This window comes from Enterococcus sp. AZ040 (genome assembly GCF_050499185.1).
Lineage (GTDB): Bacteria > Bacillota > Bacilli > Lactobacillales > Enterococcaceae > Enterococcus_D > Enterococcus_D entomosocium.
In genome coordinates this window covers 1617672-1733014 of record NZ_JBMHEW010000001.1, presented here as the reverse complement: position 1 = coordinate 1733014, position 115343 = coordinate 1617672, and the positions used below count along the sequence as shown (strand labels likewise).

Here is a 115343-nt window from a genome sequence, read left to right as displayed (position 1 = left end):
TCACCAAAGAGATGGTTGCTGCGCGTATCCTGAGCGAAAAAAAACTGGTCGACAAGCTTGCTCCTCAGGTGATTGTAACTGGATCGAATGTCACGATCTTTCTATCTGCTCGCAGCAAACAGATTCCCTTAGTCTACGTAAAACCCTATGCGATGAGTGATCCCTTTTTTCGATCAGATAGCGCGTTTATCCCTTCTAGTTTGCGTTTCTTCGGACCGTTAAGGAAACCACTTTGGTATTGGACAAGAAAACAATTGGTAAAATCCCGCTGGATGCCCCGAGCATTCAAACACGCTGCCCAAACAGAAAAACTTTCTATGCCTGAAACGAGCTTACGAATGATGGACGCTGATTTAAATCTCATCACCACTCCTGAACGCTTTATAACAAAAGAGCTGCTGCCAGATAATTATCGAATCGTGGGGCCGATTTTTGCCAAGATGGGGGCGTCCTTGCCAGAAGAAGTGTTGACTTTTATTGAACAAAAGCGGCGGGAAAGAAAACGAATCGTTTATTTTGCAATGGGCAGTTCGGGGAATCCGCGCATGGTGCGAAAAATCTCAGCTTTCTTACAAAACCGTTCGGAACTAGCGATCATTGCTCCGGTTACTCATCTACTCAAGGGGAAACACAACGTCTCAAAGAATTTGTTCCTGACCGAATATCTGCCAAGTCATCTATTGCATGAGCATATCGATTTTTCTTTTATCCATGGTGGGGAAGGGACTGTTCAAACAGCTTGTGCCTCTGGGAAGCCGTTTATCGGAATCGGGATGCACTATGAGCAAAGCTGCAATATTCAGTACTGCGTGGCGTATGGCAATGCAATTGCACTGACAAAACCAGTAACTGAGAAAAAGCTGGAAACTGCTCTGACAGAGGTTGGAGATCTGAAGATTTGCCAACAAGCCTGCCAGCTAAAGAATCATTTCCCGACAAATGGTCCTCAGAAGGCGATGCAGGAGATTGAGCACTTTTTAGAAATAAACAATAGTGATTATCATTGAGATAATCACTATTGTTTAATAGAGATCTAATAGCATCAGCAAACCTGGGACCCACGTAGTGAAGATACCGCAAGCGATCGCAAAATAATGAATCTTACGACCAAAGTTTACCTTCACGATCGTATCCAAAAAGCCGCAAAACCATAATGCTCCCCATGTTAACCAAATCAGTGCAAAAAGGGGATCTTGCTCCCATTGCCAAGAGACCCAGGCAAAAGGCAAGGTATTGATGGCTACGAATAGCGCAAAAATTCCATAAATCCGTAGATCCAAACCAAAGAGATAAATAATTCCTACTAGTAAATACGTGAAGGCAAAGAGAAAGCCTGTGCCTGCTTCATAATAAGCACCTTGGAGCATATAGATTAGATTGATAATGAAAGATAACGAACCTGTAAAAAGATTAATTAAAGCAAGTGAACGATAGTCAATGTGAAGTAAACTTCCCCAGCCGTTGATTATCAAAGTAATTCCTACAAAAAATAAGCCGATCCCTAACATAAAATCCTCCTTTACTTAAATTTAGAATAACAAATTCCAAGAAAAAATAATACCTTTATTTATTTTTATGTCAATAAAAAGGAAAATAATTTTCAAATTTACTATTTTTTGCTGTTAAATTTGATAAAATCAATAACAAAGAGCGCTGCTTGCCGATGTTTTTCTCGTTAAGGGGAAAATTCCAGCGTTTAAAAGGAACTTTAACTCGTTGGAAGAATGGGAAAAGAGAGAGGAACAATAGATTTTCAGTGTATTAATTGGACAAAAAGCTGACGAGGCAGTAGCTTATCGGTTTTTACGAATTTGCAGCAGTGAAGACTGTTTTGCGGAAAGGAGGAATTATGCCGAGAAAAGATCGAATCTTACTTTTTATTGACGAATATATGCAAGCTCAAGGTTGCGCACCTACCATACGAGAAATCTGTGCCAATGAAGAGATAAAAACAACTTCTTTGGTTTATCGTCATTTATTGCGTCTTGAAAAAAGAGGCCTGATTTACCGAGCTTATCGCTTTAAGTCACGTTCGGTTCGTTTTACAGACGAAGGGAAGGCCTATGTCAAAGTGTTGCGACAAGCACAAACCAACGAAGAATAAATAAAACCAAAATAAAAAAGCCTAAGGCTTTTTTATTTTGGTGCACGGTAGCCGGCAGCTTCCGCTTCAGCGATGGTTTTGAACCATTCTTTCGGGTTGGTAGTATCCTCGTAGTATTTAGATCCGGGCAAATGATAGATGCCGCTTCTTGATCCTTTGATCAAACCGTTTCCTTGTTGATCGACATATTCTTTCTGTTTTTCCTCTGTTTCACTGCTTTGAGAAGTGGCTGTTGTCGTGTTGTTTTCACTACTTGTAGCATTCTCCGGCTGCGTCATATCTTCGTTGGAAATCTCGCTGCTACCATCCGCATAGTTGATTGTGACACCATCTTGGATGTTGAAGATATAATAGTTGAATTGGATCGTATCCTCGCCAATAGATTGGGCTTGCATCTGTACCCCACGGGCAACCAGCTCGTCATCGCGATAGATCGGGGTGACGGAATATCGGACATAATGATTTTTATCTTGCTTGAGATAATAGTTGATATCCATTTCTAAGCGCAACATCTCGGGATTGTTCAACTGACTTGTCCCTGTGATCAGATTCTTCCAGTTTGCATTTTCGCCAGCTAAAGCAAAGCCAATCAAGTGGGTTCGATTATATAAATATTTCCCATTAGGGAGCTGTTTATTACGCCAACCTGTCGGTTTTACACTGGAAATATCGCCACGCTTTTCCGTGGGCATCAAGGATTGATTCAACATTGCTTCAGCAGAGGTCGCACGATTGAGGTGATCGAGGTCGCCGTATGCTTCCCAGGCGCCATTTTCAAGGGAAAGATCATCTTCTGAAAACTCAGGAATGTTCTGATTGACTTCAATCGTTTGGGTGCCTTGGTAAGTTAACTGTGCCAGCTCATCTGCACGAATATCCTTAGCAGAAGTGATTGCCACTTCTGATGATGGTGTTTTGTGATTTGGGAATAGATCATTACTGTGTAGGAGACTAAATCCGACTGCTGCGAGTGCGAGAAGCGCAGTGACCGATCCGATAAATGTTTTTTTCTTTGCCATCTTTTTTTGCCTCTCTTTTCATTGATGTATAGTTAGCATAAACGGGGAGTAAAAAAACTGCAACCCATTCATCATACCATTTGCATGGAGCGTTTTACAGAACTTTCAGGTTTCTTTTGCTTTTTGATCTCAAATGTTCTTAACCCACTTTCTTTACCAAGGGAACATGCCTGATTGGTTTTTTTTATTTGCAAGTCAAATTTTTCATGTTTTAAAAAAACTATGTGATATAATGAATAAAGTTGTTGCTATTTCCCTTTGATGCTTGTTTTAATAACAGGCATCTCCAGCTGCGGAACGAAATTTCAGCTGTATAGCACGCAACCTTCAAACGAAAGAAATCTGGACAATTTTCTGAACGATTTCCTTTCTTTCTTTGAGCAAAATTACAGGAGAAGGAGTGTATCCCATGAACCAGCAAGAAACCATCTTACATTATTTAAATCAGAAAGACTCTGAAAAATTAAAAGAACTCGTATCAGGAATGGAAGAGCTGCCGCTGTTACAATTGTTCAGCAATTTATCCGCGGATGAAAAAGTGATCGTTTTCCGACTATTACCAAAAGATAAAGCACTTATCCTGTTTGAAGATTTGACACCAGCTACACAACAACACTTATTACGCTCTTTCACCGATGAACGGGCAACCGAGTTTGTGAACGAAATGGCACCAGATGTCCGAGTAAGACTCTTGGATGAGTTGCCAGCGACCGTAACACAAAAACTTTTACAATCAATGGCACCGGATGAACGTGCTGCAACAAACCTCTTATTAGGGTATGAGGCTGAGACTGCTGGACGTTTGATGACACCGGAATTCATCACATTGAAAAAAAATATGACGGTCAATCAAGCGTTAGAAAAAGTGCGAATGCAAGCCAAAGAAAAAGAAACGATTTATACGCTTTATGTTACTGATCAAACGAAAACATTAGAAGGTGTTTTGTCGCTGAAAGATCTCTTAATGGCGCAAGGGGATCAACTCATCAGTGAAATCATGTCCCAAAAAGTTATTTATGTTACCACGGACACGGACCAGGAAGAAGCGGCACGTTTGCTAAATGAACTAGATATCATTGCGCTACCAGTCGTAGACAAGGAATCGCGAATCGTTGGGATCATCACTGTCGATGACGCCATCGATGTCATCGAGCAAGAAACGACAGAAGACATGTTTAATGCCGCTGGTTTAGTCGATGTTGCTTCTAATGAAGCAGACCGTAGTAACGTTCTGATCAACGGCACCCTTTGGCAAATTTGGAAAGTTCGATTGCCGTTCCTAGTGATCACTTTGGTTGCCGGTCTTTTAGCTGGGGTAGTCATTGATGAATTTGAACAAACATTGGAATCGGTGGCAGCCGTTGCGATTTTTATCCCTTTGATCATGGATATGGGTGGAAACGTTGGTACACAGTCCTCAACTGTTTTTGTTCGCGGGATGTCATTAGGGCATATTGATCTTTCGACCTTCACTCGCCATTTCTTTAAAGAAGTTTGGATCGGCTTAAGTCTAGGTTTGATCGTAGGGGTCATCTCTGGGGCTGCTGCATCACTTTGGCAAGGAATCCCGATGTTAGGTGTGGCTGTTGGTATTTCGTTAGTTTTTGCCATGACCTTAGCCGCAGCACTTGGCTTCTTAGTCCCGTTTGTACTGATTAAACTAAACATCGACCAAGCAGCCGGTTCGGCACCGATCATCACATCGATCAAAGATATCGCCGGCTTGTTTATCTACTTCGTTTCAGTAAATGTTCTTTTGGGTCATTTGCTTTAGCATACTGTCCGTTCCGGTGGTATAATAAAGCGACATCACATGATGAGCACAACATAGAAAGGGGAAATGTCTTATGACAAATCAAATGAAGCAACATCAACTCGGAGGTTTCTCTTTTTAAGTGCGGCCTCCTAACTAACTGGAGGGAAATCATGGAAAAACAAGGAATTGTGGTCTTTCAGGCCAAAGATATTGCAAAAGTCCGCTTGACCACAGGAGAAGAATGTTTAGCAACGGTTTCAGGAAAATTTCGCCAACAGGCACTAGCGCCAAAGGATTATCCGATCGTTGGTGATTTTGTACAAGGACAGGTGTACGATCAAGATCATTTCTTGATTGATGCTTTGCTGCCACGAAAAAGTTTTTTACAACGAAAAGTAGCTGGAAATCGCACGGACGAGCAAGGCATTGCGGCGAACATCGACACAGTTTTTATTGCAACTAGTGCCAATGAAGAATTCAATTTGGCTCGGTTAGAGCGCTTTGTAACGATCGCTTGGGACAGTGGGGCTAATCCGGTGATTCTCTTGACCAAAGCCGATCAAGTTACTGCTGATAAAAAAGCAGAGCTGCTGCAAGCATTAAACGATGCATTTGGTGTGAAAACATTTGCTACGTCCATTTTTGAACCAAACGAATTGCTGATGGAAACGTATTTTTCTGACGGACAGATCAGCGCATTTATCGGTTCATCTGGGGTCGGAAAGTCCAGCTTATTAAATCAGCTTATGGCGCAAGACGTTCAAAAAACCAATGACATACGAGAGGATAGTCGAGGACGACACACGACGACGAGTCGCCAGTTGTTCACTCTGTCCTCTGGCGCAATGATCATTGATACTCCTGGCATGCGGGAAGTTGGCATCAGTACCGTCCGGTCAGCTTCGATCGACCAATCCTTTGAAGCGATCAGCCAGTATGCTGAAGGTTGTTTTTTCAGAGACTGTCGTCATGAAACAGAACCGAAATGCGCGGTCAAAGCGGCCATTGCTGCCGGTGAACTTTCAGAAGAAGCTTTCGCCCGCTATCGTAAAATGGAAAAAGAACTGGCGTATTTGAAGCGAAAAGAACAGATCAAAGAATTGAAAAAGTAAAAGTTAGCACTCCTTTCTTTAAGAGGAGTGCTTTTTTGTACGTGTTAAGAGAGTCTTGTTGAGTAAAGAAGAGGGACGTAGACAATGTCCTTGTGTTTTCACGAAAAGTCGGCCAATTCCACTGGGCACTACATGCTAAATGGTTGAACTAAGCTAAGAACGCCTGTCTGGTTGAAAGCTACCGTCAAGAAAGTCAGTATAAAAAAACACAGTGGGGTGTTTTCCCACTGTGTTTTGAGCAATGATTTGCCCCTGCCAAGGTATTTCAAGTATAAAGCGTTGATTCTTAAATAGCAACTCGAAAAAAATCGCCTCATTCAGCAGAGCGCAGAATTTTCGTCATGGCTTTTCCTTTCGCCAGTTCATCGATCAGTTTATCTAGATAACGAATTTCTTGGACCATTGGCTCTTCGATCTCTTCTACCCGAATGCCGCAAATGACACCAGTGATCTGCTTTCGTGCGGGATTGAGCTGAGGGGCTTGACTAAAAAAACGTTCAAAAGAATGCTCTTCATTCATCTGTTGCAGCGTTTCTTGGTCATAACCGGTCAGCCAGGTAATAATCTGATCCACTTCTTCTTTTGTTCGATTTTTCCGCTCTGCTTTGGCAATATATAGGGGATAGACTTTCGCGAAACTCATTTGGGTGATCTTTTGATTTTTCATGATATACTCCTTTAGTCTTTACACAAAGTATACTTTATTTTCTTCGTTTTGCCGAGATTTTCGACACTTGTTGTGTGCCAAAAATAGGCGAGGGGACTAAAGAATGATCTTTTCTTCTTGTTCACGAAACCCTAGAACTTTTTGACGTGACTCGCCATCCCAATAGAGTAAGTCCAAATTCTTATGCAGCATTAGCTGTGTATATAATTCTTTCAGCGTCAGAGCGGGTTTTTTTGGTTCAAAAAATAAAATCAATTGGTTATGGCTATCTTGGGCGATCGTCGTAAAAGGAATCAGGTTTTCTTTGTAAGTTAAATAAATTCCTTGGTAATCTGCTGCACTCGACGACGTTGTCAGTGCTGTCAAGAGGTCTCTTGCTCTCATAATGAACCCGCCTTTACTGTTTTTTGTCGATAGGCATCGATATCCAACATGATTTTCGTTTTGCCGTACACCGTATACTTTTGCACCACGAATTGACGGCGCTTATTCCAATAGCCGCCCACGGTTAGAAACATACCGTCATCAACATCCCCTAAAAAATTCAAACTGTGTTTCGCAATCAAACAGTTGGTGGTACCTAGTGTAAAGCGGACCAAAGGGGAGGGGGCAAAGGAGACGATTCTTATTTTTGAGACAGATCCTTTTTGTGTTTCCATCAGGTATTCCTCCTTTAGTAAGTAGTAAAAAGCGGATCATTCGTTGAGATCAAACCATTTTTTCTCTTCATAAAAAGCAACGTGACGAATCTCATCATAATGGATTTTTTCCGTTGTTTCTCCCGTCAAATAAATACCTAATGGGTCATAACCGCTGATTTTCCCGATAATATCTGGAGGATAGCCGCCTTCTTCATTAACTTCTTCTCGTTGGATCGCCACAGTTAGGTTCTTTTTCATGGCTTCAAATAAACACTGATTGATTTCTTCCGTTGTGAGTGACGGCTTAGGTGGACAATCAAACTTACGTGTCGGTTCCTCTTCAATTTCAGTTGTATGCTCAGATAAAAAGAATCCTTGCCACTTTAGCTTTTTTCGATCTTCATATGGTTGTAGCATACCCATAGCAATCACCTCTTATCTATATAATACAAACATACGTTCTCTTTTGTAAAGCGAACAGATTTTTAAATTTCTGATTCTTCTATGAAACATCTAAAAAGGGCATCAAACAAGGGTCTAGTGGTGGGTATCGTTTTTTTGCACTATATCTGTTATAATTTATCCTGAAGCGACGATGAACGATTTGGAAAATAGCTGGCGAAAAAGGAGAATAGTATGTCTGGATTAATCGTGGTCCTGCTTACGATCTACTTTGCAAGTAGGAAAGATAAAGAACAGTGGCTTTTTGATCGCAAACGATTGACTATTCTGGCGCTTATGTTTGTGATCGTCGGCATAAGTTGGGGCTTAAATGACAAAATAATGAAGGATCCTCTGAACCAAAATATTAGAAGTAATTTACTGTTTAATTATTCGTTTCCCTTATTGATATGTATGCTAGGTTTATTTATCAAAGAAATACCACGTTGGGGACGGATCGTGACTTTGTCATTTGGCTTTATGATTTTCGGGTATTTAGCTTTGCACTATTTGATAGGTTTTCACAACCCGTATTGGGAAAATCTACAGCTAAGTCCATTGTATTGGCTGCCAAGTGACTAGCCATACGAAAGTATCGCCAATGGAAACGCAAAAAAGCACTCCCTTTATTGAGTGCTTTTTTGCGGCTAAATAACTGCAGCAAGGTGTTTCTTTTCCCAAAAAAATAGGTTAGACCTAAGTAACGAGGGGATCATATAAGGAGAAGTCATGACTGTTTAAATCAAAACGATTGATTCATGACTAAACCGTGTCTTTTGATCATTGCCAAAGTAAAATATGCGATGAGCGTTCCTGCAATACCAAAAAGTAAATCGATTCGATCAGGGGTGTTCATAAAGCCAAAGACAGTCTCGCTCAATAGATTGGCAATGAGTAAGAGCAGGGTCAATAGCGTGACGGCTTTAAATGGCGCACCTACGAGAAGCCAAAAGTACCCCAGTAAGCCAATAATCAAACTAATCGAAAAATTGGAGATATGAAGATAAAAGTCAGCATACCTCGAAGTAAAGAAAGAAATGTCCAAGTACTTTGATAAATAGAGGAAAAGGGCTGTGAACACGAAAAGTAAGTAGAGGAGTGACGCCCATAGCTTTGGTAAAAAGGCTAGCTTTAATTGATTATTCGTTTTCATTTTTATTCTCCTTTTTAGGAATTGTCAGCCATACTTATGAAATTGCTTTTATCGGGTATTAATTACACAAATGGAAAAACAAGCTGCAGACTAGGCAAATCAGCTGGTTTGATTTTACTTGCCAACGAAATATCCTAAGTTATCTACCTGATTTTAGGGTTCTTTTTTATAGAATCATGTAACGGGTATTTGTTAGCATTTGCAACATCTAAGCACTAGTGTTAGAACTTTGAAACGGATTGGCTATATATGAATAAAGTTCGAGAAAAAAGCTCAAAGATTTTCAAAATGATTATAGCATACAATCAAACCGATTGGTTCGTAAATCAAGGCTAAGGCTGATAGCTTGAATCTGTATTTGCTGAGATAAAGAAAGTAGGACGACGAATCCGCAAGTACTTGCTACCAGACAGTTATCAATCTGTTAATCAGCAAATCAAAAAAAGAATCTGAAGAACATGTAAAACAAGAAATTCTTAGTTTTAATTGAATTTTAGGTGCATTAGCGACAATCTACTGATAAAAGTCATTCGGAGGGAGGTAAAATGATACAAAATTGTTTTGAACTATTTAGAATGGCACGAACCCTTTTTTGAATGTAACTTTGTATAATATATATTATGTAAACTAAAATAAAAAATTTTTTGAACACCGTATTTAGCTAGTAATTGTGCGACTCTCCTCTCTCTTATTCATGATTATTTCCTTCACATTAACCTAATTAGCAGCATAATCCAAAAAAACGGTTATTTAAGCGATAGTTTAGGATTTTTGTTTATTTTACGACTGACAAGAAAATCAATTGACAAATTATATCTGTACCTTTGTCTGTATTTGATCTTGTTGATCCTTGAATCTTTGAATTCAAAGATAGTTTGCAGCTGCTGGCCAATCTCAATGAATCACTCAATGCTTAATGAATCGCTGTTCACGATTTTATCAGTAATGATTCGTACATAACCCAGCCAAATTTGTGCTAACTAAATAGCCTAATGGGAATCTTGATCACAGGCAAACCAGCAACGATAAACAAGAAAAGTTGAGTTGCGTTCAGTTTTCACCTAAACGGATCCAATTCCCATAGCGAGTCCTAATCAAGGGATCACAGTCATCTAAGTACAATTTTCTTTTTGTTGCTGCTAATAAAGCAATGACAGCTACGGAAAGTTTCAAACTATGTAATACAGGATCGCCGAAAAGACAATGATCAAAACGACCAAAACAATGATTAGTTGATTTAAACGTCGAATAAGCAGGTTTTTCTTATTTTTTTCAAATTCTTTTCCTTCATTTCGATAATATTCTCTATCTTTTGTTCCCACGAGCGCCAACTCCTTTTCCCTGATTTTATCACTATCCTGAAAACAATGGGTGCAATCAAGGTGTTTTGTACAATAAATGGCAGTATTTTGTTAGAGCTTACCATCGTATACGTATAGAGACTAAATAAGACGACTGACGAGTTCTAAGTGATTCATAACCGCAGCTTTCCGAATAACGCCCATACCTGGAAACGACCTTTGCTGATAGGCAGCAATTAATAGCTGCAGCCCAGCTGTTTGTGTAGGATACTCTTCTTCATGCTGTAACAAAGCTTCCATGACTTCGAAAAACTTTTCTTTCTGATTTGGTAATTCTTCCTCAGAAAATAAGTGAACGATTCGCAAATCTTGCTCAGTTGTCGGATAGATCCAATGCAAAACCAACCGCTTTGAGGGATAACTGTGCTCATAATAAATTTTGCTATCGACAGAAAAATCACTAAACCCAGCATAACCCAATTTTTGATAAAGATGATGGGTTTTTGAAAACCCTTCGTCCGGACATTCTGTATAAAAACTATTTTTAGGTAAACGGGTAAACGGATCTTCCATCAGTAGTTTCGGGCCGTTGATTTTATTTAACAAACGAAACTCTTTGCCTACCAGCACCGGCAGTGTATTTTCCCGCCAATCACTAGCGAGTGCTGGGTCCGCTTGATGAACGATCCAAAGATCAGGCGTTTCTTCCACTGTTTCAATGGGTCGATCTACGATCATTGCTTTAGGGGCAGCAACATTTTGCAACTCTGCTAACCCCTCTGCAGTCAGAAAAGCCCCAGCCTGTGGATTGCGAACAAGATAAAAAGGATGCTGCTTCCTTTGAAACAGGTCAATGGTCGTCCAAAACGTTTTTGATTGCTTGACCGGTTCAATGATCGGCTGGATCGCTTCTGACAAGCGATCTTGTTCCAACAGTGCTTTCAACGCCAATAAATCAAATTGTTTTCCACGAATATACGGGAAGTACATCTTCTTCTCTCCTTCTTACTTGCCTGATAAAAAACGTTTTTCCAGCGCTTCATAGGCTGCTCTCGTAGCGGCCAATTCTTCTTTCAAGGCTTCGATCGCTTGCAGCTGAGTATCTTCAATAAATCGATCATAGTAATTGACTCCACCACCGAACAAGTCATACTCAGGCTGGCGTTTCTTCAGTTCTTGGTACAAACGTTCTGTTGAAAATACCCGCAATCCTCGAGCAGTCTGTTTTGCTTTGCCGACTTCTCTCGCTTGTGCCGAAATCAACCGAAACAATAAGCCATTTTCTGGAACCTGCAGCTCTTGCCGTTGGGGTTTCTTTTCGACACTGAAATACCCTTTGCTGCCCGTTTCTTTTTCAAGAAATGCATGATAGACCAAAACACCAATTGTAGGTGCAATCTGATCTTTGACTTTTTCATACAAAGACTTGGGTAAGACAAAATAATTATAATTCCCAATAAAGGATAGTTTTGCTTTTGAGCGAAAATCTGCCAAACTAACTTTGAGTTCGTAGCAACGCCATTCAAATGTATTTTCAGTCGTCAAGCGACAACTCAAAGTATCCACGATGCCGTGATCATCTGGCATGACTACCTCTTCTACCACAATATCACTGTTTTCACGACAATAATAATAAAGTGCCTCTTCCATTTCTAAAGTTAAGGATGTCTTCACAAATTCACGACCTTTGTCTTGTTTCACCTATTATAAAACATATGTTCGCATTTTAAAAGAGGGAAATAAAAGCAACCTATCATCCCCTCACTCATTCGGGCATCCGTTACCGAGAATCTCTTCAACCGTCCTCTTTGTACCGCGGAATCGTAACAAAAAAAGCAGCAAGAGCACACCAAGTTGCGTGATTAATAGACCTTTAAAGGGAAATTCAAAAGTAAAGCCTGCGGGAAGATGAAAGAAATGAAAAAAATCCTGCAGTGCTTTTTGACTAAGCCACAAACCGCTGACAAGCCCTATCAAACCAATAACAATGCTTTGAATGCCTACAAAGAAAAGCTCTTCTAAGGTGACCACCAACGGAGACTGTCCTAACAACAACCGAATACTCAGGGATTGCTGCTCCTCCCCCATCAAATGAAAACGATACATGTGATTGCAGTGCCATAAAAAGGCGGCGATCAATCCTATAGCTAGAATGCTAAGTACGAAGCGCAGCAAATGCAAAAAGAAAAGCCAACTGGCATATGTGAGATCCATCTGATTCTCACCACTATTTGTTTCGTAGTGCAGCCATTGGTGAAAAAAAACTAGCCAATTCTCTGCAAAGATAGCAATGATCAGTAGAAGAATCGCCAATACACCACTCATCAGCAAACTGCGCCTACGAAGTGCTGCGTGCCAGCCGAATTGGCAAGGATAGTAGAAGTACCGCCATTTGTTCATGATAGCCCTCCTTTTGGCGTCTATTTTACAGAACTTTTCAAATTTAGACAAACATCTTCTTGTTTACATAATATAATTATGAACAAAAAAGAGTGCGGCACGTAGCCCACACTCTTTTCCTTTTAGCTATCGACGTCTACAAATACCTTGTCAGCAGCTGCAACAAGCGCTGCGGAAATTCTGTTAGATTGGAAAGATCAATAAAGCGTTCTTCCCCATAAATCGCTTTGATCACCTCTTTGTCTTGGCCAATGGCAGCTGCCAGAAACAGCACCCCTTGTCGTTCATAGTCAGCGATCACTTGCTGAATATCTTCTTTGGCTTTTACCCCTGTATAATCAGGAAGAGCTTTTGGCTGGCCATCACTGATATTCAAGAGTAATTTAGTGGTTGCCGGCTGATGAGCGAGCTTTTCAGCTAGCACGCGCAAGACAGCCCCATCACGGTTATTTTGCCGAGGCTTCATTGTCATGAGTTTCTCTGGCACAAATTCAAAGCCTTCATTAAATTCTTTGTAAGCAAAAAGCGAGGTTTTTTCACGAGCGGTCACGTCCGCTGTATCGCCATAGATCATCAATGGCAAAGATAAACGTTCGGCAAAAGCATTCACCGCTAAGACCGCCTGTTGCGCATACAATATCCGATCTTCTCGAATCATCGAACCCGATTCATCGATGCGCAAAGCAAGAGCTAAGGAAGGCTGTTCATGAGGTGGATTCTTCTTGTCAAAGGTCCGGAAATCTTGATACGCAACCTTGCTGGCATCAAAGCGTGTGCCGCTGTACTTACCTTTACTGTATGCCGAAGCTTGTTCATTTTCCAATACTTCTTGGGTTTGCTTGATCAATGACTCTACGATCGGCAGCAACGGCTGCAAACGCTGTTGGGCTTCAGTCGCTTTTTCTAAATCGACGGGTGGTCGATGAACGATCAGCCCTTCTTTGGCATGGATTGATTCTTTCAATGCTTGTCGTGCTGTCTTTGATGCCGTGGTTTTCTTTTCTTTCTCCTGGGTTTCATACGCTTCGATCGACAAAGAATGAGCAGCAGGAGCTGGCTCTTGTGCCTCACTCCCAGCTTTTGCTTGGCCATCATGACTATTGCGTTCCAGTTCTTCTGAAAACGTCGCCTCAGTTGCTGCGTTTTTCGCTTCTTGTTTGTCAGAATCACTGGTTTCCATCGTTTCCGCCTCAGTTTCTTGATTGGGCGTCTCAAGGACTTGTTCATTTTTTAGGACGGGCGTACCTTCTTCCACTACATTGCGCTGGTCCGCCTCTTCGCTGCTGATTCGACGCCCTTTGATTTGTTGTTTAAAAGCATTTAGTGGTTGTCCAGAAAACAAAAGTCGCAGTTGCGCCAATAACCCTGAAGCTTCTAGTGCCTGTTGTAACAGAGAAAGCTCATTTGGATCGGTGGTGATTTTGTATAGCACTTTGCTATCAATTGCAGTAAAAGGATCTTGTCCTTGTTTGACTGCATTTAGCCAATAAAAATAGGAACGCATGCCCGCCACCCCTTTGATGGCATTGGCTTTGGCGGTCACGTCTAGCAAGCGTATGATCTCAGCCATTTTCTCCGCAGTCGTTTTGTCTGGATAATTGGTTTTGGCAATGCCTCGCTGCACCATGACTGCCAGCTCAGGTAAATCCATTTTTTCAGCATGCTGCATCCGGTCTCGCAAGGATTCGTTCAAGGGGCGGTTGCCTTGGTAATTCCGATTCGTTGTGATGATCACCACACAGTCAGGGTGTCGTCGGACGAAGCCAGTCGGGATATTCAGCATTCCATTTTGTTCAAGGGCCGAGTTTAGTGCCACTAGTACCGAAGCATCACGAATGACCGTTGGCTCTTGAATCTCAAGCAAGTAGCCTTTTTCCAGCGCCCGTACGATTTCGGAGGGATAAAATTTGTATTGAATCGTAGGTTGTTGATCACTGGTTTCGATTCGTTCGATCAGTTCTGCAAATTTCGCCCGTGCCCGCTCACGAGTCAGGGAAAAATGCCGCTGGATCAACCCCAAAACATCTTCAAAACAATCACTTTGATAAATCGCATCCAGCAAGTCCTTGTCCTCTTCTTGGTCGGTGTTGATCACTGGTAATAAAGCACCAAACACATCTGACTTATCCATATCCGCAAAGCAGGTGATTTTGGTGTAGGGCAGTTGCAGGTCGGCAGAAAGTGCCTTTGCCAACTGGGTCTTGCCGGAACCAGCATCGCCTTCCAACAACACATTGAAGATCTTCATTTCTGGATCCGTCCAGTTCAACGCGATCTCTGAAGCGATTCGCAGTTCTTCGGCACTGGTCTGATGACTTTGTGGTTTCTTCCAAATCATTGTTTGTTCTAATTTGCTAAAAGCGCGTCCTTTCGTTACGACAAAAGACGGTTGAATTTGTGTCATGGTAATCTGCTCCTTTTCTTAATAACCTAGCTCATCCAAAAGCCGTTTTAGGATTTTGAAGCGTTCACCATAAAGTTCGCCATCTTTTTGCAAGGAATCATAAAAAAGTAGAATGTCTTCATCGATCTTAGGATTTTCGGTGTCTACTTCAACGGTCATACGATTTCCTTGTAAGCCAATGATCTCGATCAACGGATTTTCAGGATCGTAAAACTTTTCATGGCGATAAGCCTCTTGAAAATACAAACTGGATTGCGCCACTAAGATTGCTAGATCTAAGATTCTAGTGAGCGGTAGTTCTTCTGACTGACGAGACCATTTTTCACCTGTGTGGCGCCAAACCTTGCCTGAGATATCGACTTTTCCCCGGTCGTTCCATTGTGCCAATCCGAGGGAAAGGCCTTTTGCATCCGTATGTAACGCATTTTTTCCGTCAACAGTATCATAGTCTTCCACTTTAATGACGGGCTTATGTTTCAAGTTTTCTGGTATTTTCATTGTTCTCACTCCTTGTTTAGTAAATTACTAATTTACTAGATAGAGTAAGTATAATGAGGAAGCTAGTTTGGGACAAGCAAAAGGTCTTTTCTAGTAGCTAGGGACAGATGTCTATAGAAAAAGCACTTGATAAGAAGTATCTAAAAACAAACGCTCTTAAAAAGTGCTTTTTTAAGACGCATTACTTCACTAGCTCAATTGATTGAAAAAAAGGCGCAATTCTTGCTTTCTCTGACTTGCAAGTTGGGCTTTGGGAATGCCTTGGATCGCCCCTTCAATACCATAGAGCATATGGAGGCAAGCGCCCGCATCACATTGTTGGCGGATCGTCACAAAAATGGCTTCGGCCGTTTTTGTGCGCAATTGTTCAGGGGTACTGATGCCGATACGAACCAGGTGATCCGCTAAAACTTGGCCTACATTTGGTAACTTTTGCAGTTCATTCATAGGTTTCTCCTTTTTGATTGTTGTCATCCTGCCCGTCTTCCTCTTGACGAATCAACGCATAGAGTTTCATATCTAACAGCTGATGGTTTTTCTCCGCATGCTTTCGCAAAACGCCTTCTAATGTAAAACCTGCCTTTTCCAACACACGACAAGAGGAATGATTCTTCGCAAAAGATTCAGCAGAAATACGAACGATAGTTGAAGTAGTAAATATATAGTCACATAGTTGTTGAACGGCTTGTGTCATCAAATCTTTTCCCCAGTACTCTTGTGCAATAGAGTAGCCAATCTCAGCCGTTCTATAATGGATATTTTCTTTGCGAACAGCACGGATACTGCCGACTGCTCGGTCATCCACAGTGATTGCAAAGGCAAATTCTGCTTCTTCCACAGATCGAATATAGGCTTGTGCATCTGCGACCGTATACGGGAATGGCAACCCCTCCCGTAAATAATCGTGGATGGATTGATTATTTAACGCATGGGCTAAATCTTGCGCATCGCTCATTTGCCACCTTCTTAAGGAACACTTCATAGAAATTCCTCCTTTGCCAGTCCTTCATTTTGCTCCTATTGTACGAGTTTGTGTGATTTTTTACAAGCGAATCTCAAAAAAGCAGAAAAAAGAACCAGCTAGACGAACGTCTAACTGATTCTTACATACATTGTCTTGAGGAGATAATGGCGTGAATAAACATAGAAAAATAAAAATTATTGCGCTGAAATAGCGATGCCAATGGCTTTTTCCCCTAAATGCGTGCCGATAACTGGTCCGAAGTGACCAATCTCAATTTCTGCATTTGGGTATTTCGCTTGAAGCTTCGCTTTTTCTTCTTTCGCTACTTCTAAATTATTGGCGTGGATTACATAAAATTTAACAGGCAATGCGATTTCTTGCTCCCGTTGACCAATGATATCTTCCGCGCGATTGAATGCTTTTTTGCTGGAACGAATGCGCTCGTAAAGCACAATTTTTCCTTGATCAAAGGTCAAAATCGGTTTGATTTTTAATAATCCGCCAATCAAGGCTGCTCCATTGGTTAAGCGACCGCCACGAACCAAGTTATTCAAGTCGTCAACGATCAAATAGGCATAGGTATTGTCTCTGATAGTGTCCAGATGGGAAATGATCTCTTCTACGGTTTTGCCTTGACTTGACAGATCAAGAGCGGTTTCTACCATGTGCCCCATCGGCATACTTGTGATTTTCGAATCGTAAGGAATGATTTGAACGCCTTCGATTTCATCGGTAATTCCATAAAGCGTTCCGATAAATCCAGAGATACCGCTTGATAAGTGGATACTAATGATCGTGTCGTAACCGCGATCTTTCAATGACTCATATAAGGCTAACACTTCTCCTAATACCGGTTGAGAAGTGGTTGGGAATTCTTTGCTGTTTTTCAACAAAGCGTAATACTCATCAGCTTCAATGTCGATGCCCTCATTGTAGACTTTTCCATCTAAAATAACAGGGATCGGTATGATAAACAAATCTTCATGGTTTTTGATCCGTTCCGGCAGATAAGCTGTACTGTCAGTAACAACGGCTAATTTCATTCTTTTTCCTCGTTTCAACAAATTTCAAACGTCATTAATAATATAGCATAAATTTACTTACTTTCAAATGGTTTTCAGAACTTTTCATTCTGCTTACTCATTAAGAAAATTCCTGATCGCTTGTTGATTGGTTTCAAGATTGACGACTAACACACTTCCGGCACTCGCACTTGAACCGTATTGCCAAGAGTCAGCGACTGGGACAGTCAAGCTGTCGACTCCTCCCGCCCCTCGAGCAATCGAGAAGGTATTTTTTAATAGGAAAGACATTGGCAGGTTGGTGGAAGCATAGCCTAAGACTTTTCCAGCTGCATAAGGCAATTTTAAAATAGCTAAAGGATTTTTCATTTCGCTAAAGATCGCATCCATTACTTGCTGCTGTCGTCTTACACGACCGAAGTCACCTTCTTCGTCCATCCGAAAGCATGCGTATTGCAACAGCTCAAGCCCATTCATTTGTTGTTGCCCTTGCTTGATGGCAACTTCAAGATTTTTACTCATATCTTTTTCCGCGTTGATAGCAACGCCTGAGGGAAACAATGTGTCGATCACTTTTTCAAAGGAACGAAAGTCAACTTTTGCATAATAGTTGGTTTCTAGCCCGAAGTTCTCCGCTAACGTTTGTCTAACCAAATCAGCACCACCAAAGGCATAAGCCGCATTGATCTTGTTTTCGCCATAACCGGGAATCGTAACTAAAGTATCCCGCATAAAGGAAAGTAGCTTCGGTTGCTTACTGGGACCATCTAATTGCAAAACCATAATAGTGTCTGCTCGTCCAGCTTCTCCTTCACGACTATCACTACCAATGAGCAATATATTCCGAGCACCATTTGCAGCGGCCGTACCATTAAAGGTCTCTTCATCAGTCGTAGCAAAAGCAGCGTCACTTCTTGCGACTTGCTGACCGACAAGAAACGCAATCAATGAATAGGCAAAAAGCACCAATAGTACCCGAACCACAATACGCAGAACTGGGTGCTTCCGCTTTTTCTTTTGTTTGGGTTGCTTGGTCTTCTTAAGCTTTGACGGTTTTTGTTTGCTTTGTTCCTGGCTTTGATGCATCGCAGGCCTCTGAGCAGATAGCGGAGGGATCGCGCTTTTTCGTCCCTCAGATTTTATTGCTCCTACTTGTGACTGTTCTCGAGAACTTTGAGCCGCACGAGAGTCGCTTGCCCTAGGATGCTCGGTGTTTTGATAAGGAATGTCTCCTACTCGCTCATCAGCAGAAGAAGTAGAATCACTCGGTCTGACGCGCTGGTTTCTTCTTTTGGCTTCTCGACGGGCAAAGACACTTTCTTTGGCTGCCTGACTGGATTCCTTTTCTAGCCGTTCATGCAGTTTTTTATTTTTTTCCATCCTGCTCATTGCTTCTGATCCTCCAACTAAAAAATAGCTCTCTGTCTATAAGGATACCCTAGACCTTATAGAAAGAAAGCTATTTTCTGAAATTTTAACCTTTTTCTAGGAAATTTCTTCATATTTTACCTTAGATGCTTTGATGCACCTTGTCGTATGCTCACAAATCCTGCTTGCTCATAAAATGATTTCACTTGGTTTGCCGACCAAAAGTTTAGTGAGAGATCATTGAAGCCTTTTTCCAGCGCAACATTTTCAGCAAATACCAACAATTGTTTTCCAATATGCATCCCTTGGTACCGAGGGTCAACAGCGATCGCTGCAATTTCCAGCCACTTTCGTTCATGCATCATCGCATTTTGTGGCAAACAGACCTCTTGAAGATGCACAAAGCCACAAGGCTGGTCCGCCAACCAAGCGATAAAAAAGTGGTGGCTTGGCTCTTGCAGCTGCTGTGTGATTGCTTGTTCAAATCTTGACTGATCAAAGGGCTTAAAAATCGTTGGGTACCATTGATGGTGCTGTGTTTGGATCTCTTTATGAAACGTTGCTAAAAGGGTTTCATCATGGCTAAATTTTATTTTGACTTGAGTCATTTTTTGTCACTTCCTCAACAACATTTACGGAATACACGCCGAGAAGATGGACTTGACCACCCAACAACTGAATCTCTTCAAAGGCATTTACAATCAGTTGCCACGGCTTGTCCATCACCAGATCGATCACGAAAAAGTATTCCCCTAAGGTGGTTTTTGAAGGCCGCGATTCAATTTTGCTTAAATCAATTTCTCGCCAGCCAAAGGTTGCTAAGATTTTGTGCAAGATCCCCGGTCGATTTGCTGGGAGCGTCACAAAAATCGTTGCTTTCTCAGCAGTCTGCTCTGGTAATTGGGTGTTTGCTGCTTTCTTCGTCAAAACCCAAAAACGGGTTTGATTAAAGGCAACATCTTGAATATTGGTTTTTTTGATCGTTAATTGATAGGCCAATGCCGCTTCTTTGGAAGCAATCGCCGCAACTGCTTCTTCTGGATGTTTTGCTACGTAGGCTGCTGCAGTCGTTGTGGAAGCAACCGCCTCAACAGTAGCTCCAGCAAATCGGGCTTCGATGAAGTCGGCACATTGCGCTAAGGCTTGCGGATGAGAAATTATCTTAGTGATGGGACGGTTGTCTTTTGCTGATTGCTGAGAAACTAACAATTGATGATTGATCGGTAAAATAATTTCCTGTTCGATGCTCAACTGATTTTGACGAAAGAGCGTATCAATCGTGGCATGAACGGACCCTTCTAATGAGTTCTCGTTCGGAACGACCGCGCGATCGATCACGCCGTTAGCTAGCGCTTGAATACAAAGTGGAATCGATCCATAAGGGATACAGGTATTTTCCGGATAAGCTTCTTGCGCAGCTAAATGCGTAAAGGAACTTTTCGGTCCTAAATAACCAATCTTCATTTTATGCACCCGCTTTGATCAAAATTTCCTGTACGATTTCTTCTGGTGCTTTGTTCGTCGTTTCAACGATCAATGAAGCAGTTTCTTCATAAAGAGGGATCCGAGGACGGTAAACAGCCAATATTTCTTCTGGTGATTTTGAGACGACTAAGGGACGAATGCTGCCATTATCCGCCTTTAAGCGATGAATCAGCTCCTCGGGATCTGTTTTTAAATACACGACGAGCGGCATCTCTTTTAAAAGTTGACGATTTTCTTCTTTTAATACGATGCCCCCACCAGTGGAAATAATTTGTTCCTTTGCCAAAGTTTTAGCTAAAATATCCGTTTCGATTTTGCGAAAGGCTTCCTCACCGTGTTGGTCGAAAAATTCTTGAATGGTCATGCCGATCTCAGCAACGATCAAGTCATCAAAATCCACATGAGACTGTTTCGTTTCTTCAGCCAAAAGACGACCAATCGTGGTTTTTCCAGCACCCATAAATCCAATTAATATCACTTTTTTCACTCGCTGTTTCCTCCTTTAGCCAAACGTGCGACATCCTCAAAAAAATCAGGATAAGAAACTGCTACGGCTTCGGCTTTTTCTAATTCTACCTCTTCATCTGTCAATAAGGCGGCAATTTGCAGCATCATGCCGATGCGATGGTCCCCCCGACTTGACACACGTCCGCCATGCAAAGGGGTTGGACCGTTGATGATCAACCCGTCCTCGGTGGGAGTGATGTCCGCTCCAAGTTTTGTCAACTCTTCGGCAGTTGCATCAATTCGGTTGGTTTCTTTTACTTTCAGTTCTTCCGCATCTTTGATCACCGTTTTGCCATGAGCCTGCGTGGCTAACAACGCAATGATCGGCAATTCATCGATCAAGCGTGGGATAATATCGCCAGCGATGGTTACTGCCTGCAAGGTAGAACTTCGAACGGTAAGGTCTGCTGATTGATTCTGATCGTCTTGATTAGAAAAAGCAATTGAAGCACCCATCTCCTCTAGCACGTCAAGAATTCCTGTACGAGTGGGGTTGATCCCGACATTTTTTAAAACGATCTCACTTTCTGGCATAATCGCGCCGGCTGTTAGGAAAAAGGCAGCGGAGGAAATATCACCGGGAACAATTACTTCTTGTCCTTGGAGTATTTGAGGTCCCGTCACAGTGATCGTTTTGCCTTGTGTTGTAATGACACCACCGAATTGACGAATCATTTCTTCGGTATGGTTGCGACTTGTCTCTTTTTCAATAATCGTCGAGGTACCTTGTGCTTGCAATGCCGCAAAAATCAGCGCCGATTTTACTTGGGCACTTGCTACGGGCATCTGATAATTGATGGGCTGTAAAGAAGCAGTACCATTAACGGTGATCGGTGGGAACTCCGTCTGCTCATGCCCTCTCACATTGGCACCCATTTCTCTTAATGGCAGCATCACTCGGTTCATCGGACGTTTATTCAAAGAGTTATCGCCGAATAAGGTGGTTGTAAATGGCTGTCCAGCCAAAATCCCCATCATTAAGCGAATTGTTGTACCAGAATTGCCGATATCAATTGGGTCTTGGGCAGGCTTAAGGCCATTAAAGCCCTGTCCTTCGATCGTGATCGTCTGACCGTCATCATGGATTGGAACGTCTAATGATTGAAATGCATGAAGGGTGCTATAGCAGTCTTCTCCACGCAAGAAATTACGGACAATCGTTGTCCCTTCGGCTAACGCCCCAAACATGATACTACGATGCGAGATTGATTTGTCAGCAGGGACTGCTATCGTCCCTTTTAGATGTGTTGCTTTTTTTAGTTTCATAACGGCCTCCTATTTTTTTCGACATGAATAGGTCGTCTTTTTTTGAATCAGCTGCTCTGCTTGCAGCAAATCATTTTGCGTTTTGAATGAAATCTGTAAAACACCAATAATATCTTCTCGAGTTTCAAGAATTTTCAAGTTGATCAAAGAGAGCTGATGTTCGCTCAATAGCCCCGTCACTTCAGCGACAACGCCGGGATGATCCGGTACATCGATGAATAGATCATAGAATGCTGGGATCGCCCCATTTTGATGAACCGGCAATTGATCCCGTGTTTCCTTCGCGGATTCAAAAAACCGAAAGATCGCCCGTTCGTCTTTTTTCTGCAACCAGTGAGCCATGGTCGTCATTTGTTTTTGCCACTCATCGATCAGCTGCAGCAGCTCCTGTCGATTACTCAATAAGATATCGGTCCACATACGAGGATCTGAAGAAGCAATGCGAGTGATATCGCGAAAACCGCCTGCTGCAAGTTGCTGTGCTCTAGGGTGTTCGTGGTTGAAGGCATCTGCCTGATTGACTAATCCCGAAGCAATAATATGAGGCAGATGGCTCAACATCCCTGTGATTTGATCATGCTCTTGGGGAGCAAGTGCCACATATTTGGCTCTAGTGCCGCGAAAAAGCTCTTGTAGTTCTTCCACCCGCTGACTTTTCGTCGGTGTGAAGATATAGTAAGCATTCTCGAAAAGGTTCTCATCGGCTGCTGTGATCCCTGATTTATGAGAGCCAGCCATCGGATGGCCCCCAATAAAATCAAAGGAAAAGGACTCGGCAAATTGCGTGATTTCCGCTTTGGTACTGCCGGTGTCTGTTACTAGCACCGAAGGCTTTAATGAAAGTGCCCCCAGTTCGGCAAGATAGTTTTTGGTGATCTCTACCGGCAATGCCAACAAAATCACGTCGGCACGGACAGCACCTTCAGAAAATGAAGGGGGCACTTCGTCTACTAAATTTGTTGCTAATGCGATCTCATTGGTTTCCTGACAATCCCACCCCATCAAATGCACTTGCGGATGTGCCTTTTTGATACATGTTGCTAAGGAAGCGCCGATCAATCCTAGACCGGCGACGAAGATATTTTGGCTCATGAAAAGAATCCTCATTTCTACTGGAATTTTTTGCTGTTTCTTTAATCAGTAGGTTAACAAGTATTCTCGATACGCCTGAACAGATGCGGTCAATTCTTCGAAAGAATCACTTGGAAACTTTTCTAATAGTTCATTGGCCACCACTGTTGCCACCACACTCTCACAAACAACACTAGCTGCTGGTACAGCGGTGCTATCTGAGCGTTCGACGCTTGCTTTATACGGTTCTTTGCTGTCGATATCAACACTTTGCAACGGCTTGTACAAGGTCGGGATCGGCTTCATAACCCCGCGAACCACAATTGGTTCCCCGTTCGTCATGCCGCCTTCAAAACCACCTAGGTTGTTGCTGCGACGGGTGTAGCCCCGTTGTTCGTCCCATAAAATCTCATCCATGACTTTAGAACCCGGTAAAACACCTGCCTCAAAGCCAACACCGAACTCAGCACCTTTAAAGGCGTTGATACTGACCACGGCTTGGGCAATCTTCGCATCAAGTTTTTTGTCCCATTGCACGTAACTGCCAAGACCAGCAGGAACGCCGCCAACAAGCACTTCCACTACGCCGCCGATCGTATCACCATTTTTCTTCGTTTGATCGACCAACTGTTTAATTTCTTCCTCGACAGATGGATCTAAGACTCTTACTTCCGAGGCTTCAGAGCGTTGTGCGATTTCTTTGACAGTCAAGCCTTCTGGAATTTCTGCTTTGATGCCGCCTAACATCGTTACATGACCTGCCACATCGATGCCAAGCTCCTTCAAAATTTTCTTCGCGATTGCGCCGATGGCTACCCGCATAGTCGTTTCCCGGGCAGATGAACGTTCCAGGACGTTTCGTAGATCTTGATGGTGGTATTTCATGCCGCCGACCAAGTCAGCATGACCAGGTCTTGGTCGTGCCACTCGTCGTAGTTTGCGGTCTTTTTCTGGTACCTCTTCGATTGCCATGACCTTGGTCCAATTTTTCCAATCTTTGTTCTCGACCACTAAAGTCACAGGAGAGCCTAATGTTTTTCCATGACGGATACCGGAAGTGATACGGACTTGGTCTTTTTCAATCAACATCCGTCCCCCACGACCATAGCCGGTTTGTCGTCTCGCTAATTCAAAATTGATGTCTTCTGCTGTTAATGGCAATCCTGCCGGTAACCCTTCGATAATGGCGGTCAACTCTGGTCCATGTGATTCGCCTGCTGTAATATAACGCATGATCCGTTACCTTCCTTTCTTATACTAGGTAGTCTTTGATTTTTTCAGTCGGGATCGTCACGATTTTCGCCTGACCGATCGCTTCTAATAGAATAATCTTCAATTGTTGCCCGCGGGCTTTTTTATCATGAGTGATTGCTTGGTATAATTGCTCTTTATCTATTTCCCTTGGTGTAATCGGCAAGTGAAACTTCTCAACCATTTCTGTAAGTTGCTGGGTCGTACCTTTTGGTGTTAATCCGGTGACTTCTGCATGTCGGGTGATCATAATCATCCCCATCGCAACGCCTTCTCCGTGACTTGTCTCAAAAGCAGCCGTTCTTTCTAAGCCATGACCGATCGTATGACCGAAGTTCAGTGTCAGACGACTACCATGATCAAAGGGGTCTTCTTCCACTACTTTTTGTTTAACCTTTAAAGAAGCTGTGATCACATTTTCAGCGTGGGCCAACAAATCGGCTTCATCTTTCAAACCTGCTAACGTTTGCCAAAGTTCAGGATCTGCAATAGCGGCTGACTTGATGATTTCAGCAATGCCTTCTTGGACGCGTTTAAGGGGCAAACTTTCAAGTAAATCTGGATCGATCATCACACCGGCTGGTTGGGCAAACGTGCCAACGAGATTCTTGGCACTGCCAGTATTTACAGCTGTTTTTCCGCCGATACTTGAATCGACCTGTGCCAATAACGTCGTCGGAATCTGCAAGAAATCAATGCCGCGCATATAAGTAGAAGCAACAAATCCTCCGAGATCACCGATCACACCGCCACCAAGGGCAATGATCCCATCGCTTCTGGTCATTCCGAATTGGGCAAGACCATCATATAAACTAGCTGCTTGCTCTAGTGATTTGCTTTTTTCGCCGGCTGGTACGACTAACAGTGTTGCCTCAAACCCTGCAGTGATTAAGGAATCGACGATTTGTCCGCCATACAGGGGTGCGACATTGCTGTCTGTAATGACGGCAATGCGCTGTTTGTCCCACAACTGTTGCACCCAGGTTCCGACTTTTTGAAACGCCCCTCGTTTAATGAGGATATCATAGGAATGGTCTTCTAAGTGAATGTGTAACATTGATTTTTGCACCTCTTTTATTGGTTGTCTTCACGCTTAGTCTTGCAACGCTTTGATTTCTTTCATCGCTTTTTCCATGATATGGACTTCTTTCATCATGTTCATGTACGTTTTTTCGTTAAGTGATTGAGGACCATCAGACCAAGCATTGGCTGGATCTGGATGGATCTCTACGATCATCCCATCGGCGCCGGCAGCAACACCCGCTCTTGCCATTGGTGGTACGAGATCCCAGATACCTGTTCCATGACTAGGATCGACGATGATTGGGAAGTGGCTCAGTTTTTTGATGATTGGTACTGCACTTAGATCAAAGGTATTACGGGTTGCTGTTTCGTAAGTTCGGATCCCACGTTCAATGAAAATCACTTCACTTTTATCTTGAACAGCGATGTATTCCGCTGCATTCAACCATTCGTCGATCGTGCCTGAGATGCCTCGTTTAAGGCCAATTGGTTTCCCAGTTTTTCCAACGGCAGCTAGCAATTTGAAGTTTTGCATGTTCCGAGCACCAATCTGCAAAATATCACTGTATTCCGCCACCATATCGATATGTCCTTCGTCCATGACTTCTGTGATGACTTTCATGCCAGTTTCATCAGCAGCTTGGCGAATGTATTTTAGCCCTTCTTCTTCAAGCCCTTGGAATGCGTAAGGCGACGTGCGGGGTTTGAAGGCACCACCACGTAAGATTTGTGCACCACCAGCTTTGGCGATTCGGGCACATTCACGAATTTGGTCTAAGCCTTCAATCGAACATGGACCAGCCATCGTAACAAAGTTGCCGTCACCGATTTTCACACCATCTACATCCACAACCGTATCTTGCGGATGGAACTCACGAGAGGTCAATTTGTAAGTATTTGAGATCCGAATGGCATCTTCGACACCTTCGTAGCTGCGAAAAGCAACATCTTGGATGCGGCGTGTATCCCCTTTTAACCCGATAACGACCTGTTCTTTTCCTTGGTTGACTTGAACATCTAAGCCTTCTTTTTTGATTCTAGTTACAACAACTTCAACTTGTTCTGGCGTAGCGCCTGGTTTCATAATTACGATCATTTTTTCTTCCTACTTTCGTTTTTTCTAATTTTTTTATTTTTTACATGGATTCAATAAGTGCTTTTACTTTTTCAACAGGCATTTCTTGGCCTGTCCAAAGTTTAAATGCAGCTGCACCTTGATACAGCAACATGCTTAAGCCGTTTGCAGTTTTGGCACCAACTGCTTTCGCATCTTTCAAAAGCTGCGTTTCTCTTGGATTATAGATGACATCATAGACAGCTAATGATTCCCGCAAGAGTGTTTTGTCTTTTAGAGGACTTACCGTATCATTCGGCTTCATCCCCACGCCAGTAGCATTAACTAAAAGACTGCTTTGATCGATGGCTGTTTTTAGAGCCGTCTGATCTTCTAAATCCGTTAATGTGATCTCAGAGGCGGTCTTTTCTGCGATCTGTGTCAATTTTTCCTGGATGATTGGATAAAACTCATCCTTGCGGTTAAAGACACGGATTGTTTTGACACCATCTAGTGCAGCTTGACTAATGATTGCTGTCGCTGCTCCACCTGCACCGATCACAGTCATCGTTTTTCCAATGATCGACACTTGAATGTCTTCAAGTGCGCGCATAAAGCCGATACCATCTGTATTGTGCCCAATCAATCGCCCCTCTTGATTGACGATTGTATTGATTGCGCCGATCAGCTCGGCTGCTGGTGAGCATTCATCCATCAACGGTACTGCTGCCATTTTATGGGGCATTGATAGATTGACACCTAAGAGATCCAACTGACGGATGCTTTGGATACTAGCGGCTAAATCATCCGGCTCAACATCAAAGGCCAGATACACGGCGTCGATCCCTTGTTCTTCAAAAGAAAGATTGTGCATCGCTGGAGAGATGCTGTGTTTGGCTGGTTTGGCAAATAGTGCCGCCAACCGTGTGTGACCGGTTATCATTTGTTTCATCTGGTTCATTCCTTTCAACAAAAAAAGATGTCCACCGTAAATTTAAGAATCTACAGTGAACACCTTCAAACATTACATAGCGACAGCGCCGATATGTGAATATAAAAAATAGCCACTATAGATTTTACGATCTACGTGGCTGCGAATTCATTACGAAATGCTCTAGCCATCATAGATACAAACTTAGCGTTTGTACCCATGCCTTCATGAATACAAACCTATCTAAAATAGCTAAAGTAATATTTATTCAGTTGTGTGGGGTTCGTTAGCAATAATTTTTGCATAGTCCTTCGCTCCAAACTGATGTAAGATTGACCTAAGTATAGGTTTAACTTTGAAAGATGTCAATGATTTTTTCTTATTTTTTTCATTTATTTGATTATTTTTTTTGAAAACACTGTTCTATCAAGGGTTTATAAGTCGTCTTCAAAGAACAGTAACAGTTCTGGTAAACTTAAGCGAGCTTTTTCATCTGCTGAAAGATCCTTGACGATTTCCCCTTTTCTGAGCAGGATCAGGCGGTCTCCGTATTTTAATGCATCTTCCATCCGATGGGTGATCATGAGACAAGTTAGATTTTGTTCTTCCACGCGTTTTGCTGTGATTTGCATCAGTTGTTTGGAGGTCTTTGGGTCTAACGCAGCCGTATGTTCATCTAGCAACAACAGTTTTGGTGTTTGAATCGTTGCCATCAATAAACTTAGTGCCTGTCGTTGACCACCAGATAAACTGCCCGTTGGCGTATCCAAATGATTTTCCAACCCATTGCCGATTTCTTTACAAAGGGCATAGAACGTTTCTCTTTGCCCTTGGAGTTGTCGAAGACCTAGTGACCGTTTTTCCCCTCTTTTTTGTGCTAATAGAAGATTTTCTGCCACTGTCATACGGGGAGCCGTCCCCATTTTCGGGTCTTGGAAGACACGTGCCAAAAAGCGGGCGCGTTTTTCTTCCGAAAGTGCGGTCACGTTTTGATCATCGATCATCACTTGCCCACTCGTCAAGGGCATGGTGCCTGAGATGCAGTTGAATAACGTACTTTTGCCGGCGCCATTTCCTCCGACGACCGTGACAAATTCTCCTGGTTTTAAAGAAAGATCGATTTTATTCAAGAGCACTTTTTTCTCATTCGGTCCGTTGCCGACAACTTTAAAGGCTTTTTTTAAGGCTAACATTATTCATCCTCCGTTTCAAAACCAGTGCGTAGATGCAAGGCTTGTTTAAATTGAGGGATCAACAGGCAGATCGTCAAGACGATTGCAGAGAAGATCTTCAAGTAAGTCGTATCAAATCCAGCTTTGATCACAAATAGGATCAATAATTGGTAGATAATGCTGCCGATCACGATAGCGATCAGACGTTCCAGCAAGGTCAATTCACCATATAATACCTCACCAATGATGATTGACGCCAGTCCGATAACGATCACACCGATTCCCTTGCTTATGTCGGCGTAGCCGTCGTTTTGAGCGATCAATGCGCCTGAGAGTGCGATCACGCCATTGGAGACGATCAGTCCAATGATTTTCATTCGATCCGTATTGATCCCCATTGACTTGGCCATGTGTTCATTATCCCCGGTAGCAATATAAGCTTGACCCAAGTTGGTATGGAAAAAGTAAACCAAGACGCCCCCAATCAACAAGACCATGATCAATCCGATAATCACCGTATCATAATAATTCGGTAAATTCATTCTAGTAAAAAAATCTTGAATTTTCGGTTGGTTTAATAAAGAGAGGTTTGGTGAGCGCATCACAAACAGCATGACCGAGTTCAATGAAGACATCACCAAAATACCTGCTAAAATCACGGGAATTTTGCCTTTTGTATAAAGAAGTCCTGTCACACAGCCCGCACACATCCCAGCCAATACTCCTAACAAAGTCGCTAAGACGGGCGACACCCCATGGGTGATCGCTGTCACACAGACAGCACCGCCTAACGGAAAGGACCCTTCCGTCGTCATATCCGGGAAATTCAAAATACGATAGGTCATAAAAATCCCTAATCCCAGGATTCCCCAAAGTAGCCCTTGCCCTATTGCTGAAACAATCATCATTCTTCCTCCATATTCTTACAAGTTTTCTCTTTCAAGACTCTCTCGGTGATCGCAGGTGATTGCTGTTCCTAATTGTTACTCATCACTTGCTTCACTTTCCGGTGTCGTTGTAATCAATTTTGCCTCGTCTTTGAGGTTTTCTGGGATAGTGATTCCCAATAACTGCGCTTGTGTTTCATTAATGATCGTTTCGCCATCGCTGAATGTATAGATCGGCGTTGTCGCAGGTTCGGCCGTCCCGTCAAGAATTGCTGCCACCATCTTCCCAGTTTCGACCCCAATCGTAAATTGATCTTGCCCAACCGTTGCTAAGCCGCCTTGTTCCACCATCGTATCAACAGACGTGATGATGGGCGTTTTTGATTTATTGGCTTCTTGTACTACCGTCTGCATTGCGTTTGCAATCGTATTATCTAACGGAATATAGATAAAGTCGACTTCTCGTGCCATCACTTGCACCATTTGAGCAATTTCGTTACTTGAAGGAACGGCATACGATTTGCTGGTCAAGCCATTTTCTTCGGCAGCAGCTTCTGCTTCTGCCACTTGGTATTTCGAATTGTCTTCGGTTGAAGAATACAAAATGCCGACTGTTTTTGCCTCCGGTAGCAAATCTTTTGCTAGTTTGATTTGCGCAGCGACGGGTGCTTTATCTGAAACACCAGTGATATTTCCGCCGGGTTGATCCATATCTGCCACGAGATTTGCCCCAACTGGATCAGTGACCGCTCCTAAAACGATTGGTACATCCTGAGTGACATTCGCCAACGCTTGTGCTGCGGGTGTTGCTACCCCAACCAAAACGTCGGCATCTTTATTTAGCAGCTGCTGACTCATCGTTGCCAATTTGCTTTGATCCGCTTGGCCGTTTTGGAATTCAATCGTCAAGTTGTCCCCTTCGGTATAGCCTGATTCTTTAAGGCCTTCTTTGATCCCCTCGGTGATCGCATCTAACGCTTCATGACTGACAAACTGCAGGATTCCAACTGTTTTTTCAGCTTTTTCTACTGGTTCCGAAGTCTCACTGGCTTGATTGGTCCCACTTCTCATTCCTAACTGATAGACAAAGGTCGCTCCTAAAAATAATAAAATAACGGCAACCGATGCAATTAATCCCTTGTTTTTCATTTTTCATTCTCCTTTTTCTGCTTACGTTTTTCGTGTTTTCGTTTTTACGGTTTTTGAGAACAAAAAAAGCAACTGCCTATGTGACGGCAATTGCAAGTAAGCAAAAGCCGCATAGAAGGTTGTCCTATGCGGCGATAAATTCAACTACCAGCATAGATACAGCACTTTAGAAGGTTCTCTAAAAAGTTGTATCTATGGAATGAGGTCCCATCAATACAACTATCTACGCCAGTTTTGCCATGATTTCACTTGCAATGGAATAAATAGTTTCATGATTGTTCCTCCTTCTCAACTTGTTTTCTTTCTTGATTGAATTCAGTTTAGCCTATTGATAAAAAAACGTCAACAATTTTCTGTCAAATTGTCAGATTTTTTTATCAATCATTGGCAGAAGAACGAATCGTCCACATGGGTAAACGATTCAATTCTGGGATGAATTCCGTCGTTGGCTGCTCAAATGAATCAAAAGTAAAGCGATTTTTCTCGACTCCTTCTTCATAGAAGACAAAGGTCACTTTATCAGGATCAATGTCATATTCATTGGAGAAAAATGCCACGTCATAGACGATCGGATAATAAAAAAATGTTCGATTCATTTCGTCTTCCTGTGCTTGGATCAGATCAAACACTTGATCCAGCTGTGGGCCATTTGGTTTACTGTACATCACAGAAATCGCTCTTGTTTCGCGAATCGTCTTATCAGCTGTCAAATATGGTAATGGCTGTACTTTTTCCGAAGGTAACTTGTCGAAAGCGATTCGATCCACTAAAGAGGCGTTGATGCGATTTTGAGAAAAAACGATCAAGCCTGCAAAAACCAGCGCGAAAAGAATGCCTCCGATCAGCGTGAAAATCGTTTTTTTCTGATCTCGGTATAGATCATCTAACAAAGCCTGCCAGCTTTCCACTGTTTTTTCTTTCGTGTAATGAACAAAGTTCCTAACTTGTTCCATAATTTGCCCACCTTTTTTAAAAATCCTACTATTAATTCATACTATCAATTCCCTTCTAGAACGTCAAGAAACTTCACATTTCTTCGATAATTCGGTAAGATAAAAGAAAACGGTAAAGGAGTCATTATGCATAATCTAGCTAGTTCTTTGATGACTGGAGCCAACCCAATCTTCGATTTCATTGTTGTCTGTTTAAACTTTCTCTCCATTTTCGTCATCGTTTGGGGTGTATTGATCGCAGGCATTGATTTCGTGCGCTACGAATTAACAGAAAAGGACCGTTTGGTGGCAGCCAGAGAGAATAATTTTATCCGCAATTATTTAGGGAGTTATGTCTTATTAGGTCTTGAGATCTTGATTGCAGCAGATATTATTGAGACGATCATCCACCCTACTTTCGAAGACATCGTACGTCTAGCTGCAGTCGTTATTATTAGAACAGTCATCTCTTATTTCTTGAACAAAGAAATTGAGCGTGCACTGCAAACCACCGATCACCAACCTAACAAGAAAAAGGAAAGCTAGCTGCCATGGCTTTTCTTTGGATTCTTCGGTATAATAGATAGGAATATTTGACATTGGAAGGATCAATCCCTCAGTCAAACTATCCTTATAAGAAAAGAGGGAAACAATATGTCTTTTGATGGTGTTTTTACCCATTTAATGGTCAAAGAATTACAAAATCAATTAACCAGTGGACGTGTGAACAAAATTCATCAACCTTATGAAAATGAGGTCGTATTTGTGATCCGTGCCCAAGGGAAAAATCATAAACTTTTGCTATCCGCACATCCCACCTATGCTCGTGTGCAATGCACAACGATCGCCTATAGCAATCAAGAAACCCCACCGAATTTCTTGATGATGCTGCGGAAATATTTAGAAGGGGCGATCTTAGAATCAATCGAACAAATCGACAATGACCGTGTGATCCATTTTCATTTTACTCGACGAGATGAACTAGGTGATTTACAATCCCTCGTCTTGATTGTCGAATTGATGGGCCGTCACAGCACGATTTTATTAATGAATAAGACGAGCGGAAAAATTGTCGATACAATCAAACACATTGGTCATTCACAAAATACGTATCGTACTTTATTACCGGGTGCTACTTATATTGCACCACCAAAGCAAACAACACTTAATCCTTTTACAGCCTCTCGCACCAAAATTTTTGAAGAATTATCGACCATCGATCCCTTGACGGCAAAAGAACTTCAACAACGATTCCAAGGCTTAGGCCGCGATACAGCAGAAGAATTAATCGCTCGAATCAATGCCAATCCCAATGAAAAACTGCGTCAGTGGGAAGCTTTCTTTACAGAGCTTACCCAGGAGCTAGCACCAAGTTATCTCCAGTCAGAGAAAAAGGAATATTTTACACCAATTCCCTATCCATCATTGATCGATGCGACCACCACTGTCACCTCTTATCAGAGTCTGAGCGAGCTTTTAGATGCGTTTTATCACGACAAGGCGGAAAGAGATCGGGTCAAACAACAAGGTGGCGAATTACTAAAGAAGATTGAGAATGAACTGAAACGGAACCAATTGAAGTTAAAGAAACGCCAACAAACGTTAATCGATTCAGAAAACGCCGAAGAATTTCGTCAAAAAGGTGAGCTTTTGACGACCTTTATGAATCAAGTCCCCCGTGGTGCTGCTTCAGTTGATTTGGAAAATTACTATGATGAGAATCGGCTTTTGACGATCAAATTAGATCCCGCTCTTTCTCCCAATCAAAATGCTCAGAAATATTTTCAACGTTATCAGAAATTAAAAAATGCAGTCAAATTGGTCCATCAGCAGATTGCCGAAACGAAAGAAGAAATCGCGTATCTCGAATCCGTGTTAGCCCAATTAGAAATCGCCTCTCCAATGGATCTGGCGGTTATTCGGGAAGAACTGATTGCACAAGGCTATGTCAAAAATCGGACGAAACAGCGTAAAAAAGCCGCTCCTTCGCAACCAGAACGATTTCTTTCTTCAGACGGAACAGAAATTTTCGTTGGAAAAAACAATTTACAAAATGACCAACTGACCTTAAAAACAGCTCGTAAGAGTGATATCTGGCTGCATACCAAAAATATTCCTGGCTCTCATGTCATCATTCGTTCGGATGATCCTAGTGAGACAACCTTAATGGAAGCTGCAGAGCTTGCCGCATATTTCTCAAAATATCGTCAATCTGCCCAAGTACCGGTGGACTATGTGCAAGTCAAACATATTCGGAAACCGAATGGTGCCAAACCTGGATTCGTCATTTATGAGAATCAAAAAACGCTTTTTGTGACACCTGATGAGGGAATTTTGAGATTAAAACAGTCCTAGCTGCTCCTCAGTCTATTCGGATCAAAAAATCATAGTGTAATCAATAAAAGAACCGACCACAAAAGCGCTGCGAAACTACACGCGCTTGTGATCGGTTTTTATGCTTTTTCCTTCTATCTACTATCTACTGCTCTTTCAGCGACAATTTTGCTTAGCTTGAAACACAAAAGGCAAGCCTTCTCAGAATTTAGCCATCGACGTATCTGCTAGATCCGATAGAATGGTATTCGAAAATCACCGTGAGAAAGTAGCTTCTGCTAGCTAATAAATTCCACCATCCTCCATAGTGACTTTCTTCTCGAAATCAAAATGATACAGCTTTTCCCAGTGATTGATATTCAACGTTCCTTTGGTCAAATGGATTGCTAGAAAGCAACAGCCTTTATCATTCTCATTGTTGACTTCGTCGTACCAGACAAAGGCTTTGCGAATTTTGCATCTTAATTCTGCATTTTTAGGGTCTAGCACCCAACCTAAATTCTCCCCTTGACCGACCGCAGTAAACCATTCACCGCTAACGGCAATGGAAACTGCTGGGTTCTTTTTGATTTGCTTGATTTTATTGGATTGCTCGTGTGTCGACACGTAAAAAACGCCCTCTTCATAAAAAGCATCAACTTCTCGAACGACTGGTTGTATGTGTCCCTCTACAGTTTTGTCACAAGCTGTCGTCGCAAGGGCAATCACATTGTCTTTAAAATGTCCGAATTTTTCTTCAAGCAGCTTTATTCCTTCTTCATACTGGTGGGTCATTATTCTGTTCCTCCTTGCATCTTAATTCTTTTTTTAAAAGGAATCCATAATTCGACATGAACCACATGATTTTCCCCTTTTTGATAAAGCTCAGGAAAAAAATTCTCAGCAATCCAGCCATTTTTCTTGAGCCAAAAACGGGTATAACGCATCGCCTTTCCCATATTGATGATCAGTTGCTCTGAGACCGTATCAAAACTGCAAACAATATACTCACGTTCTGGTAAAGTCCATTCAGTGCAGTTGAGAAATTGCGAACCATCAGATATTTGACCAACAAAATAACTTGAATAGCCTTCAGGCGCATCTCCCGGAAATGAAACACCGATCAGGCAATGATCGGTGCGAGGCTGATTGGCAGTCTTTTGATAAAAATCATGCCAAATATCATCAATCGGATCAATCCCTGTTCGTTGGCCCAGCATTTTTCCATACTTAAATGGATAGTAACCAACAACGCCACAAAAAACCAGCGGTTGCTGATTTCGCTTCTTCTGAATCTCCAAAACGACTCCTTCGCTGATCAATGGATTGCCTTCTTCTGTGACAATATACCCTAAAGATAGATCCGGCTTATCAAAATTTTGCAAGCCGATCGGCGCTTTTTGGTAAAGAGAAGGTGAAAGTCCATAAACGGTCTTAAAGGTTCTTGAAAATACTGCATGGCTGCTAAAACCAACCTCAAAAGCGACCTCAATGACTCGACTTTTTCTGTCTTTTAATAAAACAGCGGCTCTGGCCAGACGACGCAGTTTTATATATTCCCTAACAGAAATTTTAACTAAGCGAGTAAATAAGCGTTGATAATAAAATACAGAAAGCGATGCGACTTGTGCTAACGTTTCGATCTCTAGCGACTCAGCAAGATTGTCTTCGATAAAATCGATGGATTTTTGGATTGCTTCCCATGCATGCATATGGATTTCCTTTCTTTCACTATAAAATACTCAGCCAAAAAAGCTTTACCGTGTCTGCTCTTTTTCTAAAAAAAACTATATTTGTATTTATTTTCACAATGCATTAACTGCCGAGAATCAGCTTATTTAATATTTTAGCATAGACTTCATGGTCCTAGAATATAAAAATAAAAAAAGACGAAGAGTTTTCGTCTTTTTCTAGTCAATGACATTCTAAAAATTCTAACATCATTTTTATAGATTACCCTTACGAAGTGGTTTCTATACTGACCATCAAATGAAGTCAGTGATAAACACTACGTAAAAGGATCTATTTTTATAAATTAATAGAAATAAATAGGCCGATCTTTGCGGTCTTGTAATGGGCGATTATTGTTTTCTAACACTTCTTCCCGGAATTCCAAAATGAAGCGGCGGCTCATCTCCCCGATCCAGTCAAAGACGAACCAATTGATTGGCCCTTTGGTTGGCGGTGTCGTCAACGAACCCACATAATGGAAATGGTGGGTGCGTTCTGGTAAGAACATAGTCGGATCAAAACATTGCGTATGGTTTTCAAAGTCCCAGATGCTGTCGTCTTGCTGATTGCAGATCCAGTTGAGCTTATCCGTCAATTTGAATAAGATGCCCACAACCAAGTTTTCTCCGTCCTCATTCATATGGACGAGATGAAACTCTAATTCTTGCTGTTCATCATCGATAATATGTTCAGACGGCATGTGGAAATGAATATCCGTCAAATAGTAGTTGATCCCTTTAAATGTGACATAACTTTCTTTGTTATATGGAACGAAGTGAATCGTATTTTTGAATTCTTTTTCCGTGAACCGCTCTCGTTTATAGTGAAAAGCCAAGTCCTGATCGATAGGTTCTTCGGTTTCATCGTGAACTAAAGCAATTGGGGATTGGTAAGGAAATTCGGCGCCTTGTGCATACCAATCGCACAAAGTGTGCCAATGTTCAGGTCCATTGTCTCCGGAATAACTCCAGGGAACATCCATATTTCTTTTCAAAAAAACAGCCTCCTAATTCAAGTTGACAGCAAGGAATAGCCCTTCCTATCAAAAAAACTTTCTCCCAATGCTATCAGAAAATAGGTGAAAATAAAACGAATATGCTTGGTCATTCCCTCACATATCCGTTTCTTATTTCAATTCCTTATTCACTCAACCAAGCAGCAGGATCTTTTCGCCACTCTTGTAACAGGGCAACATCAGACTCTTGAATAGCACCCGTTTCTAAAGCCGACTCGATCAACGCTGTATAGTTTGTCAAAGTCACATAGGATAGACCTACTTGGTCAAAATTCTCTTGGACTTGAGGCAGCTCGTAAGTAAAGATCGCAGCGACGCCTAATACGTCGGCTCCTTCTCTTTTGGCTGCTTCACAAGCTTCTAAGACACTGCCACCTGTTGACAATAAATCTTCAATGACGACCATTTTTTGATTTGGCTGAATACGACCTTCAATTTGATTGCCTTTGCCATGTTCTTTTGCTTTGCTGCGAATATAAACCATTGGCAAATCTAACAATTCAGCGACCCAAGCAGCATGGGGAATCCCGGCTGTTGCGGTCCCTGCAATCACTTCTGCTTCGGGATAAGTCGTTTTGATGACTGCAGCTAAGCCTTTCGCAATGGCGCGACGTACATGAGGATAACTCATAGTGATTCGATTGTCGCAGTAAATAGGGCTTTTGATGCCGCTTGCCCAAGTAAATGGTTCATTCGGTCGTAAAAAAATCGCCTCGATGTCTAAAAGATCTTTGGCAATTTGATTGGATTGTTCTTTCATTGGCTAGCTTCCTTCCATTCTTGTTTTATTTGCAGATAACTTTCATACGGTGTCTTAGACTGGGTGATTGGACGTCCCACAACGATCATGGTAGCCCCCGCATTTCGAGCTTGTGCAGGTGTCATGATCCGTTTTTGATCGCCAACTTCACTGCCAGCTGGTCGGATACCAGGCGTCAAGCGTATGAAGGCATCGGTTGTTCTTTGCTTGATCTGTTTTGCTTCGTGTGCGGAGCAAACAACACCGTCTAATCCAGCTTTTTGGGCACAAGTGGCGTAATGGATAACACTTTCTTGCAGTGACGTCATGATCTGCTGATCATGATGCATTTGTGCCTCACTAGTGGAGGTCAATTGGGTAACTGCAATCAAATCAGGGACTTTGTCTCCAGCGGGGGTTCCTTGTTGCAGACCTTTTTTAGCAGCAGTCATCATTTCAATCCCGCCGGCTGCATGAACATTCGTCAAAGCAACACCTAAAGAAGCTAAGCGCTCCATTGCTCGTCCAACAGTGTTAGGGATATCATGTAATTTTAAATCTAAAAAAATGTCATGGCCAAAGGATTTCAACCAAGTGACGATCGCTGGTCCTTCTTGGTAGAAAATCTCCATTCCAACTTTTACAAATAATTTTTCTCCCGCAGGAAATTGCGCTAAAAATGTTTCAATAGCCTGTTTGTTGGGGAAATCTAAGGCAATAATTGGTCGTTCACTCATCACACGTGCTCCTCTCTCACTTCTTTTATCAACTGTTCCAAAGAAGTGATCCCTAATTCTGCCATTCGGATAGGCAATTCTTCAATCAATTTTGGGCAAATGTAAGGATCGGTAAAGTTTGCAGTTCCTACTGCAACTGCACTTGCACCTGCCAGATACATTTCAAGTACATCATCCACTGACATCACGCCCCCCATGCCAATAATTGGTAATTGAGAAACTTGCGCCACTTGTTTGATTAGGCGGATCGCCACTGGTTTGATTGATGGACCAGACAAGCCCCCGGTTTGGTTGGCTAAAATCGGTTTTCGTGTTTTTAAATCGATCCGCATGCCCAAAAGCGTATTGATCATCGTAAACCCGTCGGCGCCGCCTGCTTCGATCGCTTTTGCAATTGGGACAATATCCGTCACATTCGGCGAAAGTTTGACATAGATCGGCACTTGCGAGACTTTTTTGACCGCTTCAGTCAATGCACCAGCAACCGCAGGATCGGTTCCGAAAGTGATACCGCCATGTTTGACGTTAGGGCAAGAGATATTCAGTTCGATCGCTTTGACATTTTCTGCCTGACTGATTTCCTGACACACAAGAACGTAATCTTCGACGGTCGAACCAGCAACGTTTGCAATGATCGGTAACTCTGGATGTTTTTGAGCTAAGTCCGGCAATATTTGATTCATGACCGTTTCTAACCCAGGATTTTGCAACCCGATGGCATTTAACATACCACTAGGCGTTTCCGCTACCCTTGGGGTTGGATTGCCGAAACGTGGTTCAGGTGTGGTCGCTTTGATCATCACCGCACCTAATTGACTGATGTCATAATATTTATCATATTCTGCACCAAACCCAAAACAGCCGCTGGCAGGCATGATCGGATTTTTTAGACTCAATCCGGGTAGCTCGACGTTGATCGACATTAAATGACCACCTTTCTCGCCTGAAATACAGGCCCTTCGTCACAAACTTTGACACTTTTTGTACCTTGTTCGTCATCTTTCGTATGGCAAACACAGGCATAACAGGCACCCATCCCGCAAGCCATTCGCGCTTCCATGGATAATTGAACATCTGAAAGGTCTTCGAAAAGCTGGGCGGTGGTTTTTAAAAGACCGTTATTTCCGCAGGCAAAGACCGCCGCAGGTGTTTGCTCTGCAGCTAACAACAGGTTGCCAACATTTCCTTGTAAACCAGCGCTGCCATCATCGGTAGCAATCCTCGTGTCTCCTAGTGCACGAAATTCCTCTTCATAATACATGACGTCTTTGCTGGCAAAGCCCAAAAAGTGAATGACGTGGACGCCTTGTTGGGTCAGACGTTTCGATAATTCATAGAGCGGCGGTACACCGATACCGCCACCTACGATAAATGCAGTGTCCCCTTGATTTAAATGATGATAGCGAAACCCATTTCCTAACGGCCCCATCACATCGATTGGATCACCAACGGTCATTTCTGAAAAAATTCGTGTGCCATCTCCTTCGACCCGGTAAATGATTCGGCATTCTTTTTTCTCAGCATCGATATGATTGATACTGATCGGTCGGCGAAGAAGAAAGGCATTTTGAGGAACCCGCAGGTGCAGAAACTGCCCTGGGGTCCTCATCTCATTGACTAATTCACCAGTCAATGTCATTTCAAAAATCCGTGGTGCCAGTTGACGCTGTTTGCTGATGGTCATGATTTCTTGCTTCATCAAAAAACTCCTTTATCTGCGTTAAATTGCTTTTGTTGAAAAACTGCGGGATTCCATCACTTTTAGAATTGCATCCGCTGTATCAAGAGAAGTAAAGGTCGGTACACCATGCTCCACTGCTTCTCGGCGAATGATAAATCCGTCTTCCGTTGCATTTTGGCGATCTTTGTCCATGGTATTGACTACTACTTGGGTCGTTCCTTTACGGATCAAATCAACAACCGTTTCTTCTGCTTGTTGATCAGAGATTTTAGCAACTCGTGTCACTTGCAGGCCTTTTTCTTCAAAGTAATCAGCGGTTCCATTGGTAGCCATTAAGGTGAAGCCGACCTCTACGAAACGCGCCGCCAGTGCTGCTGCCTCTTCTTTGCTTTCGTCTGCAACGGTGAAAAGTGCTTTTCCAAATTCAGGAATATGCAGGCCTGATGCCTCAAAAGCTTTATAAAGTGCTTTTGCCAAATCTTTGTCTGATCCCATTACTTCACCCGTTGATTTCATTTCAGGGCCTAAGTAAGTATCGACTTTTAAAAGTTTTGTAAAGGAGAAGACCGGTGCTTTGATGTGTACTTCATTTGGTGTTGGAGCAAGTCCGTCTTGATAACCTAACGCTGTGATCTCTTCCCCGAGAATCGCCTTCGTGGCAATTTGTGCCATTGGGATCTCTGTTACCTTGCTTAAAAATGGCACGGTTCGGCTAGCACGAGGATTTACTTCAATGACATACACTTTGTTCTCATGGATGACAAATTGGATATTCATCATACCGATACAATTTAAACCTAATGCCAAGCGTTTGGTATATTCTTCGATCGTAGCGATTAGTTCATCCGAAAGATTTTGCGGTGGATAGACCGCCATTGAATCTCCTGAATGGACCCCTGCACGCTCAATATGTTCCATGATCCCAGGAATCAAAACAGTTTTGCCGTCACAGATAGCATCGACTTCACATTCTTTACCAACCAAGTAACGATCGACCAAGACAGGATGTTCTGGTGATGCTTTCACTGCATAACGCATATAATCTTCTAAATCGGCTTGGTTTTCCACGATTTCCATCGCACGTCCCCCTAAGACATAACTTGGGCGGACTAAAACAGGATAGCCGATTTTTTGTGCGATGGCGATCGCTTCTTGTTCGTTCGTCGCCGTGTCGCCTGGTGGTTGCGGAATATCTAGTGCTTGTAATGCTTGCTCAAAGAGATCGCGGTTTTCGGCACGATCAAGATCTTCAATGCTGGTGCCTAGGATTTTGACTCCGGCTTTCACCAAAGGTTCGGCTAAATTGATCGCCGTTTGCCCGCCAAATTGGACAATGACACCAATTGGCTGTTCCAAATCGATCACATGCAAGACATCTTCTAAGGTCAACGGTTCAAAATACAGCTTGTCGGAGATAGAAAAATCAGTCGAAACCGTTTCAGGATTACTGTTCATGATGATCGCTTCATAGCCAGCAGCTTGGATCGCTTTCACCGAGTGCACTGTTGCATAGTCGAACTCCACCCCTTGTCCGATTCGGATCGGTCCAGAACCTAGGACAAGAACAGATTCTTTTTCACTGCGCTTGCTTTCATTCTCAAACTCATAGGTGCTGTAGAAATAAGGTGTTGCTGATTCAAATTCTGCGGCACATGTATCTACCATTTTGTAGACGGGCAAAATCTTTTGCTCATGACGCAGCGTGCGGATCTCAGCTTCCGTGGTTTCCCACAGCTCAGCGATCTTTTTATCCGTAAAGCCGTTTTGCTTGGCTTTTTTCAACACATCAAGGGAATGTGGTTCGTTTGCTAATGCTTGTTCGATCTCAAAGATGTGAAGCATTTTATCTAAGAAGAATAAATCGATTTTCGTCATTTCATTCAAATCTTCGATAGTATACCCTCTTCGGATGGCTTCCATGACGTAGAACAGGCGATCATCTTGGGCCTTGATGACCTTCTCCATCAGATCATTGTCAGAAAGAGCTTCTAGTTCTTTCATTTCGATATGATGTGTGCCGATTTCCAATGAACGAACAGCTTTCAGTAATGACTCTTCAATATTACGACCAATGGCCATCACTTCTCCAGTTGCTTTCATTTGTGTTCCTAATCGACGTTCCCCCGTTTCAAACTTGTCAAACGGCCAGCGAGGAATTTTTGCCACAACATAGTCAAGGGCGGGTTCAAATTCTGCATAGGTGGTTTCTGTGACTGGATTTTTCATTTCATCCAATGTTAAACCGACGGCAATTTTCGCTGCCAATTTGGCAATTGGATAACCTGTTGCTTTACTTGCTAGTGCAGACGAACGAGAAACCCTTGGATTTACTTCAATCACATAGTAATTAAAGCTATGTGGATCAAGTGCCAACTGAACGTTACAACCACCTTCTATTTTTAATGCGCGAATAATTTTTAATGACGCATCTCGCAACATTTGGTATTCATGGTCTGACAGTGTTTGACTAGGGGCAAAGACGATGGAATCGCCGGTGTGGATGCCGACTGGATCGAAGTTTTCCATATTACAAACAACGATCGCGTTGTCTGCAGAATCCCGCATCACTTCATATTCGATCTCTTTAAACCCAGCAATACTACGTTCAATCAAGCATTGGGTCACGGGCGAGAGCTTCAAGCCGTTTTCAGCGATTTGGCGTAATTCTTCTTCATTGTTACACATGCCACCGCCCGTTCCTCCTAGCGTAAATGCTGGACGAACAATGATTGGAAAGCCGATTTTTTTCGCAAATTCAACTGCTGCTTCCACCGTTGATACGATTTCGGATTCTGGGATCGGTTGATCCAATTCTTCCATTAATTGTTTGAATAAATCTCGATCTTCTGCCTGATCGATTGCCGCTAATTTGGTTCCTAGCAACTCAATTCCTAATTCATCCAAAATACCTGAGTTGGCTAATTCCATCGCCATATTCAAGCCCGTTTGTCCGCCTAATGTCGGTAAAATTGCATCAGGCTGTTCTTTACGTAAAATCCGTGAGACAAACTCAAATGTGATTGGTTCAATGTAGACTTTGTCAGCAATTTCTTTGTCCGTCATGATCGTTGCGGGATTCGAATTGACTAACACCACTTCGTAGCCTTCTTCTCGTAAAGCTAAACAAGCTTGTGTACCGGCATAATCAAATTCTGCCGCTTGTCCTATAATAATCGGTCCAGAACCGATTACCATGATTTTCTTGATATCTGTACGTTTTGGCATATTAGTTCTGCTCCTTCCATGCATCGATCATCTCTAAAAATTCGTCAAATAAGTGGACCGCATCATGCGGGCCCGGTGCCGCATCTGGGTGGTATTGGACACTGAATGCTGGGTAGCGGCGATGACGAACCCCTTCGATCGTGCCATCGTTCACTTCGACGTGTGTCACCATTAGTTTTTCAGGATCGATGGATGCTTCATCCACAGCAAAGCCATGGTTTTGTGAGGTAAAATCGATCCGACCAGTGGCGATCTCTCTTACCGGATGGTTCAATCCGCGGTGACCGAACTTCATTTTATAGGTATCTGCCCCATTCGCTAATGAGAAGAGCTGATGGCCTAAACAAATCCCGAAGATCGGTACCTTGCCTTGAATCCCTTGTATCATTTTAATTGCTTCTGGCAAGCTTTTAGGATCACCCGGTCCATTTGTCAGCATTACACCATCTGGTGCGAGGTCTAAAATTTCTTGCGCTGTCGTATTGTATGGTAAAATCGTTAAATTGCAGTTGCGGCGTGACAATTCCCGTAAAATACTGTGCTTCAAGCCGAAGTCGATGACCACGATATTGCGACCCGTTCCAGGACTTGGATAAGGTTTTGAGGTAGAAACTTGTGCCACTTGATTGGTTGGTAAAACCGCCGCTTTTAATTGATCAAAGGCATGGTCAAAGACATCTCCTGCATCAACGATACTCGCTTTCATGGTCCCATGTTGACGGATCTTTCTTGTCAGCGCGCGTGTATCGATTCCTGCGATCCCTGGAATATTTTTGCGTTTTAAAAATTCATCTAACGTCAGCTGTTTCCGCCAATTGCTCGCTAGACGCGCGTGTTCTTTCACAACGACCCCTTTACAAGTCGGTGAAATTGATTCGTAGTCGTCTCGGTTGACGCCGTAATTTCCAACCATCGGATACGTAAACGTAATGATTTGTCCGTTAAAACTTTGATCCGTAATGGCTTCTTGATAGCCCGTCATGCTGGTGGTAAAAACAATCTCACCAAAAACATTGATACTGGCACCAAAGCCTTCGCCTTCAAAGTATGTTCCATCTTCTAAAATAAGCCAACGTTTCATATTATTGCCCACCTTTTTGCCATACTAATTTTCCATTTACAAATGTATAACTTGTATCCCCATATAACGTCCATCCACCGAAAGGCGTATTGACTCCTTTTGATAGAAATTGCTTAGGATCCACGTTATAAGCTGATTCTAAGTCAAAAATCGCGAGATCGGCTTTGTCTCCGACCATCATCGTTCCGGCGCTTAGACCAAAGATTGATGCTGGTTTCACGGTCATCCAATCCACTAGTTGCTGCAAGGTAAAGCGTCCTGTTTTGACAAAATGAGTGTACAACAATTGGAAGGCATATTCTGATCCGACGATGCCAAATGGTGCTTTTAAAAAGCTTTTCATTTTTTCTTCATAGCCATGTGGGGCATGATCCGTCGCGATACAATCGATCGTGCCATCCAGCAGACCTTCGATCAACGCTTCACGGTCTTCTTGCCCACGTAACGGTGGGTTCATTTTCCAAAAGCCTTCATCGGCAGGAATATCTTCATCGATTAGAAGCAAATGATGAGGAGAAACTTCAGCTGTCACATGGATACCAGCTTTTTTGGCATCTCGGATCACTCGAACACTTTCTTTGGTCGAGACATGGCAGACATGGTAATGAGCACCTGTTGCTTCCGCCAAAAGTACATCACGAGCGATTTGAGAAGCTTCCGTTACACTCAAGATCCCCGGTAGTCCAAGTTCTTCTGCTTTTTTACCAGCATGCATCACGCCGCCAAAGAGTAAGGAGTCATCTTCTGTATGGGCAACCAAGGCCAAGTCATTTTCGGCTGCTTGCTTCATTGCCAGATACATTGTGCCAGCAGTCTGAACACCCACGCCATCGTTCGTCAAGGCGAAAGCGCCAGCAGCTTTCATTCCAGCTGCATCCGTCAACGTTTCACTGCGTAAGTTTTCTGTGATCGGGGCGTATTGTAAGACATTGATTGACGCATCTGCGTTGATTTTTTCGTAAACAGCTGTTAATTTTTCCGGTGTATCGGGAACTGGGTCAAGGTTTGGCATTGCGCAAACTGTCGTGAACCCACCGCGAGCTGCTGCGATGCTGCCCGTTTCAATTGTTTCTTTGTACTCAAAGCCTGGTTCTCTGAAGTGTACATGAACATCCACTAAACCTGGCGTGATCAATTGCTCTTTGGCATCGATGACTTCGTCAAAATCTGTTTCGGGAAATGCTGTACCGATCCCGCGAATGATTCCTTCTTCGATCCAAATTGCTGCAGGAACACAGTGATTGTCTTTTTTGATGATTTTACCGTTTTTAATGAGTGTTTTCATGTAAACTTCCTCCTCTAATTCTTTCCTTTTTGCCTGTTAGGCCTTACCGTTCAACACCGCTTCAAGAATCGCCATTCGAACAAAGACGCCATTGGACATCTGTGTGATGATTCGTGAGCGTAAGCTTTCAACTAAGGCATCAGCCAATTCCACATCGCGATTGACCGGCGCTGGGTGCATTATGATCGCATGCTCTTTCATTCTTGCGGCGCGTTCGACGGTCAACCCGTGATTTTTTAAGTATTCTTCTTTTGAAAAGCTTTCCGTTCCATCATGGCGCTCGTGCTGGACACGAAGCATCATCATAACATCGACTTCTGCGACCAATTCGTCTAATGGTAGCCAATGACCGTATACTTCAAATTCTTCGTCATACCATTCCTTTGGACCTGAGAAGAAGACTTTCGCTCCGAGACGCTTCAACATTTGCATGTTTGATTTTGCGACCCGTGAGTGGGTGATGTCACCTACGATTGCGACTTTCAAGTCGTCAAAATGCCCAAACTCTTCATAGATCGTCATCAGATCTAGCAAGCATTGCGTTGGGTGTTGGCCGCTGCCGTCCCCGCCATTGATGATACTGCACTGGATCGTTTTGCTTTGGATCAAAGCGTCGTAGTAATTTTCATCGCCGTGGCGAATGACCGCAACGTCTACACCTAAAGCCGACATCGTCAAGACCGTGTCATACAAGGTCTCGCCTTTTTGAACAGAACTGGTGGAGGCTTCAAATTCGATGACTTCGATCCCTAGTTTTTTCTCAGCAACATCGAAGCTTTTGTGGGTTCTGGTACTGTTCTCAAAAAAGAGATTTGTTGCGAAATATTGTTCTTTTTGGGGCATCCATTTCGCCCCTCTTTTGAATTCTTGTCCTCTGCGGATGAGTCCCATCACTTCACGGTCCGTCAATGCTTCTACCGTCAAAAGATGCTTTAAGCTGATTCTTTCGGATTGAATAATCATGAATGAATTCCTCCTTTAATTCTGTTTAAACGATGAGTTGGCACAAGTTATTTTTCTTCGCTGCGAGAGCTGTCAGGTAAAATAAGATTCAAGAAGATCCCTAGGACAGTTGCTAACGCCATTGCGGATAATGTGAAGGTACCGACCGTGAAGACAAGACCGCCGATTCCTACCACAAGGATCACTGACGCAATGATCAAATTCTTCTTACGATCAAAATCGATTTTGTTGTCGATCAAAATTTTCAACCCGCTGGCAGCGATGACGCCAAAGAGCAGGAAGCTGATCCCTGAGATGACTGGACCAGGAATACTTAAGATCAATGCGCTTAGTTTTCCAACGAAGCCTAGTACGATGGCTAGAACTGCTGCTCCACCGATGACGAACACACTGTGGACCCGTGTAATTGCTAAAACCCCAATGTTTTCTCCGTAACTTGTCACTGGGGGGCCCCCAACGAGACCGGCTGCAATTTGAGCAAACCCATCTCCCAATAGTGTTCGGTTCAAGCCTGGCTCTTCAAAAAAGTTCCGCTTCGTTAATTTGTTCAAGACCATCAGATGACCGATGTGTTCGGTCATGGTAACAAAAGCGATCGGCGCCATCGTAGTGATTGCATTCAGATACAGTTTTGGTTCGTAGTTAATGAAGGGAATCTCGAAGCTTGGCATGCCAAACCAGTTGGCGTCAATGATGGGCTGCACATCGACGATCCCCGCTGCTAAGGCGATCAAGTATCCGCCCACGATCCCCAGAAGGATCGGGATCAATCCTAAAAACCCTCGCAGAAACATATTGAAGAAAATCGTTAATCCTAAGGTAGCCAAAGCTACCAGAATGTACTTGAAATCGTAGACTGAGTCATTGTACATTGCATTCTGGGCGGCGTTAGCGGCTAACCCTAATCCAATCACCATAATCACAGGACCGACAATGATCGGTGGTAAGATCTTATCCAACCAAGCTGCACCGGCACGTTTAATGATCATCGAAACGATCACGTAAACCAACCCAGTCGTGATGGCGCCTTGTGCGATAGCTGGGTAGCCATCAGATTTCATCAGCATCTGCATCGCTGCGATAAACGCAAAGCTGCTGCCTAGATACGCAGGAATCTTCCCTTTCGTTGTGACCAAGTAAACCAATGTTCCAATACCTGAACTAACTAAAGCGATGCTGGGGTTGATCCCAACGAGGATCGGAACCAATACTGTTGCCCCAAACATCGTGAAAAGATGTTGTAAGCTTAGACCTAACCAAGGCAGTGCTTTGGGCCGATCTTTGATGTCTAAAACTGCGTCTGGATTACGAAATTCTTGCTTCTGCATGTTGCTGTCACTCTTCTTCCTAGTCGTTTTCTTTATTGATCATGATCCGGTCAGAACCATCTGATTCTTCCATCTCCACGATAATTTCTTCACTTAAAGCAGTTGGAATATTTTTCCCAACGAAATCTGCCCGAATCGGCAGTTCACGATGACCGCGGTCAACTAGAACGGCGAGTGAGATTCGCTTTGGTCGACCAATATCCATGATGGCATCCAAAGCTGCCCGAATCGTCCGTCCTGTAAACAAGACATCATCGATCAAGATGACTTCTTTGCCATCAATGGCAGTCGGGATGTCTGATGAATGGATCTCTGGATCATCTTCTGTCTTTTTGTCATCTCGGTACAAGGTGATGTCCAATTCACCGACAGGTACTTCTACGCCTTCTAGTTGTTTTAAACGTTCTGCTATTCGTTGCGCGATATAGATGCCGCGGGTTTTGATCCCTACCAGCACCAAGTTATCAATGCCGCGATTTCTTTCTATAATTTCATAGGTGATCCGCGTTAACGCTCGTTTCATTGTTACTGCATCTACTACTTCTTTCGCTGCCATATGTTATTCCCTCCTAATTTTGAACATAAAAAAACTCCTACCTGCTTGAGGTAGGAGTCATGTTTTCCGATCGTTGCCTAAAATCCCATTCTGTGGATTTTGGGTACACGTTATCATCTAGTAAGGGTTCGAATCTCCAACGCGGGAGTCGTCTGCTTACTCATTCCTTCTTAGCCTCACGGGACTACATTTAAAGGAGCTATTTAGTTGTTACAATTACTATACAGTTCTCACACAAAAAAATCAATCATTTTTTCGCAATTTTTTTAACGTGTCCGTGAACAGCTCTGGTAATGGCGCTTCAAAGACCAGCGACTCGCCTGTTGTTGGGTGGGTGAAGCCTAGAAGCTTGGCATGTAAAAACTGCCCATTGCCTTTTAGCGTGCGTTTAGGTCCATATAGCGGATCGCCAGCTAGCGGAAAACCGATGTACTGCATGTGGACTCTTATTTGATGGGTTCTTCCTGTTTCCAGCTGTAGTTCTACTAAGGTGAACTGCTCGAAGCGCTCCAACACGGTGAAGTGAGTGACAGCGGGTTTGCCATTTTCGATCACGGCTTGCATTTTGCGATTGACTTTTGATCGACCGATTGGTGCATTGATGGTGCCTTTTTCGTGGCTGATCGTACCATGAACCAATGCTACGTACTTGCGTAACGATGTTTTGTCTTTCAATTGTTTCGCTAACGACTCATGTGCCTGATCATTTTTGGCGATCATTAACAGACCCGACGTATCTTTGTCGATTCGATGAACGATTCCTGGCCGAACAACATCATTGATCGTGGATAAATCATCCATATGGTACAATAACGCATTAACCAAGGTGCCATTTGGATGCCCAGCGGATGGATGAACCACCATCCCTTGCGGTTTGTTGATGACTGCCACATCAGCATCTTGATAGACGATCGTCAAAGGAATATTTTCTGGTTGTAAGTCTACAACTTCAGGTTCTGGTACTTGGATGATCAAGTGATCACCTGCTTTTACCTTATAATTTGCCCGAACCGTTTCGCCCTTCAATGTGACCGCATCTTCTTTTAGCCACTGCTGGATTTGTGACCGACTATGATTTGGCAAGCGTTCAGCCAACACTTTGTCGACCCGCCCTTTTTCTTCTTTAATGATTACTTCAATTTGCTTTTCCATTTGATTCTCCTTGTTTCCCTTTTGCTTCGTCATCTACCAGTGCATAAATAAAAATCAAGATCACCCCGAGCACTAATGACATATCAGCGATATTGAAAATTGGGAAATTGATAAAATCAAGCTGGAACATGTCCACCACAAAGCCATGCTGCAAGCGATCGATGAAGTTTCCGATAGCGCCACCTAGAACAAATGCCAATCCAAAGCGAAACCACAAACTGCTTTTTTGGTAACGAAACAATAGGTAAACAACGACGGCAACCGCGATAACGGTGATGATCGCAAAAAAAGTGATTTTTCCTTCTAGAATACTCCAAGCTGCACCGGTATTCTGAAGATAGGTCAGGGACAACACATTGTCGATCAGAGAATGTGTTTCACCCAGTTGATAATTGGCAACGATCCAAATTTTCAGCCATTGATCCAAGCCAATGACAACAGCACTTAACAAAAAAAACAACGCGATCATAAATTTTCCACTCTTTCTTCTTTAAAAATATCTCGCGGACGAATGATGCCCAAGAGATTTCCATTCGGATTTTTATCCTTGGTGATCAAAACCGCCTCAAGCAGGGCATTTTTTTGAAACAATTCTTCCACTTCTACGATGGTCGTTTCAGCCGACACGAAACAATAATTCGATCGTTTCCCATCTCCTGCTAATAATTCATCTGCCGTTCTGCCTGCCAACTTGATTTCACCATGGAGGCTTTCTTTCGCTAACCAGTATCCCAGCATCCGCAAGGTGATCAAGCCCAAAAATCGACCATTATCATAGATCGGAAATTGTGAATAGCGCTTTTGGGCAACGATTTTCAATAACTCTGGTAATGGCAGGTGCTTTTCAAAACCAGTCACTCGTTTCGCAAAACGCGGCATGACTTTTTCAGGTGCCAGTAAGGAGCGTTCAATTTCTTGGATGCGATTGACAACCCATTCATTCGGTTCTGCAATGACAAAGTTTTCTCCGATTTTTTCATGTACGATGGCATTGCGCAGCTGAGCCATTTGTAATAGATCATCTTCTGCTCTTCTGACATTGATATTTTTGCTTTTTGACAAGCGACGAACCATTTCAGAAAAACCCATATTCCGCGGATTATCCAATTCGTCACGAAGCCGCTTTTCGATTCGATTAAAACTGCTCAAAAATTGATCTGCACCACTAGCCATGAGGAACCTCCTTGATAAGATACGCTTTTTTTAAATAAATCAAAACAAAGGCAAAATAAGCCACCAAATACACACCAACAAAAATCAACGAGTAGAGAGAGAGTGATAATAAGCCCAATACCCCTATCATGAGAAAAAGGCTTAAATAAAAGCCGATATATATTCTTTTAAGCGCAGGATTCATCACGATCTCCAGCTTGAGTGCTGATTGGCCTTGTGGTAGCTGAAAGGGCTGACTTTCTAAAAAAAACATGCGCACACGAATCGGTGTCTGCTCAGCTAACTCTAAATAAATCGTTTGCTGATGATTGACTGCAGCGATTCTTTTTTTCTCCTGCATAATCTCTAGGGGACTGCCCATTCCATAAAAGCCAGTCCGTCTGGTCAGTTGTATCTCCATTGACAAGGATCACCTCAATTTGTTAAGTATACTTGATTATCAAAAGAAAGAAAATAGACTTTTACTTGCTTCCTTGATTATTATAACAAGAATTCCTACTTTAATCTTCCATCACGTCTAATGAACGAGAAAAAGACGGATGCAGCGTGCATCCGTCCTTTCTAAGCACCTCTTTGCGTTTTTTCGCTTCAAACGCAGTGAATGCCCGCTTTGTTTGTAACCACTCTTTTAGAAAAGACCGATCGCTTGGCCATCAGAAGTCACGTCCATATTGATGGCCGCAGGTTTCTTGGGTAGTCCCGGCATCGTCATCACGGCGCCAGTCAAGGCAACGATAAAACCAGCACCTAATTTTGGCACGAATTCGCGAATCGTTACTGTGAAGTCATCTGGTGCGCCCAATCGCTTTGGATCATCACTGAATGAATACTGGGTTTTCGCCATACAAATCGGCAGCTGATCCCAGCCTTGCTCTTTGAAGCTTTGCAACTGTGCCTTGGCTTTAGGCGCAAACTCAATCTCTGCCCCGCCGTAGATCTCACGCACAATCAAAGAAGCTTTATCCGCTAAAGGCAAATCGTCGGTATACAAGCGATGATAGTTGGCGGGTTTTTCCTCGATTAGTTGAACCACTGCTTTTGCTAGATCCGTTCCACCGGCGCCACCTTCTGCCCAAACGGCTGTCCGTGCGATGGTGACGTCGATTTGCTGACACAAGGTTTCGACTAATGTTCGCTCCGCTTCTGTGTCTTGTGAGAACTCATTAAGCGCAACGACAACTGGAATACCATATTTACGCATGTTTTCAACATGACGCTTTAAATTACTGAAGCCTCGCTCTAATGCTTTTAAGTTTTCTGTCCCTAAATCAGCGACAGCGACCCCACCATGCATCTTCAGTGCTCTGATCGTTGCTACCACTACGATCGCATCTGGTGCCTTTGATAAATTCGGTGTTTTGATATCAAGAAATTTCTCTGCGCCTAAGTCAGCACCAAACCCAGCTTCGGTCACCGTGTATTTTCCTAAGTGCAAAGCCGTCTCGGTTGCGATGACACTGTTACACCCATGGGCGATATTCGCAAAAGGTCCGCCATGGATCAGCGCAGGGGTTCCTTCAATCGTTTGAACGAGATTCGGTTTGAGGGCATCTTTTAAAAGTAAGGCTAAAGCACCTTGGACCGCCAAATCTTTTACGTAAATTGGTTGTTTCTCAAAAGAATAACCAATTAAAATCTTTCCTAATCGCTCTTTTAAATTATCAATGCTTGTTGCCAAGCACAAAATCGCCATGATTTCACTAGCAACGGTGATGTCAAAACCGTCTTCTCGGGGAACGCCTTGTAACGGTCCCCCTAGACCGACAATCACTTGTCGTAACGCTCGATCATTCAAATCGACAACGCGTTTCCATGTGACCCGACGTCCGTCGATCCCCAACTCATTGCCTTGCTGGATATGATTGTCGATCAATGCAGACAAGGCGTTATTGGCAGCCGTGATCGCATGCATATCACCTGTGAAATGTAAGTTGATGTCTTCCATCGGTAGAACTTGTGCTTTGCCGCCGCCGGTGGCGCCGCCTTTGATGCCCATTACTGGGCCCAATGATGGCTCCCGCAAAGCAATGACGGTTTGTTTCCCGATTTGATTCAGGGCATCCGCAAGTCCGATGGTCACCGTTGATTTACCTTCCCCTGCTGGTGTCGGGCTGATGGCTGTGACTAAAATAAGCTTACCTAACGGCTTGTTTGCTTTTTCTTTGATTGCTGACCATTCGATTTTTGCTTTATATTTGCCATAAAGTTCTAGGTCATCCCCTGTTAAACCAAGTGGTTCAGCAATTTCAATAATCGGTTTAGGCGTTGATTCTTGTGCAATTTCGATATCTGATTTCATTTTTACCCTCAATTCACGAACTATTTAGCACTTTAAAATGTATTTTGTTTGCTATGCTCTTATTATACTTGATTTTATTCAGAAAGAAAGAGAGATTTTCCACACTTTTACAAGAAGTTTGCCGAATCCTCTATGTAAACAAAAAACAACGTCCTTCCTAAGGCTGTGCCGCCAAAAGGAGTGATCGCTGTTTTCTAGATTTCTATGAATTACTCGTTGGTTTCGACCTGCACCCTTTTTTCAGGGATTTTTTCTTGAAAAAAAGTTTCTAACCATACCACATCTTTTTTACGTAACGTGAAGGTATACGTTTTTTGATGATCGGTAATGCTTATTAAATGGTTTTCAATTTGCCATTTTTCTATCTCAGGTAAAGAAACAAGGCTTTTCTTCCATAAGCGGGCATAGCGAATAAGGAGCAAATCATTCCTGATGAGTATGCTTCGATGAATACCTAACCATACAAAAAAGAAAAAGACGGCTAAAACGAGGTTGCTTTTCCAATAAGGTCTGGTATTTTCTAACGAAAGAATCAAACTGATAAATAATATCATCATAGTAAACGACCAATAAATGATCGCTGTAGCAGCTTCCGGTTGCCAATACAATTTACGCTTCATAAAAGTTCCTCACAACATAAAATTTCTAGTATACTATCTTTATCATATCAAAAAAGGGTGAGACAATGTTAAAAGTTTATCTTGATGCTTCCACGAAAGGCAACCCCGGCCCTAGTGGCGGTGGAATCGTCATTGTCGGTACTGATCTGCATGAGCAAATTGCTTTTCCGCTACCTGATTCAACCAACCACCAAGCAGAGTTCGCTGTGATGGTCAACGCGTTGCAGCTGCTGATTGACAAAGGGTTACAGGAACAGACGATTATGCTCTATACCGACAGCAAAGTCGTTGCGCAGACTATCGACAAGAATTATACCAAAAACCCTGCTTTTTCTGATTATTTAACGGAAATTCAATGCTTGTTGAAACAGTTCCCTTTAGCGATCATCCAATGGATCCCTGAGAGCCAAAACAAAGGTGCCGACCATTTGGCACGCCAAGGATTAGCAAAGGCGTTGAAATTAAAGGATCGGAGACAATAACCGAGAGAAGTTTTGTTTGAAGCGCAACCAGTAAGACTGCTTAGCTAAAATTTCATCCGTCAGTAATGTTGATTGCGCCATATCCTCTTCAAAGAAGCCTTTCAACGTTTGCGTGACATCGTGATCGTAGGCAAAAGCATTGACTTCAAAATTCAAGGCATAACTCCGAATGTCTTGATTTGTCGTCCCAAAGGAACTAATGGTATCATCCATCATGACCGTCTTCGCATGGAGGAAACCATTGTTATAGATGTAGATTTTTGCACCACGACGATGCAAATAATTGGCATAATGCTGTGTTGCCCGGTAAATGAATGGGTGGTCAGGCATACATGGGATCATGATTCGGACGTCTACACCTGAGTGGATGGCAATTTCCAATGCGTTCATCATACTGTCATCAGGAATCAAATAAGGCGTTTGGATCCAAATCGATTCTTTGGCAGCTAAGATCATTTTTACAAAACCGCCTTTGAGAATTTGGGTCTCACTTTCAGGACCATCAGCGACAATCTGCAAATCAACATTTCCAGAGAGCTCTTTCGGCGGTAGAATAAAGTAGCGATCCTCGTATTCCAGTTGATCCTCTTCTTTTTTTACAGATGCGTTCCAGTCACGAATAAAAATCTCTTGTAGTGTAAAACTGGCAGTACCTACGATTCTCGCATGGGTGTCTCGCCAATAGCCAAATTTGGCCTTTTTCCCTAAATATTGATCGCCGACATTAAAGCCGCCAGTCCACCCGATTTGACCATCGATCACAACGATTTTTCGATGTAGATGATAGTTCAATCGTGTGTTACGGATCAGGTTCTTCGAAGTGATGAAAGGCACGACTTTTCCACCGGCATCAATCAACGGTTGAAAGAATTTCCGATTGGCTTTCGGTGACCCCCATGGATCATAGACCAAACGCACTTCAACACCTTCACGGGCTTTATTGATCAAGATAGACAGAAATTGGCCACCGATCTCATCATTAAAAAACGAATAATATTCCACATGCAGATTATCTTCTGCTTGCTTCATGTCTTCAAACAATGCTGCAAATTTTTCTTTTCCATCTGTATAAAATTCTACTTTGTTTCCTTTAGTCAAGGGCGATTCATCAAGGTTCTTAAAATAGCGCTCTAATAGATGATTTTCATCTGAGTAAGGATGTTCAGGAAAAGAATAATTGTGCACTTTGATGATTTGATTCAACTCATTGATCCTACTTTGGTGGTGCTCACTAAATTTATAAATAATTTCTCCGTCGATCCCCCGACCACAAAACAAGTACAACAAAAACCCGATGCCGGGGATGAATACCAACGTCATCATCCAAGCAAAGACACTTGCAATCGAGCGTGGTTTCCGAAAAACAGTAATAAAGGCAGCAATCGTATTAATAAACAAAAGTGCCAATAATACCGTGGAAATCATGCTCATATCCATTTTTATCATAGTTTCCTCCTATATCCTGTAACCCTATAATAGGTAACTATGATCGAAAGCAAGCTTCAATTCATAGTTCCCTAGTGTTTCTTTGATTTTTTGTTTCAGCATTTCTTCGATTTCTTGATCACTATACGCCGATTTTGCGGGAATCACTAAATCAAACGCCAACAGATCTCCTTTGACCTGAAAATCATGCATCCGTAACTGCGGATCAACGAAGCGAATGATCTTTGACACTTCTTTTTTTAAATACCGATACTGCTGATCTTGAATTGGTACTGGATCAAGATGACAGACAAGGTCGACCTTTAAAGATTGGCGAAAATCTTGTTCAATAGCATCAATCACCTCATGCGCTTCTCGTAAAGACCACGTTTCATCCACTTCGATATGCACACTGGCAAAGCGATTTTTCGGTCCATAATTATGAACCAGTAAATCATGGTAACCGAGAATCGTCGGATAGTGATCCAAGCGCTGCTCCATGGCAGCTACTTCTTCTTGCGTTGGGCGTGCCCCTAATAATTCGTTGATAAAGGAACGAATCATTTTGATTCCGCTAATCAAAATATACAAGGCAATCAGACAGCCGACAAAGCCATCAATACGTAGGCCAGTCAACCACTCGATCGTCGCTGAAAACAAAACCGCACCCGTTGTATACACATCGTTGAGACTGTCTTGCCCACTGGCTTTAAGTGTTTGAGAGCCAATCAGGTTCGCCAGTTTGCGGTACATCGCTCCCTGCCAGATTTTGATCAAAATCGATAAAACCAAAACGATAAACAATAGTGGTGAAAGACGGATACTCGTCGGTTCCATGATGCGTTGCACAGAGCTGATGAGAAATTGACCGCCAACAAACGTGATGATCAAAGATACCACAAACCCACTGATGGCTTCAAATCGCTCATGTCCATATGGATGTTCACTGTCGGCTGGTTTCGCCGAGATCCGAAAACCGATCAATGTTAAAATAGACGAGGCTGTATCTGAAAGACTGTTGATGGCATCGGCCATAATCGAAACAGATTGTGCAGATAAGCCAATGATAAATTTTCCGGCAAATAATAGGAGGTTGGAAAGCAACCCGAGGCTACCCGCTAACTTCCCAATGGCTGTGCGTTCGTAGACACCATTTTTTTTGCTACGATTTAAAAAAAAGTTTAGCAAATCATCACCCTCTCAAAAAACCATCTTTCTTATTTTACCCCGAAGGAATTCAATTAAACAACTATTCGTATCGCTTTTTCGAAAAAAAAGCGAATTCCCTTCAATTATCGAACGCATTTTCAGATAACACGTAGGAAAAAAGGAAAAAGATAACGGAAGGGTCTCCCCCCTCCGTCATCTTCGTTCAAAAAAGGACTGTGCTAAAGACCTGCGCTCCTCTTTCATCTATCATCTTAAACGAAAGAAATTCCCTGGCACAGATTCAACCAGTTAGTGTGATTACTTGGCAGCTAACCACGCTGCTGCGGTCTCAAGTGCTGCTGTGATTCCTTCAGGATTCTTCCCGCCGGCTTGTGCCATATCAGGACGGCCGCCACCGCCGCCACCAACTTTAGGTGCGATCTCTTTGATCAAATCGCCCGCTTTCAATCCTTTTTCATTGGCTACTTTGTTCATAGCAGCTAAAAGATTCACTTTGCCATCATTCGCGGTAGCTAACACTAAAATATCAGAATGGTCTTTTTGTTTCCATTGATCGGCTAGTTGACGTAATTGGTTCATGTCCTTAACAGTCACTTTCGCTGTGATTAGACGCAGACCATTTACTTCTTTGACATCTTTGAAAACATCCCCTGCTTGCTGATTTGCTAACTTGCTGGCAAGGGCTTCGTTTTCTTTTTGCAATTCACGTAGCTGCGCTTGCAGTTGTTCTGTTTTGGCAACGACTTCTTTTAATTGGGCAGATTTAACGATTCCTGCGATTGCTTTTAATTGAGTTTCTTCTTCATGCAATAACGTATAGGCTTCTTGACTAGTCACGGCTTCGATCCGACGAACACCAGCACCGATCCCTGATTCAGAAACGATTTTGAAAATACCGATATCCTCCGTATTTGCCACATGGGTTCCCCCACATAATTCGATCGACCAATCGGCAACATTGACGACGCGAACGTCATGCCCATATTTTTCACCAAAGAGTGCCATCGCTCCCATGCCTTTTGCGGTATCGATATCCGTTTCGATCGTCACAACAGGGAGGGCTTCCCAAATTTTTTGGTTGACGATTTGTTCCATTTGGCTCAGTTCTTCGCTGGTCACTTGCCCGAAATGACTAAAGTCAAAGCGCAAATGTCCTGGAGCAACTAATGAACCTGCTTGGTTCGCATGGCTACCTAATACTTCTTTTAACGCTTTATGCAATAAGTGAGTCGCCGTATGATTTTTGATGATCTTATTGCGACGATGCTGATCCACTTGTAAGAAATAGTTCACGCCTTCTTGTAGTGGCGCTTTGACTGTAGCAGTATGCAAGAACTGACCGTTCGGTGCTTTTTTGACATCCGTCACTTCCGCTACGATCGTACCATCTTCTGCTACGATCGTGCCTGTGTCCGCAACTTGTCCACCCATTTCTGCGTAAAATGGTGTTTCGGCAAAAATCAGTTTTGCTTCACCTGTCGAAACAGAATCATGTAACGCTTCGTCTTGGATGATCACTAATAATTCGCTGTTTGCTTCAAGTGAATCATAGCCAACGAAACGGCTGTCTACTTTGATATCTGTCAATAAAGCGGATTGTACGCCCATTGAAAGCTCCGTTTGTCGAGCCGCACGAGCGCGGGCACGTTGTGCATCCATTTCTTGTTCAAACCCTTGATGGTCCACTTTCAACCCTTCGTCTTCCGCCACTTCTTCTGTCAGTTCAACCGGGAAGCCGTAAGTGTCATACAATTTGAAAATATCTTGACCAGCTAACGTATCTTGACCGTCTGCTTTTACTTGGGCGATCACTTGATTTAAAATATCTAACCCTTCATTGATCGTTTCATGAAAACGTTCTTCCTCGTTGCGGATCACTTTCTCAATAAATTCTTGCTGCTCTAGTACTTCAGGATAGTAGCTTTCCATGATCTCGCCAACGATCGGTACTAATTTGTATAAGAAGGCAGCATCGATCCCTAATTTTTTCCCATGCATGACTGCACGACGTAATAAACGACGTAAAACATAGCCACGGCCTTCATTTGAAGGAAGTGCCCCATCGCCGATCGCAAAAGAAAGCGCGCGGATATGGTCTGCAATCACTTTAAAGGAGATATCTGTCGTTTTGCTGTCGCCGTAGTTCACACGACCGCTTAAATCCGCCACTGCATTGATGATCGGCAGAAACAAGTCTGTTTCAAAATTGGTTGGTGCATTTTGAACGATGGAAACCATTCGTTCCAGCCCCATCCCCGTATCAATGTTTTTATGTGGTAGTGGTTCATAGGAGCCATCTGGTTGATGATTGAATTCTGAAAAGACCAGATTCCAGATTTCCAAATAGCGCTCGTTTTCGCCACCAGGATAGTTTTCGGGATCATCTTCCGCTACGTCATTAAACTCAGGACCACGGTCATAGAAAATCTCCGAATCCGGTCCACATGGTCCTGCACCAATGTCCCAAAAGTTGTCTTCAATCTCAACGATATGCTCTGGTGTCAAGCCGACTTCTTCTGCCCAGATCCGTTTTGCTTCTGTGTCTTTTGGATAAACCGTGACATATAACTTTTCTGGATCAAAAGCCATCCATTCTGGGGAAGTCAAAAACTCCCATGCCCAATGAATCGCTTCATTTTTGAAATAATCGCCGATCGAAAAGTTTCCTAGCATTTCAAACATCGTATGGTGTCTTGCTGTTTTCCCAACGTTTTCGATGTCGTTGGTCCGAATTGATTTTTGCGCATTGGTCATTCTTGGGTTTTCAGGAACAACACTGCCGTCAAAATATTTTTTTAGCGTTGCCACCCCTGAATTGATCCATAATAGGGTTGGATCGTTGACTGGGACAAGGGACGCACTTGGTTCAATTGAATGACCTTTTGATTGAAAGAAGTCCAAAAACATTTGGCGTACTTCTGCACTGGATAATTGTTTCACGTTATTCTCCTACTTTCTTCTGTGTTCGCTTAAGATACAGGGGCTGACAAAATTGCTGGTAAGGCGCTCTTATGCCTTTAGAGTCATTTTGACGATAAAAAAACACCATTGCAGAGCAAGGACGTCGATACGCGGTACCACCTTGCTTGCAATGATGTGACTCATTACCTCTTAGACTCGTTAACGCGGAGTGGACGGCAACATTTCTGCTGCAGTTGAGCACCAAAGGGAGCAATCCGTCTGAATTCATGTTTTTCTCTCAGCAGTGAAAAACTTTCTGTAATGAATCATCAAACCGACCATATCCTTCGTCATTCAAAGTATAAGGAAATGTGTCGAAAAAGTCAATCCTCAAATCCGGTCTTTATTGATCAGAATCGCTTTGCGGTAACGATAGCTCTGCGGAGAAAGCTTTTGATCTGGCTGTAGCATTTTCCGTGAACGGTAATAACTGGCATAAGGCAATGCATCGAATAAGGGATGCCCACAAATTTGCCAGTTCTCCATTTTTAAAGACAAGCCATCTGTCAGCTCCCACGCATCCGCAAGCCCATAGGTGCAGCCAAATAAATTCGGTTCAAGCAATTCAGCGGTTGGCAAAGAGACACCATCGTCGCAAGACTTTTCATTGCCCCAGCGAAAAAGTCGCCGAGTAGCAGCACCGCAGACATATTCCCATTGATCCTCTGAAAGCAGCTGAAAGCCTTGTTTATCTAACTGCTGTTTCAATTCTGTTTGACTGACGGATTCGTGGGTAAATAACTGATAGGTTTCCGATAACGGCTCTAGTGCAGCAAAATAGCGATTCTCTTCGTGATAAAAAGCGGGTAATTCCCAACGCAAGCTTTCCTCAAAGGACGCTGGTGCTGTGAATTGTGCCTTTAGCTCTTTTTCGAAAACACTGAATTGATCGACTAACCCGTGAAACTCCCCAGTGATCGTATTTAACTGCCCGATATACCTTGCGCCAGCAGGCAGAGAACTTTTTTGGACTAGCATGGGATCAATCACAGCTTTACGCAAAGGGCTCGTCGACTCATTGACAAAAATCCCCCAATCCTGGCTGGTTTCTAACTCATAGATTGTTTCCAGTTGGCGAATGATCTCATTGGGTGGTGACTGCCAATTTTTACTCCAGCAAGTAGCCGGTAATCCTTGCACACCGAGATCCCAACCTAAGATCGCCTCAGAATTCCCTGGTATAAAGACAAAGTCTTCGCCATCGATCGTTAATTCAAAGGTAGCACATTTCAATCCTGCATACGTCAACTGACTAAAATGGACATCGGTGATCTCCTTTAAAGGACTGACAAAATACATTAAAATTTGCTGGATCAGCTGTTCTTTGATTTCAAAGGACAGTGTCTTCCAATTTGACCATTGTAACGCCTCAAAAAAATCCACGTCATTTCTCCTCTCATCTGCTACAATTACTATATAACGAGTATACCACGAAAAAGGAGGAAAACGACTGATGCTTTATTTTGGACGCAGTCCGTGGATGCTACAAGCGGTTTTCGCCTTGCGGAAAGCCGTTTTTGTAGAAGAACAGCACATTCCGGCAGAATGGGAATTTGATGAAAAAGACCAAACCTGTCCATACTTTCTTTGGCTTGATGGAAACACACCGATCGCTACCATTCGCTATCAATTCTCTACACCGAACACTCTGCAACCTGATCGCTTTTGCGTAGCTAAGGCCTTTCGGCACCAAGGATACGGCACCAAATTATTGCATTATCTCGAAATGCGTGGTGTCCAAGAGGGTGCCCTCCAATCAGTGTTATCCGCAGAGATCGACGCTTGTGCGTTTTATGAATCCTGTGGGTATCAAAAAACATCTGAACCCTATGCTGAAGATGGCGTATTGTGTGTAGAAATGACCAAACAATTAAAAACAGCAGTCAAGGAAGAGTAGTTCTCTTCCTTGACTGCTGTTTTGGTAAGCATTAGCTATTCGAATTTTTCTTGTTTTTGCGGGCGGTTCGAGTCGTTTGACGACGTTCGATCTTCCGTTTTTCTTTGTTCTTCTTATCAACGGCCCATTGAATTTTTTTCTTGTAGCCAGGCTTGATTTTTTTCTTCTTTTTCTTGACTAAGCCAATCAAGGTTGGGTCTAATTCGTCACGAGATTTTTCCCGCTTTTGCCGACGATTCCGATCGTAAGTCGCAACGATCTCGCCATTTTTGATTTCCTTCGGTTGGAAAACAACCCCTAGATCTTCGATGGCTTGGATTGCCCCTTCATCGCTTGGATCATATAAAGTGATCGCGGTCCCATCCATTTGATTTCGACCGGTCCGACCAACACGGTGGATAAAGAAATCCAAATCAGCTGGAATCTCGGCATTGATGACATGAGAAACCCCTTCAATATCAATTCCTCGCGCAGCTAAATCTGTTGCGACAACATATTGGTAGTCCAAATTTTGCACTTGGCGCATGATCCGTTTTCTTTCACGAGGACTGATGTCGCCGTGGATCTTCGCTACTTTTAAGCCTTGTTCCTTTAAGTAATCCGTAATTTCATCCACACGGCTCTTCGTGTTGGCAAAAACGATGGCAAGATAGGGATGGCCTGTAGTCAATAATTGATAGATCAATTTATTGGTATTTTTCCCTTTGGTAGAAATCAACCAATTCTCGATCGTATCAGAGATGACTGCTTTCGATTTGATTTCTTCGATCAATGGATTGGCCATGTATTTTTTCAAGAATGGGCGCAATTTCTCTGGAATCGTTGCGGAGAAAACCAGCATTTGTAGTTTCTCAGGCAAACGCCCCGCAATTTGATCGACTTCTTCCAAAAAGCCCATATCCAAGGTCATGTCTGCTTCATCCACGACAAATACATTGGCAGTGTGAACCCCTAAGGCTTGTTCGTTGATCATATCCAAGATACGACCAGGTGTCCCAATCACGACATGGGGCTGTTGATTTTGCAGACGGCTCAATTGGCGCTGTTTATCCGTTCCTCCAACAAAATTTGACACACGAATCTCCGGATCATGAAACCCGCCGATCTGTTTTGCGGCTTGATAAATTTGTGTGGCTAATTCACGACTCGGTGCAGTAATCACGACTTGCACTTCATCTTTTTCGGCATCAATTTTATCCATCAATGGCAGTAAAAATGTATGGGTCTTACCACTCCCAGTCTGAGATTGTCCAACAACACTACGGCCTTTTTGGATAACAGGTATCAATTTTTCTTGCACTTCTGTTGGATTAGAGAACTTTTTATCAGCAAGTGCTTCATAAATAAATGGTTGAAATTTAAATGACTCAAAAGACATTCAAACACCTTCTTTCTTTTAGCATCCTTTGGATTATAGCATATGTTGCCTTGATTTCCTAACTTTCTTTTGTCACGGGTTTTGGATCAATCGTGCTAATTGTATACGTTGCACTGCGGCGTTCATAGAAAAAGCGGCTTTCTTTTTTTATTGCAGCCCAAAAGAGATTCATGTAAAAGCCAAACTGGATCAAGCCAAAAATGACCACCATCAATAAACTGACGACCAGAAGCAGCGTATTATCCGAATCAAGAAACGGTGCAAAAAAGATGTTGACCCGACTGATGCTGGCATAAATCAGATAAAACAAACCATAACGTTTCAATAACGCAGCCAAGCTGACCCTCTGACGGGCTTCTTGCATGATTTTGATTCGTACGAGTTTTTTTCCAATCGTTTGTCCTTTGGCAAGATAAGCAAACAACACAAAGTACAGTAATACTTCAAGAGCAAAGTACCAATAGTCCCCACTAAAGTCCCTTACCGTCTGTTGAGTAAGCAAACGAACAGCGATCACCACAATGAAACTGACCACATTCAGTATTCCCCAATCGATCAACCAAGCAAATATCCTTCGTGTTACGGTTACCCGAGTACCTTTGGCGTATGAATCGGCATCCATCTCTTCTCTTGATGGCAATAAGAACGTAAATAGCGGGGCAATGCTCCACCCCAACAATCCTCCTAGTGTATTGACAAAGAGATCATTAACATCAAATAAGCGATAAGGATGGGGATAAATAAAATAAAGTCCTGTCAGCTGAGTCAATTCAAAAAACAACGTCAGACAAAACGTAATCGCCAGCGTTTTCAGAAAAGAACACTTGAAGTAATAACGTAAGTAAACGCCGAAAGGCAAGGTCAACAATAAATTAAAGAGTGGTTCGAGAAAGACCCCCTGCTTCATGGCAGGAAGATAGGTTTGCGGGTCGTGGATATTTAAGACCGTCTGTTGGACAAAATGGTGCCAGGATGCTCCTAGCTGCAATTCCATCTTAGGACCAGTCATATGAGCTACCTCTTCAATCGAGGGCAATGGCAAAATAACTAAAAAATAGGCGCATAATAAATAGAAGACAAACGAATAAAGAACCAGTGCACGAGAAAAGATAAAACGACCGTATTTTCGATATTGGATAACAAAAAAAATCATTGATATCGCCAATGCTAGAAATGGAAAAACCAGCAGAGCAACCTTTATTGGGGTAATATAAGCGGACATAAAGAACTCCTTCACGTTTTATTTTTATCTTACACGCTATTTCCCAAAACGTAAATTTTGGAGTATCATAAAAGAAAAGGAGGTTAAAAAACCATGTTAAATCCCTATTTTGCCTTTGGCGTACCGGCATTCCTTTTGGTTTTATATGTAGCTTTTGCTCTTTTTCGCCGGTCTTCCGATATACCCTACTTAGGATTTGCCCTATTCATCATTGCTGGTTTTCTGACTGGATTTAGTTTACAAGTCATTCAACAAGCCATCAATGAAGTGGAGAAAACTTCTCTTGAACACGTGCAAGAAACCCACCTTTACTCGCCCTACTTATTAGCGATTCCATTGATTGTGGGCATTCTTTTACTTATTCTCAACTTGATTCGCGGCTATCTAAAAGTCAAAAACGTTCGTCTGCGGACAAAATAAAAGCAACCTACCTAGAAATACGAAATGATCCTGTTCCTCTTAATGGGAAATGAGATCGCTTCGTATTTTTTTTGGTAAGCTGCCTAGATTGCTAAACCCCTTCAAAAGATCCAACCACCACTCCCGTAGTAAAACAGTTTATCAACCACAAAAAGCGTTTATTCGTCGGCTAGTTCTTCATCCAGGTCTGTCTCTGACGTATCAGCAAAAGATTCTTTTACATCATCATTGACTTGTTCCAATAAATATTGCCAGTCACTATTCGACACAACCACCACATCGATATTCTTTTCTTCATCGATCAGCTCGAGATTCGAAACATCCTCTCCTAACTGCTGGAATAGGTCAATCAATGTTTTGTCTTGGAGTGTTACGTATTCAGTCCGTTTCATTCTTCTTCCCCCCATGAATCAAAAAATTCATAAAACAAGATATCGAAACTAGTAAGATCGGTCATCTTTTGTAAAGTAGATAGATCTAAACGAATAAACGCTTTTTCCACTAATAAATAATGGTTTTCTTCCAACGCTTCTTCGATAAATGGTAAAATCTCTTCCTCGTCCCCTAATGTCTCACTAGAGATTTGTTCGATTTGATCAAACAAGCGATCATCTTGCAACAAAAAGAATTGATCGTCGTAAAGATAGACTGCGATTTGATATTGCCGGATGGGTAGCTCAGCCCGAATGACAAAAAAGCATTCCCCTGAATTGGAAATCGCTGGCAATAGTTCACTCGGTTGTAATGCCTGTTGGTAGTACATTTCCATCCCTCCTTTGTACTTACTATTATAAAGAACAATAAAGGAAAAAGGAAATAATCGAATTTCAGTTTAAAAAACTCTAAACAAAGTTAGACATCCCATTCTGCATAGAATTCTTCTAAAAAATCCTTCATGAAAACCACACGTCGCTGAGCTTCTTTTTTGCCATAATCCGTGGTCATCTTTTCAGGAAGCAAAAATAGTTTTTCATAAAAATGATTGATCACCGTCGTCCCTTTTCGGTAATCCTCATGATTTTGAAACGTCTTTGGGGCTAAGTCACTGACATGGATCGGGTGTTGATGACTGCCACCAAAATAGCTCGTCCGTAAAATACCGATCGCACCTAAAGCATCGAGACGATCTGCATCACGAACGACGCGGCCTTCTACTGAGACAACTTGTGCGCCTTGCAAAAGTTCTTTTGAAAAAGACAGATTTTCGATAATAGAAAAAATTTCTTTCGTTTGTGCTTCACTTGCCCCTGCTGCGGTCAAACAAACTCGCACTTCGGCATAAGCCGCTGTGACATCCGCCACAACTTTATCATCCACCGTATCATGCAAGTAAGCTGCCGCCTGTACGACAAAACGATCAACCGCCAATTCGTCGGCATCGATGATAGCTTGACTTAAGCCCGCCACCCGTTTGACATGATCAAACCCATGTCCTGTGTAATCATTCCCCAAAATATTTTCGGCATAGGCAATTACTTTGCTAAGATCGGTAACATTGTTTTCTTCCTTCATCTTTCTCCTTCTTTCGATACGAAAGCAGCAAGCCTTCCTTTTTTCAGTGGTTATCGATACAAAAGGAAAAGAAGTTCAACAAAACGAGCACCCCACGAAACAGTTAGGGCGGCAACGTCTTGCGAAGCTTCTTTTCACTCGTTTCTTTTAAGCGAAATCTTGCGTCTCGCTGATTTTATAGACACTAAAATAGATCTTACGTAAATAGTCTAATAGATATTGAGGATTCAATAATTCATCCGTTGCATCTAAAATCAATTCATTTGGTTTCTTTGATGCCCCATATTGATGGATATTTTCAGTCAGCCATTTACGAATCGGTGAATAATCATCTGAAGCCAACACTTCATCGACATTGATTTCTTTTTCCATCGCATGCAGTAATTGCGCGGCATACATATACCCTAACGCATAGGATGGGAAATAACCAAAGCTGGAACCTGACCAATGAACATCTTGTAAGATTCCTTCAAGGTCATTCTCTGGACGAATCCCTAAATATTCCTCGTATTTGTCATTCCAGATTTTCGGCAGTTCATCGATCGATACTGTTTCGTTAAAGATCATTTTTTCGATCTCGTAACGAATAATGATATGGATTACGTAAGTCAAACTGTCAGCTTCAATACGGATCAAGCTGGCTTTAGAATGCTTCAAAGAATCATAGAAGGTGTCAAAAGACACATCATCAAACGAGCCTTCCGCACATTCTTGGAAAAATGGGTATTGCTTGGCCCAGAAATTGCGATTACTGCCGATAATGATTTCATTAAAAAGCGATTGAGATTCGTGGATCCCCATAGACGCTCCTTCATGAACCGGTGTTCCTTCGTATTTTTCGTCAATATTTTGCTCGTACATTCCATGTCCGGCTTCATGAATTACACCGAATAGTCCCATTGAAAAATCGTTTTCGCTCCAACGAGTAGTCAAACGCACATCGTTGTGATTGATCCCCGTAGCAAATGGGTGGACCGTATTATCCAAGCGGCCGCGAGAAAAGTCATAGCCTAAGTCGGCAATCACTTTTGAGATAAATTTACGTTGCTGCGCTTCGGTCATCTTACGTGACAGGATCGAAGTATCTGGTGCTGTTCCTTTTTCAGCCAATTGACGACGAATATCCATGATACCGTCTCTCACTTGTGAGAAAACATTATCCAAGATCTCAACCGTCATATTTGGTTCGTATTGGTTTAACAACACATCATAGTTTGTCAGCTCATTCTTCTTCCAATAAGGAATCAATTCTTTCGTCAAGCGAATATTTTCAGAAAGTGCGTCTTTAAATAAAGAAAAATCTTTTTCTTTACGGGCTTTGAGCCAAGCAGTATGTGCTTTTGACGTTGCTGCGGAAGCCGCCATCGCCAACTCATTTGGTACATCTTTTTGCAATTCATACTCTTCTTTGACTAGCTGATAAGCCGCTTTCCCAACTTCTGATAATTCTTCTGGGTGTTTCCCAAAATAGCTGATTGCTTCTTGGATCGGCTCTCCAATTTTTTTGTCAAAATAGAGGCCATATAAATAGCTGTCAACTTCCGCCCGGTAATCACTGGCTTTTTCTGGCATCCCCGTTTGATTGTCCCAGCCTAAGATCCCCATTGCTTGTTGTAATAGATCGATTTCTTTTAATTCTTTCAGAAATTCTTGTTCTTTCATTCAGCAAACTCCTTTTTGCGTGGCGGACGTTGTCCCCAGTATTGGAAGAGATCGGTACGAATCGCACCGTTGTATAATTTGCGTTTTTTTGTCGCTTTTTCGCCGTAATGGGTCTCAAAAGTCAAGTCACTGGTCAAAAAGTATTTACTCCAGGTTTTAAGCGATCGAAACACTTGGCCCATTTCTTGATACAGTCGCTGAACAGACTCTTCTTCTCCTAAGCGTTCGCCATAAGGAGGGTTAGCCACAACGACACCATACTCTTTTTCTGTTTTAAAGTCTTTAACAGCTTGTTGTTTGAAGGTGATCGAGTCTCCTAGACCGATTTCTTCCGCATTCCGGCGGGCGATCTCAATCATTCGACCATTGATATCCGAACCGGTAATATCTAATTCGACATCATAATCTGCTGCTTCATCTGCTTCTTTCCGTACTTTTTCAAATACTTCTGCTGGGAACCAATCCCACGTTTCGCAAACAAATTCCCGATTAAATCCAGGGGCGATATTATGGCCGATCAAAGCTGCTTCAATACACAATGTGCCTGATCCACAAACGGGATCGACAAAAGGCTTGTCTTTGTACCAATTTGTCAGCATCACTAAAGCCGCAGCCATGTTTTCTTTCAGAGGTGCGCCCCCTTTTTCTAAACGATAGCCGCGTTTAAACAAACTAGGGCCAGTCGTATCCAATGTGATCATCGCATGGTCTTTCAATAAAGCGACTTCTAATTGGAAAAAAGCGCCAGTTTCAGTCAGCGGCACACTTGCCGGACGATGATATACTTCTCTTAAGCGATTGACGATTGCTTTTTTGGTAATCGCTTGGCAGTCAGGTACACTATACAATTTTGATTTGATTGATTTTCCGGCTACTGGAAATTCAGCGTCTAACGGTAAAAAGTCTTCCCACGGTAACGCTTTAACTTCTTCAAACAGCTGATCGAAAGTCAATACGTCAAATTCCCCAACGACGATTTTGATACGGTCGGCTGTACGGAGCCACAAGTTCGCGGTAGCAATGGTCTCCATTGTCCCTTTAAAGCGCGCTCGGCCGTTTTCAACCTCACACTCGATCCCTAAATCCCGTAATTCTTTGCCCACTAGTGCTTCTAAACCGCTCGCAGCGGTGGCAATACAATTAAATGTTTTTTCAGTCATAACGCTCTCCTTCTTGGTATAAAAAAACCTTCCGTTGCTGGAAGGATTCCCTGATAGGTTGTGATTTTCTATAAGCCATGTTTTGTCCGTATTTTCCTCAGGGAGAAGAAAACACTGGGTAATTATCTATCTGCAATTACTTGCCTTCTTGCTCCGTTCATTTCCGTGCAAAAAGTGCCCCTACCATTGTTTGGGTTGCTCGCTCGAGGGGTTTACCGCGTTCCACCAAGACGGTTTCCCGGCTTGCTTCGTCACTGTGGCACTTTCAAGGATACTTTGGCATAGCTTGCACCTTAGCCATTTTTCCTGCCGTTACTTTCTCAAGTACCCTAGCTTATGGTTTCGCTAGGCACGAACACTACAAGCGTCTCAGCTTGTGCGAGCATGGACTTTCCTCAGCATAATCGAGTTATGCCGCAATTACCCGAAAATCACAACTATCTTTTCTACATTAGAATTGACGGGTTTTTTCGTTGTCGTCTTCAAAATCAGCATTTGTATAGTTGCTGTTGTATGAAGAAGAACGAGTGACAGGTTCTGATTCACGATCAAGCTTTTTGCCAAACACTTCTTTTTCAAGATTAGACAAACGTTTTAAAATATCAAAATTTGTGACTGTTTGGCTTTTCGGTGCTTCTTGTTGAACACGAGAAGCGATTGCTTGGTTTTTCGACAATTGATCGATTTTCGCTGTCAGACGATCGTTTTCTTCTTGCAGGGCTAAGATCTCTTTATTGTAGCTTTCGTAGTCTTTAATGATATTATCTAAAAACTCGTCCACTTCCACTGGATCATATCCACGCATTTTTGTTTTGAATTCTTGTTGCAGAATATCTTTTGGACTATAAATTAAATTTGCCATTATTTACACCTCATTGTTTATTCCAAATGGTTTTCACTTTCTAGACCATTCTATCAAAAAATATACGAAAATCAAAGTAAATTACTATCAAATGTTGCGTTTTGTAAATCATCCATTGTTATTTGATGAATAAAGTAGGGATTTTGCTCACTATAGGCTTTCGCATCTCTTAAGAAATAATTAGGTTTTCCTGGAAATTCGTCATCATATAACACAAGTGCACCTTCAGTATGCTCCAGTAAAAACGCTGTGTGATTTCTTAATTGACTGGGGTCTTGGTAAGGCTTATGGCTGGTGGCATTGACATAATCAGCAAATGACTTCGCTGTTTGCAGTGCCTGTTGATTCGTTTCGTTCCAATTTTCACCAAACCCTTCAAAAGGAAAAATAATTCCTAGTTTCAGTTCCGGGTATGTTTGTTTTAATTGTTCAATGGCTTCGGCACACCACAGCTCTGCTCCAAGATTCCCGCTGATCAAGAGCCATTCTAGCCCTTCTTCGACATAATTGGTCAATGCCGACATTATTACTTTCTTAATAACTGCAATCTTGGGATCTTTTGCTTGAAAGACACCTAATTCATAATTACGATAGCCAGTAAAGTATAAGGTTTTCATTGTTTCTCTGGTCATCTCTTTTCTTTCCAAACGACTTTTTGGTATAATGTTGCCTAGGAGTGTGAACAACATGGTTATTCGTTACCCGAATGGACAATCTACTACCTATGATGACGGCAAAAAACAAAAAATGCAAGAAAAACTAATAAAGCCAAAAACGTATGCCAATCGTGGGATGCGTTTTGAAGAAGCGATCAATGAAAGCAACCTTTATTATTTAAATCGCAAACTTGCGGTCATTCATAAGAAACCGACACCAGTTCAAATCGTCAAGGTAGATTATCCGAGAAGAAGCGCCGCCGTAATTAAAGAAGCCTACTTTCGAGAGGCCTCTACCACCGATTACAATGGGGTTTATCAAGGGCAATATATCGACTTTGAAGCGAAAGAGACTCAAAACAAAACGTCATTTCCCTTTAAAAATTTTCATCCACACCAAATCAAGCATATGGAAGACTGTTTGGAACAAGCGGGATTATGTTTTGTTCTTTTATGGTTTTCTAGTCTACAACGCTGCTTTTTTCTAGATAGCAAGTGCTTAGTTTCTCAGTGGCACCTGCAAAAGGAAACTGGAAAAAAATCAATGACGTTGGCCTATATCGAAACCAATGGGATCGAAATCATCCCCACTATTGCGCCGCGTATTCCCTATTTAAAAGCAGTTGATCAATTTTTAACGATGAAGGAGAATGATGAGTATGGCAAATGAATCACAATCGAGGACCTCTCGGCATGATTCTAAGAAAGGCACTGCTAAAAAAGCACCAAAGCCCCCTAAAGCCAAAGGCAAACGAAGTATTGGGAGTATTATTTTAAAAGTGTTTATGGGCCTATTTTTCTTAGGCTGTATCGGGATTTTATCAGGAATGGGGCTGTTTTGGTGGTACGCCAAAGATGCACCAGCACTTGATGAAACACGTTTGGATTCGACTGTTTCTTCGCGCTTTTATGCCTCCAACGGTGAATTGATCACTGAATTCGGAAGTGAAACGAGAGAAAAAATCACCGCAAGTGAGATTCCCCAACTGCTGGAAGATGCGATCGTCTCTGTCGAAGATCGTCGGTTCTATCAGCATATCGGGGTCGATCCGATCCGAATCGTTGGTTCTGCATTATCCAATGCCACAACCGGCGGTATGCAAGGCGGAAGTACGTTGACTCAGCAATTGATCAAGCTGTCCTTCTTTTCTACCAGCGCCGAAGATCAAACGTTACGAAGAAAAGCACAAGAAGCTTGGATGGCGGTTCGGCTTGAACAAACCAAATCAAAGCAGGAAATTTTGACTTACTATATTAATAAGGTATATATGTCCAACGGGGTTTATGGAATGCAAACAGCTGCTATGAAGTTTTACGGCAAACCTTTGGCTGAACTAGACCTAGCGCAAACCGCTTTGATTGCTGGTTTACCAAATGCCCCTTCTGCGTTTGATCCTTTCGCTCATCCTGATAATGCGAAAAGTCGTCGAGATGTGGTTTTAGGCGCAATGCTTGAAAACGAGAAAATCACGCAAGCGGAATATGATGCGGCCGTTGCCGAAGATATTCAAGAAGGATTGCAAGAAAACCCTCGAGAAAACCAAGAGTGGAAATACTTTGATAATTACTTCAACGAAGTGATCGCAGAAGTTAAAGAAAAAACCGGCAAAGATGTTTATACCGATGGCTTAGATATTTACACCAATGTCGATATCGATGCGCAAAAACGGTTATATGACATCGTCAACAGCGATGATTATGTTAATTATCCAGACGATAAGATGCAGGTTGCCGCTACTTTAGTTGATGTCAATACGGGCAAAGTCACGGCTCAAATTGGTGCCCGCAACGTTGATGACGTTCTAGCAAACAACCTGGCTGTCAACGTCGCTCGGGACTTTGGATCGACCGTTAAACCGATCACAGACTACGGCCCTGCCTTCCAATTTCTACAAGACTCTACCGGTAGAATGATTTTAGATGAACCTTATACTTATAAAGGAACCGATATTCCTGTGTACAACTGGGATCGCCAATATATGGGCAATATCACGCTTCGAACTGCTTTAGCAGAATCCAGAAATGTACCAGCAGTGAAATTGTTTGATGAAGTTGGAGCGGATAATATCGCCGACTTTCTTAGCGGGTTGGGTATCGAATACCACACGATTACTCAATCTAATGCGATTTCTAGCAATACGGATAAATTAGATGGCACAAAATATGGGATCTCCAGCCTGAAAATGGCCGCTGCTTATGCTGCGTTTTCAAACGGTGGAACCTATTATGAACCTCAGTACGTCAACAAAATCGTCATGCAAGATGGGACCGAAGATGAAGAATCCTTTAAAGTTGATGGTCAAGAAGCAATGGATGATACGACGGCTTATATGGTGACCGATATTTTGAAAGATGTTATTTCTGTCGGTACTGGAACCAATGCGCAAATCGATGGGTTATACCAAGCAGGGAAAACGGGAACTTCCAATTACACCGATGACCAGCTAGCACAACTGGATACATCAAACGGTGCTTATCCGGATATTACTTTTGCCGGCTATACTCCCTCCTATTCATTGGCGGTATGGACCGGATACAACGACAAAATGACACCGATCACTGATAGCAGTACCCATGTGGCTTCAGATGTCTATCGTGAATTGATGCGCTATGTTTCTGCTTCTGTAGAAAACACGGACTGGACAATGCCAGATGGACTGACACGGATCGGAAGAGAGCTTTATCTTGAAGGGACATACACGCAGCCAAGCTATTCAGCACCAAGTTCGTCCAGCAGTAGTTCGTACGTTGAACCGACGACACCTTCTACAGAAAGTAGTGAAGCAACACCATCAAGTACAACAGAATCATCAAGCGAAGTGACACCCCCAGTGACAACACCTGATGAGGATGATTCATCTTCGGTCGTTACACCTCCTGCTTCTAGTCAGGATCCTGGCTCAACAACGCCTTCCAGCAGTGAAGAAAATCCTTCCTCACCGCCGGATCCACCAGAACCAAATGATGGTAACTCCGAATAACTGAGAATAGTGAAAAACAGTAGATCAGATTTTGATCTACTGTTTTTTTTAATAACGACCATATAAATGTAGAAGCTTACTTTTCAAGCTCTTCAAAAAGCAATTTTTTATCTGAAAGCTGATAAACTTGATTATGCAGATCGTCAAACAAATGAATCACATTTTCTTTTGTCTCGTTCACTTCAAAAAGAATCTCCTTGGCACGATCATGAATGCCATCGATTCGCATTTCTGTCGTACGGATCATTCGTTCAGATTCGATCTTCGCTTCTTGAATCGTGCGATTTGCTTTTCTTCTAGCAAAGACTAAAACCTCACTGATTTCTGTTTGGAACTGCTCGTTTTCGATTTGTAGGGTTGCATTTTCTTCCCGTAGTGCTTCGATCTTCGCCTGAAGCTCTGCGACTTCTTCATTTGATTCGCTAGCTGAAACTTTTGCTGCAAGCTCTTCTTTTTCTGCCAATTGCTGTTTCAAATCAGCAATTACTTCTTGCAACTGCTGGATTTCTTGCCGCTTCAACGTCCATTCAGCGCGTTCCTTTTCGTAATTTTGTTTCTCTTTTTGCTCTTTTTCTTGCTGAACAGCTAACTTAGCTTCTAATTGCTGGATCTTTGCTTCAAGTTTTTCTGTATCTACTTTTCTAAGCTGTTCTTCTAGGTCTTTGACTTTCTTATTCGCTTCTACTAGCGAAGCTTTTAATTCTTTTGCCTCTGCTTCTTGTTGAGCCACTACCTTCTGCTGTTTTTTTAACTGTTTTTTTTCTTCCTGTAGTTGCTCGTTTTCTAAAATCAATTCTTTAATTTCAAAAGATAAATTTTCAATCATATGATCCTTTTCTTGTTCTTCCGACTCTTGCTTATGTGTCTGGTTTATACTCAATTCTTTCTCCATACGTTCTCCTTTATCTTCAACGAGTTGACTATCCTTGGCGTGGTTATCACGGTTCCCAGAGGATTTTTGCTGCACTGCTATCTTTTTGACACTTTGATCTGTCTGTTGATCAACAGACACTCTTTGGTGAGAAATCGGTTTTGCTAAAGTCTGTGCGACAGGTTTCGCTGTTTCTTTCTGGGTTTTAGGGGGTTCATTGTCCGCTTGTCGATTGGTTCCTTTCTCTTTTTTTTCAGGCGTAGCCTTTGCGGACCCTTGATCCTCAATGATTCCCTCTTCTTGATTTGTCTCCTCAAATTCATTCAGCTCTCCTATGGATAATTGATTTACTTCATCCATTAGCTTTTGGACAGAAAACAAACCTTTGTTTTTCTTTTTCATCATTAATTTTTCACACTGCCTTTTTGTTCATTTGTATTGATCGTTTCACTTTGATCCGTTTGAGGAGTAGAGGATATGCTTTCGCTCCCCTCGTTATTAGCTACTTCTTGAGCGTCAGTGTTTGGAAAGCTGCGTTCTAAAAGGGTCCAAACTCCATTCTCGTCACGAATGATCGTCTGCTCAAAGGACTGATCAGAATCCTTGGAAAATTGAACAGAGAAGGTTCCTTGGGTGATCAAGGGAACGTTCTGCATATCATGGAGTAGACGAGAAAAATTTTCTTCCCATCCGTTTAAGTCATCAATTGATGGTAATTTGCTAGATAGAACAATCGAGATTTCTTGCAAGGGCTGATCAACAAAAATCATCGCTACGGTGCGACCTAGATATGGTGATAACTGATAGGCCAACTCATATTCAGCTGCAAACTGTGCTTCACGATCATTGGATACGAGTAAATGCTCCCAATCAATCGCTTCAAAAGCAAAGCCGTTCTCAGGATAAGCAAAAATCGGCATACGCATCCATTCCGTTTGCTCAGTTCTTAGCGCGAAGACTTCCTCTTTCAATTGACTAGTTTCTTCTTGCAGCCTTTGCAAATGAATGCCGCCTGTCAGCTGAAAAACTGTTAGTAGCAAGACACTTACGATTATGGCACTACTGCAGCCCAATACAATTAGCAGGTGCCCACTGCGCAGGTTGTGCTTAAATAAACGCAGTTTCCTTTTGGCTAAAGCATCTGACGACAGCTGCTTTTCAACTTTTCTTAATAAATATTCTCGATACAATCGCCAACCGATGATACTACCTGCTCCAATGGCAAGCAGTATCATCCCAATATAGATAAAAATCACAGTCTCTTCCTTCCATCAAAACTAAAATTCGTTTTATTCATCCCTTTTGATACAAACTTAGTCTCGTTGATATGTTGCAAGAAATGAATCATCGCAAACTTCCTTTCAAGAAGCTGATGTGTCAGAAGAACGTGGTCACCACACCATAAAAGGTTTTACTTGAAATGATTCCAAATTCTCTACTATCACTTGAAGTGAGCAGTGCATCGCCAACGACAAAGTACTCATCTTCTTTGAGGTACCCCCGAATCGGCAACGCCTCAACGGCTTCATCCTTCACAGTGATCATAAATGAAAAATCAAAGTCAGTATCCTCCGCCCCAATCAACAAACGCTCCTGTGTACGAACGAAGGAATCCCCCGGCACACCAATCACTCTCTTGATCAAAAATTTCCCTTCCTGTTCGAAAGCGATCAGCTGATAGCGATTTGGCTGGCGCTTTTTATGGATCAGCACAACTTGTCGATCCTCGATCGTCGGCAGCATGGACGTTCCTCTGACTAACGCCAGTCGATACGGCTGAAGAAACGCAATAAGCAAAAGGACCATCAAAAAGATACCGCTGATAGGAAGACCTATTTGTCTATGCCTTTTACTCATATTGCCAGCCCTCCATCCTTATTTTGGCATAATATATGAAACACTTGATGAGTGCGCCAATTCATTGCTGATCACGCGATAAGAGATTGTGGTTCCACCATAGACATTTCCTTCTGAAACCAAAATACCATTTGGACCAACGGCTTCAACAAAAGCGACATGCCCATAACGAGGATCAGATCCAGCTGTTCCAGGTGCAAAAGAGATCATACTGCCTGCTTTAGGTGTTTGACTGACGTTGTAACCTAAACGTCGTCCGGTATTGCCCCATTGACCACCATTTCCCATGTAGTCATCTACTTGACCGCCTAATTGACTCACGCGATTGAACACATACCAAGTACATTGTCCAACAGGATACGAACCAGAAAGATTGTAGTCACGACCGTTGTATTCTCGAAATGTCATGAGGGAGCGATACTCTTCTGGAATTTGTTCTTTTCCTTGGATAAACAAGCCTGTTTCTGTTGCGATCACTTGGTCATATTGCGTCAATCCATAGACCGCAATCAGTGAATTGATTTTTTTACTATATTTAACATCGGTCGCATAAGTGCCCGTCAAAGCATCTGCTGCCCGAAGATAGTTTTTTGATTCAGAGCGCCACACGTCTTGATAAAAGGTTGGATTTCCAGTGATTCCTCCGCGAATCAATTTGACATAATCAGCCATGGAATCTCGATAACTTGAATAGGAACGAAAGGCGGCTTGAATTTGGAATAGTTCTCCGTTGCCTTTATCTTCCATTGTTGGTAAAGTCACGCTGTTTCCTTGATAACTGCCTTTGATCCCAAAAAGGTTATAATGGGGACTGCTGGAAAGCCCGCTGTCGCCACTGCCGCTTTCAAGGATCGCTTGCGCGATCAATACAGAAGCAAAGACATCGTATTCTTGCCCTAAGCTTTGGGCTTCTTGTGCCAATGTTTCAATAAACGTCTGGGTCTTTTGATTCACTGTAAATTCGTAAGGGGCTGGATATTCAGTAACTAGCTTTTCGCCATATGTAGCCAATTCAGGATTTGATAGCCGTCTGATCGATAGCAGCTCTTCGATAGAAACCCGCTGAACTTCGATGGCAGTTTTCGTTGGCTCTTCTTGATTTGTCACTAAACTTGCTTGGTAACCATCTGCGAGGTAGATACCGATTAACTTATTTGCGTCATATAAAAGATCCCCCGGTTGTAATTGTTCAACCTGCTGTTCTTTTTCTATCCAGCTAGCTTCTCCTTTTATAACCGCTTTGATCCGTTCATTGATCCATTCGTCCATCGTCAATGGTTCTTCTAGTTCACCAATTTGCCCGATGATCTCGTAGACGAATGCCGCTTGCCATTGCGCATCATAATCAGCTAATATCGGCAAGGTGAAATCTAACAGATTCGAATCTGCGATCTTTGCTGCCCGAAAACTCTCTGGTAAATCAATGGTACGTCCATCATAAAAAGAATTTTTCAAGTGAGAAGTAGCATCTGGTGATTGAACGACAGGGTTTATTACTTGCTCAGGTGCAATAATCGGAGGTGTTTTCGGCTCCTCTTTTTTTGCATTTTCAGTATTTTCGTTGCTCTCAGTTGAAATTTCATTTTCTTTTGGTGCCAATGACTCATCAATCAAGTCGGTCTCTTTTGGCTTGTTCTCTGTTTCTACTTCTAGATCGTCCGTTTCAGCATCTATTTTTTCCTCTTCCTCGGAAGGTTCCGCGGACTCTGATTCCTCTAGTTCGGTCGTTTCCGATGACTCGGTCGTTTGCGTTGAGTCTGCTTCTTCAGACGAATCAAGAGATTCTACAACGGTATCTGCTGTTTCTGAATCCATAAGCGGCTCATTTGATTCGGAGGATAACTCGGTCGAGCCCTCCGTTTGCTCTTTGCTGACGTCTTCTTGACTCTCTTGGGCTTCTGCTGCCGATGAATCTTGGTCATCAAGTTGCTGTTCGACATTTGTATTTTCTGAATAGTTATCAGGCTGAGGGCTTTCTTTCGCCAGTAATACGGGAGAAACAAAAAGTTGGCTTGCTAAAATCCCAGCACTGAATAATGTTAAATATGACTTCTTTTTTCTACTCTTCATACAGTTTCCTTTCTCTTGTTTCAGCCGGCATCCTTGGTTTTGATCAAAACCTGACGAACTGATTCAAAGTTGCTTGAATAGTTTTTGCACGAGTTTAGGTGAACTCTGTATCTTCGCGATTATTTTTGAAGCAAACGATTGATTTAGCCAGCTTAAGCAGATTTTGCTCAGCAGCGTGATCTACCATAAAAAAGCGTTAAAATCCACTGCTTTTCAACCGATTTATTCACTGTCTTCCTATCAAGAATGGAAGCTGTCATAGGCGTCAACAGCTTCCATTTGATAAGATTGAGCATCGATCATTCGGTAGATGGGACAAAACTTAACTCCCATTCAATCGTTGCTTGATAGGTCATGTTACGCGGATTTGATCCAATGGGTACTTCAAGTTTGACACTATCCCCCATCGTCCCCATATCCCCGTAGCGCTGAATCCAGGTACCGCTTCCTTCATTTGCATCCGCTTCAGCGATCAAAGCGGGTACCCCAGGATCAAGGATCATTGATTCACTATAAGTGGGAGGAATTGCTGAATTGGCGGCATTCGTCAGCATAACTGCATTTTCTAAAATAATTCGTGCACCCCGAAGTTCTTCTCCTCGATCATTACGAAATCCTGCAGCGGATAATGTCGCGTTTAATTCCCAGCCGGTAAATTGAGCGCGCCGGTCAGAAATCTGCACGTAATTTGGCCGTTCCTCAGTTACTGAGCCATCAGCACTGCTAAGACGTTGTGGCAATGCCTTGTACTGTTTGGTATCTGCACTTATTGATACATCTCCAAAGCTATACTGGGAGATGAAATCGATACTGATAAACCCTAAATGTTCTGGTATATCCGGTTTATTTTCTGGATTCACTTCAATATCTGGCGCGATCGGATCTCGTGGATTCATTGTGGCAATCTCTTGAACAACTGTTTCAGCTGTATCAAATTTTCCATTTAAGAAAGCGTAAGCCGTCACCGTATTATGTTTTGTAAACCGATCCCCCTCGGCTAAGGTCAAGCTGAAATCACCATTGGCATCTGCTTGAAGATGAAACAAGCTGTTATCATCAAAAGAGGGTGATTGCAGTTGCGGTGCGGGAATCGCTGGATCTCCGTCAAAACGAATCACACTATAAGGTGTGGCTTTTCCCTTAATGATTCTTGAGCCTTCCAGTGCCGGGTCTTCCGTTAATGGTTCTAAATGAACCTCGACATCTGGAATATATTCAAATAGGATACGTTGTGCTCTTGTGGTAAAATTCGCGCGAAAATGATCAACGATCTCTTGTGAGATGGAAGAAACATTCGAAATCGATGACAAGGTAGAGGCAAAATTCACTTTTAAATTGAAGATTGGACTCCAACTGAAGTCTGGTTCCTCCGTCAAGTTTCCATGCCGCCATTGCTTCGCAGCTTGAATATCCACATCTAATAGCCCGCCGCTGCCGGAAATCGAAATAAGGCTACTATTTGCTGCATTTCCGGTAACCGCCCTTGTTTTCTCTAAATTGATGCGTTGTGCATCCGCAAAAGTGAAGGTTGAGGCCGAGCTCAAAAATGTCATCAAGGAATGAGAGGGATTGGTTCCGTCCGACTTAATATCCAAGACTCCTTCTTTAGCAACAATAAATGTGGCGGCACCGGCTACATGGATCACTCCGGAGGTGGTGGTCCCTTGATTCACTGCATCAATTTCGACACTGCTTTTATTTCCAATAAGCATCGTGCTTCCAGCACCCATGTAGATAATGTTATAGCCCCATCCATTGAGGCTTGTGGTACGTCCATCAGCTTTGATTACCACTTTGCTATCCTCAGACATTTCAAAGTGGGCGCCGCTAGCATACATACTGATTGCGGGGGAGTTGGCTCGGGCAGTCAAATGAAGCTCTGATCGATTACCGATATTGATCCGTCCATTCGCTATATAAATATTTGCTCCAAAAGCCTCACCGGCTGTTCCAGCTGCACGCAGAGACATCTTTGCATCATTGCCAATAGTCATACGCCCCGTTGCATAATATAAATAGATATTGCCGGAATTTATTGTCGACATGTCAACTGTTGCGTTATCAAGAATTTCCAATTGTGTTACTTCCATATTTGCTTGGTTGGTTGCATTGATCGTTTGCACACGCCCAGATCTGGAAGTATATGTCGGAGTTTGATGCGATATTACTTCGCCAGACATAATAACAGGTGTCGCTAACGAGTGGATCAACTGATTGCCCGCGTTGGTTAAATTGTGGTAACGCATTCTGGATAGATTTTGTTGCGGAATACTCATATTTGTAAAATTCATGAAGCCATAATAGTTGCCATGAACGATATCGATATTTTGGTACGTGATATCCCACGGCGTTGCACTATTGACGGTACTATCATAAAATCCGACAGCAACAGCTCTAAAGTCGATTTGATACCCATTGCCTTCGATCACAAGCGTTCTCGAAATTCCAGAAGCATTGGTCCAAATATAGGCTACCCCATTCGACGGGTTGGAAGTTGCACTTCCCGCAGCCACTCCGGAAACTCCTTGAGTAGGATTGTTTGATGATTCAAAGTCATTTACGATATTGATATAATTTACTTCTCTATTCACGATTGCCGCCATAAACTCTTGCCAGTTGGAAACATCCCGATGACTGATTTCGTCTAACGGTGTGACCGGTTCTGTCAATTGGGCAATTGCTTCTGCTTGGTCAGCTTCTGTGTCTTGCTGATTCTCATTTAGGTTCGCGTCATTAGGAGGTTGCGTGGTTCGTTTCCCTTCCTGCGGCGTGTCTGATGGTGAGACCTCTGTCTCGATCGTTTCATTATCTGCATCATCATCCAAGTCCTCTTCCCCGTCATCTTCTGCCTGTACTTCGATCGTTAGTTCCGCTTCACCTATAAAAAGTCGATAATCGCCTATTTTATTAAAGACGATAGGAATCTCGAACTCCATTAGCTCTTCATCAAAGGTAAGCGTCCATTCCTGTTCTTCTTCAGACAGCTTCTTATTCTTCACTTCTGCAGCAAATTCTTCTTCCACGATCGCTGCTTCTTTCGCTACAACTAGCGTAATCTCATTTAAAGGTTGGCTTGATACGACGAAAACGTCGATCGGTTGATCCACGACACCTTCAATCACACTAACTGGAAACTGAAAAAAAGGGTTATGGATGTCAAATTCTTTTGTTTGGATCGGTTGTGTTGCTTTATCAAGCAAGGACATATTCTGCGTTTCATCCAACGGTTCAATCGTGTGATCGATGGCGTGGATTTCCGGCAATAGGATACTGCTCAGACTTGGAAAAAAAGTTTGCACACTTAGTAATCCAATAATGATCGCAATTATTACCTTGTGCGGGGTATTCTTCATTTCAACTTTTCCCACCTTCCTTTGCATTTTTTTTCTTATGAACAATTAGGATGATCGCAATAATTAGAAGCAAGCTGATTAGACCAGCCGTGGCGATCATCCACCAATTGAGTGACGTATCTACAGTGACATCGAGTTCATTTAAGCGGCGAGCATCTTCTGCCTCTACGCTAAATATCTGTTCCCAAGACCACTCTTCCTCTCCTGACCGCGCAGTAAGATTCAATACATACTCCCCATTACGAAAACGATCGCCATCTAAGGGAATTGGGAAATGCATATGTGAATTAGGAGCCATTTGCATAGATGATTGACTTGTTTCATATAAGATCGTCTCACCACCAACAGAACGAATTTCAGCTGTTACTTCCAATTGATTGACAAATGTTGCTGTATAATTTTGGATAACAGCACTAAATACGTTTCGGTAGTTTACTTGATCGGCAAAAACATCAAGCAGTTCCAATCCCGGATCCGTTGCGGACCGATTGTTGCTTACTACCACACCAATGACATAGGAAAATGCATTCCGAATACCTAATCCTTCTTCAGCAGATTGTGTTTGCTCCTCTTCCGAAATAACCTCTTTGATTCGAATGCCACCTGCCAAAACCCCTTTGAATTCCTCTTCCGGCATCGTAATCGGTAAAGAAATGATTCGTTTTTCTAATGGATCGAACAATACGGTTTCAGGCACCTCTACCAGTTCATCAATTGATGCAGGTAAAGTCGGATCAGGGGATTCTGCATCCCTGCCATATTCCACAACACCATTCACATTCGTAAATGCCGTATGGGCAGAAATTTCTATTTCGATCGCTTGATCAGAACCATTTTCGATCTCTAAAGCCAATTCATCACGTTCTCCTGCCCCAAGATTTAAATCGAAATACCCCAACGCCCCTCCTTCCAGCTGACTTTCCGGTAAGATAGGCGTCACATAAAAGTTTAATTCTGATTCTGTCTGAGCATAGCTCATTCTTGGTGAAAAAAAGAATGATAGTAGGATGACCGCACAGGTAACCGTTTTTATCCATTTCATTCTCATACGTTGTTCAGTCAAAAGTGGTTCTCCTTCCAAAAAAGGCAGGAATAATTTACTATTCCTGCCAGTTGTTTCTTGTTGCAAGCTATGATCCTTCTTACGGATTTACTGTTTCGCCGCCACTATCAACAGAAGCAGTTAGCGTCCATGTCATTTCAGCAGTATAGTTAGTTGCTAGCTGCGTGGTAGAGCCTGGTACAAATAGTTGAATATCATCATTTCTGATAATTTCGCCTTCTTGTTTATTAAGATTTTGTTCCGTCAATTTTTCCTGATCTCCCCAGTAAATCGATGAAGCGCCCGCGCCTTGACCGACCGAAGCACGCATGACAGGAATGTCTTGATCGTTGACATCTAGGATCAACGCATTTTGTTCTTCATTATTGATAACGGCACTTGGCTGTAAGTCTCGATCACCCTCGCCTTTGTTGAACACGATTTCAGGGTTTGCCAACTTGATTTTTGCCCCAGTCAAGACATCTCCTGATTCAGAAGTAAAATCAGTTAGACTAACATTTAATGTCCAACCAGCATGCGTTCCTCGGGTATCTTGCACTTGGGCAAACGATACGTACGGTGTCGTCCCTGATTGATCAGCCAAATTACGCTCATCAGCAACGATTGAATACCAACGATCACTGGTAGAAATAGCATTCTGACCAAAATCGAATGTTTGTGGTGCATAAGCAATGGTAAATGGGCCCGTTTGTCCTGGCGGTGTTGGTTCGATTGTTTCTACTTCTGGGTGCACGACTGGCGGTTGTACCACTGTTAGATCGCTTCCGTCTGAGGTAAACCCTACAACGTTATCGGTAGTCGTTTCTAATGAAGATTGGGCAAAGGCTTGAACGCCTCCTGCTAGTAAAGTGGTGGATAATACAGCGACCGTAGTTAAACGAATCTTTTTCATTTCTAGTTCCTTCTTTCTTTTTTTATTCAGTACAAAACCAAGTTACTCAACCGTTTCTCCGTCCGGTCCAGCTGTTGCAGCCAAAGTCCAAGTAAGAGTTGCTTCATAAAGAGCAGCGTCTTTTGCTGTTGATCCAGGAACAAGTAACTCGATTCCAGCATTTTCAACAACCTCTGCACCTGCTTCTACTTGTCGATTGATTTCTTCCTGATCGCCCCAAACGACTGACGATACGCCAGCACCTTTTGTTTGAGCAGCAGTCAGAACCGAACGTTCACTATTTGTAGCATCTAAAATCAATCCATCCGCATGAATTTGTGGCTCATTTTCTTGGTTGCTTCCGTTATATTCCAATTTTGGCGAATTAAAACGAATTCTTGCTCCAGTCAGTTCATTATTCTGTGTTCCTGATTCAAAAGCACTTAAGGAAACTTTTAAGTCCCAACCAGCATTTGTCCCACGCGTATCTTGGACTTGAGCAAATGAAACATATGGAACTCTTTCTTCACTATCTTCCGCGTCTTTTAGCTTGTGTAATTCAGCCACTAGCTTATATTCTTGATCGGTATTAGAAATCACTTGCTCACCGAAATTAAGCGTAGGTGCGTAAGCAATCGTCAATGGTCCCGTTTGTCCTTCCGGGCCGACTGGATTGATCTCTACATCTGGACCATTAGGACCAGGATTTGGTGGTTGAACCACTGTCGCTTCGCTATCGTTTGGTACAAAGAGAACTTTCCCTTCTGTATCATGGTTTGTTACACTTTCAGTAGCGAAGGCTTCCGCGCTAATAGTAAATAAAGTTGCAGCTAAAACAGCTGCCGATGCAAATCGTACGAATTTCAAATTAATCCCTGCTTTCAAATTATTTGTCTTTTCTTTTTAACCATCACAAATTTTGATCGATGTTTGGTATATTGCACATACAATACAACCAGTACAAGCAGTAATCCAAGAAAGATTACGCCGTAAGTTCTTGTCTCGTTGGTCTTTGGTAAAATACCACCTGGTTTTGCTACCTTGTTTGGTGGCGATATATTCTCTGTAGGGCCTGCTGGCGGTGCTGGTTCGGGTTGCCCAATAGGCTCATAAACACCGGTAAAGAGCACAGAGCTTTCTGTTTCAACCGACTGCACTTCCTGAGCATTCACCGCTGCCGTAGAAATAGTTATCCCATAAAAAAGAGTGCAAAACAGAACCATACGAACTAATTTCCATACCTTTTCTCCTTTCATTCTCCCTCCTCCTCTATACTTGCCACGTCTTATAAGTGATCTTTTCAAAACAGCGTTTGCCTAAGACCCGTTAACAAAAATGATTTTGAGATCGTTTCAGAATCATTTGAAGTGTGCAACGCTTTTTCTGTCATTCGTAAAATAGCAGAGAAAGACTTATAACTTTTGACAAAGTTCACTATACTGATGATTTTCACAGATTTGAAATATTATTTTTCACCAATGGGTGAATTTTCTTATTAATATTCCTTTTTATTGACCAAAAATAAGCATTTTTATAAAAAGAAAGGGTAAAAATTTTGCGAAAGAAGCCCATCATACTAAGCTTACAAATAGTTTCAAAAAAAAGGCGTATTGGAAGGTTCATTTCGCATCGAGCATCACCCCTCACACGATCTATTTGTGAAAAAACACCTGATTTTGAGTGGTGTAATCAAAAAAATTCAGTAAGCTTATGTTTTTCCAGTTACTTGAAAGGGCTTTAATAAAGGGTATTACGTTAATTACCTGTTTTTTTATCAATTTGTGCAAAAAAAAACGCTAAGCGATTTCGCTTAGCGTCTTGATCCTAGATACTTTTGGTCTATGTTCACCATTAAATGGTTTTCTTCCCCTTCATGCGAAGCTTTCCTTCTTGGCACATCGCCAACAACGGGCAAATCTCACACTTTGGCGCCCTCGCGGTACAATGATAACGGCCAAAGAAAATCATCGTATGGTGGGTTTTGACCCATAATGGTTCGGGAATCTTTTTCATCAACGTTTGTTCAACTTCTAGTACATTGGCATCTAATTTACAAATGCGCAATCTTTTTGACACCCGTTCGACGTGGGTATCGACAGCGATTGCCGGTATCCCATAGGCATCACCAAGTACCACATTCGCAGTTTTTCTGCCGACACCTGGCAAAGAAACCAAATCTTCTCTTGTTTTCGGCACTTCACCACCAAAACGTAGCAATAGTTCCGAAGCACAAGCTTTGATATTTTTTGCCTTGTTTCGATACAGACCGATCGACTTGATTTTTGCAATCACATCTTCTAAAGGTGCTTCGCTCAAAGCTTGCGGTGTAGGATAAGCCTCAAAAAGTGCCGGGGTGACTTTATTTACCGAGACATCTGTTGCTTGCGCACTTAAAATGACTGCGATCAATAATTCAAACGCATTTTTGGATACCAATTCACCATGCGCTTCGGGAAACATCTCGTACATTGTTTCGATGGCGATCATTGTTTTTTCTTTGCTGATCATAGGACTATTTGAACTCCTTGTCTATTACTCTCCTTCTAACCAATTATGCATAGGGATTTTAGGCATTGGCCCTTCTTCCTGTGAAATACTCTCATTTTGAAGAAATTGTTTTTTTCTTCTTTTTTGTTCTTCCTCAACTTGCGCTTTCGACGTGATATTCTTACGTTCCCAAGAAAGTAAGATACGATCGATGTAATTTAAGCTATAAGCCTGATTCAAAACCGCTTCTCGCAAAGCAAACTGAATCAATTCCGGATCGTAATGGTCCTCATCCAACCACTGCCCGATCCGCTGGTATTCGATTGCTGACAATGGCCGACCAAACTCGCCTTCAAACAAGCGATATAACCCACGGATTTTTTCTTCATTTGATTCTACTGCCTCATTTTTCGATTGCTGTGTCAAGAGAAATTCTAAACGGTCATAGATTCCTGTGAAATCATAATAATCAACCATTTTTCCGGCAGCATCTTTTTTTGATTCCATTCGCAGTACATCTTTTTTAAGTAATTGATTTAACCAATGATAAATTTCTTTTTGATCACTCCCCATCACAGAGGCAATCTCACGTAAATCAGGGAAATCATTTCCTTGCTCATGACTGCGATACAACTGCAGCCATAACAAAAATTCGTCATTTGTCAATCCAAGATGATGGTAATTTTCTAAAAGCAAATTTGATATCGTTGTTTGCCCTTTTGCTAAATAGTCCTTTAACGAAACCATACTGTATCCTCTTCTCCTTGATTCACCTGAAACTCTATGATCCTTTGGTCCAGGATCGATCCAATAAAAAGGGGACGACGCAAAGGCGGACGTCCCACGATTCATTCTTGGTTACGCTTTTTCTTTGACTGCTGCGATGATCTCAACTTCAACCAAAACATCTTTTGGCAAGCGGGCAACTTCTACAGCAGAACGTGCAGGTAACTCTTCATTGAACAATGTGCTATAGGTATTATTGAAAGGAACGAAATCATTCATATTTTTTAAAAAACATGTCGTCTTAACGATGTCATCTGGCGTAAGTTCCGCCGCTTCAAGAATCGCGTTGATATTTTTCAATACTTGCTGAGTCTGTACTTCAATCGTCGTACCGACAACTTCCCCCGAAACAGGATCTAATGGCACTTGACCAGAAGCAAACAAAAAGCCGTTTGCGATTTTTGCTTGAACATAAGGACCGATTGCTTGTGGTGCTTGATCTGTAGAAATTATCTTCATTTTGTTTCCTCCTCTTTCACTTGGCATTCGGGACATAGACCATAAACTTCTAGTCGATGGTTATTTATTTGATACCCAGTTAATTTCGAAGCCGCCATTTCGACATCTTCCAATCCTGGATAGTAAAAATCAGCGATCTTTCCACACTTTTGGCAGATAGCATGATAATGAGGCTCCGTTGTAAAATCAAAACGACTGGAGGCATCTCCATAATTCATTTCTTTTACAAAGCCAATTTCTGTGAACAAACGTAAGTTATTGTATACCGTTGCGACACTAATACCAGGAAAATGAACTTCAATCGCTCGATAAATCTCTTCAGCGGTCGGATGGGCATCGTGACTGGCTAAAAACTCTAATATCGCTACTCGCTGCGGTGTAATACGAATATTTTCATGTTTTAATCGTTTGATCGCTTCATCGTAGATCGTACTCACAGGAGTTCCTCCATTTCTCTTATCTCACCTATCATACTATGTAAAACCTAAAAATTCAAACAGCTTTCCTTATTTTTTCAAAGGCAAAACGCTTTTTTCAGCCCGCTTCCGTCCCCTTTTTTCGAGAAAGAAAAGCAGACATTTCAATGCCTGCTTTCTCTCGATTGTTAGTCTTCAAACTGATACAGTGCTGTGGACAAATAACGTTCGCCATTGTCAGGCACGATTGCTAAAACTTTTTTGCCTTTGCCTAGTTCTTTTGCTACCTGTAAAGCAGCTTGGATCGCAGCCCCTGAAGAGATTCCAACTAAAATCCCTTCTTTCATCCCAACTTGCCGTGCAGTTTTCATCGCATCGTCACTGGCAATTGCAATGACTTGATCATAAATTTCGGTATCTAATACTTTAGGGACAAATCCAGTACCGATCCCTTGAATCTTATGCGGTCCTGGCTTACCACCTTCTAAAATCGCAGATTCAGCAGGCTCAACACCAACTATTTTCAAATTAGGATAGACGCGCTTCAGTTCTTTGCCCGCTCCAGTGATCGTTCCACCAGTGCCGATTCCAGCGACAAAAGCATCTAAACCTTTTGATTCAAATGCATCCTCAATTTCTTTTCCTGTCGTTTTTTCATGAATTTCTGGGTTAGCTGGATTTTCAAATTGTAATGGCATATAGTAGCCGTCTTGCTCCGCTAATTCTTTTGCTTTGTTAATGGATCCTGTGATCCCTTCAGACCCAGGCGTCAAAATCAACTCTGCACCATAAGCTTGTACGATTTTCCGTCTTTCGATACTCATCGTTTCTGGCATAACCAACACAACCCGATAGCCTTTCGCCGTACCGATCATGGCTAAACCGATCCCCGTATTTCCTGAGGTTGGCTCGATAATCGTATCGCCGGCTTTCAATAAGCCGCTTTTTTCGGCTTTTTCAATCATGGCTAAAGCAATTCTGTCCTTTACGCTACCCCCAGGATTGAAAAACTCTAATTTCACATACACATCAGCAGAACCTTCTTCTACGATATGATTTAATTTGACGATTGGCGTATGACCAACTAATTCATTGACCGATTGATAGATTTTTGTCATTGAAAATCCCTCCCGTTCTTATTCTTCCATTCTACCTAAAATACCTCGGAGTTGCGAATAAAAAGTAAGCAATTTCAAATTTTTTTTCATATAGTTTTATACTTTGTTCTATTTCCACTGACCAGAGTTTGATTGCCACGTCAAAAAAACCTTAAGATTGGCTGCAATTGTAGCAATCCATCTTAAGGTTTTTAACTTACTTATACGATCAACTCTTGTCCGATAACGATGATCTCACTGGATAATCCATTCGATGCCATCAACGCATCAACGGTTGTGCCAAATCGGTTGGCGATATCCCAAAGCGTATCCCCAGAAGCAACTTGATAGCTCTGTGCTGAAGATGTACTACCTGAATACGTGGTCGTCGTTGTTTCGCTGGTCGTTGTGCTAGTTGTGTTTGTCCAAGCTGTATTTTGTGTCGTTCCTGTATCGAACCGTGTAAGCTGATAGGTTTCGATCAACCAGTTCAGTTTTTGTGCGTAACCTGGATCGGTAGCATAACGTCCCGTCAAGTAATTCGTTGCATCATAAAATGAGGTTGTTTGGCTTTTCCAGACACCACTGTAATGAGCAGTCCCTGTCGCGAAACTTGTACTTCGCAAGACGTTCGCATGATCCTGAAACGATTCCCAATAAGAGTTATATTGACGAAACGGTTCATTCATCTCTACCCACTGACCATTCAAATACTCTTGGGTAGGCATATACACACTTTGTCCGTTGTAACTGCCTTTGACCCCAAATAAATTGTAATAGGGGGCATTGGATAATGCGGAAGAACCATAGCCGCTTTCCAAAATCGCTTGAGCGATCATCACAGAAGCATATAGATCATTGTTGGCAGCAACATCTTGTGCTGACCAGCCAATTTGTTCGATGAACCCTGAGATGTCCTGCGTCGCATATTGATTCTCAGCAGCTTGTACCTGTTGAGGAACGAAAGTGACCGTCATTGGTGCTAACATCATTCCTGCACCCATCAAAGAGACCACCGCCTTTTTACTAGGTCTTTTCATCGTCTTCTTTGGTTGATGATGTCTTTCACTTCTTGTTTGATAACTTCCCATCTTTTTCCTCCAGTAACTGTACGTTTTTTCAAATAAATCAATACAGCTATTATACGGAAAAATGCCTAGCAGTGCAAACAATGTTCACTTTTGACCCGACAAAAGACTTTTAAAAAACTTTCTGGACATCCCTCTCAGTTTGTTAATTACTGAGAAGTTTTTAAAAAAACTATTAGAATGGGATTGTATTGCTTCTCTCTTACTATTTAAAAGAGTCTATATCTTGTGGTGAAACCATTTTTCAGAAATCTTAGCCACTACTACCTTAAATAAGTCACTCTGGCACTTTCAGAGTGAGCAGTACTCGAAAAAAACACGCTCGAAAATCGAAAAGATTCTCGAACGTGCTAGCTTTGATTGATTGTCGATCAATTAATCGATTGATTTAAAAGTATTCACAACATTTTCAACACTAAAGCCGAATTCTGCTAATACTTTGTCGCCAGGTGCTGATGCACCGAAGTGATCGATCGCGATCACTTTTCCATGGCAACCGGTGTAACGTTCCCAACCAAATGGGGAAGCCGCTTCAATCGCTACCCGTTTCTTCACTGCTTTTGGCAAGACGCTTTCTTTGTATTCTGAGCTTTGCGCTTCAAACAGATCAAAGCTTGGTAAGGAGACCACCGATACATCGATGCCTTCTTCTGCCAATTTAGCTTGTGCTTGAACCGCAAGATTCACTTCAGAACCTGTGGCGATCAAAATCCCCGCTGGTGTTTCACCAGCTTGTTTTGAAATCACGTAGCCACCTTTTGCGACATTTTCATCCGCACCGGTTTGCGTGCCTTCGATCACTGGTAGATTTTGTCGGCTTAAGACTAAGACCGTTGGTTTATCCGTTGTCGTCATGGCCAATTTCCAGGCAGCACGGGTTTCATTGCCGTCTGCTGGACGAATCACTTGGACATTTGGCATGCACCGGACGCTGGCTAATTGCTCGATTGGCTCATGCGTCGGTCCATCTTCTCCCACCGCCACGGAGTCATGCGTCAAGACATAGATCACAGGTGCATGCTGGATCGCAGACAAGCGCACCGCTGGACGCAAGTAATCAACGAAGACGAAGAAGGTTCCGCCATAGATTCGCGTACCGCCATGCAATTGGATTCCGTTCATCGCTGCCGCCATCGCAAATTCTCGGACACCAAACCAAATGTTGCGGCCTTCGTATTGGCCAGGTTCAAAGTCTTTTTCTGCTGCCACCATCGTGTTGTTGGATCCAGAAAGGTCAGCCGATCCACCCCAGAGACTAGGGACGGCTTTGGATAAGGCTTGGATCATCTCTTTGCTGGATACTCGACTAGCTTGTGAGCTGCCAACTTCGTAGCTTGGTAATGCTGCATCCCAATCTGCTGGCAATTCACCCGCAAAGGCTTGTTTGAATTGCGCCGCAAGTTCTGGGTAGGCTGCTTCATAGGCATGGAAAGTTTCGTTCCAAGCGGCTTCAGCTTTTTGTCCTTCATCGATCATGGTTTCTTTGAAGCGCGCGGCAACTTCTTCAGGTACGGTAAATTCTGGGTATTCCCAGCCATAAATCGCTTTAGCTGCAGAAATGCCTTCGGCACCGATCGGCGCACCATGAACGGCAGAGGTGCCTTGATTTGGCGCACCGTATCCGATCACAGTCTTGATTTCGATCAAGGTTGGTTTGTCGCTTTCAGCTTTTGCTTCGTCGATCGCTTTTGAGATTGCTTCTAAATCATTGCCGTCTTCAACGAGAATGTGTTGCCAGCCATACGCTTCAAAACGCGCACCGACATTTTCTGTAAAGGCTTTTGAAGTTGGGCCATCTAGGGAAATGTCATTTGAATCGTACAAGACGATCAGTTTGTCTAATTTCATGTGACCCGCCATGGATGCAGCTTCTTGCGAAACACCTTCCATCAAGTCCCCATCGCCACATAAAGCGTAGGTATAGTGATCAATGACTTGATACTTGTCGCGATTGTAGGTTGCAGCCAAGTGGGCTTCGGCCATTGCCATACCGACTGCCATGGCGATCCCTTGTCCTAAAGGTCCAGTGGTTGCTTCCACGCCGTCTGTGTGATCGACTTCTGGATGTCCTGGCGTGCGGCTATCCCATTGACGGAAGTTTTTTAGATCCTCAATGGTCACATCGTAACCAGACACATGCAACAAGCTGTACAATAGCGCCGAACCGTGTCCAGCAGACAAAACAAAGCGGTCACGATCCACCCAGTTGCGAGAAGTCGTTGGATTGACTTTCAAGTGTTTGGTCCACAAGGCATAGGCCATGGGTGCTGCCCCCATCGGTAATCCTGGATGTCCTGAATTGGCTTTTTGTACGGCTTCGATACTTAATGTACGAAGGGTGTTCACTCCTAATTGATCGATTTTATCAAACAATGGTAGTTCCTCCTAATTTAGGTTTTTTTTACCTTTATTACATCTTTTATTATACGTGATTCAGATGCTTATTTCAATAGCAATGAAAAGGAATTCACAATTATCTGCCGTGGAGACCTTTTTTCTTTTGAATCTCTTTTAATTTCTCTGGTGTCACATCAGCACCTTCAGGATCAACGATCTTCATTCCTTCGATATGGTGACGCATTCCTCCACGAAAGGCGGTTAAATACTCGTCACGTAGAACTTTTTGTTCGTTCGTTTCTGCCTCAGTCAAACCCTCTGTTTTTTTCTTGTTGGCAAGTTCATTGATTCGAGCTAATTTTTCTTGAGATAGCATATTCGTTCCTCCTTTTCCCTCTTGATTTTACTACAAACTAGCGAATAAAAACAATAGTGTAAAAAGCGAACATTTGTTTGAATATTCGATATACCTATGGTACACTAATGTTATCAAATGAAAGAAGGTGTCAGTTTTGGCAAAACGAACAGAAAATCGACAAATCGAAATTCTTAAGTTCATTCATACCCGTGTCACTGAAAAAGGCTATCCGCCGACTGTTCGCGAAATTGGCGAAGCCGTTCAGTTATCTTCTACCTCAACTGTTCATGGCCATTTGTCCCGACTTGAAAAAAAGGGGTTGATCTTGCGAGATCCTACAAAACCCAGAGCCATTGAATTAACTGCTTCCGGTCTTGAAAAAATCGATGTTCAGCCAGCATCCATTCCGATGCTTGGTGTCGTAACTGCGGGAGAACCGATTTTAGCAGTGGAAGATGCATCCGATTTCTTTCCGATTCCGCCAGATTTAGCAAATAGTACCGGTAGTTTGTTTATGTTGACGATCCGAGGAGAAAGTATGATCAATGCTGGCATCCTTGACGGCGATCAAGTGATCGTTCGCAAACAACAAAGTGCGCAAAATGGTGATATTGTGATCGCTATGACAGATGAAGATGAAGCTACTTGCAAACGATTCTATAAAGAAAAGAATTACATTCGTTTACAACCGGAAAATGATTACTTAGAACCAATCATTTTGCCTGACGTAACGATTTTAGGATTGGTTGTTGGGTTGTATCGACATCTGCTTTGATGCTCAACGAGCTGACTAGGAAATCTTCGTTTTTACGAAGATTTTTTTTCTTTCCTCTTTACAAACCGAACAAACATTCGTATAATAAGTATACAAACATAAGTTCGTATTATTTAAGGAGTGAATGAGATGAAAGCAGTTCGTCGATTTGGTTTTATGTTATGGGTTTTATTGATGGGTATTGTTATTGGCTATTTTGGCGTTCTAAGTGCTGTTCTGATTTTTTGTCCTCTAATGATGCTTTGGTTCATGCTATGGGATGAAAAGAAATTCCGCCAAGCAGAGCGCAAACGTAACCGCCATTATTATCACGATCATGATTTTTATCGTTACGAACCATGATCCTTCCCCTACATACGCCATAAGGCAGAAGAAACAAAAAAGGACTCCTGCGAGTCCTTTTTTTGTTTCTTCTTTTTTAGTATTCCATTAACGTCTTGATTTCAACACCTTGGATTTTATCTCTTCCATGTAAATCCATTAGTTCGATCAAAAAGGCACAGCCCACAACGATACCGCCTAGTTTTTCTACGAGTTCAATCGTTGCTTTGATCGTTCCACCAGTTGCTAGTAGATCGTCACAGATCAAGACACGTTGTCCTGGTTTGATAGCATCGGCATGCAACGTCAAAACATCCACGCCATACTCTTTTTCATACTCTGCTTCAATGGTTTCCCGTGGCAATTTGCCTTTTTTACGTACTGGGGCAAAGCCGACACCTAACTGGTACGCAACTGGACAACCAACGATAAATCCGCGGGCTTCTGGTCCTACCACCATATCGATGCCTTTTTCTTGTGCATACTCAACGATCTGCTGTGTCGCATAACGATACGCTTCTCCATCAGCCATTAACGGCGAGATGTCCCGAAAAATAATTCCCTCTTGGGGATAATCCGGAATACTAGCAATATACTCTTTTAAATCCATTTTTTTTCCTCCTAGACTGTCAACCACTGACGTAGGGTTGATAAATCACTCATTAATAAAAATTCTTCTGTTTTGATCATTTTTTGTCGTTGCTGATACAAATGACTCTCTGTCAGCGGACGAGAAACAGGATCAGCCGTTTTATTCAAAACACCATCTTGTATTGTAACAAATTCCAGCTCAGAAAACACCTGAATCATAAAAATAAGTAATTTTTCTGGAATTTTTAGATAGTTAGCGACCATCTTTAATTTGTAGCGAATATCCAAACGAGGCTGCTGCTTGATCAATTGAAAAAGCCGACCATATTGCTCTCTGGTGCCTCCCCCGTCTAAATAGGCATCTTCCGTCGAGTAAAACACAAACGCAATTCTTGAAGCATGAAGCGCTTGAACGACCTCTTTGATCACAGCAGAATCAGCAGGACAATCTAAAAACGCGATCTCTTGGAACGGACCAGCACAAAATGTATCTTTCACAGCAGCCACCGAGTCGAATAAGATCGTTTGTCCACAAAATCCTTGCAGCTCTCGAGGCAGTTTCTTATTGAAAACGACCCCTAATGTTTCATTTCCCAGAGAGACACCTTGCCGACTCCTTTTCGAACGATAATCAAACAACTGCAGCCCTTCCACTGCAAAGTCATCCAACATCAGCTGCGGTTTTTTGTTGCCATTCCATTCATTGATTGAAAGCTGACCAACGATCGATAGTCGATCATTTTCAAACTCTACTGAGTCTTTTCCAAAACCAAAGCCAATCACATCTAGCTGTAGATTGGACTCATCTGTCATCACTAACTTCAAGTGCTGGTTTTCGGTACCAATCTGGCGGGCATTTTGAGTCGATAAATTGGAAAACAGAAATTTCGGTAACGGATTGTCCGTTCCGAAAGGCGCTAAAACGTTTAAAGACTCAATAAAGTTGATCGATACTTCCGCCAATGGCAGTTCCTCATCGATCGCTAAGGGGATTCCCTGACTAAGATCAATTCCATTTTCTTCCACATTGCGATTCATCTGAGCTTGTAACATGTCCAAATGATCAATCGGGATACTTAAGCCGACCGCCGCATGATGACCACCAAAACTGGTAAACATGTCTTTCATCGTAGCCAACATTTCAAATAGATTCAACGCAGCGACACTTCTACCTGACCCTTTTGCTAACCCATTTTCTTTTTTGGTCAAAACGATCACGGGCTGTCCGGTACTTTGCATGATACGTCCAGCTACGATTCCTAAAACCCCTTCGTGCCAGTTATCACCTACGACCAGATGAACATGATTGGCAGGGTCGATTTTTTCTTGCGCTTCTTTCATGATTTCTTCAACGAAAGTTTTTCGCTGCTGATTGATCGTATCTAATGTCTTGGCTAAGGTTACTGCTTCTTCTTCATCAAATGTGGTTAACAAACGAACAGCAGGATTAGGATCTTCCAACCGACCAATTGCATTGAGGCGGGGGCCAACAGCAAAACCAATATCGGTTTCGTTGACTGTTCGTTTTTTCAATCCACTGACCGTCAACAACTCATTCAAACCAAGCCGATCAGTTTGTTGGATCATTTTCAGGCCATTGCTGACTAGTAGTCGATTCTCATCTGTCAAAGAAACCATATCAGCAATCGTCCCAATTGCAACAAGGTCCAGCAGTTCGACGGGCACTTCTTCTAATAGGGCACAAGCCACTTTAAATGCGACACCGACTCCCGCTAAATCACCAAACGGATAGTTTCCTTCAGGGTGACGGGGATGAACGATGGCAAAGGCTTCTGGGAGTTCTGCAGGAAGTTCATGGTGATCCGTCACGATCACATCGACCCCTTGCCCTTGAGCATAAGCAATTGCCTCATGTCCAGATACCCCATTATCAACGGTGATGATCAATTGCGTCCCTGCCGCAATTTTATCTTTATAGACAGTTATGTTGGGACCATACCCATCTGAAAAGCGATTGGGCAGATAATATTCAGCTTCAGCCCCTAGCAACTCCAGTGTTTCTTTTAATACGGTGGTGCTCGTAACCCCATCTGCGTCATAGTCGCCATAAATCAAGATCCGCTCACCATTTAAAATGGCTTCATGGATCCGTTCCACGGCCTTATCCATATCATGAAAGAGAAACGGATCATGAAGGTATTGCAGATCCGTTGATAAAAAAGCGTCTAGCGCTTCTGCTGTTCGAATATTTCTTTGCCATAGCAACGCGCCGATGCGCTCAGGAATCTTTCTTGCTTGGATCAATTCTTTAAATACAGGGGTAGCTTCGCTATCTTGCGGTAGCACCCAATGAAAATTTGCACGTTTCACCAAATCACTCCTAACTAGGTTATTATAGCAAAGTTTATGTAAAAAGGAAAAACAACGAAAGAAACAATTTATTTTTTCATGTCACAAAAAAGAGCTTGCAGCGAACGATGCGCCGGCAAACTCTTTTCTTAATTGCTCTCATGTATTCTAGGCTTGCGATTCAAAAGACTTCATTTCTTCATCAATCGTTGGCGGCGTTGAGGCGCCTGCAGCACGTGACGAAAGTTGCGCTTCTTGATCGTCGAGTTGTTGCTGCCTAGCTGCTAACTCCGCCTGCTTGTTGATATATTCTCGTTCCAAGGCTTCTCGTTCATCTTGCAGAACTTTCTCGTTATTCGTGCGATAATCCGAGAGCTCTTTTCTCAATTGTTTTAGTTCTTTTTTTTGACGGAACATTGCACTTGTGGAAACCAGCAACAAAATCAATGCGCCTAACAAAGCAGAACCAATAATGACTAAGATCAGTGGCGATTGAATCGTTGTGAAGCCAAAATTGATCGGAACAGTCATATTGTTTGCAACCGCAAATAAAACGATCACTAAAATCAGTAAAATACCAACGATAACACGCCATTGATTTTTCATGGGTTTCAACTCCTATTTTTTGTTGAACATCGTTCCTGCCATATAATCCCCGATTGCAGGAAACAGTGTATACAGTTTTGCTGCCGCCCCTAAAATATGTGGGCGATTGATTTCTCGTTTTGGATGAATCATGGCTTTGACGATCGTTTGTGCCAATTTGTTTGGTTCAAGGACAAGGCTGCCCACCGATGATAAGTAACTACCGCTAGGATCTGCTTGGTCAAAGAATGCCGTTTCGATCGGCCCTGGGTTGACCGTTGTTACGTTAATCCCCAGTGGTTTTAGTTCTAAACGTAAGGCGTTAGAAAAACCAAGTACAGCAAATTTCGTTGCAGAGTAAACTGCGGTCTTCGGCGTAGCTATCTTACCCGCAATTGAAGCAACGTTTATGATATGACCATGCTTTTGTTCAGCCATTTGAATCGCAACTTGCTGAGTCAAAACCATCATCCCAAGTACATTGACTTCAAACATATTACGGATGACCGCAGGATCCATCTCTGTAAACTCTTGAAAGATCCCGTAGCCAGCATTATTGACAAAGACATCGATCTTTCCGACTTTCTCACTGATTTTTTCTAATAAGCGCTCCACGCTTTCAGGATTTGCTACGTCCAATTGAAACGCATACGCTTCTTTGCCGCTTAATTCCATACATTGTTCTTTGACTTTTCCGATCAAATTCGTCCTCCGGGCACAAGTCACGACGATCGCACCACGTTTTGCGGCTTCATAACAGATTTGTTCTCCAAGTCCGGCAGAACCACCTGTTACAACGACAACTTTATTCTCCAAGTTCATCTGATTCTTCCTCTCCGGCAAAAGGGATCTCGACAATATCAAAATCTTTGACGATCAACGTATTCGGAAATACTTCTTTTGCTTCATTTACTAAATTTGTAATATCTTTGCCAACATAGCGCGCGCTGATATGGGTCAATAGCAAACGCTTGGCGTGAGCTTCTTGGGCAACTTCAGCAGCTTGTCGCGTCGTCGAATGAAAATAAGCGCGAGCCAACTTGGCTTCTTCTTTGTTGAAGGTACTTTCATGTACCAAAACATCCGCATCTTTCGCTAAAAGCACGGCGTTTTGACATTTACGGGTGTCACCTAATATTGTCACGATCCGTCCTTTTTTGGCTTGACCTAAAAAATCTGCCCCATTGATTTGACGACCATCATCGAGGGTAACTACTTCACCTTTTTTCAAACGTCCGAAGACAGGACCAGGTTTCAGCCCAAGTTCAAGCAATGCTTGCACTTGCAACTCCCCTTGATGGCTTGCTTCGACAATACGATAGCCAAAACTATCAATCCCGTGATCAAGGCGCAGACAAGATACTTCAAATTGCTGATCTTTAAAAAGAATCCCTTCTTCTTCAATCTCAAAAAAATGCAATGGATAGCTGACTTTCGTCTGAGAAATCCGCAAAACGGTTTGAATGTATGCTTTGATCCCCTTGGGTCCATAAATCTCTAGAGGTGTGTCTCCGCCTTGAAAGGAGCGGCTGCTGATCAATCCTGGCAATCCATAAATATGATCACCATGAAGATGGGTAATAAAGATTTTTTCAATCTTTCTCGGTCTAATCGTAGAATGCAAGATCTGCATTTGTGTCCCTTCGCCACAATCAAAAAGCCAAACGGCATTGCGTTCATCTAATAATCGTAACGCAGTGCTGGTCACGTTTCGATGTTTCGCAGGCACTCCAGCACCTGTTCCTAAAAATTCTAATTCCATAAGCTTCTTTCCTTTCATCTCTTTCCAATTTTAGCGGAAAAGAAATCAAGTTGCAATTGAAGCTTGCGGTTTTTATTTCTCGGATTGGCTATCGGATTCATCGTTATGGGAATTTTTCCAATCCTCTTGAACACGTGCCTTGGTGGATTCTTCGACTTTTTTGGCCGTCTCGATCTCTGCCTCGACATCATCGTAGTCAAAACGAGTGATGTCACCGCCTAATTCATTCATGATCAGTTGGTTCAAAGGACGATTGTCCTCTTCATCGGCAATCAATAATAACCCCGTATCGCCTACACCAATTTGGTTTCCGACGTGTTCGAAGAGCATTTGCGCATTTTGGATCTCTTTTGCGTCACGAGTAGCACCGATCATACTACCGCCAAACCAGCCCAACATGATTCCCAAAGGCCCACCTAACACACCAACGAGCATCCCGATCAAACCACCAGTTGATGTCTTATTGTTTCCAGTAAAATCAAGAAAATCCTCGACTTTAAATTGATGCACGCCTTCATTGGTGTGGGTAAGAACCGCCATTTGCTCTCCTTTGATCTTTCGTTCCATATGCATCCGTTTCACTTCAGAAAAGGCTTGATACGCTTTGGCACTAGCATCAAAGTTCATTACAATGACTCGTTTTGACATAAAAATCGCTCCCTTTGGTTTATTTGTTCTTTTCTTTATTTTAACAGTAAATCATTTAAATGAAAAAAGAAACCAAAAAGACTGCTGATCATTGATTTCTTAGAGAAAATCAATGATCGGCAGTCAAAACCAATTCAACTATGAAGGATTTTTTAAAAAAAATGATGTTCTTTTAAACGCTTATTCGACAAACTCAAATTCAAAATTACCGATACGCACAATATCACCGTCTTTGGCACCTCTCGCACGCAATGCTTCATCGACACCCAATCCACGTAATTGACGAGCAAAACGCATCACAGTCTCATCGTGATCAAAGTTCGTCATTTGGAATAGTTTTTCGATTTTCTCACCGCTCAAGATCCAAGTTGCATCAGGATCGCGATCGATTGCAAACTCCGGTTCATCCGATTGGAAGCCGTAATGAACCACATCTTCTTCGATTTCTTCATCGTACAAGAGGAACTCAGGAGTGACTTCCAATAGATCCGCTGTCGCATTCAGCAAGGCATCGATTCCCTTACGAGTGACACCAGAGATTGGGAAAATCATTGGTTCATCCGCGAACTCATCCGATTTTTCTTTTGCCAGCTGCTCTTTGAAAAGGGCTAGGTTTTCTTCAGCATCCGGCATATCCATCTTATTGGCAACGATGATCTGTGGGCGCTCTAGTAAGCGCAAGTTATGGGTCGACAATTCATTGTTGATGGATAAATAGTCTTCATATGGATCGCGCCCTTCCATGCCGCTCATATCGATCACATGTAAAATGACCCGCGTCCGTTCGATATGACGTAAAAACTGAGTCCCTAAACCAACACCTTGCGAAGCACCTTCGATCAAGCCAGGCAGATCGGCTACTGCAAAACTACGACCATCAGTGGTCGTTACCATGCCTAAATTTGGCACCAGTGTTGTAAAATGATACGCGCCGATTTTTGGACGAGCAGACGAAATCACAGAGAGTAATGTTGACTTCCCAACTGAAGGGAAACCAACTAAACCAACATCTGCTAAGACTTTTAGTTCGAGCTCGATCTTTCTTTCTTGACCGGGTTCTCCGTTCTCTGCTAATTCTGGGGCTGGATTTTTTGGAGAAGCAAACCGAATGTTCCCACGGCCGCCCCGCCCGCCTTTTGCGATTACTAATGTTTGACCTTGCTCAATCAAATCACCTAATAAGGTACCTGTTTCAGCATCACGAACGGTGGTGCCTTGGGGTACTTTGATGTAAGTATCATCTGAGCCACGGCCGTGCATTCCTTTACTCATGCCATTTTCCCCGGGTTGCGCTTTAAAATGACGATTAAAGCGGAAATCCATTAATGTACGCAAACCTTCGTCTACGACTAAAATGACATCACCGCCACGTCCCCCGTCCCCACCTGCGGGTCCGCCGTCTGGGACATATTTCTCTCGGCGAAAAGCAACCATTCCGTCGCCGCCTTTTCCTGCTTTGACATCGATTGTCACTTGATCTAAAAACATGGACATTATTTGTCCTCCATTCTTTTTTTACTACCTTCTATACTTTTTGATTATCAGTTATCTCACTTTAAGTGGTTACTATTTCTCTAATAAGAAAGTCTATTTTATTGTAACGACCGAAACGCCTTTTGTCTATCTTTTCTCATGGGTTTCCGTAAGAAATCGCGAATTCTTAAGGGTTATTCTTTGACAGTCACAGGAAATCGTAGCAAACTTTTAAGTGTACCAGTACACAATCAAAGGAGGAAACAAGAAATGACAGTAAAAGTTGGAATCAATGGTTTTGGACGAATTGGACGTTTGGCTTTTCGTAGGATCAGAGAAGTTTCTGCCGATATTGAAGTTGTGGCAATCAATGATTTAACAAGCCCCGTAATGTTAGCACATCTATTGCAATTTGACTCGACCCACGGCACGTACCCTGGAACTGTTACTGCAACGGATAATGCTATCGTTGTCGATGGCAAAGAGACCCGAGTGTACGCTGAACCAGACGCAAGCAAAATCCCTTGGGCAAAAGAAAATGGCGTCGATATCGTTTTAGAATGCACGGGTTTTTACACTTCCGCAGAAAAAGCCCAAGCTCATCTTGATGCGGGTGTCAAACGAGTCGTGATCTCCGCACCAGCTGGTAATATGAAAACGATCGTTTACAATGTCAACTCCGACACGTTAACAACAGAGGATACTATCATATCCGCAGGTTCTTGTACGACCAACTGCTTAGCTCCGATGGCCTACTTCTTAAATGAGGAATTCGGGATCGAAGTTGGTACGATGACGACGGTACATGCCTATACTTCTACCCAAATGCTATTGGATGGTCCAGTAAAAGGCGGAAACTTAAGAGCCGCTCGGTCCGCTGCAGACAACACGATCCCTCACTCGACGGGTGCTGCCAAAGCGATCGGTCTAGTTATTCCAGAATTAAATGGCAAATTACAAGGCCACGCCCAACGGGTTCCTGTCGTCGATGGTTCTTTAACAGAATTAGTCTCAATTTTGAAAACCAAAGTAACCGCCGATGAAGTCAATGAAGCGATCAGAAAACACACCGTCGATAATCCGTCATTCGGTTACGATGACCGTGAGATCGTCTCTGGAGATGTGATTGGTACCACTCAAGGGTCTATCTTTGATCCGACACAAACAGAAGTAACCACGGCTGGGGATTTCCAACTGGTGAAAACCGTCGCTTGGTATGATAATGAATATGGCTTTACATGCCAAATGATTCGTTTGCTAGAAGAATTTGCTCGTTTATAAGCCAAAGGTCAAGCAAAAAATGCCGGTTCTTTTTTAGAACCGGCACTTTTTTATTCATTTGCAGGGTGATCGTATTTGTCCAAAAAAGCTGCAATTTTTTCTTTATAAAGGTCTGGATCTGTTTTATAGCTTTTCGCATGCTCGGCACCTGAAACAACCCACTTTTCTTTTGGTGCATCGGTCGCGTTATACAAAATATCCAGCATCGAATAAGGAACAAACGTATCCGCATCGCCATGGATAAAAAAGATCGGACGCGTATTCTTTTGCAGTTGTTTGACTGCATCTGCTTCACCGAAGAAATACCCCGCTCGGATTTTTGTGACAAGACTAGTGACATTCATCAATGGAAAGGCCGGTAGACCAAACAATTGATCGAGTTGATAACCCAATTCTTCATTGACGTTGGTATACCCACAATCTTCAATGATAGAAGTGACATTTTTCGGCAAGTCTTCCCCACTGGTCATCATTACCGTGGCAGCCCCCATACTGATGCCATACAAAGTGATCGTTTCTTCAGGACCATTTTTTGTGAGTACTTCATCGATCCATTGCAGATAATCCTTACGTTCGTGCCACCCAAAACCAATATAATCTCCTTCGCTTTGACCATGCCCTCGAGCGTCTGGAACCAAGACATTATAGCCTAAATCATGATACATCTTAGCATAGTCCGCCATCGTTTCTGCATTCCCCATGTAGCCATGCGCGATGATCGCCGTTTTTCCTCGATTCTTCTCCTCCGCCGGTAGATAAATGGCGGATAATTTTAAATCATCTTCAGAAGTCAGCTGCCACATCTCACGATTTGCTGGATCTGTAAACCAATTTTGCGATTCATTTCCTGTCTGATTTTCATCCGTACCAGGGGTATCTCCTTCCAAAAAATCTTTTTCTGAAGGAACCACCGCATAATCGTAAAAATAGTTTCCTGCATACCCTAATCCTGCAATTGCTAATACAGCCACTCCGATGGCAATCTTCCAGCGCAATTTCACACTTGTCACGTCCTCTTGTTATATAGTTTACATAATATTATTATGGTTTCGTCATTCCTCAAGGAAAGAACCCACTACATAAATTACCGTTTTTTGCTCATGTTTGTCAATCGCAAGCGCCCAAAAAGAAAACCATTGCCAACAATCTTTGTTGGCAATGGTTGATTTTCGTGGTAATTAGTTATTTTCGACCAATTTAAAACTTGACCAAGGTTTCAAAAATTCTAATAAGAATAGTTCCTCATCAGCGATCTTACCAACGACATTGACTCGACCATCATTTTTCATTGCTTTCAAGGCGATTTGCGTCTCCCCTTTGTATTGTCCATAGCCAGCATTATCGATCAAGACATCCCCTCTTACCATATCACGGGTATCATGAGGCGGAAATTCCTTGTCTTTATAATAGATCCGCGTCATCGTTGAACGCAAGATGTATTCCGAACGATCTCCTCGATAGCTGTGCAGATTATCGAAGAGACAAATTCGTTCATCTTCAGTGATTCCGTCAACGACATCGACTCTTAATGTCGGATAATCCGCGTGAAACGCTTCAGCCATTGCTGCCAATTCTGCTTCTGAAGCATAGGCATTTCCAACAGAGATATCATCGATCAAACCAGTCAACACTAAATGTTTGACTTGCGTAGCTAGTGGCAGATCACGATGATCTTCCAAAGAGCATAAACCATCTTGTGTTGGCCATGGACCGAAATCAGCTTCGTGAGAATTCACGAAAGCCATCGTATTTAAATTGTATTTGCGGAATTTTTCCGAACAAAAAACGAAATGGTCGTAGCCCAACCCTGAATAGCGATGAGGATAGAAGTTATGCGAGCCGAGTAAATTTTCAGTATTAGGCGAATAACTCATGATGTTATCCACGTAGCTCGTACCACTGCTCATATTGATTTCGATTTTAATCCCGTAAGGATTACGCGTCATTTTGGCTTCTTCTGAACCAGTAAAACCAATATCTAACCGAACACCGTAAGCCCCCATCTCATCAAAGAAGGATAAATCATCATAAGAAATACCTAGCTGTTCGAATAAACCAGGATTGATATCTACCATGACTTCCATTCCTAACTGATTGGCATAATCCACGACTTGTTTAAAGTCTGCCAAGACTTTTTCTTTGTCATCGTTGATTTGTAGCAAACTGGTAAATACCCGTTTAAAGCCGTATTTGTGTGCCAAGTCTAAATACGCTTTGTCCTTTTCAAACGTTGAGCGCTCTGGATAAATCGATATCCCTAATTTTCCCATCAAAAAAACCTCCTGTAAATTCTATCCGTTTATTATAATGAATCCTCTTTCATTATAACAAACATCTAAAAAGTGGTCTACACCTTTCCGCCTGTTTCTTTCTCATTCCACAAAATCTGCGCTTTCTTCTATGTCTCTTTTTTGTTATGATTATCATTAAGAAAACTGGAAGGAATGAAAGAATGAAAAAAATCCTATTCGCACTGACAGCAGCTGCTAGCCTTTTATTATTAGCTGCTTGTACAGGTTCAAGTACCACCGATCCCTCATCAAGCAATTCGGCAGAAAGCACGTCAACCTCAGAATCCGTTGACTTGAATGCCCTGGAATTGCCGCAATTATCAACGGATGTGCAAGAGAATGAAGCCTTAGTTGAAATGGTGACGGAAGAAGGCTCAATCAAAATCAAACTTTTCCCAGAGATCGCGCCCAAAGCAGTCGAAAACTTTTTGACCCATGCCAAAGATGGTTATTATGACGGCTTGACTTTCCATCGTGTCGTAGAAGAGTTTATGATCCAAGGGGGCGACCCTAATGGTGATGGCACTGGCGGAGAAAGCATATGGGGCGAAGGATTCGGCGAAGAATACTCGAACCAGCTTTATCACTTGCGAGGCGCATTGGCAATGGCAAAATCAAGTGCGCCAAACAGCCAAGGCAGTCAATTCTACATCGTTCAAAATGATCAAGACGTATCCGACGGTCTAGCGATCCAACACTATCCTGAAAAAATCATCGAAGCCTACAAAAATGGTGGAACACCACAATTGGACGGTAGCTATACCGTTTTTGGTCAAGTGATCGAAGGCATGGATGTCGTAGATAAAATTGCGCAAGCAGAAACCCAAGACTCTGGCAATGGTGAGAATTCTCAACCGGTTGAGCCAGTGAAGATCGAAACGATCAAGGTCTTACAAGAAGCCAAAGAATAAATAAAAAAAACCGCTGAAGTCTCCGATACTCGGGAATTTCAGCGGTTTTCTTTTACTTTTGGTCGCCTACGATAAAGGTAAATTCGCACTCAGCAGCTTTTTTGCCATCCACTGTCGCTACCGCATCAGCAGTTCCAACGGAGCCTTTTATTTTGGTGATCTCAAAAACAAGTTTCATAGTATCTCCCGGAACAACTTTTTGACGGAATTTGGCTTTGTTTATGCCGCCGATATACGCCGTTCTACCTTGGAATTCCTCGGATTTCAAGATCAGGATCGATCCTGCTTGTGCCAATGTTTCTAAAATCAAGGCACCCGGCATTACTGGATTTCCCGGAAAATGACCTTGGAAAAAGTCTTCGTTGATGGTAACATTTTTCGTTGCGATAATCTTTTTGCCAGACTCGATTTCATCGACATAATCAATATATATAATTGGGTAGCGATTTGGAATCAAATCCATGACTTCTGTTTCAGTCAATAGTTTTTTCATGGTTTCCCTTCCTTGCTTAAGAATTTATTATAGTTTGATTATCAAAGTATCATAGTTCAACGGAATTCGCAACTAAATATTTATTAAGAAAAAAATAGTTTGACAATCAAACAATTATGCTTAATAATTAGAAATCAAGATAGTTTGATTTACTATTTGTCATTATACGTATTTTATTATTGTTGAATTTATTAAGGAGTGGAATTATGAGTTTTTTAACCGGTAAAAAAGTTGTCGTCATGGGCGTTGCCAACAAACGCAGTATCGCTTGGGGCTGTGCACAAGCATTAAAAGCACAAGGAGCCGAAGTGATCTACACGTATCAAAACGACCGCATGAAGAAGCCTTTAGAGCGCTTATTGGAATCTGATGAATTTGTAGTGGAGTGTGACGTCGCTAATGACGAAAGCATTGCTGCCGCCTTTGATACAATCAAAGAATATGCTGGAGAGATCCATGGTGTCGTCCATGCCGTCGCTTATGCTAATAAAGAAGATCTTTCTGGCGATATTTTGAATATTTCTCGTGACGGTTATGCTTTGGCGCAAGACATCAGCAGTTATTCATTGATTGCTGTCACCAAATATGCCAAACCAATCTTAGCTGAAAATGCTGGAATCGTTACCCTTTCCTACTTAGGTGCCGAACGGGCAGTACCAAACTACAACATGATGGGTATTGCGAAAGCTGCTTTGGAATCAAGTGTTCGCTATTTAGCTGCCGAACTTTCACCGCAAAAGATCCGTGTCAATGCGATTTCAGCTGGCGCCATCAAAACGCTAGCAGTAACAGGTGTAAAAGACTATCAAAAACTGATCCAATTGTCAGAGGATCGAACACCAGATCATATTGGTGTAACGATCGAAGAAGTCGGCAATGCTTGTGCCTTCTTGATCAGTCCTTTATCAAGCGGGATTATCGGCGAAGTGATTTTTGTTGATAAAGGCGTTCATTTATCTTAATCAATAATTGTCATAGAAAAGTCTGCTGTTTGCCTACCCGTTGGCTGAGCAGGCTTTTTCTGAAAAAAACAGGTATTTCAGAAAACCTCCTTTGCATTTCTATTTTATCTTCGTTAAAATAGATGCAGTAAGACTTGGAGGGATTTTATGAAACAACTGCTACTCGCAGCTAGCACGACCGATTCAAGTGGTTCCAGCATTACTGAACCAGCAGCTGCTCAGCTCAATGCATTGCAAAAATGGTGGGCGTCCATCGACTGGGAATCGATCATTGGCCTACTGATTCAAAAAGCATTGATGTTGCTTTTTTTATGTATCCTATTCGGTATTTTATTGAAAATAAGCAATATGATCATCGATCGGATCTATCGTTCCTATGAAAAAAAAGCCAGTTTCAATGTGAGTCGAATCAACACGATCCATACCCTGATCCGCAATACGGTTCATTACACATTAGGCTTCTTTTTTGTCTATGCACTCCTTTCAACCATCGGCGTACCTGTAGGCTCTCTATTAGCAGGTGCCGGAGTCGTCGGTGTCGCACTTGGTTTAGGCGCCCAAGGTTTTATGAACGACTTGATTACTGGCTTCTTTATTATTACCGAGCAACAAATCAATGTTGGTGATTACGTCCGCTTGACCAATCTGACGCTTGAAGGTACGGTGACGGCAGTCGGTATTCGGACTGTTCAATTAAAATCCGTTGATGGAACCGTTCATTATATCCCAAATCGTAACATCACGACCATCAGTAATACATCAAGAGCCAATATGCAAGTCGTGGTCGACGTACGTATCTTACCATCTGAAGGCTTAGATGAAATACGTGCCATCATTGAAGAAGTCAATGAACAGATTGCTCAGCAGCATGAAGAAGAGATTCAAACGGCCCCTACGGTCTTCGGTTTAGTGGATCTGGGGAACAACAACTTTGCAATTCGTACGACCATGTATGTGACCAACGGTACGCAATGGAAAATCAAAGAGGAATTTTTGGCCGCATCGATCGATGCTTTAACTGCCAAAGGCTATACGATCCCCAATGCGCCGATCGTCGGTATTTAAAAAAGGTTATCCCGAAGCTGGGATAACCTTTTTTCTATACCACATGCAGTTCATCTGTCATCTTTGGGGCATCCTCTTTAGAAATCAGCAAATAGCGTCTTTCAATTTCGTGCGCCAAATGATTGACGGATTTTAAAATCTCTTTGCGGGTGATAATCCCAACAAAGACATTGTCATCATCAACGATCGGCAAGAATGCTTGATCTACTAACAAATGCAGCATACTTTCCAACTCATCGTTTTCTTTGATGCAATTCACATTGACTTCCATGACATCTGCCACAGTCAGCCCTTCAATATTTTCCATACTGAAGCCAGTGAGATCCATCATGCGTTCTACGATGTTTGAGAGGCTGATTAAGCCGACTAAATGGTCCTCACTATCTAGTACAGGGATCTTTGAATAGCCCACTTTTGATAAAACAAGCAATGCGTGACTCAAAGGGTGGTTATAAAATACCGATGCCACATTTTCTGCCGGCACCAAGAAATTTTCTTGGTTCTCGAGTAATATTTTTTCTACGGTCTGTCCTATCAATCTAATTGCCTCCATTTCACAGCTACTCTTCTATTTTACTTGAAAATGAGAATAGAAAGTTGAAACCTGCAAAATTATAATGAAATTTTTACTTTTTGATTCCGCTTACTTAGCGTGTGAAAACAAAAGCTAGCTCAGGGACTTTATGAAAGGAACGATCATAGTATTGGATTGCCCATTGTTCTGGCGTACTTTCAATAATCGCAAAGCTTTTGATTTGAATTTGCCCTCGCGGTTGGGAAATACTGCCGGGATTCAAGAAAAGCCGATTCCCAACTTTCTCACAAGCAATTTGATGCGTGTGACCAAACAGTGCGATCGAGGCATCGGCTTGTTGCGCTTGCAGCCCTAATTTCGTTACACCAAAACGGACATCTGCTAAGTGGCCATGAGTCATATAGATGGTGTCCAGCGGCGTTTTGATGATACGCTCATTGGGAAAACCACCGCCATAATCGCAATTGCCGCAAACGACTTGAAAAGTATCCCACAAAGGGTCTGCGTCAGGTAGTTCGGAGTCCCCACAGTGCAGGAATAAATCGACTTGATTTTCGAATTCATTTTTAAGATCAACAAGAATCTCACGATCTGAATGATTGTCACTGACAACTAAATATTTCATGCATTTTCTCCTTCTAACCACTCCTGCCACTGTTCCTGCAGCTTTTTGATTGCTAGACCACGGTGGCTGACTCGGTTCTTTTCTTCTTGACTCATTTGGGCTGCGCTTTGCTCTGAACCATCAGGAATAAACAATGGATCGTAACCGAACCCATTTTCTCCACGAGGGATACGGCCGATTCTTCCCGGCCATTGAGCTTCAACCACCAAACTCTCTTTTCCTGGCGCTGCGAAAACTAACGTACAGTGAAATTGAGCACTGCGCTTGTCATCTTCGACATCCGTCAATTCGTAAAGTAATTTTGCATTATTGGCAGCGTCACTTTTTTGCTCACCAGCAAATCGAGCAGAGTACACCCCTGGTCGACCCCCTAATGCATCGACTTTCAGTCCTGAGTCATCAGCTAACACCGGTCTTCCCAAAATTCTGGCGATGGTTTCCGCTTTAAGGCGGGCATTTTCTTCAAAGGTGGTGCCGGTTTCTTCAACATCCGGCAAGGAAGGATAGTCTTTTAAGGTGCGGACATCGTAACCTGCTGCGCCAAATACGGCTTTAAACTCCTTGGCTTTTCCTGGATTGCCTGTAGCAATGACAATCGTTTTTTCGGGAATCTCATAAGGGGGTTCATCTGGTAAAAACAGTGCCTCTTTTTGATAGGCGATCAATTCTTCGATAGCCGTTTTTCCGTAGATCAGCATCTCATTCAACTGCTGACCATCAAAGGTCGCTTCTTCCCCAGTTCCTTGCAATTCGACAAATCGACCAGATTCCGTCATCACCAAATTCATGTCAACAGCAGCTGAAGAATCTTCTTGATAATCGAGATCAGTCACACAGGTACCATCTGGTAAGATCCCGACACTAATTGCTGCCAAATGCTCCTTGATTGGATCTTCCGTCAATGCTTTGTCACGCAACAAGGTATCGATAGCTAAACGCAACGCGACAAAAGCGCCGGTAATACTGGCTGTTCTGGTACCGCCATCCGCTTGGACGACATCACAATCGACGACGATACTACGTTCCCCTAATTTTTCTAAATCAACTACGGCTCGTAAGGAACGAGCGATCAGCCGTTGGATCTCCATCGTACGACCAGAAAGCTTGCCTTTGGCACTTTCTCGACGATTACGAGTGTTGGTCGCTCGTGGGAGCATACTGTATTCGGCTGTGACCCAGCCTTTTCCCGTATCTCGTAAAAACGGAGGGACCCGATCTTCAATCGTTGCCGAACAAATCACGGTTGTGTCACCAAAAGAGATCACAACCGATCCTTCGGGGTGTTTGTAGACGTTGGTTTGAATGTTGACTGGTCTTAACATTGTTTCTTTTCTGCCATCATGTCGCATTTAAAAGCCTCCTAAATCAGTGTGAATCGATGAGATCGTATCTAAATCAAGCCAATCATTGGCGATCTCATCAAATATTTTCGGTGAACCAGTAGTAAAGAATGCATGTTGCGGATGCGGATCGTCCTGACTCGTTGCTGCAATGGAAAAATAGTCCAACAAGGTACTGACTTCCCCCACCGTTTCTGCCCCTGAATCAATCAGCTGGATATGGGCGCCTAATTCATTTTGGATCAAAGGGCGCAATAAAGGATAATGAGTACAGCCCAGAATCACTGTATCTAACCGCTTGTTTTTCAATGGACGCAACGTTTCTGCCACGATTTTCTTGGCGACCGAGCTATGGTATTGTTTGCTTTCTACGATCGGCACAAACTTTGGGCAAGCCAAACTGACGACTGACGCATGGGGCGCTTTGCCATGAAGAGCGCGCTTGTAAGAGTCGCTTTTGATCGTTCCATTTGTTCCGATGACACCGATTCGCTGGTTTTTGCTTGCTTTGACTGCTGCTCGACTACCGGGCAGGATCACGCCAATCACCGGGATCGCTAGTTTTTCTTTGATTTCTTCAAGGGCGACAGCTGTCGCTGTATTACAAGCGATCACCAACATTTTAATGTTTTTTTCTAATAAAAAACGGGTCATTTGCCACGTATACGCGATAACTTGCTCAGCAGGTCTCGGACCATACGGGCATCTGGCTGTATCTCCCAGATAAAGAATCGATTCGTTGGGTAATTGCTTGATTGCTTCTTTGACGACCGTCAACCCACCAACACCAGAATCGATAAAACCAATTGGTCTGTTGTTTGTCATAGTTTCCATCCTTTACATGAAAAAAAGAGTTTGGTGCGTTTTTCTCTCTTATTCATTTTGGACTTTTTTTGTCTATTTTTCAAGTATTCCTTTCGTTTGCTAAAAAAGCTTTCCCAAAAAATACGAAACGGTCAAAAAGAAAAAAGCCCCAACGATTGGCTCACAACCCACAAGTTGCACTTGCATGGGTAAAAGACCGATCGTGGGGATGATTTTGTCGATTATTCTTTTTAGTAATCGTACTGACGTTTTTCCAAAAAGCCAGAAAGCAATGACAATGCATAACAAACCAAAAAGTATAAAACAGTCATTGCCAAAAACATAGGCAAAACATAGTTTGTATTTTGACCATAAATGATTCGAGCATGATGAGTCAGCTCTGGTAAAGAAATAATCACGGCTAATGACGTATCTTTGATCAAAGAGATCAACTGACTGACGATCGCTGGCAACATCGCTTTAAATGCCTGTGGCACGACGATACTCCGCAATACTTCGACATAGCTTAGCCCTGTTGACAAACCAGCTTCCATCTGCCCTTTTGGCACAGCATTCAAACCAGCACGAAAGATTTCAGAGAGCATCGCTGATTCAAAAATCGTCAACGCCACAACCGCTGACCAAAAAATATTAAAGCGGATACCGATCTGCGGCAATGCAAAGTAAGTGAAAAAGATGATCAAGAGCAAAGGCAAGTTACGAATAACATCGATCACGACACCTAATACTTTAGAAAAGACCGGGATCGAGCTGAAGCGCAAAATGCCGGCGATCCCTCCGATAATAAAGCTAAATAAAATCGATAGGATCGACACTTCAACTGTTACCCGCAAGCCATCGATCAAGAAGCGAATGTTAATCGCTGAAAAAGCTTCAAAAAAATCCATAGTTCGTTAGCTCCTTTCTATGAGCGGACAGCCCAACGCCGTTCCAAGTAAACCATCAAATAAGACAATGGTAGGGTAATGATCAAATAGAAAAGACCAACAATGATATACGTATCGAATGTATTGAAGGTCTCACTTGCGATCAAATCCCCTTGATACATAATATCTAATCCTGCGACCATCGCCAAAATTGATGAGTTTTTAACAAGATTGATAAATTGATTGCCTAACGGCGGTACGACGATCTTAAAAGCCTGAGGCAAAATAATGTAACGCATCGCTTGGCTGTACGTAAAACCAGAAGACAAGGAAGCTTCCATCTGGCCTTTAGGAACCGTTTGAATCCCTGACCGGATCGTCTCAGCGATAAATGCCGATGTATAGATCGTTAAGCCAATCGTTCCCGCTTGAAAACCGTCAAAAGAAACCCAATACATTGGCACAACGACATAAAAGAACATCACGATGATCAATAAGGGAATATTTCTAAAAAACTCAACATACGCTTTGGCAATCCCTTTGATGAGGCGATTGTCTGACAACTGAAAAATTGCCATTAAGGTTCCGATCAAAAGACTAAAAAACAGTGCGATCAAACTCGCCATGACTGTGTATTTAAAGCCTTCAATAAACTGACCGGTATACGTTTGAAATAATTCAACCATTCAGTTTCCTCCTACTCTACTTTTCCTGATTCGTCTTCAGGGAACCACTTGTTGTATATCTCATCATAGGTTCCATCTTCACGCATTTCCCGCAAGGCTTGATTCACTGCATCAAGAAACGGCTTTTGTCCTTTATTGATGGCAATCCCATAAGGTTCTTCTGTAAAAGTTTCGCCAACTAAATGGTAATTGGGATTTTCACTCGCCATCCCTAATAAGATCGCATTATCCGTGGTCATAGCATCCCCTTGACCAGATTGTAAAGCAGTAAAGGCTTCCGCATAATTCTCAAGTTCTAAAATTTGCGCTTCTGGTGCTGCTTCACGGATGTTCACAGCTGAGGTAGAGCCTTTAACGACCAATACAGTGGTGTCTGCGGTCAAATCTTCGATCCCTTGAATAGGACTGTCTTTGGCAACTAATAAAGATTGACCTGCATCAAAGTAGACATCGGAAAAATCGACCTGTTTTTTACGTTCTTCCGTGATAGTCATCGTGGCGATGATTGCATCGATGTTGCCGTTTTTCAAAAGAGGAATCCGGGTTTTTGAGGTAACTTCAACAAAGATGGCATTGCCATCACGACCTAAAATTTTCTCAGTGATTGCACGAGCGATATCAATATCGAATCCCCGTACTTCTCTAGTCGCGATATCCATCAATCCAAAAAGACGGGTATCGTTTTTTACGCCCCAAACGATCTGATTCGTCTCTTTGCTGTTTTCTAAAATATCGATATCTGCGGCACTTTGTCCTTTACAACCTGAGAAAGTCACAAGGGCAAAGGCTAAGACTAGAAAGGAAAATATTTTCTTTCTCATAAGGGTTCCTCCTATTGCTTAATGATTTGTGACTTTACTCAAGAATTGTTTTGCACGTTCGTCTCTTGGTGCATCAAAGAATCCATCGACATCGCGCCGGTCTTCTAAGACTTGTCCTTCCGCCATAAAGACGATTCGATCTGCTACTTCACGGGCAAAGCTCATTTCATGGGTAACAACGATCATGGACATACCTTCACTGGCAATTTTTTTCATGACATCCAATACATCACCAATCATTTCTGGATCCAATGCTGACGTTGGCTCATCAAAAAGCAGCATCTCTGGTTTCATCGCAAGCCCTCTGGCAATTGCGACCCGCTGCTGTTGTCCGCCGGATAACATGGAAGGATAGGAATCTTTTTTATCTAACATCCCTACCCGATCAAGAAGTTTTTCCGCCAAATTGATGGCTTCTTGCTCATTTTGTTTTAATACTTTAATCGGTGCCAACGTAATATTTTCTAACACGGTTTTATTTGGATACAAGTTGAAATGTTGAAACACCATGCCGATGTTTTTTCTAATTTCTGTCATTTTGACATCTTTGTCAAACAAGTTCTTACCATTGACCAATAATTGACCACCTGAAATGGTTTCTAGACCATTAATCGTACGGAGCATTGTACTTTTACCAGATCCTGAAGGCCCGATAACAACAACGACCTCACCTTTTTCAAATTCAAGGTTGATGTTTTTTAATGCATGGAACTTTCCGTAATATTTCTCTACGTTCTTAAATTCGATCATTGCCATTGATTCACACTCCTAGCTTTTTTTAAAATTAAATGAGTAATTGGAAAGATTTGATTCATATTATAGCTCAATCTTTTTTCATTTGTAAAGGTTCTTTTCCAATGTTCCCCCCTTATTTCTGAAAAGACAAGTGCTATTTTACTTTGATGTGAGGTTTTTGTCCATGAAAATTTTTCTCACCCCATCAGATCACAAGGAGAACCGGTTGTTTCTTTTGCTAAAAAAAGGTAAGATAAACCATATAACAAAGGAAAAGGTGGAAAAAAAGTGAATACGATTTTAACTGGCGACCGCCCAACTGGCAAATTGCATCTTGGCCATTATGTGGGGTCTTTAAAAAAACGGGTCGAAATGCAAGCTGACCCTGAAAATCAGCTTTATATCATGGTCGCTGACATGCAGGCACTAACAGATAATGCGAAAACACCTGAGAAGGTCTCAGCGAATATTTTAGAAGTTGCTTTGGATTATTTAGCCGTTGGATTGGATCCAGCAAAAACAACGATGTTTATTCAATCGCAAATCCCTCAGCTCTCTGAATTGACGATGTATTATCTCAATCTAGTCAGTGTTGCTCGAGTACGACGCAATCCAACCGTTAAAGCCGAAATTGAACAAAAAAAATTTGGTGAAGGCGTTCCTTCTGGTTTCTTCATCTATCCTGTCTCTCAAGCAGCGGATATCACCGCTTTTAAAGCAAATTTAGTCCCAGTCGGCGAAGATCAAAAACCAATGCTGGAACAAACGCAAGAAATCGTGCATAGTTTTAATTCTACGTATAGTGAAGTATTAGTCGAACCAAAAGCGGTTTTACCGCCAAAAGGCATGGGACGTTTAGCGGGGATCGATGGGAACGGGAAAATGAGCAAATCATTGAACAACGGCATTTACTTAGCTGATCCAGCCGATGTATTACAAAAGAAAGTGATGAGCATGTACACGGACCCAAATCACATTCATGTCAACGACCCCGGACAAGTTGAAGGCAATATGGTCTTCACTTATCTTGATGTATTTGGTACCGAAAAAGAAAAAATTGCTGAA

The 115343-nt window shown here is 42.5% G+C and carries 115 protein-coding genes and 1 other RNA gene (2 of these 116 cut by a window edge); 19 read left to right on the top strand and 97 right to left on the bottom strand.

Going from position 1 to position 115343, the window contains the following annotated elements; all coding sequences use genetic code 11:
- Positions 1-1007: the 3' portion of a glycosyl transferase gene (locus IGK63_RS08010; RefSeq protein ID WP_034872653.1), read on the top strand. It extends 238 nt beyond the left edge of the window; the window shows 1007 of its 1245 coding nt (coding positions 239-1245); its start codon lies off the left edge, out of view; its stop codon occupies positions 1005-1007.
- 15 nt (positions 1008-1022) lie between these two features.
- Here the strand turns inward: IGK63_RS08010 and IGK63_RS08005 are convergent, their stop codons facing one another.
- Positions 1023-1508: an AmiS/UreI family transporter gene (locus IGK63_RS08005; protein WP_005235922.1), complete on the bottom strand. Its 486-nt coding sequence runs from the start codon at positions 1506-1508 to the stop codon at positions 1023-1025.
- Positions 1509-1849: 341 nt separating this feature from the next.
- On the opposite strand from IGK63_RS08005, the gene IGK63_RS08000 reads away from it, so the two are divergent.
- A complete protein-coding gene (locus IGK63_RS08000; RefSeq protein WP_034872651.1) occupies positions 1850-2104 on the top strand; it encodes a LexA family protein in 255 nt (84 codons plus the stop codon).
- A gap of 32 nt (positions 2105-2136) precedes the next feature.
- On the opposite strand, the gene IGK63_RS07995 is transcribed toward IGK63_RS08000, so the two are convergent.
- Positions 2137-3123: a DNA/RNA non-specific endonuclease gene (locus tag IGK63_RS07995; RefSeq protein WP_016611790.1), complete on the bottom strand. Its 987-nt coding sequence runs from the start codon at positions 3121-3123 to the stop codon at positions 2137-2139.
- Positions 3124-3532: 409 nt separating this feature from the next.
- Here IGK63_RS07995 and mgtE point away from each other — a divergent pair, with 409 nt between their 5' ends.
- A complete protein-coding gene (gene mgtE, locus IGK63_RS07990; protein ID WP_016611788.1) occupies positions 3533-4897 on the top strand; it encodes a magnesium transporter in 1365 nt (454 codons plus the stop codon).
- A 152-nt stretch (positions 4898-5049) separates the two neighbouring features.
- Positions 5050-5991, top strand: a complete 942-nt coding sequence (gene rsgA, locus IGK63_RS07985; protein ID WP_016611787.1) for a ribosome small subunit-dependent GTPase A — start codon at positions 5050-5052, stop codon at positions 5989-5991.
- Between the two features lie 313 nt (positions 5992-6304).
- Here rsgA and IGK63_RS07980 read toward each other — a convergent pair whose 3' ends face one another.
- The 4 genes from IGK63_RS07980 to IGK63_RS07965 form a co-directional block, all read right to left on the bottom strand.
- Positions 6305-6658, bottom strand: a complete 354-nt coding sequence (locus tag IGK63_RS07980; RefSeq protein WP_429972472.1) for a DUF2200 domain-containing protein — start codon at positions 6656-6658, stop codon at positions 6305-6307.
- Positions 6659-6754: 96 nt separating this feature from the next.
- Positions 6755-7042 (bottom strand): hypothetical protein, encoded by a 288-nt coding sequence (locus IGK63_RS07975; RefSeq protein ID WP_005226077.1) that lies wholly within the window; start codon positions 7040-7042, stop codon positions 6755-6757.
- Positions 7039-7317, bottom strand: coding sequence for a hypothetical protein (locus IGK63_RS07970; RefSeq protein WP_016611786.1), 279 nt, complete (start codon positions 7315-7317; stop codon positions 7039-7041). The genes IGK63_RS07975 and IGK63_RS07970 overlap by 4 nt, the downstream gene beginning before the upstream one ends.
- 36 nt (positions 7318-7353) lie before the next feature.
- Positions 7354-7722, bottom strand: a complete 369-nt coding sequence (locus tag IGK63_RS07965) for a hypothetical protein (RefSeq protein WP_016611785.1) — start codon at positions 7720-7722, stop codon at positions 7354-7356.
- A gap of 213 nt (positions 7723-7935) precedes the next feature.
- Between IGK63_RS07965 and IGK63_RS07960 the strand changes: the two genes are divergently transcribed.
- Positions 7936-8322: a hypothetical protein gene (locus IGK63_RS07960; RefSeq protein WP_016620132.1), complete on the top strand. Its 387-nt coding sequence runs from the start codon at positions 7936-7938 to the stop codon at positions 8320-8322.
- A gap of 160 nt (positions 8323-8482) precedes the next feature.
- On the opposite strand, the gene IGK63_RS07955 is transcribed toward IGK63_RS07960, so the two are convergent.
- The 23 genes from IGK63_RS07955 to IGK63_RS07845 form a co-directional block, all read right to left on the bottom strand.
- On the bottom strand, positions 8483-8893 hold the full coding sequence (locus IGK63_RS07955; RefSeq protein WP_016611782.1) for a hypothetical protein: 411 nt from the start codon (positions 8891-8893) through the stop codon (positions 8483-8485).
- 1442 nt (positions 8894-10335) lie between these two features.
- Entirely contained in the window at positions 10336-11184 is an 849-nt protein-coding gene (locus tag IGK63_RS07950; protein WP_016611778.1) for a sce7725 family protein, read from the bottom strand.
- A gap of 15 nt (positions 11185-11199) precedes the next feature.
- Positions 11200-11868 carry a hypothetical protein gene (locus IGK63_RS07945; protein ID WP_034872648.1) on the bottom strand — a complete coding sequence of 223 codons (669 nt, stop codon included), beginning with the start codon at positions 11866-11868 and terminating at the stop codon, positions 11200-11202.
- An 87-nt stretch (positions 11869-11955) separates the two neighbouring features.
- A complete protein-coding gene (locus IGK63_RS07940; protein WP_034872646.1) occupies positions 11956-12594 on the bottom strand; it encodes a hypothetical protein in 639 nt (212 codons plus the stop codon).
- 136 nt (positions 12595-12730) lie between these two features.
- Entirely contained in the window at positions 12731-14998 is a 2268-nt protein-coding gene (locus IGK63_RS07935; protein ID WP_016611773.1) for an AAA family ATPase, read from the bottom strand.
- An 18-nt stretch (positions 14999-15016) separates the two neighbouring features.
- The gene (locus IGK63_RS07930; RefSeq protein WP_005235941.1) at positions 15017-15496 is read right to left on the bottom strand and encodes a DUF6530 family protein; all 480 of its coding nucleotides are present in this window, start codon (positions 15494-15496) and stop codon (positions 15017-15019) included.
- 189 nt (positions 15497-15685) lie between these two features.
- Positions 15686-15943 carry a TfoX/Sxy family DNA transformation protein gene (locus IGK63_RS07925; RefSeq protein WP_005235943.1) on the bottom strand — a complete coding sequence of 86 codons (258 nt, stop codon included), beginning with the start codon at positions 15941-15943 and terminating at the stop codon, positions 15686-15688.
- Entirely contained in the window at positions 15936-16478 is a 543-nt protein-coding gene (locus IGK63_RS07920) for a GNAT family N-acetyltransferase (RefSeq protein ID WP_275626681.1), read from the bottom strand. Before IGK63_RS07920 ends, IGK63_RS07925 begins: the two co-directional genes overlap by 8 nt.
- 176 nt (positions 16479-16654) lie before the next feature.
- The gene (locus IGK63_RS07915) at positions 16655-17503 is read right to left on the bottom strand and encodes a DegV family protein (RefSeq protein ID WP_005235946.1); all 849 of its coding nucleotides are present in this window, start codon (positions 17501-17503) and stop codon (positions 16655-16657) included.
- A gap of 93 nt (positions 17504-17596) precedes the next feature.
- A complete protein-coding gene (locus IGK63_RS07910; protein ID WP_429972471.1) occupies positions 17597-18871 on the bottom strand; it encodes an LCP family protein in 1275 nt (424 codons plus the stop codon).
- Positions 18872-18987: 116 nt separating this feature from the next.
- Complete coding sequence (locus IGK63_RS07905) at positions 18988-19458, bottom strand: GNAT family N-acetyltransferase (protein ID WP_016611770.1); 471 nt, start codon at positions 19456-19458, stop codon at positions 18988-18990.
- The gene (gene pheA / locus IGK63_RS07900) at positions 19433-20314 is read right to left on the bottom strand and encodes a prephenate dehydratase (protein WP_016611769.1); all 882 of its coding nucleotides are present in this window, start codon (positions 20312-20314) and stop codon (positions 19433-19435) included. The genes IGK63_RS07905 and pheA overlap by 26 nt, the downstream gene beginning before the upstream one ends.
- 1 nt (position 20315) lies before the next feature.
- Positions 20316-20822 carry a shikimate kinase gene (locus tag IGK63_RS07895; protein ID WP_008379901.1) on the bottom strand — a complete coding sequence of 169 codons (507 nt, stop codon included), beginning with the start codon at positions 20820-20822 and terminating at the stop codon, positions 20316-20318.
- Positions 20819-22108, bottom strand: a complete 1290-nt coding sequence (gene aroA, locus IGK63_RS07890; protein ID WP_016611767.1) for a 3-phosphoshikimate 1-carboxyvinyltransferase — start codon at positions 22106-22108, stop codon at positions 20819-20821. Before aroA ends, IGK63_RS07895 begins: the two co-directional genes overlap by 4 nt.
- A 9-nt stretch (positions 22109-22117) precedes the next feature.
- Positions 22118-23200 carry a prephenate dehydrogenase gene (locus IGK63_RS07885; protein WP_008379898.1) on the bottom strand — a complete coding sequence of 361 codons (1083 nt, stop codon included), beginning with the start codon at positions 23198-23200 and terminating at the stop codon, positions 22118-22120.
- A gap of 45 nt (positions 23201-23245) precedes the next feature.
- Positions 23246-24412 (bottom strand): chorismate synthase, encoded by a 1167-nt coding sequence (gene aroC / locus IGK63_RS07880; protein WP_016611765.1) that lies wholly within the window; start codon positions 24410-24412, stop codon positions 23246-23248.
- A 19-nt stretch (positions 24413-24431) separates the two neighbouring features.
- Positions 24432-25487 carry a 3-dehydroquinate synthase gene (gene aroB, locus IGK63_RS07875; RefSeq protein WP_016611764.1) on the bottom strand — a complete coding sequence of 352 codons (1056 nt, stop codon included), beginning with the start codon at positions 25485-25487 and terminating at the stop codon, positions 24432-24434.
- Between the two features lie 36 nt (positions 25488-25523).
- Entirely contained in the window at positions 25524-26549 is a 1026-nt protein-coding gene (gene aroF, locus IGK63_RS07870; RefSeq protein WP_005226100.1) for a 3-deoxy-7-phosphoheptulonate synthase, read from the bottom strand.
- A 40-nt stretch (positions 26550-26589) separates the two neighbouring features.
- Positions 26590-27459 (bottom strand): shikimate dehydrogenase, encoded by an 870-nt coding sequence (locus IGK63_RS07865; RefSeq protein ID WP_034872642.1) that lies wholly within the window; start codon positions 27457-27459, stop codon positions 26590-26592.
- A 413-nt stretch (positions 27460-27872) separates the two neighbouring features.
- Positions 27873-28631, bottom strand: coding sequence for an ABC transporter ATP-binding protein (locus IGK63_RS07860; RefSeq protein ID WP_008379891.1), 759 nt, complete (start codon positions 28629-28631; stop codon positions 27873-27875).
- Entirely contained in the window at positions 28631-29515 is an 885-nt protein-coding gene (locus IGK63_RS07855) for an ABC transporter permease (protein WP_008379889.1), read from the bottom strand. The genes IGK63_RS07860 and IGK63_RS07855 overlap by 1 nt, the downstream gene beginning before the upstream one ends.
- Positions 29516-29593: 78 nt before the next feature.
- Entirely contained in the window at positions 29594-30646 is a 1053-nt protein-coding gene (gene trpX / locus IGK63_RS07850) for a tryptophan ABC transporter substrate-binding protein (RefSeq protein WP_010748363.1), read from the bottom strand.
- A 377-nt stretch (positions 30647-31023) separates the two neighbouring features.
- Positions 31024-31599 (bottom strand): hypothetical protein, encoded by a 576-nt coding sequence (locus IGK63_RS07845; protein ID WP_005235969.1) that lies wholly within the window; start codon positions 31597-31599, stop codon positions 31024-31026.
- A gap of 126 nt (positions 31600-31725) precedes the next feature.
- On the opposite strand from IGK63_RS07845, the gene IGK63_RS07840 reads away from it, so the two are divergent.
- Positions 31726-32124, top strand: coding sequence for a DUF1622 domain-containing protein (locus IGK63_RS07840; protein ID WP_005235970.1), 399 nt, complete (start codon positions 31726-31728; stop codon positions 32122-32124).
- 108 nt (positions 32125-32232) lie between these two features.
- Positions 32233-33933 (top strand): fibronectin-binding protein EfbA, encoded by a 1701-nt coding sequence (gene efbA, locus IGK63_RS07835; RefSeq protein WP_016611761.1) that lies wholly within the window; start codon positions 32233-32235, stop codon positions 33931-33933.
- Positions 33934-34194: 261 nt separating this feature from the next.
- Here efbA and IGK63_RS07830 read toward each other — a convergent pair whose 3' ends face one another.
- The 19 genes from IGK63_RS07830 to IGK63_RS07740 all read right to left on the bottom strand — a co-directional run bounded on the left by IGK63_RS07830 (position 34195) and on the right by IGK63_RS07740 (position 53476).
- Positions 34195-34686, bottom strand: a complete 492-nt coding sequence (locus IGK63_RS07830) for a pyridoxamine 5'-phosphate oxidase family protein (RefSeq protein WP_005235973.1) — start codon at positions 34684-34686, stop codon at positions 34195-34197.
- Positions 34686-35603 carry a helix-turn-helix domain-containing protein gene (locus IGK63_RS07825; protein WP_016611759.1) on the bottom strand — a complete coding sequence of 306 codons (918 nt, stop codon included), beginning with the start codon at positions 35601-35603 and terminating at the stop codon, positions 34686-34688. Before IGK63_RS07825 ends, IGK63_RS07830 begins: the two co-directional genes overlap by 1 nt.
- A gap of 323 nt (positions 35604-35926) precedes the next feature.
- Positions 35927-36604, bottom strand: coding sequence for a carbonic anhydrase family protein (locus IGK63_RS07820; protein WP_016611758.1), 678 nt, complete (start codon positions 36602-36604; stop codon positions 35927-35929).
- A 157-nt stretch (positions 36605-36761) separates the two neighbouring features.
- Positions 36762-37397 (bottom strand): orotate phosphoribosyltransferase, encoded by a 636-nt coding sequence (pyrE, locus tag IGK63_RS07815; RefSeq protein ID WP_016611757.1) that lies wholly within the window; start codon positions 37395-37397, stop codon positions 36762-36764.
- Positions 37394-38113: an orotidine-5'-phosphate decarboxylase gene (gene pyrF / locus IGK63_RS07810; RefSeq protein WP_008379878.1), complete on the bottom strand. Its 720-nt coding sequence runs from the start codon at positions 38111-38113 to the stop codon at positions 37394-37396. The genes pyrE and pyrF overlap by 4 nt, the downstream gene beginning before the upstream one ends.
- Positions 38113-39036, bottom strand: coding sequence for a dihydroorotate dehydrogenase (locus tag IGK63_RS07805; RefSeq protein ID WP_016611756.1), 924 nt, complete (start codon positions 39034-39036; stop codon positions 38113-38115). Before IGK63_RS07805 ends, pyrF begins: the two co-directional genes overlap by 1 nt.
- The gene (locus tag IGK63_RS07800; protein WP_005235982.1) at positions 39036-39812 is read right to left on the bottom strand and encodes a dihydroorotate dehydrogenase electron transfer subunit; all 777 of its coding nucleotides are present in this window, start codon (positions 39810-39812) and stop codon (positions 39036-39038) included. Before IGK63_RS07800 ends, IGK63_RS07805 begins: the two co-directional genes overlap by 1 nt.
- A 21-nt stretch (positions 39813-39833) precedes the next feature.
- Entirely contained in the window at positions 39834-43019 is a 3186-nt protein-coding gene (carB, locus tag IGK63_RS07795) for a carbamoyl-phosphate synthase large subunit (protein WP_016611755.1), read from the bottom strand.
- A gap of 1 nt (position 43020) precedes the next feature.
- On the bottom strand, positions 43021-44100 hold the full coding sequence (locus IGK63_RS07790; RefSeq protein WP_005235984.1) for a carbamoyl phosphate synthase small subunit: 1080 nt from the start codon (positions 44098-44100) through the stop codon (positions 43021-43023).
- Between the two features lies 1 nt (position 44101).
- Positions 44102-45385, bottom strand: a complete 1284-nt coding sequence (locus IGK63_RS07785) for a dihydroorotase (protein WP_016611753.1) — start codon at positions 45383-45385, stop codon at positions 44102-44104.
- Positions 45386-45421: 36 nt separating this feature from the next.
- The gene (locus IGK63_RS07780) at positions 45422-46348 is read right to left on the bottom strand and encodes an aspartate carbamoyltransferase catalytic subunit (RefSeq protein ID WP_005235988.1); all 927 of its coding nucleotides are present in this window, start codon (positions 46346-46348) and stop codon (positions 45422-45424) included.
- Positions 46349-46395: 47 nt separating this feature from the next.
- Entirely contained in the window at positions 46396-47676 is a 1281-nt protein-coding gene (locus IGK63_RS07775; RefSeq protein ID WP_005235990.1) for a solute carrier family 23 protein, read from the bottom strand.
- A gap of 19 nt (positions 47677-47695) precedes the next feature.
- The gene (gene pyrR, locus IGK63_RS07770; protein WP_005231374.1) at positions 47696-48232 is read right to left on the bottom strand and encodes a bifunctional pyr operon transcriptional regulator/uracil phosphoribosyltransferase PyrR; all 537 of its coding nucleotides are present in this window, start codon (positions 48230-48232) and stop codon (positions 47696-47698) included.
- 243 nt (positions 48233-48475) lie between these two features.
- A complete protein-coding gene (locus IGK63_RS07765; protein ID WP_016611752.1) occupies positions 48476-49384 on the bottom strand; it encodes an RluA family pseudouridine synthase in 909 nt (302 codons plus the stop codon).
- Positions 49368-49853: a signal peptidase II gene (gene lspA, locus IGK63_RS07760; protein WP_016611751.1), complete on the bottom strand. Its 486-nt coding sequence runs from the start codon at positions 49851-49853 to the stop codon at positions 49368-49370. Before lspA ends, IGK63_RS07765 begins: the two co-directional genes overlap by 17 nt.
- The gene (locus IGK63_RS07755) at positions 49850-50557 is read right to left on the bottom strand and encodes a CBS domain-containing protein (RefSeq protein WP_005226123.1); all 708 of its coding nucleotides are present in this window, start codon (positions 50555-50557) and stop codon (positions 49850-49852) included. Before IGK63_RS07755 ends, lspA begins: the two co-directional genes overlap by 4 nt.
- Positions 50550-50957, bottom strand: coding sequence for a hypothetical protein (locus IGK63_RS07750; protein ID WP_016611749.1), 408 nt, complete (start codon positions 50955-50957; stop codon positions 50550-50552). Before IGK63_RS07750 ends, IGK63_RS07755 begins: the two co-directional genes overlap by 8 nt.
- A 228-nt stretch (positions 50958-51185) precedes the next feature.
- The gene (locus IGK63_RS07745) at positions 51186-52856 is read right to left on the bottom strand and encodes a formate--tetrahydrofolate ligase (RefSeq protein ID WP_016611748.1); all 1671 of its coding nucleotides are present in this window, start codon (positions 52854-52856) and stop codon (positions 51186-51188) included.
- Positions 52857-53065: 209 nt separating this feature from the next.
- Positions 53066-53476: an EbsA family protein gene (locus IGK63_RS07740; RefSeq protein ID WP_016611747.1), complete on the bottom strand. Its 411-nt coding sequence runs from the start codon at positions 53474-53476 to the stop codon at positions 53066-53068.
- Between the two features lie 65 nt (positions 53477-53541).
- Here IGK63_RS07740 and IGK63_RS07735 point away from each other — a divergent pair, with 65 nt between their 5' ends.
- A complete protein-coding gene (locus IGK63_RS07735) occupies positions 53542-53958 on the top strand; it encodes a ribonuclease HI family protein (RefSeq protein ID WP_005236004.1) in 417 nt (138 codons plus the stop codon).
- Here IGK63_RS07735 and cls read toward each other — a convergent pair.
- The 4 genes from cls to IGK63_RS07715 all read right to left on the bottom strand — a co-directional run bounded on the left by cls (position 53938) and on the right by IGK63_RS07715 (position 60897).
- Positions 53938-55404, bottom strand: coding sequence for a cardiolipin synthase (gene cls / locus IGK63_RS07730; protein WP_016611746.1), 1467 nt, complete (start codon positions 55402-55404; stop codon positions 53938-53940). The two genes, IGK63_RS07735 and cls, sit on opposite strands and share 21 nt — an antisense overlap.
- A 24-nt stretch (positions 55405-55428) precedes the next feature.
- Positions 55429-56571 carry a cation diffusion facilitator family transporter gene (locus IGK63_RS07725; protein ID WP_016611745.1) on the bottom strand — a complete coding sequence of 381 codons (1143 nt, stop codon included), beginning with the start codon at positions 56569-56571 and terminating at the stop codon, positions 55429-55431.
- Positions 56572-56850: 279 nt separating this feature from the next.
- Positions 56851-59493, bottom strand: coding sequence for an alanine--tRNA ligase (alaS, locus tag IGK63_RS07720; protein WP_086372971.1), 2643 nt, complete (start codon positions 59491-59493; stop codon positions 56851-56853).
- 351 nt (positions 59494-59844) lie between these two features.
- Positions 59845-60897, bottom strand: coding sequence for a DUF7278 family profilin-like fold-containing protein (locus IGK63_RS07715; protein WP_005236012.1), 1053 nt, complete (start codon positions 60895-60897; stop codon positions 59845-59847).
- A 70-nt stretch (positions 60898-60967) separates the two neighbouring features.
- Between IGK63_RS07715 and IGK63_RS07710 the strand changes: the two genes are divergently transcribed.
- Positions 60968-61411, top strand: a complete 444-nt coding sequence (locus IGK63_RS07710; RefSeq protein ID WP_005236014.1) for a GNAT family N-acetyltransferase — start codon at positions 60968-60970, stop codon at positions 61409-61411.
- Between the two features lie 31 nt (positions 61412-61442).
- Here the strand turns inward: IGK63_RS07710 and IGK63_RS07705 are convergent, their stop codons facing one another.
- Positions 61443-62789, bottom strand: coding sequence for a DEAD/DEAH box helicase (locus tag IGK63_RS07705; RefSeq protein ID WP_005236016.1), 1347 nt, complete (start codon positions 62787-62789; stop codon positions 61443-61445).
- Positions 62790-62847: 58 nt separating this feature from the next.
- Positions 62848-64011, bottom strand: a complete 1164-nt coding sequence (locus IGK63_RS07700) for a VanZ family protein (protein WP_016611742.1) — start codon at positions 64009-64011, stop codon at positions 62848-62850.
- A 93-nt stretch (positions 64012-64104) separates the two neighbouring features.
- Here IGK63_RS07700 and IGK63_RS07695 point away from each other — a divergent pair, with 93 nt between their 5' ends.
- A complete protein-coding gene (locus IGK63_RS07695; protein WP_005236019.1) occupies positions 64105-64431 on the top strand; it encodes a hypothetical protein in 327 nt (108 codons plus the stop codon).
- A 158-nt stretch (positions 64432-64589) separates the two neighbouring features.
- Here the strand turns inward: IGK63_RS07695 and IGK63_RS07690 are convergent, their stop codons facing one another.
- The 8 genes from IGK63_RS07690 to IGK63_RS07655 form a co-directional block, all read right to left on the bottom strand.
- Positions 64590-64823, bottom strand: a complete 234-nt coding sequence (locus IGK63_RS07690; protein WP_005236021.1) for a hypothetical protein — start codon at positions 64821-64823, stop codon at positions 64590-64592.
- Positions 64820-65200 (bottom strand): hypothetical protein, encoded by a 381-nt coding sequence (locus IGK63_RS07685; RefSeq protein ID WP_005236023.1) that lies wholly within the window; start codon positions 65198-65200, stop codon positions 64820-64822. Before IGK63_RS07685 ends, IGK63_RS07690 begins: the two co-directional genes overlap by 4 nt.
- An 83-nt stretch (positions 65201-65283) precedes the next feature.
- Positions 65284-65943, bottom strand: a complete 660-nt coding sequence (locus tag IGK63_RS07680; protein ID WP_016611741.1) for an HD domain-containing protein — start codon at positions 65941-65943, stop codon at positions 65284-65286.
- 147 nt (positions 65944-66090) lie between these two features.
- Entirely contained in the window at positions 66091-67605 is a 1515-nt protein-coding gene (locus IGK63_RS07675) for a carboxypeptidase M32 (RefSeq protein ID WP_005236028.1), read from the bottom strand.
- Positions 67602-68765, bottom strand: a complete 1164-nt coding sequence (locus IGK63_RS07670; RefSeq protein WP_016611739.1) for a THUMP domain-containing class I SAM-dependent RNA methyltransferase — start codon at positions 68763-68765, stop codon at positions 67602-67604. The genes IGK63_RS07675 and IGK63_RS07670 overlap by 4 nt, the downstream gene beginning before the upstream one ends.
- A 66-nt stretch (positions 68766-68831) precedes the next feature.
- An RNA gene (gene rnpB / locus IGK63_RS07665) (RNase P RNA component class B) lies at positions 68832-69197 on the bottom strand.
- Between the two features lie 19 nt (positions 69198-69216).
- Positions 69217-69627 carry a cell division regulator GpsB gene (gene gpsB / locus IGK63_RS07660; protein ID WP_005226142.1) on the bottom strand — a complete coding sequence of 137 codons (411 nt, stop codon included), beginning with the start codon at positions 69625-69627 and terminating at the stop codon, positions 69217-69219.
- Between the two features lie 71 nt (positions 69628-69698).
- Positions 69699-70244: a DUF1273 domain-containing protein gene (locus tag IGK63_RS07655; protein WP_008379834.1), complete on the bottom strand. Its 546-nt coding sequence runs from the start codon at positions 70242-70244 to the stop codon at positions 69699-69701.
- A 70-nt stretch (positions 70245-70314) separates the two neighbouring features.
- On the opposite strand from IGK63_RS07655, the gene recU reads away from it, so the two are divergent.
- Both recU and IGK63_RS07645 read left to right on the top strand, forming a co-directional pair.
- Complete coding sequence (gene recU / locus IGK63_RS07650; protein ID WP_008379833.1) at positions 70315-70953, top strand: Holliday junction resolvase RecU; 639 nt, start codon at positions 70315-70317, stop codon at positions 70951-70953.
- Positions 70943-73264, top strand: coding sequence for a PBP1A family penicillin-binding protein (locus tag IGK63_RS07645; protein WP_034872636.1), 2322 nt, complete (start codon positions 70943-70945; stop codon positions 73262-73264). Before recU ends, IGK63_RS07645 begins: the two co-directional genes overlap by 11 nt.
- A gap of 76 nt (positions 73265-73340) precedes the next feature.
- Here IGK63_RS07645 and IGK63_RS07640 read toward each other — a convergent pair whose 3' ends face one another.
- The 17 genes from IGK63_RS07640 to IGK63_RS07560 form a co-directional block, all read right to left on the bottom strand.
- Positions 73341-74540 carry a hypothetical protein gene (locus IGK63_RS07640; protein WP_016611736.1) on the bottom strand — a complete coding sequence of 400 codons (1200 nt, stop codon included), beginning with the start codon at positions 74538-74540 and terminating at the stop codon, positions 73341-73343.
- On the bottom strand, positions 74540-75391 hold the full coding sequence (locus IGK63_RS07635; protein WP_254910584.1) for a hypothetical protein: 852 nt from the start codon (positions 75389-75391) through the stop codon (positions 74540-74542). The genes IGK63_RS07640 and IGK63_RS07635 overlap by 1 nt, the downstream gene beginning before the upstream one ends.
- A gap of 121 nt (positions 75392-75512) precedes the next feature.
- A complete protein-coding gene (gene lepB / locus IGK63_RS07630; RefSeq protein ID WP_015509748.1) occupies positions 75513-75992 on the bottom strand; it encodes a signal peptidase I in 480 nt (159 codons plus the stop codon).
- Between the two features lie 18 nt (positions 75993-76010).
- Positions 76011-78062: a glucosaminidase domain-containing protein gene (locus tag IGK63_RS07625; protein ID WP_429972470.1), complete on the bottom strand. Its 2052-nt coding sequence runs from the start codon at positions 78060-78062 to the stop codon at positions 76011-76013.
- Between the two features lie 299 nt (positions 78063-78361).
- Positions 78362-81415 carry a pectate lyase-like adhesive domain-containing protein gene (locus tag IGK63_RS07620; protein ID WP_422708704.1) on the bottom strand — a complete coding sequence of 1018 codons (3054 nt, stop codon included), beginning with the start codon at positions 81413-81415 and terminating at the stop codon, positions 78362-78364.
- A 1-nt stretch (position 81416) separates the two neighbouring features.
- Positions 81417-82544 carry a DUF916 and DUF3324 domain-containing protein gene (locus IGK63_RS07615; protein ID WP_016611732.1) on the bottom strand — a complete coding sequence of 376 codons (1128 nt, stop codon included), beginning with the start codon at positions 82542-82544 and terminating at the stop codon, positions 81417-81419.
- 13 nt (positions 82545-82557) lie between these two features.
- Entirely contained in the window at positions 82558-83370 is an 813-nt protein-coding gene (locus tag IGK63_RS07610; RefSeq protein ID WP_016611730.1) for a WxL domain-containing protein, read from the bottom strand.
- A gap of 42 nt (positions 83371-83412) precedes the next feature.
- Positions 83413-84216, bottom strand: coding sequence for a WxL domain-containing protein (locus IGK63_RS07605; protein WP_034872689.1), 804 nt, complete (start codon positions 84214-84216; stop codon positions 83413-83415).
- A gap of 14 nt (positions 84217-84230) precedes the next feature.
- On the bottom strand, positions 84231-84605 hold the full coding sequence (locus IGK63_RS07600; RefSeq protein WP_005236050.1) for an LPXTG cell wall anchor domain-containing protein: 375 nt from the start codon (positions 84603-84605) through the stop codon (positions 84231-84233).
- Between the two features lie 595 nt (positions 84606-85200).
- On the bottom strand, positions 85201-85857 hold the full coding sequence (gene nth, locus IGK63_RS07595; RefSeq protein WP_005236053.1) for an endonuclease III: 657 nt from the start codon (positions 85855-85857) through the stop codon (positions 85201-85203).
- A 24-nt stretch (positions 85858-85881) separates the two neighbouring features.
- Complete coding sequence (locus tag IGK63_RS07590) at positions 85882-86583, bottom strand: DnaD domain protein (RefSeq protein WP_016611727.1); 702 nt, start codon at positions 86581-86583, stop codon at positions 85882-85884.
- A 111-nt stretch (positions 86584-86694) separates the two neighbouring features.
- Positions 86695-87081 (bottom strand): RidA family protein, encoded by a 387-nt coding sequence (locus IGK63_RS07585; RefSeq protein WP_005236057.1) that lies wholly within the window; start codon positions 87079-87081, stop codon positions 86695-86697.
- Entirely contained in the window at positions 87078-87518 is a 441-nt protein-coding gene (locus tag IGK63_RS07580) for a Fur family transcriptional regulator (RefSeq protein WP_005226158.1), read from the bottom strand. Before IGK63_RS07580 ends, IGK63_RS07585 begins: the two co-directional genes overlap by 4 nt.
- Before the next feature lie 167 nt (positions 87519-87685).
- Positions 87686-88615 (bottom strand): cysteine synthase A, encoded by a 930-nt coding sequence (gene cysK, locus IGK63_RS07575; RefSeq protein ID WP_005236064.1) that lies wholly within the window; start codon positions 88613-88615, stop codon positions 87686-87688.
- A gap of 200 nt (positions 88616-88815) precedes the next feature.
- Positions 88816-89685: a glucosaminidase domain-containing protein gene (locus IGK63_RS07570; protein WP_016611726.1), complete on the bottom strand. Its 870-nt coding sequence runs from the start codon at positions 89683-89685 to the stop codon at positions 88816-88818.
- Positions 89686-90057: 372 nt separating this feature from the next.
- Entirely contained in the window at positions 90058-92055 is a 1998-nt protein-coding gene (tkt, locus tag IGK63_RS07565; RefSeq protein ID WP_061054151.1) for a transketolase, read from the bottom strand.
- A 100-nt stretch (positions 92056-92155) separates the two neighbouring features.
- Positions 92156-92395: a DUF896 family protein gene (locus tag IGK63_RS07560; RefSeq protein ID WP_005236078.1), complete on the bottom strand. Its 240-nt coding sequence runs from the start codon at positions 92393-92395 to the stop codon at positions 92156-92158.
- A gap of 136 nt (positions 92396-92531) precedes the next feature.
- Between IGK63_RS07560 and lexA the strand changes: the two genes are divergently transcribed.
- Both lexA and IGK63_RS07550 read left to right on the top strand, forming a co-directional pair.
- On the top strand, positions 92532-93152 hold the full coding sequence (gene lexA, locus IGK63_RS07555) for a transcriptional repressor LexA (protein ID WP_005226165.1): 621 nt from the start codon (positions 92532-92534) through the stop codon (positions 93150-93152).
- Between the two features lie 129 nt (positions 93153-93281).
- The gene (locus IGK63_RS07550) at positions 93282-93494 is read left to right on the top strand and encodes a hypothetical protein (RefSeq protein ID WP_005236082.1); all 213 of its coding nucleotides are present in this window, start codon (positions 93282-93284) and stop codon (positions 93492-93494) included.
- A 76-nt stretch (positions 93495-93570) separates the two neighbouring features.
- Here the strand turns inward: IGK63_RS07550 and IGK63_RS07545 are convergent, their stop codons facing one another.
- The 7 genes from IGK63_RS07545 to obgE form a co-directional block, all read right to left on the bottom strand.
- Positions 93571-94083 carry an adenine phosphoribosyltransferase gene (locus IGK63_RS07545; RefSeq protein WP_005226167.1) on the bottom strand — a complete coding sequence of 171 codons (513 nt, stop codon included), beginning with the start codon at positions 94081-94083 and terminating at the stop codon, positions 93571-93573.
- A gap of 11 nt (positions 94084-94094) precedes the next feature.
- On the bottom strand, positions 94095-96395 hold the full coding sequence (recJ, locus tag IGK63_RS07540; RefSeq protein WP_016612307.1) for a single-stranded-DNA-specific exonuclease RecJ: 2301 nt from the start codon (positions 96393-96395) through the stop codon (positions 94095-94097).
- A 147-nt stretch (positions 96396-96542) separates the two neighbouring features.
- Positions 96543-96980: a lipopolysaccharide assembly protein LapA domain-containing protein gene (locus IGK63_RS07535; protein WP_005236087.1), complete on the bottom strand. Its 438-nt coding sequence runs from the start codon at positions 96978-96980 to the stop codon at positions 96543-96545.
- A gap of 12 nt (positions 96981-96992) precedes the next feature.
- On the bottom strand, positions 96993-97781 hold the full coding sequence (locus IGK63_RS07530) for an SDR family NAD(P)-dependent oxidoreductase (RefSeq protein ID WP_016612306.1): 789 nt from the start codon (positions 97779-97781) through the stop codon (positions 96993-96995).
- Positions 97765-98721, bottom strand: coding sequence for a ribonuclease Z (gene rnz / locus IGK63_RS07525; RefSeq protein ID WP_034872611.1), 957 nt, complete (start codon positions 98719-98721; stop codon positions 97765-97767). The genes IGK63_RS07530 and rnz overlap by 17 nt, the downstream gene beginning before the upstream one ends.
- A gap of 72 nt (positions 98722-98793) precedes the next feature.
- The gene (locus tag IGK63_RS07520) at positions 98794-99369 is read right to left on the bottom strand and encodes a DUF456 domain-containing protein (protein ID WP_005236092.1); all 576 of its coding nucleotides are present in this window, start codon (positions 99367-99369) and stop codon (positions 98794-98796) included.
- Positions 99370-99549: 180 nt separating this feature from the next.
- Complete coding sequence (gene obgE, locus IGK63_RS07515) at positions 99550-100863, bottom strand: GTPase ObgE (RefSeq protein ID WP_275626129.1); 1314 nt, start codon at positions 100861-100863, stop codon at positions 99550-99552.
- Between the two features lie 249 nt (positions 100864-101112).
- Here obgE and gap point away from each other — a divergent pair, with 249 nt between their 5' ends.
- The gene (gap, locus tag IGK63_RS07510) at positions 101113-102123 is read left to right on the top strand and encodes a type I glyceraldehyde-3-phosphate dehydrogenase (RefSeq protein ID WP_034872607.1); all 1011 of its coding nucleotides are present in this window, start codon (positions 101113-101115) and stop codon (positions 102121-102123) included.
- A gap of 50 nt (positions 102124-102173) precedes the next feature.
- Here gap and IGK63_RS07505 read toward each other — a convergent pair whose 3' ends face one another.
- Both IGK63_RS07505 and IGK63_RS07500 read right to left on the bottom strand, forming a co-directional pair.
- Positions 102174-103124, bottom strand: a complete 951-nt coding sequence (locus IGK63_RS07505; RefSeq protein WP_016612303.1) for an alpha/beta hydrolase — start codon at positions 103122-103124, stop codon at positions 102174-102176.
- Between the two features lie 177 nt (positions 103125-103301).
- Positions 103302-104393 carry a DUF871 domain-containing protein gene (locus IGK63_RS07500; protein WP_005236098.1) on the bottom strand — a complete coding sequence of 364 codons (1092 nt, stop codon included), beginning with the start codon at positions 104391-104393 and terminating at the stop codon, positions 103302-103304.
- Between the two features lie 182 nt (positions 104394-104575).
- Between IGK63_RS07500 and IGK63_RS07495 the strand changes: the two genes are divergently transcribed.
- Positions 104576-105325, top strand: a complete 750-nt coding sequence (locus IGK63_RS07495) for a peptidylprolyl isomerase (protein WP_034872605.1) — start codon at positions 104576-104578, stop codon at positions 105323-105325.
- A 52-nt stretch (positions 105326-105377) separates the two neighbouring features.
- Here IGK63_RS07495 and fabZ read toward each other — a convergent pair whose 3' ends face one another.
- Positions 105378-105818, bottom strand: a complete 441-nt coding sequence (fabZ, locus tag IGK63_RS07490; RefSeq protein ID WP_005226178.1) for a 3-hydroxyacyl-ACP dehydratase FabZ — start codon at positions 105816-105818, stop codon at positions 105378-105380.
- Positions 105819-106024: 206 nt separating this feature from the next.
- Between fabZ and fabI the strand changes: the two genes are divergently transcribed.
- Positions 106025-106780: an enoyl-ACP reductase FabI gene (gene fabI / locus IGK63_RS07485; RefSeq protein WP_005236100.1), complete on the top strand. Its 756-nt coding sequence runs from the start codon at positions 106025-106027 to the stop codon at positions 106778-106780.
- Positions 106781-106927: 147 nt separating this feature from the next.
- Positions 106928-107845 (top strand): mechanosensitive ion channel family protein, encoded by a 918-nt coding sequence (locus IGK63_RS07480; protein WP_005236101.1) that lies wholly within the window; start codon positions 106928-106930, stop codon positions 107843-107845.
- Positions 107846-107879: 34 nt separating this feature from the next.
- Here the strand turns inward: IGK63_RS07480 and cbpB are convergent, their stop codons facing one another.
- The 8 genes from cbpB to IGK63_RS07440 form a co-directional block, all read right to left on the bottom strand.
- On the bottom strand, positions 107880-108383 hold the full coding sequence (gene cbpB, locus IGK63_RS07475) for a cyclic-di-AMP-binding protein CbpB (protein WP_005226181.1): 504 nt from the start codon (positions 108381-108383) through the stop codon (positions 107880-107882).
- A 109-nt stretch (positions 108384-108492) separates the two neighbouring features.
- Entirely contained in the window at positions 108493-109005 is a 513-nt protein-coding gene (locus IGK63_RS07470) for a metallophosphoesterase (RefSeq protein ID WP_016612129.1), read from the bottom strand.
- Positions 109002-110354, bottom strand: a complete 1353-nt coding sequence (gene rph / locus IGK63_RS07465; RefSeq protein ID WP_016612128.1) for a ribonuclease PH — start codon at positions 110352-110354, stop codon at positions 109002-109004. The genes IGK63_RS07470 and rph overlap by 4 nt, the downstream gene beginning before the upstream one ends.
- Positions 110355-111170 (bottom strand): glutamate racemase, encoded by an 816-nt coding sequence (racE, locus tag IGK63_RS07460; RefSeq protein ID WP_008381904.1) that lies wholly within the window; start codon positions 111168-111170, stop codon positions 110355-110357.
- A gap of 230 nt (positions 111171-111400) precedes the next feature.
- Positions 111401-112057, bottom strand: coding sequence for an amino acid ABC transporter permease (locus IGK63_RS07455; protein ID WP_005236107.1), 657 nt, complete (start codon positions 112055-112057; stop codon positions 111401-111403).
- Between the two features lie 17 nt (positions 112058-112074).
- Entirely contained in the window at positions 112075-112722 is a 648-nt protein-coding gene (locus IGK63_RS07450) for an amino acid ABC transporter permease (protein ID WP_005226186.1), read from the bottom strand.
- An 11-nt stretch (positions 112723-112733) separates the two neighbouring features.
- Positions 112734-113543 carry a transporter substrate-binding domain-containing protein gene (locus tag IGK63_RS07445; RefSeq protein ID WP_008381907.1) on the bottom strand — a complete coding sequence of 270 codons (810 nt, stop codon included), beginning with the start codon at positions 113541-113543 and terminating at the stop codon, positions 112734-112736.
- Between the two features lie 18 nt (positions 113544-113561).
- Positions 113562-114299, bottom strand: a complete 738-nt coding sequence (locus IGK63_RS07440; RefSeq protein WP_008381909.1) for an amino acid ABC transporter ATP-binding protein — start codon at positions 114297-114299, stop codon at positions 113562-113564.
- 267 nt (positions 114300-114566) lie between these two features.
- Here IGK63_RS07440 and trpS point away from each other — a divergent pair, with 267 nt between their 5' ends.
- Positions 114567-115343 carry the 5' portion of a tryptophan--tRNA ligase gene (gene trpS, locus IGK63_RS07435; protein WP_275626131.1) on the top strand. Its footprint extends 231 nt past the window's final position, so 777 of the gene's 1008 nt are visible here — the first part of the coding sequence; it begins with the start codon at positions 114567-114569; its stop codon lies beyond the right edge, outside the window.

Coding starts and splice junctions, on each gene's coding strand:
- IGK63_RS07645 (WP_034872636.1), top strand. CDS start 70,943: ATGGCAAATGAATCACAATCGAGGACCTCTCGGCATGATTCTAAGAAA.
- IGK63_RS07620 (WP_422708704.1), bottom strand. CDS start 81,415: ATGAAGAATACCCCGCACAAGGTAATAATTGCGATCATTATTGGATTA.
- IGK63_RS07930 (WP_005235941.1), bottom strand. CDS start 15,496: ATGAAAATACCAGAAAACTTGAAACATAAGCCCGTCATTAAAGTGGAA.
- IGK63_RS07780 (WP_005235988.1), bottom strand. CDS start 46,348: ATGATTATTCAATCCGAAAGAATCAGCTTAAAGCATCTTTTGACGGTA.
- IGK63_RS07685 (WP_005236023.1), bottom strand. CDS start 65,200: ATGGAAATGTACTACCAACAGGCATTACAACCGAGTGAACTATTGCCA.
- IGK63_RS07550 (WP_005236082.1), top strand. CDS start 93,282: ATGAAAGCAGTTCGTCGATTTGGTTTTATGTTATGGGTTTTATTGATG.
- IGK63_RS07940 (WP_034872646.1), bottom strand. CDS start 12,594: ATGAACAAATGGCGGTACTTCTACTATCCTTGCCAATTCGGCTGGCAC.
- IGK63_RS07535 (WP_005236087.1), bottom strand. CDS start 96,980: ATGAAAAATCAATGGCGTGTTATCGTTGGTATTTTACTGATTTTAGTG.
- IGK63_RS07970 (WP_016611786.1), bottom strand. CDS start 7,317: ATGGAAACACAAAAAGGATCTGTCTCAAAAATAAGAATCGTCTCCTTT.
- IGK63_RS07600 (WP_005236050.1), bottom strand. CDS start 84,605: ATGAAAGGAGAAAAGGTATGGAAATTAGTTCGTATGGTTCTGTTTTGC.
- IGK63_RS07470 (WP_016612129.1), bottom strand. CDS start 109,005: ATGAAATATTTAGTTGTCAGTGACAATCATTCAGATCGTGAGATTCTT.
- IGK63_RS07860 (WP_008379891.1), bottom strand. CDS start 28,631: ATGTTAGCCTTAAAAAAAGCCTTTAAAGTTGTCGGCAACGGACCGAAT.
- IGK63_RS07920 (WP_275626681.1), bottom strand. CDS start 16,478: ATGAAGTGTTCCTTAAGAAGGTGGCAAATGAGCGATGCGCAAGATTTA.
- IGK63_RS07500 (WP_005236098.1), bottom strand. CDS start 104,393: ATGGGAAAATTAGGGATATCGATTTATCCAGAGCGCTCAACGTTTGAA.
- lepB (WP_015509748.1), bottom strand. CDS start 75,992: ATGAGTAAAAGGCATAGACAAATAGGTCTTCCTATCAGCGGTATCTTT.
- IGK63_RS07915 (WP_005235946.1), bottom strand. CDS start 17,503: ATGAAATTAGCCGTTGTTACTGACAGTACAGCTTATCTGCCGGAACGG.
- IGK63_RS07570 (WP_016611726.1), bottom strand. CDS start 89,685: ATGGGAAGTTATCAAACAAGAAGTGAAAGACATCATCAACCAAAGAAG.
- IGK63_RS07530 (WP_016612306.1), bottom strand. CDS start 97,781: ATGAACTTGGAGAATAAAGTTGTCGTTGTAACAGGTGGTTCTGCCGGA.
- carB (WP_016611755.1), bottom strand. CDS start 43,019: ATGCCAAAACGTACAGATATCAAGAAAATCATGGTAATCGGTTCTGGA.
- IGK63_RS07560 (WP_005236078.1), bottom strand. CDS start 92,395: ATGCTATCTCAAGAAAAATTAGCTCGAATCAATGAACTTGCCAACAAG.
- IGK63_RS07585 (WP_005236057.1), bottom strand. CDS start 87,081: ATGAAGATAATTTCTACAGATCAAGCACCACAAGCAATCGGTCCTTAT.
- IGK63_RS07840 (WP_005235970.1), top strand. CDS start 31,726: ATGCATAATCTAGCTAGTTCTTTGATGACTGGAGCCAACCCAATCTTC.
- IGK63_RS07910 (WP_429972471.1), bottom strand. CDS start 18,871: ATGAGCAGGATGGAAAAAAATAAAAAACTGCATGAACGGCTAGAAAAG.
- IGK63_RS07655 (WP_008379834.1), bottom strand. CDS start 70,244: ATGAAAACCTTATACTTTACTGGCTATCGTAATTATGAATTAGGTGTC.
- IGK63_RS07450 (WP_005226186.1), bottom strand. CDS start 112,722: ATGGTTGAATTATTTCAAACGTATACCGGTCAGTTTATTGAAGGCTTT.
- IGK63_RS07905 (WP_016611770.1), bottom strand. CDS start 19,458: ATGACTCAAGTCAAAATAAAATTTAGCCATGATGAAACCCTTTTAGCA.
- IGK63_RS07785 (WP_016611753.1), bottom strand. CDS start 45,385: ATGAAAACACTCATTAAAAACGGTAAAATCATCAAAAAAGACAATCAC.
- rph (WP_016612128.1), bottom strand. CDS start 110,354: ATGCGACATGATGGCAGAAAAGAAACAATGTTAAGACCAGTCAACATT.
- IGK63_RS07820 (WP_016611758.1), bottom strand. CDS start 36,604: ATGGATGTTCCCTGGAGTTATTCCGGAGACAATGGACCTGAACATTGG.
- IGK63_RS07845 (WP_005235969.1), bottom strand. CDS start 31,599: ATGGAACAAGTTAGGAACTTTGTTCATTACACGAAAGAAAAAACAGTG.
- IGK63_RS07440 (WP_008381909.1), bottom strand. CDS start 114,299: ATGGCAATGATCGAATTTAAGAACGTAGAGAAATATTACGGAAAGTTC.
- rsgA (WP_016611787.1), top strand. CDS start 5,050: ATGGAAAAACAAGGAATTGTGGTCTTTCAGGCCAAAGATATTGCAAAA.
- IGK63_RS07825 (WP_016611759.1), bottom strand. CDS start 35,603: ATGCATGCATGGGAAGCAATCCAAAAATCCATCGATTTTATCGAAGAC.
- obgE (WP_275626129.1), bottom strand. CDS start 100,863: ATGTCCATGTTTTTAGATCAAGTGACAATCGATGTCAAAGCAGGAAAA.
- IGK63_RS07610 (WP_016611730.1), bottom strand. CDS start 83,370: ATGAAAAAGATTCGTTTAACTACGGTCGCTGTATTATCCACCACTTTA.
- IGK63_RS07590 (WP_016611727.1), bottom strand. CDS start 86,583: ATGGTTTCGTTAAAGGACTATTTAGCAAAAGGGCAAACAACGATATCA.
- rnz (WP_034872611.1), bottom strand. CDS start 98,721: ATGGAATTAGAATTTTTAGGAACAGGTGCTGGAGTGCCTGCGAAACAT.
- IGK63_RS07955 (WP_016611782.1), bottom strand. CDS start 8,893: ATGAAAACGAATAATCAATTAAAGCTAGCCTTTTTACCAAAGCTATGG.
- IGK63_RS07935 (WP_016611773.1), bottom strand. CDS start 14,998: ATGACACAAATTCAACCGTCTTTTGTCGTAACGAAAGGACGCGCTTTT.
- recU (WP_008379833.1), top strand. CDS start 70,315: ATGGTTATTCGTTACCCGAATGGACAATCTACTACCTATGATGACGGC.
- mgtE (WP_016611788.1), top strand. CDS start 3,533: ATGAACCAGCAAGAAACCATCTTACATTATTTAAATCAGAAAGACTCT.
- IGK63_RS07710 (WP_005236014.1), top strand. CDS start 60,968: ATGCTTTATTTTGGACGCAGTCCGTGGATGCTACAAGCGGTTTTCGCC.
- gap (WP_034872607.1), top strand. CDS start 101,113: ATGACAGTAAAAGTTGGAATCAATGGTTTTGGACGAATTGGACGTTTG.
- IGK63_RS07735 (WP_005236004.1), top strand. CDS start 53,542: ATGTTAAAAGTTTATCTTGATGCTTCCACGAAAGGCAACCCCGGCCCT.
- IGK63_RS07965 (WP_016611785.1), bottom strand. CDS start 7,722: ATGGGTATGCTACAACCATATGAAGATCGAAAAAAGCTAAAGTGGCAA.
- efbA (WP_016611761.1), top strand. CDS start 32,233: ATGTCTTTTGATGGTGTTTTTACCCATTTAATGGTCAAAGAATTACAA.
- pyrR (WP_005231374.1), bottom strand. CDS start 48,232: ATGGCAGCGAAAGAAGTAGTAGATGCAGTAACAATGAAACGAGCGTTA.
- aroA (WP_016611767.1), bottom strand. CDS start 22,108: ATGAAACTAAAAAAAGCAACACATCTAAAAGGGACGATAGCAGTCCCT.
- IGK63_RS07445 (WP_008381907.1), bottom strand. CDS start 113,543: ATGAGAAAGAAAATATTTTCCTTTCTAGTCTTAGCCTTTGCCCTTGTG.
- fabZ (WP_005226178.1), bottom strand. CDS start 105,818: ATGAAAAAACTATTGACTGAAACAGAAGTCATGGATTTGATTCCAAAT.
- IGK63_RS07455 (WP_005236107.1), bottom strand. CDS start 112,057: ATGGATTTTTTTGAAGCTTTTTCAGCGATTAACATTCGCTTCTTGATC.
- pyrF (WP_008379878.1), bottom strand. CDS start 38,113: ATGAGTGAACGACCAATTATTGCCTTAGATTTCCCCAACAAACAGGCT.
- IGK63_RS07520 (WP_005236092.1), bottom strand. CDS start 99,369: ATGTCAAAACGAGTCATTGTAATGAACTTTGATGCTAGTGCCAAAGCG.
- IGK63_RS07800 (WP_005235982.1), bottom strand. CDS start 39,812: ATGAAGCAAGAAATCATGACCATCAGCAAACAGCGTCAACTGGCACCA.
- IGK63_RS07745 (WP_016611748.1), bottom strand. CDS start 52,856: ATGAAATCAGATATCGAAATTGCACAAGAATCAACGCCTAAACCGATT.
- IGK63_RS07995 (WP_016611790.1), bottom strand. CDS start 3,123: ATGGCAAAGAAAAAAACATTTATCGGATCGGTCACTGCGCTTCTCGCA.
- IGK63_RS07680 (WP_016611741.1), bottom strand. CDS start 65,943: ATGAAGGAAGAAAACAATGTTACCGATCTTAGCAAAGTAATTGCCTAT.
- IGK63_RS07925 (WP_005235943.1), bottom strand. CDS start 15,943: ATGAATGAACTGCAAAAGTTACCAAATGTAGGCCAAGTTTTAGCGGAT.
- IGK63_RS07670 (WP_016611739.1), bottom strand. CDS start 68,765: ATGACTGAAAAAACATTTAATTGTATTGCCACCGCTGCGAGCGGTTTA.
- pyrE (WP_016611757.1), bottom strand. CDS start 37,397: ATGAAAGAACAATCCAATCAAATTGCCAAAGATCTTTTAGACATCGAG.
- lspA (WP_016611751.1), bottom strand. CDS start 49,853: ATGATCGCGTTGTTTTTTTTGTTAAGTGCTGTTGTCATTGGCTTGGAT.
- trpX (WP_010748363.1), bottom strand. CDS start 30,646: ATGAAAAACAAGGGATTAATTGCATCGGTTGCCGTTATTTTATTATTT.
- IGK63_RS07830 (WP_005235973.1), bottom strand. CDS start 34,686: ATGACCCACCAGTATGAAGAAGGAATAAAGCTGCTTGAAGAAAAATTC.
- IGK63_RS07625 (WP_429972470.1), bottom strand. CDS start 78,062: ATGAAGAGTAGAAAAAAGAAGTCATATTTAACATTATTCAGTGCTGGG.
- IGK63_RS07975 (WP_005226077.1), bottom strand. CDS start 7,042: ATGAGAGCAAGAGACCTCTTGACAGCACTGACAACGTCGTCGAGTGCA.
- IGK63_RS08005 (WP_005235922.1), bottom strand. CDS start 1,508: ATGTTAGGGATCGGCTTATTTTTTGTAGGAATTACTTTGATAATCAAC.
- IGK63_RS08000 (WP_034872651.1), top strand. CDS start 1,850: ATGCCGAGAAAAGATCGAATCTTACTTTTTATTGACGAATATATGCAA.
- cls (WP_016611746.1), bottom strand. CDS start 55,404: ATGATAAAAATGGATATGAGCATGATTTCCACGGTATTATTGGCACTT.
- IGK63_RS07690 (WP_005236021.1), bottom strand. CDS start 64,823: ATGAAACGGACTGAATACGTAACACTCCAAGACAAAACATTGATTGAC.
- IGK63_RS07740 (WP_016611747.1), bottom strand. CDS start 53,476: ATGAAGCGTAAATTGTATTGGCAACCGGAAGCTGCTACAGCGATCATT.
- racE (WP_008381904.1), bottom strand. CDS start 111,170: ATGACAAACAACAGACCAATTGGTTTTATCGATTCTGGTGTTGGTGGG.
- IGK63_RS07950 (WP_016611778.1), bottom strand. CDS start 11,184: ATGTACTTCCCGTATATTCGTGGAAAACAATTTGATTTATTGGCGTTG.
- aroF (WP_005226100.1), bottom strand. CDS start 26,549: ATGATCGTAATTATGAAACCAGGCGCTACGCCAGAACAAGTTGAAGTT.
- IGK63_RS07545 (WP_005226167.1), bottom strand. CDS start 94,083: ATGGATTTAAAAGAGTATATTGCTAGTATTCCGGATTATCCCCAAGAG.
- IGK63_RS07750 (WP_016611749.1), bottom strand. CDS start 50,957: ATGGAGATACAACTGACCAGACGGACTGGCTTTTATGGAATGGGCAGT.
- IGK63_RS07980 (WP_429972472.1), bottom strand. CDS start 6,658: ATGAAAAATCAAAAGATCACCCAAATGAGTTTCGCGAAAGTCTATCCC.
- IGK63_RS07885 (WP_008379898.1), bottom strand. CDS start 23,200: ATGAGCCAAAATATCTTCGTCGCCGGTCTAGGATTGATCGGCGCTTCC.
- pheA (WP_016611769.1), bottom strand. CDS start 20,314: ATGAAGATTGGTTATTTAGGACCGAAAAGTTCCTTTACGCATTTAGCT.
- fabI (WP_005236100.1), top strand. CDS start 106,025: ATGAGTTTTTTAACCGGTAAAAAAGTTGTCGTCATGGGCGTTGCCAAC.
- IGK63_RS07790 (WP_005235984.1), bottom strand. CDS start 44,100: ATGAAACGTTGGCTTATTTTAGAAGATGGAACATACTTTGAAGGCGAA.
- IGK63_RS07775 (WP_005235990.1), bottom strand. CDS start 47,676: ATGCAGAAGCAAGAATTTCGTAATCCAGACGCAGTTTTAGACATCAAA.
- IGK63_RS07755 (WP_005226123.1), bottom strand. CDS start 50,557: ATGGCTAGTGGTGCAGATCAATTTTTGAGCAGTTTTAATCGAATCGAA.
- IGK63_RS07695 (WP_005236019.1), top strand. CDS start 64,105: ATGTTAAATCCCTATTTTGCCTTTGGCGTACCGGCATTCCTTTTGGTT.
- IGK63_RS07640 (WP_016611736.1), bottom strand. CDS start 74,540: ATGATGAAAAAGAAAAACAAAGGTTTGTTTTCTGTCCAAAAGCTAATG.
- gpsB (WP_005226142.1), bottom strand. CDS start 69,627: ATGGCAAATTTAATTTATAGTCCAAAAGATATTCTGCAACAAGAATTC.
- IGK63_RS07805 (WP_016611756.1), bottom strand. CDS start 39,036: ATGTCGATCAACGTCGAGCTACCCGGATTGAGTCTAAAAAATCCGATC.
- nth (WP_005236053.1), bottom strand. CDS start 85,857: ATGATCAGCAAAGAAAAAACAATGATCGCCATCGAAACAATGTACGAG.
- IGK63_RS07855 (WP_008379889.1), bottom strand. CDS start 29,515: ATGATTGTTTCAGCAATAGGGCAAGGGCTACTTTGGGGAATCCTGGGA.
- IGK63_RS07675 (WP_005236028.1), bottom strand. CDS start 67,605: ATGAAAGAACAAGAATTTCTGAAAGAATTAAAAGAAATCGATCTATTA.
- IGK63_RS07960 (WP_016620132.1), top strand. CDS start 7,936: ATGTCTGGATTAATCGTGGTCCTGCTTACGATCTACTTTGCAAGTAGG.
- IGK63_RS07705 (WP_005236016.1), bottom strand. CDS start 62,789: ATGTCTTTTGAGTCATTTAAATTTCAACCATTTATTTATGAAGCACTT.
- aroB (WP_016611764.1), bottom strand. CDS start 25,487: ATGTTACACATTCACTTAGAAGACCATTCCTATGATATCCTCATTAAA.
- aroC (WP_016611765.1), bottom strand. CDS start 24,412: ATGCGTTATATTACAGCAGGCGAATCACATGGACCAGAGTTGACCGCC.
- IGK63_RS07495 (WP_034872605.1), top strand. CDS start 104,576: ATGAAAAAAATCCTATTCGCACTGACAGCAGCTGCTAGCCTTTTATTA.
- IGK63_RS07765 (WP_016611752.1), bottom strand. CDS start 49,384: ATGGAAAAGCAAATTGAAGTAATCATTAAAGAAGAAAAAGGGCGGGTC.
- IGK63_RS07480 (WP_005236101.1), top strand. CDS start 106,928: ATGAAACAACTGCTACTCGCAGCTAGCACGACCGATTCAAGTGGTTCC.
- IGK63_RS07700 (WP_016611742.1), bottom strand. CDS start 64,011: ATGTCCGCTTATATTACCCCAATAAAGGTTGCTCTGCTGGTTTTTCCA.
- cysK (WP_005236064.1), bottom strand. CDS start 88,615: ATGACAAAAATCTATCAATCGGTCAATGAATTAGTTGGTCATACGCCA.
- IGK63_RS07865 (WP_034872642.1), bottom strand. CDS start 27,459: ATGAAACAAATGATAACCGGTCACACACGGTTGGCGGCACTATTTGCC.